Origin of the sequence: Saccharothrix saharensis, assembly GCF_006716745.1 — a bacterium.
Classification (GTDB): Bacteria; Actinomycetota; Actinomycetes; order Mycobacteriales; family Pseudonocardiaceae; genus Actinosynnema; species Actinosynnema saharense.
In genome coordinates this window covers 6,399,409-6,512,718 of the sequence record NZ_VFPP01000001.1, presented here as the reverse complement: position 1 = coordinate 6,512,718, position 113,310 = coordinate 6,399,409, and the positions used below count along the sequence as shown (strand labels likewise).

Annotated in this window: 120 protein-coding genes, 1 pseudogene and 1 riboswitch (2 of these 122 cut by a window edge); of the genes and pseudogenes, 37 read left to right on the top strand and 84 right to left on the bottom strand. The window is 72.6% G+C overall.

The window, feature by feature from the left end; genetic code table 11:
* Together FHX81_RS29710 and FHX81_RS29705 are read right to left on the bottom strand one after the other, a co-directional pair.
* On the bottom strand, window positions 1-419 hold the beginning of the coding sequence (locus FHX81_RS29710) for an aminotransferase class V-fold PLP-dependent enzyme (RefSeq protein WP_141981455.1). Its footprint begins 916 nt before the window's first position; 419 of the gene's 1,335 nt are visible here — the first part of the coding sequence; it begins with the start codon at window positions 417-419; its stop codon lies off the left edge, out of view.
* A gap of 34 nt (window positions 420-453) precedes the next feature.
* A riboswitch (SAM riboswitch) is annotated at window positions 454-567 on the bottom strand.
* Between the two features lie 62 nt (window positions 568-629).
* The gene (locus FHX81_RS29705; RefSeq protein ID WP_425473895.1) at window positions 630-2,102 is read right to left on the bottom strand and encodes a potassium/proton antiporter; all 1,473 of its coding nucleotides are present in this window, start codon (window positions 2,100-2,102) and stop codon (window positions 630-632) included.
* A 202-nt stretch (window positions 2,103-2,304) separates the two neighbouring features.
* On the opposite strand from FHX81_RS29705, the gene FHX81_RS29700 reads away from it, so the two are divergent.
* Window positions 2,305-3,252 (top strand): M28 family metallopeptidase, encoded by a 948-nt coding sequence (locus FHX81_RS29700; RefSeq protein ID WP_246108025.1) that lies wholly within the window; start codon window positions 2,305-2,307, stop codon window positions 3,250-3,252.
* Here FHX81_RS29700 and FHX81_RS29695 read toward each other — a convergent pair.
* Window positions 3,249-3,530, bottom strand: a complete 282-nt coding sequence (locus tag FHX81_RS29695) for a DUF167 domain-containing protein (protein WP_141981450.1) — start codon at window positions 3,528-3,530, stop codon at window positions 3,249-3,251. The two genes, FHX81_RS29700 and FHX81_RS29695, sit on opposite strands and share 4 nt — an antisense overlap.
* A complete protein-coding gene (locus tag FHX81_RS29690; protein WP_141981448.1) occupies window positions 3,523-4,071 on the bottom strand; it encodes a TetR/AcrR family transcriptional regulator in 549 nt (182 codons plus the stop codon). Before FHX81_RS29690 ends, FHX81_RS29695 begins: the two co-directional genes overlap by 8 nt.
* A 247-nt stretch (window positions 4,072-4,318) precedes the next feature.
* On the opposite strand from FHX81_RS29690, the gene FHX81_RS40830 reads away from it, so the two are divergent.
* From FHX81_RS40830 to FHX81_RS29675, 3 genes are all read left to right on the top strand, one after another.
* The gene (locus tag FHX81_RS40830; RefSeq protein WP_170232216.1) at window positions 4,319-4,879 is read left to right on the top strand and encodes an RNA polymerase sigma factor; all 561 of its coding nucleotides are present in this window, start codon (window positions 4,319-4,321) and stop codon (window positions 4,877-4,879) included.
* A gap of 98 nt (window positions 4,880-4,977) precedes the next feature.
* Window positions 4,978-5,544, top strand: coding sequence for an RNA polymerase sigma factor (locus FHX81_RS29680; protein WP_170232475.1), 567 nt, complete (start codon window positions 4,978-4,980; stop codon window positions 5,542-5,544).
* A 169-nt stretch (window positions 5,545-5,713) separates the two neighbouring features.
* A complete protein-coding gene (locus FHX81_RS29675; protein WP_141981442.1) occupies window positions 5,714-7,318 on the top strand; it encodes an SGNH/GDSL hydrolase family protein in 1,605 nt (534 codons plus the stop codon).
* 78 nt (window positions 7,319-7,396) lie between these two features.
* On the opposite strand, the gene ileS is transcribed toward FHX81_RS29675, so the two are convergent.
* From ileS to FHX81_RS29595, 15 genes are all read right to left on the bottom strand, one after another.
* Window positions 7,397-10,504, bottom strand: a complete 3,108-nt coding sequence (gene ileS, locus FHX81_RS29670) for an isoleucine--tRNA ligase (RefSeq protein ID WP_141981440.1) — start codon at window positions 10,502-10,504, stop codon at window positions 7,397-7,399.
* Window positions 10,505-10,770: 266 nt separating this feature from the next.
* Window positions 10,771-11,310 carry a hypothetical protein gene (locus FHX81_RS29660; RefSeq protein ID WP_141981437.1) on the bottom strand — a complete coding sequence of 180 codons (540 nt, stop codon included), beginning with the start codon at window positions 11,308-11,310 and terminating at the stop codon, window positions 10,771-10,773.
* 28 nt (window positions 11,311-11,338) lie between these two features.
* Complete coding sequence (gene wag31, locus FHX81_RS29655; RefSeq protein ID WP_073899667.1) at window positions 11,339-12,154, bottom strand: DivIVA-like cell division protein Wag31; 816 nt, start codon at window positions 12,152-12,154, stop codon at window positions 11,339-11,341.
* A 45-nt stretch (window positions 12,155-12,199) separates the two neighbouring features.
* Window positions 12,200-12,484, bottom strand: a complete 285-nt coding sequence (locus FHX81_RS29650) for a YggT family protein (protein WP_033437765.1) — start codon at window positions 12,482-12,484, stop codon at window positions 12,200-12,202.
* Window positions 12,485-12,504: 20 nt separating this feature from the next.
* Window positions 12,505-13,122, bottom strand: coding sequence for a cell division protein SepF (locus FHX81_RS29645; RefSeq protein WP_141981435.1), 618 nt, complete (start codon window positions 13,120-13,122; stop codon window positions 12,505-12,507).
* Between the two features lie 70 nt (window positions 13,123-13,192).
* A complete protein-coding gene (locus tag FHX81_RS29640) occupies window positions 13,193-13,891 on the bottom strand; it encodes a YggS family pyridoxal phosphate-dependent enzyme (RefSeq protein ID WP_141981433.1) in 699 nt (232 codons plus the stop codon).
* A complete protein-coding gene (gene pgeF / locus FHX81_RS29635; protein WP_141981431.1) occupies window positions 13,888-14,592 on the bottom strand; it encodes a peptidoglycan editing factor PgeF in 705 nt (234 codons plus the stop codon). The genes FHX81_RS29640 and pgeF overlap by 4 nt, the downstream gene beginning before the upstream one ends.
* Window positions 14,593-14,797: 205 nt before the next feature.
* Window positions 14,798-16,129 (bottom strand): cell division protein FtsZ, encoded by a 1,332-nt coding sequence (ftsZ, locus tag FHX81_RS29630; protein ID WP_141981430.1) that lies wholly within the window; start codon window positions 16,127-16,129, stop codon window positions 14,798-14,800.
* A gap of 209 nt (window positions 16,130-16,338) precedes the next feature.
* Window positions 16,339-16,851 (bottom strand): DinB family protein, encoded by a 513-nt coding sequence (locus FHX81_RS29625; protein WP_141981428.1) that lies wholly within the window; start codon window positions 16,849-16,851, stop codon window positions 16,339-16,341.
* An 84-nt stretch (window positions 16,852-16,935) separates the two neighbouring features.
* Window positions 16,936-17,697: a cell division protein FtsQ/DivIB gene (locus tag FHX81_RS29620; protein ID WP_141981426.1), complete on the bottom strand. Its 762-nt coding sequence runs from the start codon at window positions 17,695-17,697 to the stop codon at window positions 16,936-16,938.
* A gap of 72 nt (window positions 17,698-17,769) precedes the next feature.
* A complete protein-coding gene (murC, locus tag FHX81_RS29615; RefSeq protein ID WP_141981424.1) occupies window positions 17,770-19,167 on the bottom strand; it encodes a UDP-N-acetylmuramate--L-alanine ligase in 1,398 nt (465 codons plus the stop codon).
* Window positions 19,164-20,267, bottom strand: coding sequence for an undecaprenyldiphospho-muramoylpentapeptide beta-N-acetylglucosaminyltransferase (gene murG / locus FHX81_RS29610; RefSeq protein ID WP_425473852.1), 1,104 nt, complete (start codon window positions 20,265-20,267; stop codon window positions 19,164-19,166). Before murG ends, murC begins: the two co-directional genes overlap by 4 nt.
* A 42-nt stretch (window positions 20,268-20,309) precedes the next feature.
* Window positions 20,310-21,758: a putative lipid II flippase FtsW gene (gene ftsW / locus FHX81_RS29605; RefSeq protein ID WP_141981420.1), complete on the bottom strand. Its 1,449-nt coding sequence runs from the start codon at window positions 21,756-21,758 to the stop codon at window positions 20,310-20,312.
* A gap of 61 nt (window positions 21,759-21,819) precedes the next feature.
* Window positions 21,820-21,996, bottom strand: a complete 177-nt coding sequence (locus FHX81_RS29600; protein WP_141981418.1) for a DUF397 domain-containing protein — start codon at window positions 21,994-21,996, stop codon at window positions 21,820-21,822.
* Between the two features lie 19 nt (window positions 21,997-22,015).
* Window positions 22,016-22,864, bottom strand: coding sequence for a helix-turn-helix domain-containing protein (locus FHX81_RS29595; protein ID WP_141981416.1), 849 nt, complete (start codon window positions 22,862-22,864; stop codon window positions 22,016-22,018).
* 102 nt (window positions 22,865-22,966) lie between these two features.
* Here FHX81_RS29595 and FHX81_RS29590 point away from each other — a divergent pair, with 102 nt between their 5' ends.
* Complete coding sequence (locus FHX81_RS29590) at window positions 22,967-23,293, top strand: hypothetical protein (protein WP_141981414.1); 327 nt, start codon at window positions 22,967-22,969, stop codon at window positions 23,291-23,293.
* Here FHX81_RS29590 and murD read toward each other — a convergent pair.
* From murD to mraZ, 8 genes are all read right to left on the bottom strand, one after another.
* On the bottom strand, window positions 23,245-24,609 hold the full coding sequence (gene murD, locus FHX81_RS29585; protein ID WP_141981412.1) for a UDP-N-acetylmuramoyl-L-alanine--D-glutamate ligase: 1,365 nt from the start codon (window positions 24,607-24,609) through the stop codon (window positions 23,245-23,247). The two genes, FHX81_RS29590 and murD, sit on opposite strands and share 49 nt — an antisense overlap.
* 2 nt (window positions 24,610-24,611) lie before the next feature.
* On the bottom strand, window positions 24,612-25,700 hold the full coding sequence (gene mraY, locus FHX81_RS29580) for a phospho-N-acetylmuramoyl-pentapeptide-transferase (RefSeq protein WP_141981410.1): 1,089 nt from the start codon (window positions 25,698-25,700) through the stop codon (window positions 24,612-24,614).
* A complete protein-coding gene (locus FHX81_RS29575; protein ID WP_141981408.1) occupies window positions 25,697-27,157 on the bottom strand; it encodes a UDP-N-acetylmuramoyl-tripeptide--D-alanyl-D-alanine ligase in 1,461 nt (486 codons plus the stop codon). Before FHX81_RS29575 ends, mraY begins: the two co-directional genes overlap by 4 nt.
* Window positions 27,154-28,683 carry a UDP-N-acetylmuramoyl-L-alanyl-D-glutamate--2,6-diaminopimelate ligase gene (locus FHX81_RS29570; RefSeq protein WP_170232215.1) on the bottom strand — a complete coding sequence of 510 codons (1,530 nt, stop codon included), beginning with the start codon at window positions 28,681-28,683 and terminating at the stop codon, window positions 27,154-27,156. The genes FHX81_RS29575 and FHX81_RS29570 overlap by 4 nt, the downstream gene beginning before the upstream one ends.
* Window positions 28,684-28,818: 135 nt before the next feature.
* The gene (locus FHX81_RS29565) at window positions 28,819-30,729 is read right to left on the bottom strand and encodes a peptidoglycan D,D-transpeptidase FtsI family protein (protein WP_141981406.1); all 1,911 of its coding nucleotides are present in this window, start codon (window positions 30,727-30,729) and stop codon (window positions 28,819-28,821) included.
* 51 nt (window positions 30,730-30,780) lie between these two features.
* Window positions 30,781-31,497: a cell division protein FtsL gene (ftsL, locus tag FHX81_RS29560; RefSeq protein ID WP_141981404.1), complete on the bottom strand. Its 717-nt coding sequence runs from the start codon at window positions 31,495-31,497 to the stop codon at window positions 30,781-30,783.
* Window positions 31,494-32,441, bottom strand: coding sequence for a 16S rRNA (cytosine(1402)-N(4))-methyltransferase RsmH (rsmH, locus tag FHX81_RS29555; protein WP_141981402.1), 948 nt, complete (start codon window positions 32,439-32,441; stop codon window positions 31,494-31,496). The genes ftsL and rsmH overlap by 4 nt, the downstream gene beginning before the upstream one ends.
* A 169-nt stretch (window positions 32,442-32,610) precedes the next feature.
* Window positions 32,611-33,042 (bottom strand): division/cell wall cluster transcriptional repressor MraZ, encoded by a 432-nt coding sequence (mraZ, locus tag FHX81_RS29550; protein ID WP_073899631.1) that lies wholly within the window; start codon window positions 33,040-33,042, stop codon window positions 32,611-32,613.
* Between the two features lie 460 nt (window positions 33,043-33,502).
* Between mraZ and FHX81_RS29545 the strand changes: the two genes are divergently transcribed.
* From FHX81_RS29545 to FHX81_RS29535, 3 genes are read left to right on the top strand one after another with little or no spacing between them, the layout of a single operon-like run.
* Window positions 33,503-34,588: an AAA family ATPase gene (locus tag FHX81_RS29545; protein WP_141981400.1), complete on the top strand. Its 1,086-nt coding sequence runs from the start codon at window positions 33,503-33,505 to the stop codon at window positions 34,586-34,588.
* A 1-nt stretch (window position 34,589) separates the two neighbouring features.
* Window positions 34,590-35,855: a DUF58 domain-containing protein gene (locus FHX81_RS29540; protein WP_141981398.1), complete on the top strand. Its 1,266-nt coding sequence runs from the start codon at window positions 34,590-34,592 to the stop codon at window positions 35,853-35,855.
* Entirely contained in the window at window positions 35,856-38,309 is a 2,454-nt protein-coding gene (locus FHX81_RS29535) for a transglutaminase TgpA family protein (RefSeq protein WP_141981396.1), read from the top strand.
* A 181-nt stretch (window positions 38,310-38,490) separates the two neighbouring features.
* Here FHX81_RS29535 and FHX81_RS29530 read toward each other — a convergent pair whose 3' ends face one another.
* The 6 genes from FHX81_RS29530 to FHX81_RS29505 all read right to left on the bottom strand — a co-directional run bounded on the left by FHX81_RS29530 (window position 38,491) and on the right by FHX81_RS29505 (window position 44,284).
* The gene (locus tag FHX81_RS29530) at window positions 38,491-38,874 is read right to left on the bottom strand and encodes a DUF3040 domain-containing protein (RefSeq protein WP_033437744.1); all 384 of its coding nucleotides are present in this window, start codon (window positions 38,872-38,874) and stop codon (window positions 38,491-38,493) included.
* 813 nt (window positions 38,875-39,687) lie between these two features.
* Window positions 39,688-40,620 carry a hypothetical protein gene (locus FHX81_RS29525; RefSeq protein ID WP_141981394.1) on the bottom strand — a complete coding sequence of 311 codons (933 nt, stop codon included), beginning with the start codon at window positions 40,618-40,620 and terminating at the stop codon, window positions 39,688-39,690.
* Between the two features lie 169 nt (window positions 40,621-40,789).
* Window positions 40,790-41,047: a hypothetical protein gene (locus tag FHX81_RS29520; protein WP_141981392.1), complete on the bottom strand. Its 258-nt coding sequence runs from the start codon at window positions 41,045-41,047 to the stop codon at window positions 40,790-40,792.
* An 84-nt stretch (window positions 41,048-41,131) separates the two neighbouring features.
* Window positions 41,132-41,773 (bottom strand): Crp/Fnr family transcriptional regulator, encoded by a 642-nt coding sequence (locus tag FHX81_RS29515; RefSeq protein WP_141981390.1) that lies wholly within the window; start codon window positions 41,771-41,773, stop codon window positions 41,132-41,134.
* Between the two features lie 69 nt (window positions 41,774-41,842).
* Entirely contained in the window at window positions 41,843-43,111 is a 1,269-nt protein-coding gene (locus FHX81_RS29510; protein ID WP_141984199.1) for a DNA polymerase IV, read from the bottom strand.
* A gap of 72 nt (window positions 43,112-43,183) precedes the next feature.
* Entirely contained in the window at window positions 43,184-44,284 is a 1,101-nt protein-coding gene (locus FHX81_RS29505) for an amidohydrolase family protein (RefSeq protein ID WP_141981388.1), read from the bottom strand.
* A gap of 36 nt (window positions 44,285-44,320) precedes the next feature.
* On the opposite strand from FHX81_RS29505, the gene FHX81_RS29500 reads away from it, so the two are divergent.
* The gene (locus tag FHX81_RS29500; protein WP_141981386.1) at window positions 44,321-45,652 is read left to right on the top strand and encodes a type I glutamate--ammonia ligase; all 1,332 of its coding nucleotides are present in this window, start codon (window positions 44,321-44,323) and stop codon (window positions 45,650-45,652) included.
* Window positions 45,653-45,659: 7 nt separating this feature from the next.
* On the opposite strand, the gene FHX81_RS29495 is transcribed toward FHX81_RS29500, so the two are convergent.
* From FHX81_RS29495 to FHX81_RS29485, 3 genes are all read right to left on the bottom strand, one after another.
* On the bottom strand, window positions 45,660-46,337 hold the full coding sequence (locus FHX81_RS29495) for a sigma-70 family RNA polymerase sigma factor (protein WP_141981384.1): 678 nt from the start codon (window positions 46,335-46,337) through the stop codon (window positions 45,660-45,662).
* A 145-nt stretch (window positions 46,338-46,482) separates the two neighbouring features.
* Window positions 46,483-47,073 (bottom strand): sigma-70 family RNA polymerase sigma factor, encoded by a 591-nt coding sequence (locus FHX81_RS29490; protein WP_141981382.1) that lies wholly within the window; start codon window positions 47,071-47,073, stop codon window positions 46,483-46,485.
* Between the two features lie 79 nt (window positions 47,074-47,152).
* The gene (locus tag FHX81_RS29485; protein WP_141981380.1) at window positions 47,153-47,875 is read right to left on the bottom strand and encodes a class I SAM-dependent methyltransferase; all 723 of its coding nucleotides are present in this window, start codon (window positions 47,873-47,875) and stop codon (window positions 47,153-47,155) included.
* A gap of 34 nt (window positions 47,876-47,909) precedes the next feature.
* Here FHX81_RS29485 and FHX81_RS29480 point away from each other — a divergent pair, with 34 nt between their 5' ends.
* The 4 genes from FHX81_RS29480 to FHX81_RS29465 are packed head-to-tail and all read left to right on the top strand — an operon-like array spanning window position 47,910 to window position 51,189.
* Window positions 47,910-48,746, top strand: a complete 837-nt coding sequence (locus FHX81_RS29480) for a ParA family protein (protein WP_170232214.1) — start codon at window positions 47,910-47,912, stop codon at window positions 48,744-48,746.
* Window positions 48,743-49,375 (top strand): LysE family translocator, encoded by a 633-nt coding sequence (locus tag FHX81_RS29475; protein WP_141981376.1) that lies wholly within the window; start codon window positions 48,743-48,745, stop codon window positions 49,373-49,375. The genes FHX81_RS29480 and FHX81_RS29475 overlap by 4 nt, the downstream gene beginning before the upstream one ends.
* Window positions 49,362-50,156, top strand: a complete 795-nt coding sequence (locus FHX81_RS29470) for a DNA-formamidopyrimidine glycosylase family protein (RefSeq protein WP_141981374.1) — start codon at window positions 49,362-49,364, stop codon at window positions 50,154-50,156. The genes FHX81_RS29475 and FHX81_RS29470 overlap by 14 nt, the downstream gene beginning before the upstream one ends.
* Before the next feature lie 10 nt (window positions 50,157-50,166).
* Entirely contained in the window at window positions 50,167-51,189 is a 1,023-nt protein-coding gene (locus FHX81_RS29465) for a quinone-dependent dihydroorotate dehydrogenase (protein WP_141981372.1), read from the top strand.
* 3 nt (window positions 51,190-51,192) lie between these two features.
* Here FHX81_RS29465 and FHX81_RS29460 read toward each other — a convergent pair whose 3' ends face one another.
* The 7 genes from FHX81_RS29460 to rimO all read right to left on the bottom strand — a co-directional run bounded on the left by FHX81_RS29460 (window position 51,193) and on the right by rimO (window position 57,639).
* On the bottom strand, window positions 51,193-52,437 hold the full coding sequence (locus FHX81_RS29460; protein WP_141981371.1) for a uracil-xanthine permease family protein: 1,245 nt from the start codon (window positions 52,435-52,437) through the stop codon (window positions 51,193-51,195).
* A 220-nt stretch (window positions 52,438-52,657) separates the two neighbouring features.
* On the bottom strand, window positions 52,658-53,449 hold the full coding sequence (pspM, locus tag FHX81_RS29455; protein ID WP_141981369.1) for a phage shock envelope stress response protein PspM: 792 nt from the start codon (window positions 53,447-53,449) through the stop codon (window positions 52,658-52,660).
* Window positions 53,450-53,465: 16 nt separating this feature from the next.
* Entirely contained in the window at window positions 53,466-54,329 is an 864-nt protein-coding gene (locus FHX81_RS29450) for a PspA/IM30 family protein (protein ID WP_141981367.1), read from the bottom strand.
* Between the two features lie 300 nt (window positions 54,330-54,629).
* A complete protein-coding gene (locus FHX81_RS29445) occupies window positions 54,630-55,055 on the bottom strand; it encodes a helix-turn-helix domain-containing protein (RefSeq protein ID WP_141981365.1) in 426 nt (141 codons plus the stop codon).
* A 156-nt stretch (window positions 55,056-55,211) separates the two neighbouring features.
* Window positions 55,212-55,685 carry a CinA family protein gene (locus FHX81_RS29440; protein WP_141981363.1) on the bottom strand — a complete coding sequence of 158 codons (474 nt, stop codon included), beginning with the start codon at window positions 55,683-55,685 and terminating at the stop codon, window positions 55,212-55,214.
* Window positions 55,682-56,266: a CDP-diacylglycerol--glycerol-3-phosphate 3-phosphatidyltransferase gene (gene pgsA / locus FHX81_RS29435; RefSeq protein ID WP_281291755.1), complete on the bottom strand. Its 585-nt coding sequence runs from the start codon at window positions 56,264-56,266 to the stop codon at window positions 55,682-55,684. The genes FHX81_RS29440 and pgsA overlap by 4 nt, the downstream gene beginning before the upstream one ends.
* Window positions 56,263-57,639, bottom strand: a complete 1,377-nt coding sequence (gene rimO / locus FHX81_RS29430; RefSeq protein WP_141984198.1) for a 30S ribosomal protein S12 methylthiotransferase RimO — start codon at window positions 57,637-57,639, stop codon at window positions 56,263-56,265. Before rimO ends, pgsA begins: the two co-directional genes overlap by 4 nt.
* A 243-nt stretch (window positions 57,640-57,882) precedes the next feature.
* Here rimO and FHX81_RS29425 point away from each other — a divergent pair, with 243 nt between their 5' ends.
* The 8 genes from FHX81_RS29425 to FHX81_RS29390 all read left to right on the top strand — a co-directional run bounded on the left by FHX81_RS29425 (window position 57,883) and on the right by FHX81_RS29390 (window position 62,251).
* On the top strand, window positions 57,883-58,383 hold the full coding sequence (locus tag FHX81_RS29425; protein ID WP_141981359.1) for an amino-acid N-acetyltransferase: 501 nt from the start codon (window positions 57,883-57,885) through the stop codon (window positions 58,381-58,383).
* A gap of 62 nt (window positions 58,384-58,445) precedes the next feature.
* Window positions 58,446-59,300, top strand: coding sequence for a MerR family transcriptional regulator (locus FHX81_RS29420; RefSeq protein WP_246108023.1), 855 nt, complete (start codon window positions 58,446-58,448; stop codon window positions 59,298-59,300).
* Entirely contained in the window at window positions 59,297-59,755 is a 459-nt protein-coding gene (locus tag FHX81_RS29415) for a hypothetical protein (protein ID WP_141981356.1), read from the top strand. The genes FHX81_RS29420 and FHX81_RS29415 overlap by 4 nt, the downstream gene beginning before the upstream one ends.
* Window positions 59,756-59,868: 113 nt before the next feature.
* Window positions 59,869-60,297 (top strand): hypothetical protein, encoded by a 429-nt coding sequence (locus FHX81_RS29410; protein ID WP_141981354.1) that lies wholly within the window; start codon window positions 59,869-59,871, stop codon window positions 60,295-60,297.
* Window positions 60,294-60,551 carry a hypothetical protein gene (locus FHX81_RS29405; RefSeq protein WP_141981352.1) on the top strand — a complete coding sequence of 86 codons (258 nt, stop codon included), beginning with the start codon at window positions 60,294-60,296 and terminating at the stop codon, window positions 60,549-60,551. The genes FHX81_RS29410 and FHX81_RS29405 overlap by 4 nt, the downstream gene beginning before the upstream one ends.
* 331 nt (window positions 60,552-60,882) lie before the next feature.
* Entirely contained in the window at window positions 60,883-61,185 is a 303-nt protein-coding gene (locus tag FHX81_RS29400) for a YcaO-like family protein (protein WP_141981350.1), read from the top strand.
* Between the two features lie 4 nt (window positions 61,186-61,189).
* The gene (locus FHX81_RS29395) at window positions 61,190-61,735 is read left to right on the top strand and encodes a nitroreductase family protein (protein WP_141981348.1); all 546 of its coding nucleotides are present in this window, start codon (window positions 61,190-61,192) and stop codon (window positions 61,733-61,735) included.
* 84 nt (window positions 61,736-61,819) lie between these two features.
* Window positions 61,820-62,251, top strand: coding sequence for a phospholipase (locus FHX81_RS29390; RefSeq protein WP_246108022.1), 432 nt, complete (start codon window positions 61,820-61,822; stop codon window positions 62,249-62,251).
* 147 nt (window positions 62,252-62,398) lie between these two features.
* Here FHX81_RS29390 and FHX81_RS29385 read toward each other — a convergent pair whose 3' ends face one another.
* Both FHX81_RS29385 and FHX81_RS29380 read right to left on the bottom strand, forming a co-directional pair.
* Window positions 62,399-63,085, bottom strand: coding sequence for a glycoside hydrolase family 12 protein (locus tag FHX81_RS29385; protein ID WP_141981344.1), 687 nt, complete (start codon window positions 63,083-63,085; stop codon window positions 62,399-62,401).
* Between the two features lie 224 nt (window positions 63,086-63,309).
* Window positions 63,310-65,754 carry an FtsK/SpoIIIE family DNA translocase gene (locus FHX81_RS29380; RefSeq protein WP_141981342.1) on the bottom strand — a complete coding sequence of 815 codons (2,445 nt, stop codon included), beginning with the start codon at window positions 65,752-65,754 and terminating at the stop codon, window positions 63,310-63,312.
* A gap of 131 nt (window positions 65,755-65,885) precedes the next feature.
* On the opposite strand from FHX81_RS29380, the gene FHX81_RS29375 reads away from it, so the two are divergent.
* The gene (locus tag FHX81_RS29375; RefSeq protein ID WP_141981339.1) at window positions 65,886-66,665 is read left to right on the top strand and encodes a lysophospholipid acyltransferase family protein; all 780 of its coding nucleotides are present in this window, start codon (window positions 65,886-65,888) and stop codon (window positions 66,663-66,665) included.
* 64 nt (window positions 66,666-66,729) lie between these two features.
* Here FHX81_RS29375 and FHX81_RS29370 read toward each other — a convergent pair whose 3' ends face one another.
* From FHX81_RS29370 to thyX, 7 genes are all read right to left on the bottom strand, one after another.
* A complete protein-coding gene (locus FHX81_RS29370) occupies window positions 66,730-67,299 on the bottom strand; it encodes a dienelactone hydrolase family protein (protein WP_141981337.1) in 570 nt (189 codons plus the stop codon).
* Window positions 67,300-67,333: 34 nt separating this feature from the next.
* The gene (locus FHX81_RS29365) at window positions 67,334-69,016 is read right to left on the bottom strand and encodes a ribonuclease J (protein WP_170232213.1); all 1,683 of its coding nucleotides are present in this window, start codon (window positions 69,014-69,016) and stop codon (window positions 67,334-67,336) included.
* The gene (gene dapA / locus FHX81_RS29360; protein ID WP_141981335.1) at window positions 69,013-69,909 is read right to left on the bottom strand and encodes a 4-hydroxy-tetrahydrodipicolinate synthase; all 897 of its coding nucleotides are present in this window, start codon (window positions 69,907-69,909) and stop codon (window positions 69,013-69,015) included. The genes FHX81_RS29365 and dapA overlap by 4 nt, the downstream gene beginning before the upstream one ends.
* A gap of 38 nt (window positions 69,910-69,947) precedes the next feature.
* Window positions 69,948-70,568: a TIGR03085 family metal-binding protein gene (locus FHX81_RS29355; RefSeq protein ID WP_141981333.1), complete on the bottom strand. Its 621-nt coding sequence runs from the start codon at window positions 70,566-70,568 to the stop codon at window positions 69,948-69,950.
* A 9-nt stretch (window positions 70,569-70,577) separates the two neighbouring features.
* Window positions 70,578-72,035, bottom strand: coding sequence for a serine/threonine-protein kinase (locus FHX81_RS29350; protein ID WP_141981331.1), 1,458 nt, complete (start codon window positions 72,033-72,035; stop codon window positions 70,578-70,580).
* A 72-nt stretch (window positions 72,036-72,107) separates the two neighbouring features.
* Window positions 72,108-72,497: an ACT domain-containing protein gene (locus FHX81_RS29345; RefSeq protein ID WP_141981329.1), complete on the bottom strand. Its 390-nt coding sequence runs from the start codon at window positions 72,495-72,497 to the stop codon at window positions 72,108-72,110.
* A 6-nt stretch (window positions 72,498-72,503) separates the two neighbouring features.
* Window positions 72,504-73,256, bottom strand: coding sequence for an FAD-dependent thymidylate synthase (thyX, locus tag FHX81_RS29340; protein WP_141981327.1), 753 nt, complete (start codon window positions 73,254-73,256; stop codon window positions 72,504-72,506).
* Window positions 73,257-73,426: 170 nt separating this feature from the next.
* On the opposite strand from thyX, the gene FHX81_RS29335 reads away from it, so the two are divergent.
* Together FHX81_RS29335 and FHX81_RS29330 are read left to right on the top strand one after the other, a co-directional pair.
* Complete coding sequence (locus FHX81_RS29335; RefSeq protein ID WP_141981325.1) at window positions 73,427-73,957, top strand: toxin-antitoxin system HicB family antitoxin; 531 nt, start codon at window positions 73,427-73,429, stop codon at window positions 73,955-73,957.
* A gap of 9 nt (window positions 73,958-73,966) precedes the next feature.
* Window positions 73,967-74,854 (top strand): DUF4097 family beta strand repeat-containing protein, encoded by an 888-nt coding sequence (locus FHX81_RS29330; protein ID WP_141981323.1) that lies wholly within the window; start codon window positions 73,967-73,969, stop codon window positions 74,852-74,854.
* Between the two features lie 55 nt (window positions 74,855-74,909).
* Here the strand turns inward: FHX81_RS29330 and FHX81_RS29325 are convergent, their stop codons facing one another.
* From FHX81_RS29325 to FHX81_RS29310, 4 genes are all read right to left on the bottom strand, one after another.
* Complete coding sequence (locus FHX81_RS29325) at window positions 74,910-75,497, bottom strand: TetR/AcrR family transcriptional regulator (RefSeq protein WP_141981321.1); 588 nt, start codon at window positions 75,495-75,497, stop codon at window positions 74,910-74,912.
* 71 nt (window positions 75,498-75,568) lie between these two features.
* Window positions 75,569-76,582, bottom strand: a complete 1,014-nt coding sequence (locus FHX81_RS29320) for an aldo/keto reductase (protein ID WP_141981319.1) — start codon at window positions 76,580-76,582, stop codon at window positions 75,569-75,571.
* Window positions 76,583-76,646: 64 nt separating this feature from the next.
* Entirely contained in the window at window positions 76,647-77,858 is a 1,212-nt protein-coding gene (locus FHX81_RS29315; RefSeq protein WP_141981317.1) for a winged helix-turn-helix domain-containing protein, read from the bottom strand.
* Window positions 77,848-78,744 (bottom strand): EamA family transporter, encoded by an 897-nt coding sequence (locus tag FHX81_RS29310; RefSeq protein WP_141981315.1) that lies wholly within the window; start codon window positions 78,742-78,744, stop codon window positions 77,848-77,850. Before FHX81_RS29310 ends, FHX81_RS29315 begins: the two co-directional genes overlap by 11 nt.
* A gap of 118 nt (window positions 78,745-78,862) precedes the next feature.
* Here FHX81_RS29310 and FHX81_RS29305 point away from each other — a divergent pair, with 118 nt between their 5' ends.
* A complete protein-coding gene (locus FHX81_RS29305) occupies window positions 78,863-79,414 on the top strand; it encodes a GNAT family N-acetyltransferase (RefSeq protein WP_141981313.1) in 552 nt (183 codons plus the stop codon).
* A 22-nt stretch (window positions 79,415-79,436) separates the two neighbouring features.
* Window positions 79,437-79,937 carry a VTT domain-containing protein gene (locus tag FHX81_RS29300; RefSeq protein WP_141981311.1) on the top strand — a complete coding sequence of 167 codons (501 nt, stop codon included), beginning with the start codon at window positions 79,437-79,439 and terminating at the stop codon, window positions 79,935-79,937.
* On the opposite strand, the gene FHX81_RS29295 is transcribed toward FHX81_RS29300, so the two are convergent.
* The 21 genes and pseudogenes from FHX81_RS29295 to rimP form a co-directional block, all read right to left on the bottom strand.
* A complete protein-coding gene (locus FHX81_RS29295; RefSeq protein WP_141981309.1) occupies window positions 79,885-80,262 on the bottom strand; it encodes a PRC-barrel domain-containing protein in 378 nt (125 codons plus the stop codon). The two genes, FHX81_RS29300 and FHX81_RS29295, sit on opposite strands and share 53 nt — an antisense overlap.
* A 62-nt stretch (window positions 80,263-80,324) precedes the next feature.
* Window positions 80,325-81,113, bottom strand: coding sequence for a cellulose-binding domain-containing protein (locus tag FHX81_RS41415; protein WP_211363595.1), 789 nt, complete (start codon window positions 81,111-81,113; stop codon window positions 80,325-80,327).
* A 231-nt stretch (window positions 81,114-81,344) separates the two neighbouring features.
* Entirely contained in the window at window positions 81,345-81,800 is a 456-nt protein-coding gene (locus tag FHX81_RS29280) for a tetratricopeptide repeat protein (RefSeq protein WP_141981308.1), read from the bottom strand.
* Window positions 81,801-81,840: 40 nt separating this feature from the next.
* The gene (gene dapB, locus FHX81_RS29275) at window positions 81,841-82,632 is read right to left on the bottom strand and encodes a 4-hydroxy-tetrahydrodipicolinate reductase (RefSeq protein ID WP_141981306.1); all 792 of its coding nucleotides are present in this window, start codon (window positions 82,630-82,632) and stop codon (window positions 81,841-81,843) included.
* Window positions 82,629-83,936 (bottom strand): M16 family metallopeptidase, encoded by a 1,308-nt coding sequence (locus tag FHX81_RS29270; RefSeq protein ID WP_425473894.1) that lies wholly within the window; start codon window positions 83,934-83,936, stop codon window positions 82,629-82,631. Before FHX81_RS29270 ends, dapB begins: the two co-directional genes overlap by 4 nt.
* A 95-nt stretch (window positions 83,937-84,031) precedes the next feature.
* A complete protein-coding gene (locus FHX81_RS29265) occupies window positions 84,032-86,275 on the bottom strand; it encodes a polyribonucleotide nucleotidyltransferase (RefSeq protein WP_141981302.1) in 2,244 nt (747 codons plus the stop codon).
* 220 nt (window positions 86,276-86,495) lie between these two features.
* A complete protein-coding gene (gene rpsO, locus FHX81_RS29260) occupies window positions 86,496-86,765 on the bottom strand; it encodes a 30S ribosomal protein S15 (protein ID WP_141981300.1) in 270 nt (89 codons plus the stop codon).
* A gap of 124 nt (window positions 86,766-86,889) precedes the next feature.
* The gene (locus FHX81_RS29255; RefSeq protein WP_170232212.1) at window positions 86,890-87,342 is read right to left on the bottom strand and encodes a 2'-5' RNA ligase family protein; all 453 of its coding nucleotides are present in this window, start codon (window positions 87,340-87,342) and stop codon (window positions 86,890-86,892) included.
* A gap of 20 nt (window positions 87,343-87,362) precedes the next feature.
* Window positions 87,363-87,851 (bottom strand): helix-turn-helix domain-containing protein, encoded by a 489-nt coding sequence (locus tag FHX81_RS29250; protein ID WP_141981298.1) that lies wholly within the window; start codon window positions 87,849-87,851, stop codon window positions 87,363-87,365.
* A 91-nt stretch (window positions 87,852-87,942) separates the two neighbouring features.
* The gene (locus tag FHX81_RS29245) at window positions 87,943-88,884 is read right to left on the bottom strand and encodes a bifunctional riboflavin kinase/FAD synthetase (protein WP_141981297.1); all 942 of its coding nucleotides are present in this window, start codon (window positions 88,882-88,884) and stop codon (window positions 87,943-87,945) included.
* 47 nt (window positions 88,885-88,931) lie between these two features.
* Entirely contained in the window at window positions 88,932-89,294 is a 363-nt protein-coding gene (locus FHX81_RS29240; protein WP_141981295.1) for a hypothetical protein, read from the bottom strand.
* A gap of 17 nt (window positions 89,295-89,311) precedes the next feature.
* Window positions 89,312-90,211 (bottom strand): tRNA pseudouridine(55) synthase TruB, encoded by a 900-nt coding sequence (gene truB / locus FHX81_RS29235; protein WP_141981293.1) that lies wholly within the window; start codon window positions 90,209-90,211, stop codon window positions 89,312-89,314.
* 11 nt (window positions 90,212-90,222) lie between these two features.
* Window positions 90,223-91,545: an MFS transporter gene (locus FHX81_RS29230; RefSeq protein WP_141981291.1), complete on the bottom strand. Its 1,323-nt coding sequence runs from the start codon at window positions 91,543-91,545 to the stop codon at window positions 90,223-90,225.
* Window positions 91,546-91,647: 102 nt separating this feature from the next.
* The gene (locus FHX81_RS29225) at window positions 91,648-92,946 is read right to left on the bottom strand and encodes an MATE family efflux transporter (RefSeq protein ID WP_141981289.1); all 1,299 of its coding nucleotides are present in this window, start codon (window positions 92,944-92,946) and stop codon (window positions 91,648-91,650) included.
* 107 nt (window positions 92,947-93,053) lie between these two features.
* Window positions 93,054-94,028 carry a DHH family phosphoesterase gene (locus tag FHX81_RS29220; RefSeq protein ID WP_141984195.1) on the bottom strand — a complete coding sequence of 325 codons (975 nt, stop codon included), beginning with the start codon at window positions 94,026-94,028 and terminating at the stop codon, window positions 93,054-93,056.
* A gap of 73 nt (window positions 94,029-94,101) precedes the next feature.
* Window positions 94,102-94,572: pseudogene (rbfA, locus tag FHX81_RS29215) on the bottom strand (30S ribosome-binding factor RbfA); the annotation flags it as partial.
* A 28-nt stretch (window positions 94,573-94,600) separates the two neighbouring features.
* Window positions 94,601-94,897 (bottom strand): DUF503 domain-containing protein, encoded by a 297-nt coding sequence (locus tag FHX81_RS29210; protein ID WP_141981286.1) that lies wholly within the window; start codon window positions 94,895-94,897, stop codon window positions 94,601-94,603.
* A gap of 71 nt (window positions 94,898-94,968) precedes the next feature.
* Entirely contained in the window at window positions 94,969-98,031 is a 3,063-nt protein-coding gene (gene infB, locus FHX81_RS29205) for a translation initiation factor IF-2 (protein ID WP_141981284.1), read from the bottom strand.
* Between the two features lie 88 nt (window positions 98,032-98,119).
* Window positions 98,120-98,464: a YlxR family protein gene (locus tag FHX81_RS29200; RefSeq protein WP_141981282.1), complete on the bottom strand. Its 345-nt coding sequence runs from the start codon at window positions 98,462-98,464 to the stop codon at window positions 98,120-98,122.
* A gap of 22 nt (window positions 98,465-98,486) precedes the next feature.
* A complete protein-coding gene (nusA, locus tag FHX81_RS29195; RefSeq protein WP_141981280.1) occupies window positions 98,487-99,509 on the bottom strand; it encodes a transcription termination factor NusA in 1,023 nt (340 codons plus the stop codon).
* Window positions 99,506-100,030: a ribosome maturation factor RimP gene (rimP, locus tag FHX81_RS29190; RefSeq protein ID WP_141981278.1), complete on the bottom strand. Its 525-nt coding sequence runs from the start codon at window positions 100,028-100,030 to the stop codon at window positions 99,506-99,508. The genes nusA and rimP overlap by 4 nt, the downstream gene beginning before the upstream one ends.
* A 170-nt stretch (window positions 100,031-100,200) precedes the next feature.
* On the opposite strand from rimP, the gene FHX81_RS41410 reads away from it, so the two are divergent.
* A complete protein-coding gene (locus FHX81_RS41410; protein ID WP_211363594.1) occupies window positions 100,201-100,644 on the top strand; it encodes a hypothetical protein in 444 nt (147 codons plus the stop codon).
* The gene (locus FHX81_RS41405; protein WP_246108021.1) at window positions 100,641-101,075 is read left to right on the top strand and encodes a ferritin-like domain-containing protein; all 435 of its coding nucleotides are present in this window, start codon (window positions 100,641-100,643) and stop codon (window positions 101,073-101,075) included. Before FHX81_RS41410 ends, FHX81_RS41405 begins: the two co-directional genes overlap by 4 nt.
* Window positions 101,076-101,087: 12 nt before the next feature.
* On the opposite strand, the gene FHX81_RS29175 is transcribed toward FHX81_RS41405, so the two are convergent.
* From FHX81_RS29175 to FHX81_RS29160, 4 genes are read right to left on the bottom strand one after another with little or no spacing between them, the layout of a single operon-like run.
* Window positions 101,088-101,843, bottom strand: coding sequence for a hypothetical protein (locus tag FHX81_RS29175; protein WP_141981274.1), 756 nt, complete (start codon window positions 101,841-101,843; stop codon window positions 101,088-101,090).
* 25 nt (window positions 101,844-101,868) lie between these two features.
* Entirely contained in the window at window positions 101,869-102,876 is a 1,008-nt protein-coding gene (locus FHX81_RS29170; RefSeq protein ID WP_141981272.1) for an aminotransferase class V-fold PLP-dependent enzyme, read from the bottom strand.
* 7 nt (window positions 102,877-102,883) lie between these two features.
* Complete coding sequence (locus FHX81_RS29165) at window positions 102,884-103,363, bottom strand: DUF4442 domain-containing protein (RefSeq protein ID WP_141981271.1); 480 nt, start codon at window positions 103,361-103,363, stop codon at window positions 102,884-102,886.
* A gap of 41 nt (window positions 103,364-103,404) precedes the next feature.
* Entirely contained in the window at window positions 103,405-104,190 is a 786-nt protein-coding gene (locus FHX81_RS29160) for an SDR family NAD(P)-dependent oxidoreductase (RefSeq protein WP_170232211.1), read from the bottom strand.
* A 49-nt stretch (window positions 104,191-104,239) separates the two neighbouring features.
* Between FHX81_RS29160 and FHX81_RS29155 the strand changes: the two genes are divergently transcribed.
* Window positions 104,240-104,647, top strand: coding sequence for a YjbQ family protein (locus FHX81_RS29155; RefSeq protein WP_141981267.1), 408 nt, complete (start codon window positions 104,240-104,242; stop codon window positions 104,645-104,647).
* Here FHX81_RS29155 and FHX81_RS29150 read toward each other — a convergent pair.
* On the bottom strand, window positions 104,543-105,574 hold the full coding sequence (locus FHX81_RS29150) for a YhgE/Pip domain-containing protein (RefSeq protein WP_141981265.1): 1,032 nt from the start codon (window positions 105,572-105,574) through the stop codon (window positions 104,543-104,545). The genes FHX81_RS29155 and FHX81_RS29150 overlap by 105 nt on opposite strands.
* A gap of 128 nt (window positions 105,575-105,702) precedes the next feature.
* On the opposite strand from FHX81_RS29150, the gene FHX81_RS29145 reads away from it, so the two are divergent.
* The 3 genes from FHX81_RS29145 to FHX81_RS29135 are packed head-to-tail and all read left to right on the top strand — an operon-like array spanning window position 105,703 to window position 107,992.
* A complete protein-coding gene (locus tag FHX81_RS29145) occupies window positions 105,703-106,617 on the top strand; it encodes a DUF8017 domain-containing protein (RefSeq protein WP_141981263.1) in 915 nt (304 codons plus the stop codon).
* Window positions 106,614-107,309, top strand: a complete 696-nt coding sequence (locus FHX81_RS29140) for a DUF8017 domain-containing protein (RefSeq protein ID WP_141981261.1) — start codon at window positions 106,614-106,616, stop codon at window positions 107,307-107,309. Before FHX81_RS29145 ends, FHX81_RS29140 begins: the two co-directional genes overlap by 4 nt.
* Window positions 107,306-107,992, top strand: a complete 687-nt coding sequence (locus tag FHX81_RS29135; RefSeq protein ID WP_141981259.1) for an HAD family hydrolase — start codon at window positions 107,306-107,308, stop codon at window positions 107,990-107,992. Before FHX81_RS29140 ends, FHX81_RS29135 begins: the two co-directional genes overlap by 4 nt.
* Before the next feature lie 37 nt (window positions 107,993-108,029).
* Here the strand turns inward: FHX81_RS29135 and FHX81_RS29130 are convergent, their stop codons facing one another.
* Window positions 108,030-109,775, bottom strand: a complete 1,746-nt coding sequence (locus tag FHX81_RS29130) for a proline--tRNA ligase (RefSeq protein WP_141981257.1) — start codon at window positions 109,773-109,775, stop codon at window positions 108,030-108,032.
* A gap of 128 nt (window positions 109,776-109,903) precedes the next feature.
* Between FHX81_RS29130 and FHX81_RS29125 the strand changes: the two genes are divergently transcribed.
* Entirely contained in the window at window positions 109,904-110,269 is a 366-nt protein-coding gene (locus tag FHX81_RS29125) for a VOC family protein (protein WP_141981255.1), read from the top strand.
* Between the two features lie 25 nt (window positions 110,270-110,294).
* Window positions 110,295-111,032 carry a peroxide stress protein YaaA gene (yaaA, locus tag FHX81_RS29120; RefSeq protein WP_141981253.1) on the top strand — a complete coding sequence of 246 codons (738 nt, stop codon included), beginning with the start codon at window positions 110,295-110,297 and terminating at the stop codon, window positions 111,030-111,032.
* A 15-nt stretch (window positions 111,033-111,047) separates the two neighbouring features.
* Here the strand turns inward: yaaA and FHX81_RS29115 are convergent, their stop codons facing one another.
* Complete coding sequence (locus FHX81_RS29115) at window positions 111,048-111,290, bottom strand: hypothetical protein (protein ID WP_141981251.1); 243 nt, start codon at window positions 111,288-111,290, stop codon at window positions 111,048-111,050.
* Window positions 111,291-111,376: 86 nt separating this feature from the next.
* Here FHX81_RS29115 and FHX81_RS29110 point away from each other — a divergent pair, with 86 nt between their 5' ends.
* The 3 genes from FHX81_RS29110 to FHX81_RS29100 all read left to right on the top strand — a co-directional run.
* Window positions 111,377-112,327 (top strand): helix-turn-helix domain-containing protein, encoded by a 951-nt coding sequence (locus FHX81_RS29110; protein ID WP_141981249.1) that lies wholly within the window; start codon window positions 111,377-111,379, stop codon window positions 112,325-112,327.
* Window positions 112,328-112,393: 66 nt separating this feature from the next.
* Window positions 112,394-112,906, top strand: coding sequence for a hypothetical protein (locus FHX81_RS29105; protein ID WP_141981247.1), 513 nt, complete (start codon window positions 112,394-112,396; stop codon window positions 112,904-112,906).
* A 224-nt stretch (window positions 112,907-113,130) separates the two neighbouring features.
* Window positions 113,131-113,310, top strand: partial view of a serine protein kinase RIO gene (locus tag FHX81_RS29100; RefSeq protein ID WP_141981245.1) — the beginning only. It continues 798 nt past the right edge of the window; 180 of the gene's 978 nt are visible here — the first part of the coding sequence; its start codon is at window positions 113,131-113,133; its stop codon lies off the right edge, out of view.

Below are 113,310 nucleotides of genomic sequence, written 5' to 3'. Positions count from 1 at the left end.
CCGCGCCACGGCAGCAGCGCCGCGTGGTGCTCGGTGTCGAACAGGAGCACGGCGGTGTGCCGGGGCAGGCTCCTGGCCAGCAGGTTCAGCGCGTCGGTGGTGTTGCGGGCGAACACCACGGCGTCCGTCCCGCGGGCGTTGAGGAACCGGCGCACGGCCGCGCGCGCCTGCTCGTAGACCCTGGTGCTGACCTGCGAGGCGAAGCCCGCGCCGCGGTGCACGCTGGCGTACCAGGGCAGCACCTCGTCCACCGCGTCGCGCACCTGCTCCAGGCACGGCGCGCTGGCCGCGTGGTCGAGGTTGGCGTACTCGACGCGCTCGCCGGTGACCAGCGGCACCCGCAGCGACGAGCCGACCACGCGGGGCAGCGCCTGCTCAGGGCGGGCAACGGTGGTGGTGGCGGGAACTGCGATCGTCATGACGCCCTCCGGGGTCCGGGACCCCACCCGAGGGAGCCCGCGCTTGCCGGACGCCCTGCGCGCCGGCCAGGTCCTCACCAGGGGCACCCCACCGCGGTAGGAGGGTTGCCGGCCAGCAAGCCCGGGCTTAGCGCTGGCACTCATGACCTTCGGGCCGACGTTAACCCGGACCGCGCGGCCCCGTCGAGGGGCGTTCACATCCTGGGAGCGTCACGGCAGGCCGACGTCGCCCTTCCAGCGGGCGAAGCGGCCCGCCCGGTCCACGGCCCGGATGCGCTGCTCCGTCGCCGTGCGCATGGCCTCGGTGCACACCACCAGCAGCTGGTCGTGCTCCTGCAGGCGGGTCGTCGGCTGCGGCGTGAAGCCGTTGTCGTCGCGCACCACCAGGCTGACCGAGGAGCCCGGCGGCAGCCGCAGCTCGGACAGGTACACGCCGTGCAGCTTGGAGCCGCGCTGGATGCGGACCTGGAGCAGCTCCGCGCCGAGCTGGTCCAGCGCGGACGAGTCGACCTGCACCTCGTGCGCCTCGCCGGACTTGACCAGCCGCAGCCACTTCGCCAGCCACGGCAGGGACGTGCCCTGCACCAGGGTCAGCACCACGACCAGCACGAACACCGCGTCCACGAGCCGCTGCGCGCCCGGCACGCCCTGGATCAGCGGGATCAGGGCGAACACGATCGGCACCGCGCCGCGCAGCCCCGACCACGAGACGAACACCTGCTCCCGCCACGGCACGCGGAACGGCAGCGCGGCGAACAGCACCGACAGCGGCCGGGCCAGCAGCACCAGCACCGCGCCCGCGACCAGCGCGGGCACCAGCGCGTCGAGCAGCCGGTCGGGTGAGGCGTACAGGCCGAGCAGCACGAACAGCCCGATCTGCGCGATCCAGCCCAGCCCCTCGGCGAACGACAGCGTGTCGGCCCGGTGCGGCAGGCGGGCGTTGCCGAGCACGAGGGCGGCGATGTAGACGGCGAGGAAGCCGGACGCGTGCGCGAGGTCGCCGACGGTGTAGGCGAGCAGGCACACCGCGACCGTGGCCAGCGGGTACAGGCCGGTGGAGGGCAGCGCGGCCCGGCGCAGCCCGAGCCCGCCGAGCCAGCCGAGCACGACCCCGACCACCCCGCCCGCGACCAGCTCGTAGACCATCAGCAGCGGCGCGGTCCACGTGATCGGGTCGGGTGCGGCCAGCAGCACGACGGCGATGTAGACCGGCGCGTCGTTGATGCCGGACTCCAGTTCGAGCGCGCCGATGAGCCGCTTGCCGACGCCGACGCCGCGCAGCACGCTGAACACCGCCGCCGCGTCGGTGGACGACAGCACCGCGCCCCACAGCAGGGCCGTGCGCCAGTCCATGTCCAGCAGGAAGTGCAGCGCGAACCCGGTCACCGCGATGCTCACGCCGACGGCCACCGTGGACAGCGTGATGCCGAGCCCCAGCGCGGGTTTCACCGCGCTCCACCGGGTGGTCAGACCACCTTCGGTGAGGATCAGCACGAGCGCGACCGTGCCCAGCGAGCGGGTCAGGTCGGCGTCCTCGAACTGGATGCCCACCACGGCTTCGCCGAGCAGCAGCCCGATGCCGAGGTAGAGCAGGAGGGACGGCAGACCGAGCCTGATCGACACCCTCACCGCGATGACCGAGAGCAGGAGTACGCCGGCGGCGATGCCCAGGTAGCCCGTCACACCGCCCACTCGACCTCCAGGCCGTCGTCCCGTGACATCACTCGACGGTGTCATTCTCCCCCGACGACACCGAAATGGACGAATCCGGCACCCCACGCAGCGTCACCAGCCGAACGTCGCTAGCGCGAACCATGCGAACCCGTGCATGTTGACGATCGGGTCCGCCGCCCCGGTCACCTCCACACCCTGCGGGAGACACACCGTGAAGCTGCGAACGATCTCCACCGCGCTGGTCGTCACCGGCGCGCTCCTCGGCTCCGGCCTCGGCTCGGCCACCGCCGCGCCGCCGTCCACCCTGGCCGGGCCCGACATCCCGGTCTCCGCCGTCCAGGCCGACCTGGGCCGGCTCCAGAGCATCGCCACCGCCAACGGCGGCAACCGGGCGCACGGCCGCCCGGGCTACCTCGCCTCGGTGAACTGGGTGAAGTCCAAGTTGGACGCCGCCGGGTTCACCACCAGGGTGCAGTCGTTCACCAGCAGCGGCGCCACCGGCTACAACCTGATCGCCGACTGGCCCGGCGGCGACCTGAACAACGTGGTCATGGCCGGCGGGCACCTCGACAGCGTGTCGGCCGGTCCGGGCATCAACGACAACGGCACCGGCTCGGCCGGCCTGCTGGAGGTCGCGCTGGCCGTGCGCTCCAGCGGGTTCCAGCCCACCAAGCACCTGCGCTTCGCGTGGTGGGGCGCGGAGGAGCTCGGCCTGGTCGGCTCCACGTACTACGTGAACTCGCTGTCCACAACGGACCGGTCGCGGATCGACGCGTACCTCAACTTCGACATGATCGGCTCGCCGAACCCCGGCTACTTCGTCTACAGCGCGTCCGGGCAGCCGTCGGGCTCGCTCGCGCTCCAGCAGACGTTGCAGGGCTACTTCGGCTCGATCGGCGTGCCGACCGAGCTGACCAGCGTGGGCGGCCGGTCCGACCACGCGGCGTTCGCGCGGGCGGGCATCCCGGTCGGCGGCACGTTCACCGGCGCGGAGGGCATCAAGACCTCCGCCCAGGCGCAGAAGTGGGGCGGCTCGGCGGGCGTGGCGTTCGACCGCTGCTACCACCGCTCGTGCGACACCTCGTCGAACGTGAACGCGACCGCGCTGGACCGCAACACCGACGCCATCGCGCACGCGGTGTGGACGCTGGCTGCCTAGCCGTCCAGCAGCCGCGCCAACACCTCGGCGGCACCGGCCGGGGCCGGGTCGACCTGCACGACCTTGTCCCGGCCGCGCTCGCCCGCGACCACCTCGACGTCCTGCCTGCGCACGCCGAACGCCTTGGCCAGCGCCCTGCGCACGGCCTCGTTCGCCTTGCCCTCCACGGCGGGCGCGGCGACCGCGACGACCAGCGCGCCGTCACCCCACCGACCGCCGACGGCCTCGCGCTTCGCGCCCGGCTTGACCCGGATGCCGAACCGGAACGGCTCAGCCACGGCACAGCACCGCGGTCAGCGTCTCCTCCACCAGCGCACGCCGGGCGGCGACCACGTCCGGTGCCGCCGACAGCAGTTGCGCCTGCCCCAGGTAGACCGAGTGGGCGAGCACGGCCCGCCGCCGGGCCACGTCGGCGGCGAACCCGAGTCCGGCGAACAGCTCCTCCAGGCAGGCGACGCGGCGCTCGGTGACGCGGCCGAGCACGGGCGCGACGGCCGGGTCGTCCTTGGCCGCGAGCATCGCCAGCTCGACCGCGCTGTGCCCGACGTCCTCCAGCACGGTGGCGAACAGCAGCCGCAGCTTCTCCAACGGCCCGGAGGCGGCTTCGACCAGCTCGGTCACCGCCTCGGTGTGCTCGCGCTCCCACCGTTCGAGAGTCGCCTTGAGCAGGGCTTCCCGGTTCGGGAAGTGCCAGTAGGCGCTGCCCTTGGTCGCCCCGATGCGCGCTGCGAGCGGCTCCACCGCGACCGCCGCCACGCCACCCTCGGCGAGCGCCCGCAGGGCCACCTCGGTCCAGTCGTCACGCGTCCGCCGTGCCACGCCTTCCGACGCTACCGTACGGTGCCGTACGGAGATGGCGGTCGAGAACGTCCACCCCTGTGCCGGAAGCGGTCCCGGTCGGGTTGCGGCACACTTCCGACCGGTCGACCGCACGCCTGACGCGGGCCGTCCGGTGGCCGCACGACGCCCGCGGCCCGCGCCGCCGGCCACCCGCCTGACCGGATTTCCTCCACAACCCCCGGTCTCGTCCGTCTACCCGGTACCGGGACCAGAGGGGGGAGGGTTCGTGACGGCGGACGATCCCGACGACCACGCGGCCACCTTCAGCGACTTCTACCACCGGGAGCGCACCCGGCTGTTCCGCTTCGCGGCGGTGATGTCGCCCCACCTGGACCACGAGTCCGCGGTGCAGGAGGCGTTCGTCGGCGCGTGGCGGCACTGGCCGGTGATCGCCCCCGGGTCCAGACGTGCTTGGCTGGTGAAGACGATCCGCAACCTGCTGGTGGACCAGGCCCGCCGGCGGGAGCGGCCGGGCGACCTGACCGACGAGGTGGTCGCCCGGCAGCGCGGCACGTACCGGATCCTGGTGCCCAAGCAGCGGGACGCCGAGACGTGGCACGAGCTGGTCAGCACGCTGGCCGCCGTCGCGAACCTGCCGGACCACCTGCGCACCGCGCTGGTGCTGCGGTTCTGGGACTTCGACGACGACGAGATCGCCGACGTGCTGGGCTGCCGGCGGGCGTCCGTGCGGCGGTACGTGTCGCAGGCACGGGCGCGGGTCAGCGTGCAGGTCGGCAACGAGGAGCGTCGGGTGCGCGGCTCCCAGCGCGGGAAGGAGACGTCATGACCGACGAGCTGGATCCCCGACTCGACCACCTGCGCGCCGAACTGGCCGAAGCCATCCCGGAGGACCCCGGCACCGACGACCTCGGCGTGGCCGCGATCATGGCCCAAGCGTCGCGGTACGAGCGCCAAGCCGCCCTCGTCGAGGCCGCGCGCGCCGGTTCCCGGCAGGCACTGGACTCCCTCGTCGCCGAACTGACCCCGCTGGTGTGGCACGTGGCCAGGGGCAACGGCCTGGACCAGGCCACGGCGGAGGACGTCGTGCAGACCGTGTGGCTGAGCCTGCTGCGGCACCTGGACCGACTGGCCGAGCCCCGGGCCGTGGCCGGCTGGCTGATCGTCGCCACCCGCCGCGAGGCCCATCGGGCGTGGCGCGACCTCAACGGCCGCCCGGCCCTGTCCACCGACTCGGCCGTCGACATGCCCGACGACCGTTGGCTCCCCGAGCCGGAAGCTCTGCGCGACGACCGCGACCGCCGGCTGTGGCGCGCTTTCAACTCCATGCCGCGCCGCTGCCAGGAACTCCTCCGCCTGACCGTTCTCGCGGGCCGGGCCGAATACCGTGCCGTGTCCGAGGCCCTGTCCATGCCGCGCGGGTCCATCGGCCCGACCCGGGGGCGTTGCCTGAACCAGTTGAAGGCCCGGCTCGAGCAGGACGACATCCGCTGACCGCTCGACCGCACTACTGCGTACCGGTCGAGGCCGCGCACGGCGCAGGCTGACCACACCGGCGACGCACTCGCGCCGGTCGGCGATCGTCCAGCGGGAAGGTGCGGCAGTGGGTCGGACGACAAGAGGGCGAGCGGTCCGGTCGGCACTCGTGGTGCTCGCGGGCCTGGTGGCAGCCGCGCCGGCGGCGTCAGCGCTGGACGAGGTGCCGCGGTTCAGCCTGTCGGCGAGCTCGGCGTGGCCCGGAGCCGTGATCACCATCGGTCAGGTCGACCCCTGTCCCGCCGACGACCGCGACGAGCAGTTCGTCCACCTGTCGTTCGTCGACGCCGACGGCGCGGTCTTCCCCATCGCCATCCACCCCGCCTATGCCGGTCCCTGGAGCGGGCCGGTCCGGTTCACCGTGCCACGACGCTTCATCAGCGGCCTCGATCCCGTCACGTACTCGCCGGGCCCCGCGATCGGCGCGGGGACGGTGAAGGCGCAGTGCGGTCGCCGCGGGCAGGTGACGCAGGAGTACGCCTCCGAGGTCTTCACCGTCGAGGGCCCCACGTTGAACCTGCGCGTGTCGCCGAAGGTCGTCGGCCTCGGCGACACCGTCCAGGTCGGCTCGGTCGACCCCTGCCCGCCGGGTCGCGACTTCGTGACCGGGGCCATCACGAACGGCGGCGGGGGCCAGGTCGGGTTCACCGCCGCGGTCGACCCGGTGACCGGGACCTGGACCGCGGACGTCGTGATCCCGCGCAGCGTGCCGGGACCGATGCCGGGCAGTCCCGGCGCGGAGTTCCCGCTCGGCAGGTACCAGGCCTTCGGGTCGTGCGGCGGGGGCGCACCCGAGAGCGGGGCGGCCTACGTGGGACAGCGGCTCGAGGTCAAGCGGGTGGCCACCACACCGGTCCCGTACGTCGCCCTTGGCGATTCCTACAGCTCGGGGGAAGGGACGTTCGACTACACCGACCCCTCGGGCAGCTGCCACCGGTCGACGCGGTCGTACCCGTACGCGCTCGCGGACGAGTACGAACTCCTCGGCACGCCCAACCTGGCCGCCTGCTCCGGCGCGGTCACCGACGACATCGGCGATCCCGGCGATCCCCACACCTCCGGCCAGTTCCGGCAGCTCTCGCTGGACACCCGGCTGGTGACGATCACCATCGGCGGCAACGACGCCCACTTCGCGCGGGTGATGGACCGGTGCGTCCAACGGCCCGGCCACGACGGCTACGGGTGCGCGCAGGACGAGGCGCTCCGCTCCCTGGTGGCGGGCCAACTCTCCGCTCTCGCGGGCACGACGGCGGGCACCGTCGAGGTGGGCGGGGTGCCGAGGCCCGTGCACGCGCTCGACGACCTCTACCGGGAGGTCTTCGACCGCTCGCCGGAGGCGAAGCTCGTCGTGGGTGGCTACCCCCGGCTCTTCGCCGACGACCCGGCCGGCTACGCCGAGGACGAGGCCGCCCCCGGCGGTCGGACGTGCGCGGTGGCCCCGCCGCTGGCGTACGTGAGCTACTCGGACGCCCAGTGGATCAACGAGCGGGCCGACGAGCTGAACCGGGTCATCGAAGACCGGGTGGACGCCCTGAGAGCCGAGGGCAAGGACATCGCGTTCGCCTTGCCGACGATGTTCCAGGGACACCGGGTGTGCGACGCCTGGCCCTGGATCAACTCGCTGCACCTCGACGGGGAGCTCCCGCCGAACCCCCTGCCGGAGAGCTTCCACCCCGACGCGACCGGCTACGAGATCGCCTACGCGCAGGCGTTCGAGGACGCCCTCTCGTGAGGCACGGGTGAGTTCCGCCCGTTGCGGTGAGGACGCGCTGGTCGACAGCACGCCCTCACCGCAACGGCCTCCGGTCGATCAGACCCGGGCGACCGCGACCCGGACCTTCCAGCCCTCGCCGACCACGCCGTCCGACCCCTCCGCCACCTCGCCGTAGGAGACCGACTCGGCCAACGTCTCCTCCTTCACGAACGCCTCGAACCGACGCACCGCGTCCTCCACCGCAGCCGGCGGTTGCAGCGTCAACGCGATCCGGTCCGACACGTCCAGCCCGGCGTCCTTCCGAGCCTGCTGCACCACGCGCACCAGGTCGCGCGCGACGCCCTCGGCCGCCAGCTCCTCCGTCACCGCGGTGTCCAGCACGACCAGCCCGCCGCTGTTCGGCAGCGCCGCCGTCGCACCCTGGTCGGTGGCGACCAGCCGCTGCTCGTACTCCTCCGGGAACAGCTCGATCCCGGCGGCGACGACGCGGCCGTCGACCTCCTGCCAGTCACCGGCCTTCACGGCCTTGATGACCTTCTGCACCTCGGGCCCGAGGCGCGGGCCGGCGGCGCGCGCGTTGACCGCCAGCTGGAAGTGGCCGTGCGCGTCCACGTCCGTGGTCAGCTCGACCTCCTTGACGTTCACCTCGTCCCGCAGTACCTCGGTGAACGCCTCCAACTGGGCCACGTCCGCCGCCGCGATGACCATCCTCGCCAGCGGCAACCGCACCCGCAGCTTGTTCGACTTCCGCAGCGACAACGCGGTCGACGCCACCTGCCGCACCTGGTCCATCGCGGCCACCAGGGCGTCGTCGGCGGGCAGGTCGGCGGCCGTCGGGTAGTCGGCCAGGTGCACCGACCGGCCACCGGTCAGCCCGCGCCACACCGACTCGGTGGTCAGCGGCAGCAACGGCGCGGCCACCCGGCACACGACCTCGAGCACGGTGTGCAGCGTGTCGATGGCGTCCTTCTCGCCGGACCAGAACCGGTCGCGCGAGCGCCGCACGTACCAGTTGGTCAGCACCTCCAGGAACTCCCGGATGGACGCGCACGCGCCGGAGACGTCGTACGCGTCGAGCTGCGCCGTCACGCCGACCACCAGGTCGTGCGCCTTCGCCAGCACGTACCGGTCCAGCACGTGCTCCGAGTCGGTCCGCCAGGTGCCCTCGACACCCTCCGCGTTGGCGTACAGGGCGAGGAAGTACCAGGAGTTCCACAGCGGCAGCACGGCCTGCCGCACCGCGTCGCGGATGCCGCGCTCGGTCACCACCAGGTCGCCGCCGCGCAGGATCGGCGACGCCATGAGGAACCACCTCATCGCGTCGGACCCGTCGCGGTTGAACACCTCGTTGACGTCCGGGTAGTTCTTGCGCGACTTGGACATCTTCTGCCCGTCGTCGCCCAGCACGATCCCGTGCGCCACGCAGTTGCGGAACGCGGGCCGGTCGAACAGCGCCGTCGCCAGCACGTGCATGGTGTAGAACCAGCCGCGCGTCTGGTTGTTGTACTCGACGATGAAGTCGCCCGGGTAGTGGTCCTCGAACCACTCGCGGTTCTCGAACGGGTAGTGCACCTGCGCGAACGACATCGAGCCGGACTCGAACCAGCAGTCCAGCACCTCCGGCACCCGCCGCATGGTCGACTGCCCGGTCGGGTCGTCCGGGTTCGGCCGGGTCAGCTCGTCGATCGTGGGCCGGTGCAGGTCGGCCGGGCGCACGCCGAAGTCGCGCTCCAGCTCGTCCAGCGAACCGTAGACGTCCACCCGCGGGTACTCGGGGTCGTCCGACACCCACACCGGGATCGGCGAGCCCCAGAACCGGTTGCGGGAGATGTTCCAGTCGCGGGCGTTCTCCAGCCACTTGCCGAACTGGCCGTCCTTGACGTGCTCTGGCACCCAGTTGATCTGCTGGTTCAGCTCGACCATGCGGTCCTTGAACCGCGACACCGCGACGAACCACGACGACACCGCCCGCTGGATCAGCGGGTTGTCGCACCGCCAGCAGTGCGGGTACGGGTGGTCGTAGGTCTCGTGGCGCAGCAGCAGGCCCGCTTCCTTCAGGTCGCGGATGATCGTCTTGTTCGCCTCGAACACCTGCAGGCCCTCGTACGGCGGCACCTCGGCGGTGAACCGGCCGTGCGCGTCGACCGGCACGACGACCTCGATGCCCGCCGCGTCGGTGACGACCTTGTCCTCTTCACCGAACGCGGGCGCGATGTGCACCATGCCGGTGCCGTCCTCGGTGGTGACGTAGTCCGCGACCAGCACCTGGTGCGCGTTCTCCCGGCCGACGAAGAAGTCGAACGGCGGCGCGTACTTGCGCCCGACCAGGTCGGCGCCCTTGCAGCGGGCCACCACCGGCGGCTCCTCGCCCAGCTCGCGGGCGTACGCGGCGACGCGAGCCTCGGCGAGCAGGTAGCGCTCACCGTGGGCCTCGACCGTCACGTAGTCGACGTCCGGGTGCACGGCGGCGGCCAGGTTGGACGGCAGCGTCCACGGCGTGGTCGTCCAGATCAGGGCCAGCTCGCCGGTCTCCAGCCGCAGGCCGACGGTCACCGCCGGGTCCTGCCGGTCCCGGTAGGTGTCGTCCATCTTCGTCTCGGTGTTGGACAGCGGCGTCTCGCAGCGCCAGCAGTACCAGAGCACCCGGAAGCCCTCGTAGACCAGGCCCTTGTCCCACAGGGTCTTGAAAGCCCACATGACGCTTTCCATGAAGTCCAGGTCAAGCGTCTTGTAGTCGTTGTCGAAGTCCACCCAGCGCGCCTGCCGGGTCACGTAGTCGCGCCACTGGCCGGTGTAGCGCAGCACCGACGTGCGGCAGGCCTCGTTGAACTTCTCGATGCCGAACGCCTCGATCTCGCTCTTGGACGAGAACCCGAGCTGCTTCTCCGCCTCCACCTCGGCGGGCAGGCCGTGGGTGTCCCAGCCGAAGCGGCGCTCGACGTGCTTGCCGCGCATGGTCTGGTAGCGCGGGATGAGGTCCTTGACGTAGCCGGTGAGCAGGTGGCCGTAGTGCGGCAGGCCGTTGGCGAACGGCGGGCCGTCGTAGAAGACGAACTCGTTGGCCCCGTTGTCCCCGGCGGGCCGTGCGTCGATCGACGCCTGGAACGTCCCGTCGGACTTCCAGAAGTCGAGCACGCCCTCTTCGAGGGCGGGGAAGGACGGCTGGGAGGGAACGGAACCCTCGCCTGCCTTCGGGTAGGCCATCGTGCTGCTCCTCGCGTGCGTCGACCGGCTCACGGGGACGACACGCCGGGCACGGCGCACCGCGGTACCACCCCGCTTGCCAGGGCGCGAAGGCACTGGCCTCTCTTCGACGGCTGTGACGGGCCGCACCCGTCCGGTTCTACTGGGGCACACGTGCCCGTTCTTCCGGAGGCTCCCCGGTGATGGCCGGATCAACGCCGTGCTACCACCCAGGGTAGCCGAACGACGCAAACCACTTCACGCGGTCGTCCTCCTGCCCGACCGGGCTAGGCGGGCTCGGCCGGCTGCCCGGGCTCCGCTCGCCCTGCCCGCTCGCGCGCCGCGAGGCTCGCGTCGGGCCGGCACACCGCGCACGGCGTGAAGCCGAGCCGGCGCGCCTCGCCGATCGGCAAGCCCAGCGACGGCCGCGCGGCGAGCCAGGAGCACTCCGCCAGGTGGTAGCGCGGACGTTCGTCGAGCACCCGTACCTCGTCCGTGAGCTCGCTCACGACCAAGGCGTCGGCCGCGTCCACGTCCTCCTCGGCAGGCTCGAGAAGTGCCTGATCAGGTGGACTTTTCGCGGTTTCGCCCCCGGCACCCTCCGACACCGCCGGGTGATCACCACCGCTAACCTGGTGATCGACAACTGCGGCGCCGGCAGCCCGGGGGCCCGACCGGCGGCGAAGCCACCAGTCGAGCACCAGGACCGCGGCAGCGGCCCCGCTCGCACCCACCGACAACCACGCCCAGTGCGTCTGGGCGCTGGTCAGCGCGGGCACGAGCAACCCCAGGGCTGCCAGCACCAACAGCAGGACTATGTAGAGCACGTGCAGCAGACTAGATCAGCAACGCCGATCAGCCGGCCTCGGCGCGCGCCCCGAACGAGTACCCACCCTGCTGACGGCCGTCGGACGGCGCGGCGGGGCCGCGGTCCTGCAGGTCGCGCAGTGACGACTCGAGCATCGTCTTGAGCCTGGTCCGGTACTCGCGCTCGAAGGTCTGCAGCTTGTCGATCTGCTTCTCGAGCGTGTTCTTCTCCTGGGTGATGTTGCCCATCACCTCGGCGTGCTTGCGCTGCGCGTCGCGGTCGAGCGCGCTGGCCTTCTCGCGGGCCTGCCGCTCCAGCGTCTCGGCGCGAGTCCGCGCGTCGTTGAGCATGGTCTCGGCACGCGTGCGCGCCTCGTTGACCATCGTGTCGGCCTTGGCTCGCGCCTCGGACAACAGCTGCTCGGACTTGGTCCGGGCCTCCGACAGCATCCCGTCGGCCTCGGCCTTGGCCTCACCGGTGAGCCGGTCGGCCATCTCCTGGGCCAGGCCCAGGACCTTGGCGGCCTGGACGTGGTGGTCGCCACCACCGCCGGGCGAGGTCTGCTCCAGCGCCGAAGGGGGCGGCACCGGTGCGAGCCTGCGGGGCTCGTCCACGACGCGGCTCGGGCCGACGCCTGCGGCAACCTTCGCCCGGGCGTCTTCGAGGTCGGCACGCGCGGTCTCGACCTGCTGGTCGAGCTGCTCGACCTGCTGGCGCAGGTCGTTGTTCTCCTCGATCAGGCGGGCCAGTTCGCCCTCAACCAGGTCGAGGAACGCGTCCACCTCGTCCTCGTTGTAGCCCCGCTTGCCAATCGGCGGCTTGCTGAACGCGACGTTGTGCACGTCCGCGGGGGTCAACGGCATCAGATCACCTCACGCACTCCTGGGCTGTGGACATCCCTGGTCCCCTCACCTGGGATCGGCTACTCGCATCAGAATGATAACGACCAGCAACAGCACAATAATGGACAAGTCCAGACCGATGCCGCCGATCCGCACGGTCGGGATGATCCGACGCAGCAAGCGGACCGGAGGATCGGTCACGGTGTAGACGGTCTCGAGCGCCACCGCGACCCCGCCCGCAGGCCGCCATCCCCTGGCGAAACTACGGACGAGCTCCACGACGACACGCGCCGTGAGCAGCAACCAGAACGAGAACAACACGTAGTAGACCACGAGCCAGAGGGCATCCACATGCTCAACTGTGCCACCACTCAGCCCTGGTTGAGGAACCCGCCCTCCGCGAGTCGCCTGCGGTCCTCCGCTGTGACGTCGATGTTGGGAGGTGAGAGAAGGAACACCTTGTTGGTGACCTTGTCGATCGAGCCGCGCAGCGCGAACGCCAGACCGGCCGCGAAGTCCACCAGCCGCTTGGCGTCCGCGTCGTCCATGTCGGTGAGGTTCATGATCACCGGCGTGCCGTCGCGGTAGTGCTCGCCGATCGTCCGCGCCTCGTTGTAGCTGCGCGGATGCAGCGTGGTGATGCGGCCGAGCGGGGTGCTCGCGGGTTCCGGGGCGGGCCGCAGCCTGCTCGCGGGCTCGCGCTGCGGCTCCACGGCCAGCGCGCCGTGGGTGTCCGGGGTCCACGGCCGGCGCGGGCGGGCGCCGCGCTCCGGCTCGTAGCCGTCCGCGTCGTCCAGCTCGGCGCGGTAGCCGTTGAACGAGCGCCGTCGGGCCGTGCGCTGCTCCGGGTACGGCTCGTAGTCGTCCGGGTCGGCGTACTCGGACCGGTAGTCCGCGTAGCGCCGGTCGTCCTCGTAGGCGGCCGGGTCGTCGGCGTACTCGGCGGGAACCATCCCGAAGTAGGCCTTCAGCTTGTGAAACCCGCTCATGGCTTGAGCCCTTCCTCCGCCGAGATCCCTACCCGAAGGACGTCGCGGCCGTCCCAGAGGTTCCGGACAGTTACGGCGAGGCTAGTCTCCGGCTGCCCAGCAACGCTGTTCCGACACGCACGCACGTGGATCCGTGCGCTATCGCATCCTCCAGGTCACCGCTCATCCCCGCCGAGATCACGGTGGCATCGGGATGATCGACCCGCAAGCGGGTTACCGCTTCATATAGAGCAGCAAACGCCTGCTGTGGAGACATCCCAAGGGGTGCGACGGTCATCACACCCCGCAAAATAAGTTCACTCGAACGTGCTACGTGATCGGCGAGTCGCGGAAGGTCACCGATCGGGTGACCGCCGCGGGTCTCGTCGCCGTCGATGCTGACCTGGACGAGCACCTCGGTGGGTTCGGTCGCGGCCTTCGCGATGGCGTCGGCGAGCCGGGCGGAGTCGACCGTGTCGATCCGGTCGGCCCAGCGCAGGACGGACCTGGCCTTGTTGCGCTGGAGCGAGCCGACCATGTGCCACCTGGCCGCGGCGTCCGGGCGCAGTTCGGCGAACTCGGCGGTCTTGCGGCTCGCCTCCTGGTCGCGGTTCTCGGCGAACGCGGTGAGGCCGAGGTCGCTGAGGATCGCGACGTCCTCCGCCGGGAACGTCTTGGTGACGGCCAGCAGCTCGACCTCGTCGGGCGACCGGCCGACGGCCGCGCAGGCCGCGGCGATGCGGTCCTCGACCTCGGCCAGCGACAGGGCAAGCTCTTCGCGCCGGTTCACGACTCCATCCAGATGACGCCCGCGAGCCGTCCCGTTCCCGGGTCCCGGCGGTGGCTGAACAGGGACTTCTCCTCGACCGTGCAGCGGGGGTCGACGCCGATCCGGCCGACGCCCGCGTCCGCGAGCTGCTGCCAGATGCCGGCGCGCAGGTCGAGGGCGGGCTTGCCGGAGCGGGTCTTGGCCGCGCTGCCGGGCAGGTGCTGCTCCACGTCGTCGCGCATGGCGGCGGGGACCTCGTAGCACTGGCCGCAGACGGCCGGCCCGAGCAGCACCTCGATGTCCTCCTTGTGCGCGCCCAGCTCGACCATGCGCTCCAGGGTGGCCGGGACGACGCCGACCCGTGCGCCGACGCGGCCGGCGTGGACGGCGGCGATCACGCCCGCCTCCGGGTCGCCCAGGAGCACCGGCACGCAGTCGGCCGTGAGGACGACGAGCGCGAGGCGTTCCTGCCTGGTCACCACGGCGTCCGTGGCCTCCAGCGGCTCGGTCACCGGCCCGTCCACGACGCCGACCGTGCGGCCGTGGACCTGTTCCATCCAGACCAGCCGGTCGGGTTCGAGCCCGATGCCCTCGGCCAGCCGCTTCCGGTTGGCCTCGACGGCCGCCGGGTCGTCACCGACGTGGTCGCCGAGGTTGAAGGAGTCGTACGGGGCTTTCGACACGCCGCCTTCGCGGGTGGTCACGACACGACGGATGCGCACCCCCCAAGCTTCCCAGACCCGCGTGTCGAACCTTCAGGCCCCGCGTGTCGAACGCTCGCGTCCCGCGTGTCGAACGCTCAGGACCCGAGTGTCGAACGCTCAGGACCCCCGAGTTCCACGTTCGCGTCGGCGGGTGCCGTCCTGAACGTAGAACTCGGGGGTCCTGGAGGTTCGACTCGCGGGACGCGAGCGTTCGACTCTCGGGTCAGCGGCGCATGAAGGGGGGGACGTCGACCTCGTCGTCGGGGTCGTCGGTCACCGGCACGGCCCGGTTCGGCAGCGAGCCGCTCCCCGGCACACCCGGCGTCAACGACCGCGGCATGGTCGGCTGCGGCGTGGCGTAGGGCGACTGGCCGTTGCCCTGGCCGGCCTGCGGCTGCTGCGGCACGGTCGGCCTCGGCGGCACGACCGGCTGCTCCGCCTGCGGCACGGGCTGCGGCTGCACCTGCGGCACCTGCTGCACCGGCGGGGGTTGCTGGACCTGCTGCACGGGCGGCTGCTGGCTCACCTGCCCCGCCGTGGCCGTCGCGACCGGCGTGCCCCGCTGCGGGCTGGACAGGGCTTGCGGCTCCAGCTTCTTGTGCGTCGGCCCGCCGCTGTCAAAACCCGCCGCGATCACCGTCACCCGGACCTCGTCGCCGAGCGAGTCGTCGATGACCGTACCGAAGATGATGTTCGCGTCCGGGTGCGCCGCCTCCTGCACCAGCGAGGCCGACTCGTTGATCTCGAACAACCCGAGGTCGCTGCCACCGGCGATCGAGAGCAGCACGCCGTGCGCACCCTCCATCGAGGCTTCCAGCAACGGCGAGTTGATGGCCTTCTGCGCGGCCTGGACCGCCCTGCCCTCGCCGCGCGCCGAGCCGATGCCCATCAACGCGCTGCCCGCGCCGGACATGACCGACTTGACGTCGGCGAAGTCGAGGTTGATCAGACCGGGGGTGGTGATCAGGTCGGTGATGCCCTGGACACCGGACAGCAGCACCTCGTCCGCGGAGCGGAACGCGTCCATCAGCGAGACGCCGATGTCGCCGAGCTGCAGCAGCCGGTCGTTCGGGATCACGATGAGGGTGTCGCACTCGTTGCGCAGCGCCTGGATGCCCTCTTCGGCCTGCTTGGCGCGGCGCTTGCCCTCGAACGAGAACGGTCGCGTGACCACACCGATGGTCAGCGCGCCGAGCTTGCGGGCGATCGAGGCGACAACGGGCGCGCCACCGGTGCCCGTGCCGCCGCCCTCGCCGGCGGTCACGAACACCATGTCCGCGCCCTTGAGGACTTCCTCGATCTCCTCGCGGTGGTCTTCGGCGGCCTTGTGGCCGACTTCGGGATTGGCGCCTGCACCGAGGCCGCGGGTGAGTTCGCGGCCGATGTCGAGCTTCACGTCGGCGTCCGACATGAGCAGCGCCTGGGCGTCGGTGTTCACCGCGATGAACTCGACGCCCTTGAGCCCGACCTCGATCATGCGGTTGACGGCGTTGACACCGCCACCGCCGATGCCGACGACCTTTATCACCGCGAGGTAGTTGTGCGGGGGCGTCATCGGTCCGCCTTCCTGATCGTGTCCGTGCTCATGTGCTGGAGTGGATGACCACCGGTGTCACAGCCCGGACGGATCTCCACCCGGATTGAAACTCTCAACCAGAGGTTCAGAGTTATGTCAACCCCGTATGTTCCTGCTGGACGTTATGCATCGCGAATGCCTCGGTCCAGCAGCCACGCCGTGTTGTGTCCTGACCGGGTGAGCGGTCTCTACTCGCCGGTCACCCCGTCGAGCAGTTCCCGCACCACGTCCAGGTGCCCCGCGTGCCGACCCGTTTCCTCGATCATGTGGATCAGCACCCAGCGCGCGGAAAGCCGCTTGTCGCCGCGGAACACCACCTCGTGGTCGAGGTCGAGGCCCGCGACGAGTTCCCGACTCACCGCGCACTGCTCAGCGTAGTCGGCGATCAATCCCGAGATCGTCTCGCCCGGCTCGACGCGCCAATCGGCGTCCGGGTCCTCGCGGGTGTAGGGGGCGCGCGACGGCCGTCCCGACAGCGCCACCTCGAACCAGTAGTGCTCGACCCAGCGCAGGTGCTTGACGATGCCCGCGGCCGTGTTGAGCTGCGACGGGAGCACCGAGCGGGCCGCGTCGGCGTCCGACAGCCCGGCGCACTTGAACTCGATCGTCCCGCGCAGGAAGTCGAGGAACCCGCCCAGCAGCGCGCGTTCGTCACCGGAGTACGGGAGTTCGATCCGGTTGTCCACCGGGCTCTGCGTCATCGTCGAAGTATCGCCGGGGAACGACGGCGGGACGACGGACTTTCGCGGATACGTCCTGTGGCGGGTTTCACCGCGTCACGGCGTTTAGGAGACGGTCGGCAGCTCCGGGCTGGACACGTCGAACACGCTGCCCTTGCGGGTCAGCAGGACTTCCAGCACCGCGGCCTTGCGGGCGGTGTCGGCGGGCGAGCCCCAGCGCGCCTCGCGACCGCCGCCCAACGCCAGCCGGACGTCCGACGGCGAGTCCGCGGTGACGCCGAGCACGTCCCGGCGCAACGACTCGGGAACCTGCGTCAGCACGGCCACCGCCGCGCCGAGCGCGTCCGGCGTCACCTCCAGCTCCGGCAGGCCGTCCGGCGGCTGCGCGACGGTCGCGTAGTCCTTGCCGGTCGCGTCGACCAGGTGCACGCCTCCGGGTGACTTGATCACGGCGACCGGTTCCCGCTCGTCCACGGTGAGCCGCACGGTGCCCGGCAGGACCCGCTCCACCTCGACGCCGGCGACGCGCGGCAGTTCGCGGACCCGCGCGGCGACCGCGTCGACCTCGAGCCGCACCAGCGGGGTGCCGGGTTCGATCGCCGCGGCGACGCGGACCTCGTCGGCGGTCAGGTCGGCGGTGCCCAGCACCTCGACCTCGCGGACGCCGAGCGCGGGCGTGAACCAGACCGTGCAGACGACGACGGTCACCACGAGCATGCCGAGGATCGCGCCCACCCGGCGGCGGACCACCTTGCGCCGGTACAGGTCGGCCCGCGTGGGACGGCGGGACGGGCGACGGCGCGCCGCCGCCGGGCGGGAACCCGGGTGGCCCCCGCCCGGACGACGACGCGGCGCCTGCGTGCTCATGTCACGCCTCGCCGGCACTCGGCGTGGCCAGAGCACGGAGCACTGCGCCGAACGACTCGCTCGCGAACTCGCTCATGCCTTGTCCAGTTCCCCGACGATCTCCGGCCCGAGCATGGTCACGTCGCCCGCGCCCATGGTCACCACCAGGTCGCCTTCCTCGACCATGCCCGCCACCAACGCGGGCACCCGGTCGAACGACGGCTCGTAGACGACCTTGCCGACGTCCAGCGACACCAGACCCGACAGCAGCGCCCCGCTCACACCCGGCTCCGGTTCCTCGCGCGCGCCGTACACGTCGAGCACCACGACCGCGTCGGCCGTGCTGAGCGCGGCGGCGAACTCCTCGGCGAACAGCCGGGTCCGCGAGTACAGGTGCGGCTGGAACACCACGACCAGCTTGCCGTCCCCCGCGACCGGTCGGGCCGCGGCGATCTGGGCGGCGACCTCGGTGGGGTGGTGGGCGTAGTCGTCGTACACCCGCACGCCCCTGGCCTGCCCCTTGAACTCGAACCGCCGCCGCACCCCGCCGAACGCGGCCAGACCGACCAGCACGCCCTCGCGGTCCGCGCCGAGTTCCAGCGCGGCGACCAGGGCGGCGATGGCGTTGCCCGCCATGTGCTCGCCGGGCACGGCCACGCGCACGTCGAGCACCTCGCCGTCCAGCTCCACCCTCGCCACACCGCCGGAGTCGGCGGGCCGGTAGTCGACCAGGCGGACCGAGCCGGGGCCGGTGGCCGTGCGGCCGTACGCGCGGACCCGGATGCCGAGCTTGGCGGCCCGCTCGGCCAGCGCCGCCGAACCGGGGTCGTCCGCGCACGCGATCAGCACGCCGTCGGGCCGGATGCGCTCCAGGAACGAGTCGAACACCGCCACGTACGCCTCGACCGTGCCGTGGTGGTCGAGGTGGTCGGCCTCGACGTTGGTCACGACCGCGACCGACGGCGAGAAGTAGAGGAACGAGCCGTCGCTCTCGTCGGCCTCGGCGACGAACACGCCACCGGTGCCCTGGTGGGCGTTCGCGCCGGACTCGTTGAGGTCGCCGCCGATCGCGAACGACGGGTCCATCCGGCAGTGTTGCAGGGCGACCGTGAGCATGGAGGTGGTGGACGTCTTGCCGTGCGTGCCGGCGACGCACGCCACCCGGTGGTCGAGCATCAGCGCGGCCAGCGCTTCGGCCCGCCGCAGCACGACCGCGCCGCGGGCGCGTGCCTCCACCAGCTCCGGGTTGTCCTCGCGGATCGCGGTGGACACCACGACCGCGGTGGGTCCGCCGGGCAGCTGGTCGAGGTTCGCGCCGGCGTGGCCGATCGCGATCGACGCCCCCTGCGCCCGCAGCGCGAGCACGGTGCGCGAGTCCTTGGCGTCCGAGCCGGACACCTGCGCGCCCCGGGCCAGCAGGATGCGGGCGATGCCGCTCATGCCGGCCCCGCCGATGCCGACGAGGTGCACCCGGTCCAGGACGTTGCTCACTTCTTGATCACCTCGAGCACCATGCGGGCCAGCACCTCGTCCGCCTCGCGGTGGCCGGTGCTCAGCGTGGCCGTGGTCATCGCGGCCAGCCGGTTGCGGTCGGACACCAGCGGGACGACGTTCGCCGAGATCCACTCCGGCGTGAGCTGGTCGTCGGGCACCAGCAGGCCGCCGCCCGCGGCGACCACGGCGGCGGCGTTGAGCGACTGCTCGCCGTTGCCGATCGGCAGCGGCACGAACACCGCGGGCAGCCCCACGGCGGACACCTCGGCCACGGTCATCGCGCCGGACCGGCACAGCACCGCGTCCGCCGCCGCGTAGGCGAGGTCCATCCGGTCCAGGTACGGCACCGGCACGTACGGCGGCGCGCCGGGCACCGACTGCACCGCGACGGTGTTCTTGGGCCCGTGCGCGTGCAGCACCGCGATGCCCGCCTGGGCGAACGCGGGCGCGGCGCCCGACACGGCGTTGTTGATCGACCGCGCGCCCTGCGAGCCGCCGAACACCAGCAGCGTCGGCGCGGTCGGGTGCAGCCCGAAGTGGGCGCGCGCCTGCTGCCGCAGCTCCGCGCGCTTGAGCGAGGTGATCGAGTAGCGCAGCGGGATGCCGATGATCTCCGCGTCGGTCAGGCCCGAGTCGGGCACGGCGGCGGCGACCCGTTCGGCGAACTTCGCGCCGACCTTGTTGGCCAGGCCCGCCTTGGCGTTGGCCTCGTGGACGACGATCGGCACCCGGCCGCGGGCGGCGAGGTAGGCGGGCAGCGCGACGTAGCCGCCGAAGCCGACCACGACGTCCGCGCGGACCCGTTCCAGCACCTCGCGCGTGTGCTTGACCGCGCCGCGGACCCGCAGCGGCAGCTTGAGCAGGTCGGGCGTCGGCTTGCGCGGCATCGGCACGGGCGGGATCAGCTCCAGCGGGTAGCCGCGGGCCGGCACGAGTCTGTTCTCCAGACCGCGCTCTGTGCCGAGCGCGACGACCCGCGCGTCGGGCCGAAGCCGCATGACCGCGTCGGCCAGGGCCAGGGCTGGCTCGATGTGCCCGGCGGTGCCGCCTCCGGCGACCACCACGCACGGTCCGGCCTGCTGGGGAACCCCGGTCACGCATTTCCTCCTCGCGTCGATGTACCGCTCACGCCGGTACCGCTAACGCCCGTCACGCCGCCTGGACCGGGCGTCCCGGTCCTGGCCTGCCTTTCGGGATTCGCGACGACGGTACTCCGACGGCGGAGCGTGACGGCCGGCCATCCTCCGCTCGTCGACGGGCGGCGGTGCGCCCTTGCGCGTGCGGGGCGGCGGCGACGGGCGCACGGGGCGGCGCTTGGGCGGTGGCTTGTAGACCACGGGCGCGGGCAGCTTCAGCATCCCGCCCACCCGACCTGGTCCGAGCGACCGCAACGCCGAGACCGCTTCCGGCTCGTGACGCGCGCAGTTGGCCAGGATGCCGAAGACGAACATCGTCGTGACGACCGACGTGCCGCCGGAGGAGATCATCGGCAAGGTGATGCCGGTCACCGGCAGCAACCGCACGACGTAGCCGATGTTGATCGCGGCCTGCGCGACCAGCCACACCGTCAGCGTCGCGGACACGATGCGGATCCACGGGTCGGTGTTGCGCGCCGCGATCCGCAGGCCGACCACGGTGAGCAGCGCGAACAGGCCCAGCACGAGCACGCAGCCGATGAAGCCGAGTTCCTCGCCGATGACGGCGAAGATGAAGTCGCTGTGCACGTTCGGCAGGTAGCGCCACTTCGAGCTGCCGTTGGTCAGGCCCTTGCCGAAGAACCCGCCCTCCGCCAACGCGTACATCGCCTGCAACGCCTGCAGGCCGGAGCCCTGCGGGTCCGCCTCCGGGTTCAGGAACGTCTGCACGCGTTCCAGCCGGTAGTCCGCGCCGAGCGCCAGCACCAGCGCGCCGGTGACCGCGCCGATCGCGATGATCCCGAAGATCCGCGCCGGCGCGCCGACGAACCACAGCAGGCTGATCAGCACGACACCGAGCGTGATCGTCCCGCCGAGGTCGGGTTGCAGCATCACCAGCGCGAACACCAGCATCGCCACCGGGACGACCGGGACCAGCAGGTGCCGGTACTGGTCCAGCAGGGCGCGCTTGGTGACCAGCACGTGCGCGCCCCACAGGGCCAAGGCGAGCTTCGCCGGCTCGATCGGCTGGAACGAGGCCGGTCCGACCTTGAACCAGGACTGCGCGCCGAAGTCCGTCGTCCCGAGCGGGGTGAGGACGAGGACCAGGAGGATCACGCAGACCAGCATCGCCATCGTGCTGCCGTGCCGGATCGTGCGCAGCGGTATGCGCAGGACGACGAGGAAGACGACCGCGCCGACGCCCACGTACAGCAGTTGCTTCTTGAACACGCTGTAGGCCGACGCGCCCACCGCCACCTCGCCCGGCGCGGACGCGGACAGCACCATGATCAGGCCGAGCACGGTCAGCACACCGAAGATCGCCAGCAGCAGGTGGAAGTCCGCCAGCGGACGGCCGAGCCAAGCGGTCAACGACGTCCGCACCGCGACCGCGCGCTTGCGCTGTGCTCTGGGCGGTCGCTCCCCCACCGGCTTCCGGTCCACCGCAGTCATGCGCCCATCGTCTCCCGCGCGACCCGGCGAAACCCGCCAATCGGCCGCGTGTCAGCGAGATTTATCCCCGCTTGACGCCGGCCAGGAAGATCGCCATGGCGCGGACGTCGAACTCCAGGACCGGCCCGGCGGCGTTCTTGCTGTCCCGGACCCGGAACGCGTCAGCCGACACGGCCACCTCGACGCAGTTGCCGCCCGCGCCGTTGCTCCGGCTGCTCTTGCGCCATTCCGACCACATCGCGCGCTCCCAGGACGAGCTAGAGATCCGCGATCACCCCCTTGATGAACTCGGCCGACTCCCGCACGTTGAGCGCGGCGGCCCTGAGGTGATCCAGCACCAGGCTATACCGCTCCAGGTCGGCTTCCTCGTCCAGATAGACGCCGCCGGTCAGGTTGTCCACGTAGACGATGCTCGGGTAGCCGTGGAACCGCAGCAGGGAGAAAGCGGTGCCCATCGCCATGTGCAGGCCCTTGCCGAAGGGCAGGATCTGGAGCACGACATTGGTCAGCAGCGACATCGCGAGCAGCCGCTCCAACTGCCGCCGGTCGACGGCCGGATCGCCGGTGGTGCGGCGGAGCGCGGCTTCGTCCACGATCGCCCAGACCGACAGAGAGCCATCGGTAACCCTGTTCTGGCGTGTCTGGCGCAGAGCCACCTTCCGCTGGACCACGTCGTCCGGGACATCGGGCGAGTAGGCGCGCAACACCATCGCGGCGTATTCCTCGGTCTGGAACAGGCCCGGAATCAGGTCTATCTCGAAGGTGTTGATCATCGAGGCCTCGGATTCGAGGACCACGAAGTCCGAGAACCAGTCGACCAACCCGTCACCGAACACGTGCCATCGACCGCGCTGCTTCGCGATCCTGGCCAGCCGCTCCAACCAGGCGAGCGTGTCGGCATCCGCGCCGTAGAGCTGGCCGAGCGCCCGTGCGTCCACAATGGACACACCGGTGCCGCCTGCCTCGATCCGGCTGATCTTCGACTTCGAGAAGGCCAACGCCTCGACCACGTCGTCGAAGCTCTTGCCGGCCTGCTCGCGGAGCTGGATCAGCGCCTTGGCGAGCAGTCGCCTCCGGACACCCGGGCCGGTGTTGCCTTGCGTCATGCATGGAGGCTATCGGCAATACGCCATCCCGAAAGGGTGAACTTCGGGATATCCCCATCCGAAATATTGCAGTTTGATGCGGGCTGGAGCACCGTGGAGGCCATGATCTCCGCTGCGCTCGCTCGCGCCCACCACCTGCTGAACCAGGAGATGCTCGGCTACCTGGACACCGTCGAGCTGCTGACCAACGAGCACGACACCGACGACGAGACCGTCCTCGCCGTCGCACGCGCCGAAGTCCCCCGCCTGGTCGCCGCCCTGCGCGCGACCGTGGCCACCCACAAGGCCGACCCCTCCGGCGACTGCCCCGCCTGCCACACCACCTGGCCATGTGCCGTGATCGACTCGGCCCACTCCTACCTGAAGGACCCGGACAGCATCTACTCGGCCGGACCGGCCATCTCCAGCACGGCGTCGGTGAACGCCTGACCGCGGTGGGCGTAGTCGGTGAACATGTCCATCGACGCGGCGGCCGGGGCGAGCACCACGGCGTCACCCGGCTCCGCCAGCGCACAGGCCTCGCGCACGGCGTCGGCCATGGAGCCCTCGTCCAGCACCACCACGGGCACCGACGGCACGTGCCGGGCCAGCGCCGCCGCGATCACCGAACGGTCCGCGCCGATCAGCACCGCCCCGCGCAGCCGGTCCCCTTCCTCCCGCACCAGCTCGTCCACCGACGCGCCCTTGAGCAGCCCACCCGCCAGCCACACGACGCTCTCGTGCGACCGCAACGACGCCGCCGCCGCGTGGGGGTTGGTGGCCTTCGAGTCGTTGACGTACGACACCCCGTCCACGGTCGCCACGAGCACGGCCCGGTGCGCGCCCGGCGTGAAGTCGCGCAGCCCTTGGGCCACCGCCGCCGCCGACACGCCGTGCGCACGGGCCAGCGCCGCCGCCGCGAGGGCGTCGGCGATACCGGGAGGTCCACCGGGATGGACGTCGGCGACCGGCAGCAGCACCTCGTCGGACGGCCCGAACGCCCGGTCGACCAACTGGCCGTCGAGCACCCCGAGCTGGCCTTCCTCCGGCGACCCGAGCGTGAACCCGACGTGCGCGGCGGCCGGTGCGGCGGCCAGCAGTTCCGCCACCACGAGGTCGTCCACCCCACCGACGGCGACCTCACCGGTCAGCACGCCGGCCTTCGCCGCCGCGTACGCCTCGAACGTGCCGTGCCAGTCCAGGTGGTCCTCGGCCAGGTTGAGCAGCACCCCCGCGAACGGCCGCACGGACGGCGACCAGTGCAGCTGGAAGCTCGACAGCTCCACCGCCAGCACCCGCCGCCCGGCCAGCAGCGCGTCGACCACGGGCAGCCCGACGTTGCCGCACGCCACCGCGTCGATGCCCGCCGCGCGCAGGATCGACTCCAGCATCCCGACCGTCGTGGTCTTGCCGTTCGTCCCGGTCACGGCGAGCCACGTCGGCGGGTCGGCCAGCTCCAGGCCCATCCGCCAGGCCAGCTCGACCTCGCCGATCACCTCGATCCCCGCCGCCGTCGCCGCCGCGAGCAACGGGCTCGACGGCCGCCACCCGGGGCTCGTCACGACCAGGTCCGTCCCCGGGGGCGGCGACGCCAACCCGGGGGTCAGCGTCACGCCGGGCAGGAGCTGTTCCAGCGCGGCGAGCCGGTCGGCCGAGCCGTCGGTCACCGTGACGACCGCGTCGGCCGCCAGCAACGCCTCCGCCGCGGACCGGCCGGTCACCCCGGCGCCGGCCACCAGGACGTGACGACCTGCGAGGAATCCCATCGTCAGCTCTCGACCGCGGTCAGCCACTCGCTGTAGAACAGGCCGAGCCCGAGCATGCAGCACATGCCCGCGAGCAGCCAGAACCGGATGATCACCGTGGTTTCCGCCCACCCGGCGAGTTCGAAGTGGTGGTGGAACGGCGCCATGCGGAACAACCGCCGTCTCGACGTGCGGAACACCGCGACCTGGAGCACCACCGACAGCGCCTCGACCACGAACAGACCGCCGATGACGACCATCAGCAGCTCGGTGCGGGTGGCGATGGACAGGCCGGCGACCAGGCCGCCCAGCGCGAGCGAGCCCGTGTCACCCATGAAGATCTTGGCGGGCGCGGCGTTCCACCACAGGAAGCCGATGCAGCCCGCCATCGCGGCGGCGGCCACCAGCGCCAGGTCCAGCGGGTCGCGCACGTCGTAGCAGCCGGCCACGAGCAGGTTGGAGCAGTTGTAGCGGAACTGCCAGAAGCTGATCACCACGTAGGTGCCGAGCACCATCGCGGACGTGCCGCCGGCCAGGCCGTCGAGGCCGTCGGTCAGGTTCACGGCGTTGGACCAGGCGCTGATCGCGGCGTAGCAGAACACCACGAACCCGACGACGCCGAACGACACCACGGTGATGTCGCGGACGAACGACAGGTGCACCGAGGCGGGGGTGAACCCCTCCTTGTTCGGGAACTGCATGACCAGCACCGCGAAGATGATCGTGGCGACGAACTGGCCGACGAGCTTCGCGGTCTTGTTCAGACCCAGGTTGCGCTGCTTGCGGATCTTGATGAAGTCGTCCAGGAAGCCGACGATGCCCAGCGAGGTGGTCAGCATCAGCACCAGCAGGCCGGACGCGCTGGGCGTCTGGTCCTGCGCGGACGCCGACATGGAGTTCACCAGGTGCGCGCCGAGGTAGCCCGCCCACATCGCGACCAGGATCGCGACGCCACCCATGGTGGGCGTGCCGCGCTTGGTCTTGTGGCTCTGCGGTCCCTCTTCGCGGATCTCCTGGCCGAAACCCTGCCGGGAGAAGATCTTGATCAGGTACGGCGTCAGCATGATCGACGTGATCAGGGCGATGGCCGCCGCGATCAGGATGCTCTTCACTTGCTGCCCGCCTCCAGGAGAGCCTCGGCAACCCGCCACAGGCCGTATGAGTTGGATGCCTTCACCAGGACGACGTCGCCGGGCCGCACCTGGTCGCGCAGCAGCTCGACGGCCGCCGTCACGTCGGGCACCAGAATCGCTTCTTCGCCCCAAGATCCTTCCAGGTGCGCCCCTTGGTGCATCGCGCGGGCGTCCTGTCCGACCACGACCAGCTTGTTGATGTCCAAGCGGACCGCGAGCCGGCCGATCTCGTCGTGCGCGCGGACCGAGTCCGCGCCGAGTTCGGCCATCGGCCCCAGCACCGCCCAGCTGCGGCGGGCGGGCGTCGCGGACCGGGAGATGGTGGCGAGCGACTTCAGCGCCGCGCGCACCGACTCCGGGTTGGCGTTGTACGCGTCGTTGACGACAGTCACACCGTCGGGACGTTCGGAGACCGCCATGCGATGCGCGGAGACCCGTTCGGCGTTGCCGAGGCTCGCCGCGACCTGCTCCGGCGTCGCACCGAGCTCCAGCGCGATCGCGGCGGCGGTGAGGGCGTTGCCGACCTGGTGCGGCCCGTGGACGGCCAGGCGCACCTCGGCCTCGCCCTGCGGCGCGACGAGCGTGAACCGGGCGCGGGCCTGCTCGTCCAGCACGATGTCCTTGGCTCGAACCCGCGCCGACGGGTTCTCGCCGACGAGGACGACCTTGGCCTTCGTGCGGTCGGCCATGCCCGCGACGAGCGGGTCGTCGGCGTTGAGCACGGCGATGCCGTCCTCGGGCAGCGCCTCGACCAGCTCGCCCTTGGCCAGCGCGATGTTCTCCCGCGAGCCGAACTCGCCGACGTGGGCGCTGCCGACGTTCAGCACCGCGCCGACCCGCGGCACCGCGACCTCGCACAGCTCGGCGATGTGCCCGATGCCGCGGGCGCTGAGCTCCAGCACCAGGAACCGGGTGTCCTCGTCGGCGCGCAACGCCGTCCACGGGTGGCCCAGCTCGTTGTTGAACGACCCCGGTGGTGCGATGGTCCCGCCGAGCGGTGCGAGCACCTGGGCGATGAGGTCCTTGGTGGAGGTCTTGCCGGACGAGCCCGTCACGCCGATGACGGTCAGGTCCTCCAGCCGGTCCGTGACGTGCCGGGCGAGCTTGGCCAGCGCCGCCAGCACGGCCGCGCCCGCGCCGTCGGCGTCGCCGGACAGCACGTAGGCGTTGCCGCCCTCGCGGTCGACCGGGGGCGCGATGACGGCGGGGGCGTCGACCTCACGGCCCGCCAGCACACCGACCGCGCCCCGGGCGACGGCGTCGGCGGCGAAGTCGTGGCCGTCGACCCGCTCGCCGGGCAGCGCCAGGAACAGGCCGCCGGGTGTCACCTCGCGGGTGTCGAACTCGACGCTGCCGGTGACGACCTCGTCGCCGGTGGCGCGGTGCAGCGTGCCGCCGACGACTTCGGCGATCTCGGCGAGGCTGAGCTGGATCACCGGGTGGCTCCTCTGATCGCGTCGGTCAGTGCGTCCACGTCGGAGAACGGGTGCACGACACCCGCGACCTCCTGACCGGTCTCGTGGCCCTTGCCCGCGACCACGACGACGTCACCGGTGCGTGCGAGGGACACGGCGTGCTCGATGGCGCGACGGCGGTCGCCGACCTCCACGACCTCGCCGCGCTCGTCGTCCGGCACGGCCAGCGCGCCGTGCAGCATCGCGGCCCGGATCGAGGCCGGGTCCTCGCTGCGCGGGTTGTCGTCGGTGACGACCAGGACGTCGCTGCGGCGCGCGGCCTCCTCGCCCATCAGCGGGCGCTTGGCCGTGTCGCGGTCGCCGCCGCAGCCCAGGACCGTGATGACCCGGCCGGTGGCGCGGGCGCGGACGGCATCGAGGGCGAGCGCGACGGCGGCGGGCTTGTGGGAGTAGTCCACGACGGCGGTGAAGTCCTGGCCCTCGTCCACCCGCTGCATGCGGCCGGGCACCTGGACGTCGCGCAGGCCGGCGCGGATGGCGTCGAGGTCGACGCCCTGGGAGCGCAGGCAGGCGATGGCCAGCAGGGCGTTGGCGACGTTGAAGTCACCGGGCAGGCTGAGCCGCACGTCGAGGGTGACGCCGTCCGGGCCGTGCGCGGTGAACGCCTGCTCGCCGGTGGCGGAGACGGTGACGTCGGTTGCCGTCCAGTCGGCGGGCTTGGTGGTCGCGACCGTGACGGTGGCGTCCTCGACCAGGCGCGGGCCCCACTCGCCGTCCACGCAGACCACCTCGGTGCGGGCCCGGCCGTCGAACAGCTCGGCCTTGGTCCGGAAGTAGTCCTCCATGTCCGGGTGGAAGTCCAGGTGGTCCTGCGAGAGGTTGGTGAACGCGCCGACCGCGAACCCGACGCCGCCGACCCGGCCCAGGCGCAGCGCGTGGCTGGAGACCTCCATGGCCACGTCCGTGGTGCCGCACTCGACCATCACGGCCAGCAGCGCCTGCAGGTCGGGTGCCTCGGGGGTGGTGAGGGCGCTGTCGAGGCGGTCGCCCGCGACGCGCGTCTCGACCGTGCCGATGAGCCCGGTGACGCGACCGGCCGCGCGCAACGCCGAGTCGATCATGTAGCTGGTGGTGGTCTTGCCGGACGTGCCGGTCACGCCCCACACGGCGAGCTTGGTGGACGGGTCGCCGTAGACCCGCGCCGCGAGCCGCCCCAGCACCGCGCGCGGGTCCGGGTGCACCAGCACGGGCACGCCGCGGACCTTCTCCGCGCCCTCGGCGTCGGTCAGCACGGCCACCGCGCCGTGCTCGACGGCCTGGGCGGCGAAGTCGGCGCCGTGGACCCGCGTGCCGGGCAGCGCGGCGAACAGGTCGCCGGGCCGCACGTGCTGAGCGCGCAACGTCACGCCGCTGACCTGGACGTGCGCCCGGTCGGGGGCGGTCAGGCGCGCGTCGACCGTCGTGGCGAGGTCGGACACGGCAACGGGCTGGGTGCGGGAAGGGCGAGGCGGAGCGGTCGCGACCTTGCCCTCGAGCTTGGCAGGCACGCGCGGAAGGCTACCGGCGCACGGAGAGTGGTCATCCGGCACGTCCACTCCGGACCGGTTTCCGCGTCCCACCACACCACCGAACCTGAATCGTTTTGCACATCGGCGAGGGTGGCGTCGGCGGGAACCGGCCGCTCAGTGCACCAGCGGCACGATCGGGCTCTGCTCGGCCGACATCGGGATCTGGTAGCGCTGGGTCAGGTACGAGGCGATGTCGTGGAACAGCGGCGCGGCCGACTGGGGGCTCCCGGTCGGGTTGTCGAGCATGATGCCGACGACGAACCGGGGGTTGTCGGCGGGCAGGATGCCGGCGAACGTGATCCAGTACTGCGAGGTGCTGTAGCAGCCGCACTTCGGGTCGATCTGCTGCGCGGTCCCCGTCTTGCCGCTGATCTGGTAGCCCGGCAGCGCCGCGGGCACGCCCGTGCCGCTCTGCGCGAACGAGTTGGGCCCCGGCACGTTCTGCGTCACCGCGCGGAACATGTCGCGGACCGTCTTGGCCGTCTGCGGCGACACGACCCGTTCCGTCTCCGCCGGCTCGATCTCCTTGCGGCTGCCGTCGGCCGACACCTCGGCGCGCACGATCCGCGGCGCGATGCGCACGCCGTCGTTCGCGATGGCCTGGTACATCCCGGTCATCTGCAGCAACGTCATGTTGAGGCCCTGGCCGATCGGCAGGTTGCCGAACGTCGACCCCGACCACTGGTTCAGCGGCGGCACGTACCCGGGCTCCTCGCCGGGCAGCCCCGACCGGGTCCGCTCGCCCAGGCCGAACTTGCCGAGCATCTCGGAGAACCTGTCCTGGCCGATCTTCTGCGCCGCCATCAGCGTGCCCACGTTGGACGACCGCGCGAACACCCCGGTGAACGTCATGTCCAGGGGCCCGTGCTGCCACCAGTCCCCGATCACCCGGTCGGCGACCTTGATGCTGCCGTCGACCCGCAGCACGCTGTCCGGCTGGTAGACGCCGTCCTCGATGGCCGTCGCCGCGGTCACCAGCTTGTTCACCGAACCCGGCTCGAACACCGACGTGACGGCGATGTTGCGCAGCTGGTCCTCGCCGGCCCGGCCGAAGTCGGCGGGGTCGAACGTCTTGTCGTTGGCCATGGCCAGGATCTCGCCGGTGCGGCGGTCCACCACCACCGCGGACCCGCCGCGCGCCCCCGTCTTGACCGTGTAGTCGGTGACCATGCGCTGCAACGCGTACTGCGTGTCGACGTCCAGCGTCAGCTCCAGGCTCTTGCCCGGGACGGCGGCGGCCAGCTCGCGCGAGCGGTTCGGGCCGGGGATGACGACGTCGTCGTTGCCCTGCATGGTGTCCACGACCCGCTGCCCGCTGCGGCCGGCGAGCAGGTTGTCCTGCGCGATCTCCAACCCCAGCAACCCCTGCGTGGCGGGCGGCTCGGCGTCCTTGCGCCAGTTCGCCGCGCCGATGATGTTCGACGCCAGCTCGCCGTTCGGGTAGACGCGCACGGCCCGGTACTCCGAGCCGACGTTGTGGTACTTGTCGGTGATGACAGCGGCCTTGGCCGGGTCGACGTTGTCCACCAGCTCGACGTAGGTCGTGTCCCGGGAGAGCTTCGCGAGCATGGTGTCCCGGTCGGTCTTCTGCCCGGCGACCTCCCTGCCCAACGTCTGCTCGATGAACGCGGCGATGTCGGCGATGCGGTCTTCGAAGCTGCCGATGTCCGGGTCCGCCTCGAGCGCCTTGGCCCACTCCTGGCGCATCACGTGCGGCACGACGTAGAGCGCGCGCGCCTCCACGCTGAACGCCAACTGGTTGCCGTTGCGGTCCAGGATCGAGCCGCGCGGCGCCGGGATGTCGATCTTCGTGGCGCGTTGCTTCTCGGCCTGCGCGGACAACGCCTCCGCCTGGAAGCCCTGCACCTGCACCAGCTTGACGCCGGCCAGCAGCAGCGCGCCGACCAACAGCAGCCGGCCCACCACGAGGCGGACCCGGCTGTTGCCGCCGCGTCGTCGGCGGGGGGCGGGCCCCCGGACGGACAACGGGCGTCGCACGGGCCTGCCCCGGCTGGGCCCCGGCATCACTGACCTCCTGGTACCGGCTGTTCCACGGTGTCGCTGGTGTCGCGCTCGCTAGCCCTGCGGCGGCGGCTGCCCGGTCTCCTGGCCCTGCGCGGGCGGCTGCCGGTCACCGGTCTCCTGCCCGGCCTGACCCTGGCCGGTCTGCTCCGACCCCGTCTGCTCCGGCCCGGCCTGGCCCTGGGCGGGCGGCTGCTGCGCGGTGGACCCTTGCGTGGCCGGCTGCTGCGTGGCCGGATCGGGCTGACCGGAGGGCGGCGTCGTCGAGGTGGGTGGCGGCTGGACCGCGGACGGCTTGCCGTGCACCTCGACCGAGCCGTCCGGCAACTGCCGCAGCCGGGCCGGGTCGCCCGCGGGCACCAGGCCGAGCTTCGCCGCGGCGTCGGCCAGGCTCGGCGGCGACTCCGCGAGCGCGACCTCCCGCCGCAACTGCTCGACCTGCCGCGCCAGCCGGGTCTCCTCGGCCCGCGCGTCCTGCAACCGGTACGAGTCCGCGGTCGCCTGGGTCGCCAGCCACATGATCGCCGCGATGCCCACGCCGAGCACGACCATCACCATCACCACGAACGGCGCCTTGGGCGCCACCGCGGGATGACGGGTCACCGCCGGACCGCGCTTGGCCGACGTGCGCCGGTCGCGCCGGGCGTACGCCCGCTCCGCCGCGGCCGAGCGGCGGCGCTCCGCCGGCACGGCCTTCAACGCGCGCTCACGGGGCTTCGAGGACCGGGACGAGGACGGCACGCCGCCACCGGTCCGTGCCGGTGCGGTCATGTCGCCTCCCGGATGCGTTCCGCCGCTCTCAGTCGCACCGAGGCGGCCCTGGGGTTCTCTTCGATCTCCCGCTCGTTCGCCTGCTCCGCGCCCCGGGTCACCAGCTTGAGCTGGGGGCCGTGGCCGGGCAGCTCGACCGGCAGGTCCTGCGGCGAGGTCGACGTGGCCAGCGCGGTGAACGCCCGCTTGACCATCCGGTCCTCCAACGACTGGTAGGACTCCACGACGATCCGGCCGCCCACGGCCAGCACCGACAGCGCGGCGGGCAGCGCCAGGCGCAGCGACTCCAACTCCTGGTTCACCTCGATGCGCAGCGCCTGGAACGTCCGCTTGGCCGGGTGGCCACCGGTGCGGCGGGTCGCCGCCGGCACCACGTCGTAGAGCAGCTCGACCAGCCGGCCGCTGGTGGTGAACGGCTCGCGCTCCCGTTCCCGCGCGACCGCCCCGGCGATCTTGCGGGCGAACCGCTCCTCGCCGTAGTCGCGCAGGATGCGGGTCAGGTCGTCCACCGAGTACGTGTTCAGCACGTCCGCCGCCGTCGTCCCGGTGCCCGCGCTCATCCGCATGTCCAGCGGCGCGTCCTTGGCGTAGGCGAACCCGCGCTCCTCGGCGTCGAGCTGCAACGACGACACCCCGAGGTCCATCAGGATCCCGTCGACCTCCGCGCCGTCGACCGCCTCGGCGATGCCGTCGTAGGTGGTCTGCACGAACCGCACGCGGTCGCCGAACGGCGCCAACCGCCGCCGCGACAGCTCGATGGCCTGCGGGTCGCGGTCCAAGCCGACCAGCCGCACCCCCGGGTGCGCGCGCAGGACCGCTTCGGAGTGCCCGCCCAGGCCGAGCGTGCAGTCCACGAACAGGGCGTCCCGATCGGCCAGCGCCGGGGCCAGCAGGTCGAGGACGCGGTCGAGCAGCACCGGCACGTGACGCGCCTGCTCCACCATGTCCCCTCCCTCGATGGTCCCCCCTCACAAAGACAAGAAATTCGGGTGTCGTCAGGTCCCCGCCCGCCCGTCGGACCTGGCGCCGGGGAAGGTGCGCCAGGGCCGAAAGCCGAGCGGACCGAGGCCTCACGGCACCCGAAACCTCGAAACAACGGCCGAGCCAGCCGATCTAGAAGACGCCGGGCAGCACCTCCTCGCGCGCCGTGGCGTAGCTGTCCTCGTGTTCCTCGAGGTAGCGCTGCCACGCCTGCGCGTCCCAGATCTCCAGGCGGTTGATCGCGCCGATGACCACGCACTCCTTGGTCAACCCCGCGTACCGCCGCAGCTCCGGTGCGATCGACACCCGGCCCTGGCCGTCCGGCCGCTGCTCGTCGGTCCCCGCGAACAGGTAGCGCTGGTAGGCGCGGACCGCCTCGTTGGTGAAAGGAGCCTCCGCCACCTTGCGCGCCATCTGCTCGAACTCGGCCCGGGGGAACACGTAGAGGCAGTGGTCCTGGCCCTTGGTGACCATGAGACCCCCCGCTAGCGCGTCCCGGAACTTCGCAGGCAGCGTCAGTCGGCCCTTGTCGTCCAGCCTCGGGTAGTGCGTGCCCAGGAACACGGCGCCCACCTCCCGACGCCGGAAGCGTCACTTCCGACCGGCAGTGGAGCCCCCGTCTGCCCCACCGGCCGCCACAGTACCCCACTTTTCACCACAGTCAACGCTGAAACGGGTGGTTGCCCGGCCCGCCCCGCAACGTTTACGCAGGTAGAGCGAAGATGACCGCCGTGGAGCGTGGTGGGGGACGCGGCGCGCGACCACCTCCGCGAGTGAGCCGATCCGGCCCGAACTCCACCCGGATGGCGCAACGAAATCGGGCAAAACCGGTTCATCGCGGGCCGTGGTGGGGAATCGTGGCGGGGTGGGGCGGACCGGGCGGTCGCGCGGGGCGTGGAAACCACGAGCACGAAACTGTTCAATCGGTGTAGGGCGCTTCGCCCTGGTTTGACACACTGCGTGAAACGCTCACCGCCACCGCGAACCGGTCGCGGTAGGGCCGCGCCCTGCTCCAGGAGGTCGAGTGACTCCGAGTACACAGCCAGCCGCGCTGCCAGAACACGCCTACGGGAGCGGCAACGGCGCGCCCGCGGCGCCGGTCCGGACTGAGGAAGCGCTCGGGGAGCTGCACGCCGCGGTCGGGCGGATCGCCGCCAACGTGGAGAAGGTCATCGTCGGCAAGCCGGACGTCGTCCGGGTCGCGCTGGTCACCCTGCTGGCCGAGGGGCACCTGCTGGTCGAGGACGTGCCGGGGGTCGGCAAGACGTCCCTGGCCAAGGCGCTGGCCCGGTCCATCGACTGCACGGTGAGCCGCATCCAGTTCACCCCCGACCTGCTGCCCAGCGACATCACCGGCGTGTCGATCTACAACCGGCAGGACAACGACTTCGAGTTCCGCCCCGGCCCGGTGTTCGCCAACATCGTGGTGGGCGACGAGATCAACCGGGCTTCGCCGAAGACCCAGTCCGCGCTGCTGGAGTGCATGGAGGAGCACCAGGTCACGGTCGACGGGCAGACCTACCCGCTCGGCTCGCCGTTCATGGTGATCGCCACGCAGAACCCGATCGAGATGGAGGGCACCTACGCCCTGCCCGAGGCGCAGCGCGACCGGTTCACCGCGCGGGTCTCCATCGGCTACCCGGACCCGCAGGCCGAGCTGGCCATGGTGGACGAGCACGCGGGCCACGACCCGATGGCCGACCTGCGGCCGGTGTCGGACGCCGAGCAGGTGCTGCGGCTGGTCGCCGTGGTGCGCCGGGTGCACCTGTCGCCGGAGATCCGCCGGTACGCGGTGGAGCTGGTCGGCGCCACCCGGCGGCTGCCCGAGCTGCGGCTGGGCGCGTCGCCGCGCTCGACGTTGCAGCTGGTGCGGGCGGCGCGGGCGCAGGCCGCCCTGGCGGGCCGCGACTTCGTGGTGCCCGACGACATCCACGCCGTCGCCGTGCCGGTGCTGGCGCACCGCCTGGTGCTGACCGCGGAGGCGCAGGCCGCCCGCCGCTCGTCCGCCGACCTGGTGCGCAACCTGCTGCAGCGGGTGCCGGTGCCGCAGGCGGCGCTGGACCCGACCGGGCAGTTCCTGCACAACGTCAACCCGAACCACCACCGCTGACATGCGCGGAGCCCTGTCCGGGCTGACCACCCGGGGCCGGTGCCTGTTGGCCGCGGGGTTCGCGGCCGGGTTGTGCGCGATCGTGCTCAACGAGCGCGACCTGCTGCGCGTGGCGGCGTTCGTGGTGGCCCTGCCGCTGCTGGCGGCGTGGTTGGCGCAGCGGGCCAGGGTCGGCCTGCACGCGAACCGGATGATGCACCCCAGCCGCGTGCAGGTGGGCTCGGCGACGGACGTGCGCGTGGAGCTGCGCAGCGCGGGCCGGTTGCCGACCGGCGGGCTGCTGCTGGAGGACGCGGTGCCGTACGCGCTGGGCGCGCGCCCGCGGTTCGTGGTGGAGCGGCTGCCGCGCAACACGGTGACCGTGCTGCGGTACCCGCTCAAGCCGGTGATGCGCGGCATCCAGCAGGTCGGCCCGCTGATGGCGCGGATCACCGACCCGTTCGGCCTGGCCGAGTTCGACCGCGAGATGGCGGGCCGCAGCAGGCTGGTCGTGGTGCCCCGGGTGGTGGCGCTGGCCGGGTTGCCGAGCGGGTCGGGGATGGGTTCCGGCGACGACGGCTCGATCCGGCTGCGCGCCGGGCAGGGCGAGGACGACGCGGTGGTCCGCCCCTACCGGCACGGTGACGACCTGCGGAAGGTGCACTGGCGCTCGACCGCGCGGCGCGACGAGCTGATGGTGCGGGTCGAGGAACGGCCGTGGCGCGGCGGCACGACCGTGCTGCTGGACCACCGGCTGGTCGCGCACCGCGGCAGCGGTCCCGGCGCGAGCCTGGAGTGGGCGGTGTCGCTGGCCGCGTCGATCTGCCTGCACCTGCACCGGTACGGCCACCAGGTGCGCCTGGTCGGCGACGACGGGCGGGTGCTGGCGGGCGGGCCGGGCGACAGCGGGTACAGCGACTCGGTGGTGCTCGACGCGCTGGCCGCGTTGACGCCGTCGCACCGCCGTGAGCCCGCCGCGGGCGTGGACCCCGGCGCGGGCCAGGAGGTCATCGCGATCCTGGGCGGCAGCACGCCCGCCGTGGTGGACGCGCTGGTGCGCAACCGGCCGCGCGGGGTGCGCAGCCTGGCGGTGGTGATGGACGTCGGCGCGTGGGCGTCCGCGGCGGAGGACCCGGCGCCGGACCCCGCCGAGGCGCAGCGGTTGCTGAGCGGCGCGGGGTGGGGCGTGGTCGTGGCGCGGCCCTCGACGCCGATGGGGCAGGTCTGGCAGGAGCTGTGCCACAGCGCGGGCAACCGCGGCCCGGTGGTGCGCACGGAGGTGGGCTAGGTGACCGGCAGAACGGCCGCGGCGGGCGACGGCAACTGGGTGGTGAGCGCGACACCCGCGGTCGCCGGCCTGGCCACGCTGTGCGCGGCGACGGCGTTGTCCAGCGTGCTCGCGGGCGTGCTGTGGCTGGTGTACCTGGCGGTGGCGGTCGCGGTGATCGGCGGCACGGGCGTGCTGCTGCGGGCCGCCCGCGTGCCGGCCCCGGTGGTCGTCCTCGGGCAGCTGCTGGCGCTGACGTGCCTGCTGGTGACGATCTTCACCCGCAGCGGTGTGCTGGTCGTGCTGCCCGGTCCGCAGTCGTTGCAGGACCTGGTGTCGGTGCTGGCCGACGCGATGGGCGAGGTGCAGACCGGTGTGCCGCCGGTGCCGGACAGCCCGGCCATGCGCTGCCTGGTGATGGTGGCGATCGGCATCGTCGCGATCATGGTGGACGCCCTGGCGGTCGGCATGGCGGCCCCCGCGGCGTCCGGTCTGGTGCTGCTGTGCGTGTTCGCGGTGCCGGCGTCGTTGGCCGACGAGATGCTGCCGCTGTGGACGTTCGTGTTCGGGGCGGGCGCGTTCGCGCTGCTGCTGGCCGTGGACGGGCAGCACCGGCACGAGGCGTGGCGCGGCAGGTTGCCCGGCGGCGGGCAGAGCGGGTCCGGGCCGGCGGCGACCGCGGTGGCGGGCCTGGCCGTGGTGGTGGCGCTGGTGGCGGGCGCGAGCCTGACCCTGGTCGGCACGGTCGGCCGGCTGCCGGGCACCGGTGAGGAGATCGGCGGCGGCAACGGCGGGTTGGGCATCGACCCGATGACGCAGCTGCGGGGCATGCTCAACCAGGGCGCGCCGCGCGAGCTGTTCCGGGTGCGGAACATGCCGGGCACCTCGGCGTACCTGCGGGCGATGACGTTGCGCCAGTACGTGCCGGACAAGGGCTGGGAGCTGGGCGGGAACATGCCGGAGGGCGTGCCCGCGAACGGGCCGCTGCCCGAGCAGCCCGGCGACCGGGGCGACGGCGAGGTCACCGACGTCCGGATCGAGCCGGTCAACTGGGTGGACAACTGGCTGCCGGTCTACGGCAGGCCGCGGGCCATGCAGGAGGTCGACGAGAACTGGCGGTACGACCCGGGGCGCGGGATGGTCTACAGCGTCCGGCCGCGCAAGTCCGAGCCGTACACGCTGGAGACGGTGTTCGCCACGCCGTCGGCGGACACGCTGCGCCGGGCCACCGGCCAGGTCGACGTCGACCCGGCGTACCTGGAGGCGCCGGGCGTCGGCGGCCGGGTGGCGGAGCTGGCGCGGGAGATCGTGGCCGGCCAGCCCACCCAGTTCGACCAGGCGACCGCGCTGTTCCGGTACTTCACCGACGGCACGCAGGGCTTCCAGTACACGACCCAGACCGCGGACACCGACACGTCGGCGGACGCGTTGGAAGACTTCGTGCTCAACGGCAAGAAGGGGTTCTGCGAGCAGTACGCGTCGGCGATGGCGATCATGGCGCGGTCGGTCGGCATCCCCTCGCGGGTGGCGCTGGGCTTCACCGCCGGGTACGCCACCGGTGACGTGCAGACGATCACGTCGCAGGACGCGCACGCGTGGGTCGAGATCTACTTCCCCGGCCACGGCTGGATGACGTTCGACCCCACGCCGCTGTCGGACGGGCGCGGCGTGACACCGCCGTACATCTCCGGCCTGGACGCGGACGACGAGGAGGACGGCTCCAGCGCGGGCCAGACGACCACCACGACCACCACGACCGCTGCCGGCCCGTCGGCGTCGGCGTCGGCCGTGCCGGACGCCCAGGGCCGGCAGGAGGGGCGGGCCAGGTGGGAGCCGCCGTTCGTGCTGCTGCTGCTCGCGTTGGCCGTCGTCCTGATCGTCGCGATGCTGCTGACGTTCCTGGGGCTGGTGGCCGGTGACTCGGCGGCGCCGAAGCCGTGGCTGCGCCCGACGTGGGTCCGGGCGGTGGTAATGGTGCTCGCGGCGGCGACCTGGGTGTTCGGGCTCCTGCTCGCGGCGGGCCTGCTGAGCTGGTTCATCGGTGGCCCGCTGGTCGTGGCGCTGGCCGCGTCGACGCCTTCCGGCGTTCGGCAGTGGCACCGGCGGGCGCGGCTGCGGGTGGTGGCCGGTCTCGGCCCGAGTGCGGCGAGCGCGGCGTGGCAGGAGTTGCTCGCGGAGTCCGTGGACCGAGGCACGCGGGTGCCGCGCACGGAGACCGTGCGGGTGGCCGCGCGGCGGTTGGTGCGGACGCACAACCTGGACGAGCAGGGGCGTGACGGGCTGCGCGCGGTCGTCGGGGCGGTCGAGCGGTCCTGGTACAGCAGGCAGGCGGCGGCGGACCCGTCCCTGCCGGGCGCGGTGGACAGCGTGCGCCGGAGCCTGGACCGCAACGCGCCGCTGGCGTTGAAGGCGAAGGTGCTGCCGCGGTCCGTGCTCCAGCCGAAGCCGCCGGCCGAGCAGGACTCGGACGAGTGACCCGGCGCCCCCGGCGGGGTGATCGGGCGCTGTGATCGGGCGGTTCGCGAGGCCGGGGGCTCACTCCCCCGGCCTTCGTGCGTCCGGGGAATCGGGGCCTCGGCACGCACACGGCCCGCCCCGGAGGATTCGGGGCGGGCCGTGTGCGTCGTTCAGTCGTTCGGTCGGGCTGTCGCGCGGACTACTCGTCCTCGAAACGGCGACGGAAACGTTCTTCCATCTTCTGTGAGAACGAGCTGCGGCTGGGCCGGCTTCCCTCCTCGCTGGGTTCCTCGGCACCCTGGTCACCACGACGCAACGTCGTCACGGTGAGCAGCACGCCGAAGAACATCAACAGGAAGCCGACCACGCTCACCACCGGGATACCAGCGAGCTTCGGCAACATCACACCCGTCACCAGCAGTGCCACACCCACGGCGAACAACGCGATGCCTTGGATGCGACGCCGTCGTGACGGCTTGCGCAGCTTGGCACCGCGCACAGTGGATGCGAACTTCGGGTCCTCGGCGTAGAGCGCGCGCTCGATCTGGTCGAGCAGTCGCTGCTCGTGCTCGGAGAGTGGCATGGCTCCTCCTCCGGCACAGCGGTCGCGGGCGCCGGGTAATCACGGTTGCCGCCGGTCCCGGCGGACGCCCCGCCCTGGGGGCGTCACAACCAGGATACGATTCGGGAGGCTCGCCGACTACCCAGTCCGTGCCCCTAAGCGGTTCGTTCTGTCACCATCATCCTCACGGGTCAACGGTCAGGCCACCGTGAGGTCGCACAAGTCGGTCCGAGGTCAACTGTCAAGGCCCCGGTGAGCCCCACCGTTCACTCCCCTGCGCGGGTGATCGGGGGGTCCGCGCCGATCGATTCACACCCTCCGGCGCCCACCTGCGCCGCCTCACCCTCCCGTCGTCCCCCGTTCCCCACCGTACGACTACGTTCGGTGACCGACCTTGAGGGCCGGCCGAGACCGAAATCACAGGCCCGTACCGGCCCGGCCACCTGCCCGCGCGCCATCGGACGGCCGGGTACGGAACCACGAAGCCGATCACTCCCGGCGTCTCCGGGAGCCCGTCGCTCATGATCGGGACCACGACGGGTCGGGTGGATCCGATTCCTCCTTCGGGTCGGGCGGTCCGATGGCTGATGCCCGCGGTCGGACGGGGGGACGGGGTGCGGCGGCCCGGGCTCGGGCCGGATGCCGGATGGACTCCTCTCGCTCCGACACGCGGGTCGGAGGGCAGTCACCGGCCCGGGAACCGGCGAATCGCTCGGGGGCGGTCGGGAGCGCTCGCGATCGGCGGGAGATCGGTCGGAGGGCTCGGTGGTCAGGGGCACCCGGCGAGCCCGCGCGTCGATGGATGAACCGGTCCGTGGTGATCGGAGGCCGGGGTCAGCAGTGGGGTGGGAAGGGTCGGGGTAGGCGGTGGGTGGGGGTTATCCGGGGTTTGGGGCGGGTGGCGGCTCGGGCGGCGGCGGTGAGGAGGTCCTGGGCGACGGAGGTCGGGGATCGGCGCAGGCGGACCGGGGTGGTGTGGAGGACCACCGCGCCGGCGGCGGTGAGCATGCCCCGGTGGGGTGTCGGGGTGGTGAACTGCCAGGCCAGTGCGCGGTCGTCCCACCAGGCGTCGGCGATGCCCAGGTGGCGGCCCTCGGCGTCGACCAGCGGCACGCCCCACGCCGGAGGTGGGAGGGGCAGGTCGTCCAGGACCGCCCTGGCCCAGGCCTGGGGTGCCGAGCGGACGCCGTCGGCCAGTTCGGAGATGACCTGCCTGGCCTGGTCGGACGCCCTGGCCAGACCTCGGCGCAGGTCGCCCACCGGCACGCCGCCGTGGCGCACGACCTCGGTCAGGACGGCCCGGATGTCGTCGGGCAGGCGCAGGACCCTCGCGGTGTCGACGGCGGCCCTCGCCAGGGGTGCGGTCAGGAAGCCGCGGCGCAGGACCGGGTCCGGCAGGTGGCGGATCCGGGTGATGCGGACCTTCGCGGCCGGTTCCAGCGGGCGGTTGACCAGGATCTGGACCGGGCCGGTGGCGGGCAGGGCGCGCAGGCCGTGCAGCTGGAGGGCGTCCACGCCGGTGAGCAGGGTCTGCGGGCCGCCGTAGCGCAGGGCGGCCCGCACGAGTTGGGCGCGGCTCGGCGGTGTTCGGGACAGCAGCAGGATGCCGGGCAGGAGGTGCTGCCACGGGCCCTGCGGGCGGCAGCGGAGCGCGAGTTCGGCGCTCGGCAGGCCCAGGGCCAGCAGTTCCGACGCCGTGGCCACGCGCTGGGGGAAGAGGCCGCCCAGGGCGTCCAGGTCGATGGTGGTGCGGTTGGTGGTGCGCATGTGTCCACGATCGGCCGGGCGGGCCGGGTGGGCCAGGACGACCTCGCGGACTGTGGACAACTCGGAGGGCTGTGGACGACTCCGGACGAAAGGAGGCCTTCCGCGGACCCGACCAGTCCGCGGAAGGCCTCGGAGGACGGCGGCCACCCCTCGTTGGCCACCGCTTGGCTCACAGGCGGACGAGCTCCTCGTGGATCTCCACGTCCAGCTCGCGACGGACGGAGCGCACCTCGCGCCAGGCGTCGTACACGGCCACCAGGCCGCCCGCGAGGACGAACGCGACGGCGAGCGCGACCACGCCGTCGACGTCGGACTTGACGATGATCACCACGGCCGCCCAGAGCATGACGGCGGTGAAGACGAGGGTGCTGGCGAGGCGCTCGGTGAACCGCCGGCGAGACCTGGCGGGCTCCTCGATGTGGTTCATGACTCCCCCTCCGAACTCGGCTGATGCCTCATTTCTAGGCGGATCGGAGCCGGCGTTCTGCGTCAGATGACGCACAAGGGGAACTCAGTTGGTGAAGTCGTAGAGCCGGCTCACCCGGTGGATGTCGATCTTTCGCCGACCCGTGCTGATGATGCCCTCCTCGCGCAGCGCGCGCAGCACCCGCACGAGCGATTCCCGCGACGTCCCCGCGATGCCCGCGAGCTCCTCCTGGCTCAACGCGATGGCGCCCTGGTCGGCGATCCCGCGCTCCAACGCCATGTCGATGAGCACGGCGGCGACGCGTTGCGTGGCCGTGCCGCTGATCTGCATCCGCTGCCGGTCCGTGTCACGTTGCCGCGCCACCACGACGATCAGCACGGACCACGCGATGCGCGGGTGGCGCTGGCACAGCGCGGCGAACGCGTCGGCGGACAGCACGAGCGCCCGCACCTCGCCCAACGCCCGCACCGTCGCCGAGCGCGGCCGACCGTCCACCGCCGAACGCTCACCGACGATGTCCCCGGCCCCGCGCACGGCCAGCACCTTCTCGCTGCCGTTCGCCGTGGTCGCGGTCACCCGCAGCAGGCCGCGGCGCACCACCAGGACGTGCCGAGTCACCTCGCCCTCGTGGCAGATCACCGAGCCGGACGGGTAGTCGCGCTCGACACCCGTCGACGCGAGCACCTCGTGCTCGGAGGGCGCGAGCAGACCCCAGAACCGATCCACGGGCTCCACTGTGCCCGGTGATCCGCGCGCGAAGGCCCGATCAGGCCCGTGACCACCCGAACGGCGCGCTCAGCCGGGCCGGGAAGCCGCATCGCCCCGGTCCGGCTTGGGCTCGTTCAGCCCGGACCGCCCCGGGCCCTGCTCCAGCAAGGAGGCCGGCCGGATCGCCGCCGTGCCGAACCGGGACCGTGCCTGGTCGGCGGCCTGCTCGGCTTCCCGCCAGCCCCGTTCCGGCGCGTCGAACATGAGCTGCTCGCCGTCGTCACCCTCGACCAGCTGCTCGATCCGCACCCCGATCAACCGCACCGCGCCGGGCGGCACCTGCTCGTCCAGCAGGGTCGACGCGGTCCTGTAGACCTCCTGCGCCACGTCCGTCGCCACCCGCAACGTCCTCGACCGGGTGATCGTGGTGAAGTCGGCGAACCGCACCTTGATCGACACCGTGCGCCCGCGCAGCCCCCGCGCCCGCAACGTCGCCGCCGAACGCTCCGACAGCCGCAGCAACTCCCGCCGCAGCAGCTCCCGGTCGAAGTGGTCGACCTCGAACGTCTCCTCCGCGCCGATCGACTTCTCCCGCGTGGACGGCACCACCGGCCGGTCGTCGTGCCCCTGCGCCAGCGCGTGCAGGTGCTCGGCCAGCGCCACCCCGATCAGCCGGCGCAGGCGCGGCAACGGCGTCGCGGCCACGTCCGCCACCGTCTCCAGCCCCACCCGGTCCAGGTGCTCGGCCGTCCGCTGCCCCACGCCCCACAGCGCCGACACCGGCAACGGGTGCAGGAACGACAGCACCTCGGCCCGCGGCACGACCATCAGCCCGTCCGGCTTGCACATCCCGGACGCGAGCTTGGCCAGGAACTTCGTCGGCGCCACGCCCACCGAGCAGGTGACCCCCTGCGCCTGCTCCACCTGCTCCCGGATCAGCTGCGCGATCTGCGCCGGGCTGCGCCGCATCCGCTTCAGCGCCCCGCCGACGTCCAGGAACGCCTCGTCCAGGCTCAACGGCTCCACCAGCGGCGTGATGTCGCGGAAGATCGCCATCACCCCGCGCGAGACCTCCTGGTAGCGGGCGAAGTTCGGCGGCACGAACACCGCGTGCGGCGCGAGCCTGCGCGCGTGCGAGGTCGGCATGGCCGAGCGCACGCCGAACTCGCGGGCGATGTAGTTGGCCGACGCGACCACGCCCCGGTTCGCCGTGCCGCCCACCACCACCGGCTTGGTCGCCAGCTCCGGCTGGTCGCGGATCTCGACCGAGGCGTAGAAGGCGTCCATGTCCACGTGCAGCATCGAGCAGCCGGTGTCGTCCGGCCAGACGTCGCCGCGCGCGCGGAAGCGGTCCACCAGACCGCGCGGCAGGTTGGCGCTGCGGCCCACAGACCACCCCCGTCCAGAGCCGAACACCCGTTCGAGACTCTACTCCAAGCGGTAGACCCGCTGCGCGTTCTCCCACCCGATCAGGCGAGCGATCCGCTCCGCGTCCGCCAGGGCGAAAGCATGCTCCCGCAGCCCGGCGGACAGGAAATCGGACAGCGCGCGGCGGAACGTCAGCGCGCCCAGGTAGTACAGCTCGGCCAGCGCGTACGCGTCGGTGGAGAACAGGAACTTCCCGAACGGCACGACCTCCAGCGCCTCGGCCAGCACCCGGCTCGCCTGGTGCGCCACCGCGTGCGTGGCCAGCCCCACGTCCACGAACACGTGCGGGAACACCTGCGCCAGGTACCCGGCGGTGCGGTGGAACGGGTAGTTGTGCAGCAGCACGACCGGCACGCCGAGCGGCTCCGTGGCCCGCAGCAGATCGGTGAGCAGCGACGGGTCGCACCGGTGCAGCGTCAGGTCCGCGTCCCCGTACCCGACGTGGACCTGCACGGGCAGCCCCCGGTCCAGCGCCTCCCACACCAGGAACCGGCTGATCACGGCGTCCGCGCACCGGCCGGACCCCGAGGCGAGCCACCGGTCGGCCGCCGCCACCACCTCGGCGTCCGACGGCCGGGCCGGGTCGAGGTCCAGCCCCACCCGGTAGGCCGCGATCGACTTCGCCGCGACCGCCCCGGTCGAGTTCAACGCCTCCCGCACGCGGGCCGGGAACACCGAGGCACCTGCGGGCACGACGTCCTCCGCCAACCGCTCCAACCGCAGCACCGCAAGTTCACGCGAACCGGTGAACACGGCGGGCCCCGCGAACCCCTCCGGCCACAGGCCGCGGTCCACCAGGAACATCGAGATCTCGGCCGCCGACACCAGCGTCCGGTTCACCTCGGCCGCGCCCAGCGACCGCCGCCGCGCCAGGTACTCGTCGGCCGGCGCGAGGGGTGGCAGGTCCAGCAAAGGCCCACACCAGCGCCGTACCGCCAGGCCCAGCGACGAGTCGAACAACGACGTGCCCAGCGGCGACACCGACCCGGCCTCGGTCAGGTTCGACTCGAACCCGGCGCGATCCAGGTCGACGCCCAGCACCCCGTGGCAGTGGTGGTCCACGAGGCGCAACGCACCCACGCAAGGCAGCAACCGGTCCACTTGTTGAACAGTAGTGAGCTGGTGTAACCACGCCAGATGGACACAGCGGAACGGGAGCACCGTCGCGCGCTGGCGGCCGAGCTGGTGGACGACCTGCTGGAGCAGGACGTGGTCGCGGTCGCGCTCACCTGGGTCGACCACAGCGGCATCACGCGGGTCAAGTCCGTGCCGCTCGCCGGGTTGCCCAGGGCCGCCGCGGACGGCGTCGGCGCGTCGCCGGTGTTCGACGCGTTCCTGCTGGACGACACGATCGTCGCCGGGCGGCACGCGGGCGGCCCCGTCGGCGACCTGCGGCTGCGCCCCGACCTGGACCGGCTCACCGTGCTCGCGGGCCAGCCCGGCTGGGCCTGGGCCCCGGCCGACCGCTTCGACCAGCGGGGCGAGCCGCACCCGCAGGACGAGCGCGGCCTGGCCCGGGCGGTGGCCGACCGGCTCACCGTGCACGGCTACGAGGTGCGGGCGGGCTTCGAGGTGGAGTGGGTCGTCGGGCACGGCGACACCGACGAGTTCCGGCCCGCCGCCACCGGGCCCGCCTACGGCCACGCCCGCCAGGTCGAGCTGTCGGACTACGCGGCGGACCTGCTGTCGGCGCTGGCCGAGCAGGACGTCGAGGTGCTGCAGTTCCACCCCGAGTACGCGCCGGGCCAGTTCGAGCTGTCCACCACGCCCGAGGACCCGGTGCACGCGGCGGACACGTCCGTGCTGGTGCGGGAGACGGTCCGGGCCATCACCCTGCGGCACGGCCTGCGCCCGTCGTTCTCGCCGAAGGTCACCGCCGACGGCGTCGGCAACGGCGGCCACCTGCACCTGAGCCTGTGGCGCGACGGCCGCAACCTGTTCGACGGCGGTGCCGGCTGGTTCGGCCTGACCGAGGACGCCGAGGCGTTCGCGGCGGGCGTGCTGCGGCGGCTGCCCGCGCTGTGCGCGATCGGCGTGCCCTCGGTGGCGGGCTACCTGCGGCTGGTGCCCCGGCACTGGGCGGGCGCGTTCGCGGTGTGGGGCCTGGAGAACCGGGAGGCGGCGCTGCGCCTGGTCGCGGGCCGCGACCTGGAGGTCAAGTGCTACGACCTGTCGGCGAACCCGTACCTCGTGGTGGCGGCCACGATGGCGGCGGGGCTGGCCGGGGTCGTGGACCGGGCGCGGCTGCCCGAGCCGGTCGGCGTGGACCCGGCCTCGGTCCCGGACGCCGAGCGCCTGCCGACGTGCCTGGAGGAGGCGGTGGCGGCGTTCGAGGCGGACGAGGTGCTGGCCGAGGCGTTCGGCGCGGAGTTCGCCGCGACCATCGTCGACGTGCGGCGCGGCGAGATCGCCCGGTTCGCCGACTGCTCACCGGAGGAGGTCGCCGCGCTGACCCGCTGGCGGCACTGAGGCGCGGTCACGCGCCGTGCTGCGCCTCGTCCAACGCCTTGCGCAACCTGGTCAGGGCCCGGTGCTGGGCCACCCGGACCGCGCCGGGCGTGGAGCCGACGGCCGTCGCGGTCTCCTCGGCGGACAGGCCGAGCACGACGCGCAGCACCAGGATCTCGCGCTGCCGGTCCGGCAGGACGTTGAGCAGCCGGCCCATCCGCTCGGACAGCTCGCCGTGCAGCGCCCGCTGCTCGGGGCCGGGCTCGACGCCCGCGCCGTCGGGCAGCTCCGGCACGGACTCGGCCCGGTTGCGCGCCGAAGCCCGGTGCGCGTCGGCGACCTTGTGCGCCGCGATGCCGTAGACGAACGCCAGGAACGGCCGGCCCTGCTCCCGGTAGTTGGGCAGCGCCTTGAGCACGGCGAGGCAGACCTCCTGGGCCACGTCCTCCGCCGACGCCGACGACCGCTGACCGTGGCCGACCCTGGCCCGGCAGTACTTCACGATCACGGGTCTGATCTCGGCCAGCAACGCCTCGACCGCCCGCCGGTCACCCCTGACCGCCGCTTCGACGTACGACTCCGGACCCCCTTCCCCACGTGCCGATGAGGAGGACGGCGCGTCCTCGCCCGGCACGGACACCACCGCCCTCCCCGCGTTGCCGCGAAGTGACGGCACCACCGAAAACCCAACCACCACAGCTGTCATCACGAGCTCCTCGGCGTCCGCGCGCTGGACGACCCTCGGGGGCACATGCGAACGCGACGCCGGTCCCACGCGCAGATGACGCGACTCACAGAAAGTTACCCCGAATGGCGGCGTTTGGACCGCTAACGGAGTAACCCACACCGGGTTAGCGGCTGCGCTGCGTGACGAGAGCTCGGTCGATCTCCCGGCGGAGGCGGGTCAACGCGCGGTGCTGCGCGACCCGGACCGCGCCGGGCGTGGCGTCGACGGCGTCGGCGGTCTGGTCGGCCGTGAGCCCGACCACCACCCGCAGGACGAGGATCTCCCGCTGCTTGTCGGGCAGCAGCCGCAGCAGCTCGCCCATCCGCTGCGACAGCTCCAGACGCAGCGCCGACTGCTCCGGGCCCACGTGCTCGTCGTCCGGGGTGTCGGGCAGCTCGGGCACCGGCTCGGCGCGGTTGCGCAACGCCGCGCGGTGCGCGTCGGCGACTTTGTGGGCCGCGATGCCGTACACGAAGGCCAGGAACGGCCGGCCGTGGTCCTTGTACGTCGGCAACGCGGTCAACAAGGCCAGGCACACGTCCTGGGCCACGTCGTCGGCCGACGTGGCCGACCGCTCCTGCCGGCCCACGCGGGCGCGGCAGTAGCGCACCACCAGCGGCCGGACGGCGGCCAGCACCGCGGCGACCGCCCGCTCGTCACCGGCGACCGCGGCGCGGACGTCGTCCTCCAGGTTCTCGGGCGCGGGTCCGGCCATCAGCCGGCCCCGGCTAAGTGCGGGTCTCCCATGGCGGTCGTCCTCTGCGGTAGGCGGCGGAACCTCCGTTCTACCGCACTCAGGCGGGCTTTCGGCCCAGGACGTGCAACCGGGCGGCCACGTCGCGCAGCGGCGAACGGGTCGACGCGGCCAGCTCCAGCTCGGCCAACGCCTCCGCGGCGCCGGGGCTGGTCTCCAGCACCGAGCCCGGCACCAGGTCCGACACCACGCCGTGCCCCTGCACCAGCTCCACCTTCAGGCCCGCGGCCAGCACCAACGCCTCCAGCCCGGCCACGTCGAACCGGCGCAGCAACGGGTCGCGCGTGCCCGCGAGCTGACCGGCCTCGTCGTCCAGCAGCCGCCGCGCGTCGACCAGCCGGCCTGCGATGGCCCGGTGCAGCACGGCCGCGTACCGGTTCGCCACCAGCAAGGACACCGCGCCGCCCGGCACCGTGGCGGCGGCCAGCGCGGCCAGCGCGGCACCGGCGTCGTCCACGACCTCCAGCAGGCCGTGCCCCAGCACGAGGTCCGCCGAGGCGTCCCGGTCCAACGCGTCCGTGTCGCCCTGGACAGCGGTGACGCGGTCCAGCACGCCCTCGTCGGCCGCACGGCGGTGCAACGTCGCCAGCGCGTCCGGGCTCGGGTCGACCACCGTCACCGAGCACCCGGCCACGGCCAGCGGCACGGCCCACACGCCGCTGCCGCCGCCCACGTCGAGCACGCGCGGCGGTTCACCGCCCCGGCGGTCGCGCGCGGCGGTCAGCTCGGCGTCGAGCACCCTGTGTACGGCGTCCGGTCGCATGGACGTAGAGCGTAAGGGCCGTAGGCTGCACTACGTGCATACGGTGGCGGTGCTCAGCCTCAAGGGTGGCGTTGGGAAGACGACGGTCGCGCTCGGCCTGGCGTCGGCGGCGCTGCGGCGCGGCGTCCGCACGCTGGTCATCGACCTCGATCCGCAGTGCAACGCCACTTCGACGCTCGAACCCGACGACACCGAGGCCAGCATCTACGACGTGCTGCAGGACCCGAGCCGCGACACGCTGGACAAGGCCATCGCGCCCAGCGCGTGGGGCGACGGCGTGGACGTGCTGGCCGGGTCGGAGGACGCGGAGTCGTTGAACCACCCCGACCCGGGCGAGACGCGGCTCGGCCGGCTGCGCGAGGCGCTGCGGCTGCTCCAGGACGACGAGGAGCCCTACCAGCTGGTGCTGCTGGACTGCCCGCCGTCGCTGGGCCAGCTGACCCGGTCGGCGCTGGTGGCGGCGGACCGCGCGCTGCTGGTGACCGAGCCGACGATGTTCGCGGTGGCCGGTGTGCAGCGGGCGTTCGAGGCGGTGCAGGCCGAGCGCGAGCACAACGAGGACCTGCAGCCGCTGGGCGTGGTGGTGAACCGGGTGCGGCCGAGGTCGCACGAGCACCAGTTCCGCATCGACGAGCTGCGCGACATCTTCGGGCCGCTGGTGATGCCGGTGGCGTTGCCGGACCGGCTCGCCGTGCAGCAGGCGCAGGGCGCGTGCATGCCGATCCACGAGTGGGGCACGCCGGGCGCGCGCGAGGTCGCGCTGGCGTTCAACCTGCTGCTCGCCCGGATACTGCGGATCAGCCGCAGCAGGCGCCGGGCCGTGCACCACGACTTCGACGACGAGGAGATCGAGGAAGCGGTGGACGCGTGAGCACGGCGGCTCTCCTGGCGTTCACCGTCGCGGCCGTCCTGCTCACGATCACGCCCGGCCTGGACACCATGATGCTGTTGCGCATGGTGCTGGGCGGTGGCCGCAAGGCCGGTGTGATCGGCGGGTTCGGCACCACGTTGGGCTGCCTGGTGTGGGGCGCGGCGAGCATCGCCGGGCTGACCGCGCTGCTGGTGGCGTCCCGGCTCGCCTACGACGTCGTGCGGTACGCGGGCGCGGCGTACCTGCTGTGGCTGGGCGGGTCGGCGCTGTGGAAGTCGTGGCGCGGCCGGCTCGAACGGCCCGTCGACGTGCCGTCGACCACCTCCGCGCAGGCGTTGCGGACCGGGCTCACCACGAACCTGCTCAACCCGAAGATCGGTGTGTTCTACCTGAGCCTGCTCCCCCAGTTCCTGCCGGCCGACCAGGCGTCGGCCGGGTGGGGCGCGCTGCTGGTCGGCGTGCACGTGGCCATCGGCCAGGTGTGGCAGCTCGTGGTGGTGTGGCTGGCCGGGCGGGCGGTGGTCGTGCTGACCAGGCCCGCGGTGCGGCGGTGGACCGAGCGGCTCACCGCGTCCGTGCTGGTCGGGTTCGGCCTGAAAGTGGCCTTGGACAGCGGTGCCCGAGGGTGACACGGTCTTCCTGGCCGGCCGCCGCCTGGACGAGGCGCTGGCCGGCCGCACGCTGCTGCGCGGCGAGCTGCGCCACCCGAGGTGGGCCACCGCGGACCTGAGCGGGCGGGACGTGCTGGGTGTGCGCTCGGTCGGCAAGCACCTGTTCACCCGGTTCTCCGGCGACCTGAGCCTGCACAGCCACTTCCGGATGGACGGCGCGTGGCACCTCTACCGGCCCGGCGAGCGCTGGCAACGGCCCGGGCACCAGGTGCGGGCGCTGCTGGAGGTGCCGGAGCGGGTCGCGGTGGGGTTCGCGCTGCACGACCTGGAGCTGCTGCCGACCGACCAGGAGTCGCGGCTGGTCGGCCACCTGGGGCCGGACCTGCTGGGCGGGTGGGACGACGAACGCGCCGCCGAGGCGGTCGCCCGGCTCGTCGCCGACCCGGACCGCGAGCTGGGGCTCGCCCTGCTCGACCAGCGCGTGGTGGCGGGCGTGGGGAACCTCTACAAGGCCGAGGTGTGCTTCCTGCTCGGCGTCTCCCCGTGGAGCCCCGTGTCGGCGGTGGACCCCGCGGAGGTCGTGCGGTTGGCGCGCAAGCTGCTGCTGGCCAACGCGTGGCGGCCGGAGCAGAGCACGACCGGTCTGCTGGGACGGGGACGGCAGCACTGGGTGTTCGAGCGCGCCGGCAAGCCGTGCCTGAGATGCGGGACGAGGGTGCGCGTCGGTGGGCAGGGCGCGGGCGTGCTGGAGCGTCCCGCGTACTGGTGCCCGCGCTGCCAGCCAGGGCCGATCGCTTAGGGTTGCCGGCGTGGTCTACAAGAGCGTGGTGCGCAAGGCGTTGTTCCGGATGCACGGCGGCGACGCGGAGCGGGTCCACGAGACCACCCTCGGCGTGCTGGCGCGGCTGAGCCCGGCGGCGAAGCTCGTGCGGCGCAAGCCGGCGGCCGGGCGCACCGTGTTCGGCGTCCGGTTCCCCAACCCGGTCGGGCTGGCGGCCGGGCTGGACAAGAACGGCCGGGCGCTGCCCGCGTGGGGCGCGCTCGGGTTCGGGTTCGTCGAGGTCGGCACGGTCACCCGGCACCCGCAGCCGGGCAACCCGAAGCCGCGCCTGTTCCGGTTGCGCGACAGCGAGGCGATCATCAACCGGATGGGCTTCAACAACGACGGCGCCCTGGAGCTGGCCAACCGGCTCGACCGCCTCGGCCCGCTGGCCGTGCCGCTGGGCATCAGCCTGGGCAAGTCCAAGGTGACGCCGGTCGAGGACGCGGTGGAGGACTACCGGACGTCCCTGCGCGCGCTCTACCGCCACGGCGACTACTTCGCGATCAACATCAGCTCGCCGAACACGCCCGGCCTGCGCAGCCTCCAGGACCGGGGTGCGCTGACCGAGCTGCTGTCCGCCCTGAACGACACCGCGCGCGAGCTGGCCGGGGCGAAGCCGGTCAAGCCGATCCTGGTCAAGATCGCGCCGGACCTGACCGAGCCGGCGATCGCCGAGCTGCTGGAGGTGTGCGCGGCGCACGGGGTCAGCGGCCTGATCGCGACCAACACCACGGTGTCGCGCGACGGGCTGGCCCCCGCCGACCGGCGCCTGGCGCACGAGGCGGGCGGGCTGAGCGGGCGGCCGCTGGCGGCGCGGGCCCGCGAGGTGGTGCGGTTCGTCAGCCGGGAGACCGACGGCAGGCTGCCGATCATCGGCGTCGGCGGCATCGCGGGCCCGGACGACGCGAAGCGGATGCTGGACGCGGGCGCGAGCCTGCTCCAGGTCTACACGGGCTTCATCTACGAGGGCCCCGGGCTGGTCCGGCGCATCAACCGCGCCCTGCGCTGACCGCTACGCCTTGCGGATGGTGCCCAGCCAGCGCAGGAGCGGGTGCAGGATGACCACCAGCAGCGAGCCCCAGACCAGGCCGCCCAGCTCCATGTCGCCCAGCTCCAGCGTCAGGTCGCCCACGCCCGCGACCAGGGCCGCGCCGCCGACCAGCGCGTTGCCCGGGTTGGCGAGGTCGACCCGGTTGTCCGTCCACACGCGCACGCCGACCAGGCTGATCAGGCCGAGCAGCACCAGCGTCGCCCCGCCGACCACGCCCGCCGGGATGGTCGCGAGCACGGCGGTGACCTTCGGCGAGAACGACATCAGCACCGCGGCCACCCCGGTCACCGCGTACGCGGCGGTGGAGAAGACCCTGGTCACGCCCATCACGCCGATGTTCTCGGAGTAGGTGGTGGTGCCGGACCCGCCGCCGAACCCGGCCAGCGCGGTGGACACGCCGTTGGCGATGATCGAGTCGCCGACGTTGCCGTCGAGGTTGCGGCCGGTCAGCGCGCCGATCGCCTTCACGTGACCAACGCCCTCCGCGACCAGCACGATCACCACCGGCAGCACCAGCAGGGTGACCGACGGCCGCAGTTCCGGCGCGTGGAACTCGGGCAGCCCGAACCACGCGGCCCGGCCCACCGCGGCCGTGTCGACCAGGCCGAGCCAGAAGCCCAGCGCCCACCCGGCGAGCACGCCGATGAGGATGGAGAAGCGGAACGCCGTGCCGCGCCCCAGCACGCCGCACAGCAGGATCACGCCCAGCGTGACCGCGGCCAGCAGCGGCTGCTCGGAGAACGAGTCGGTGGCCCGGTGCGACAGGTTGAGCCCGATCAGCACGACCACCGCGCCGGTCACCGCCGGCGGCATCACGGCCTCCAGCAGCCGCACGCCCAGGGCCTTCACCGCCACCCCGATGATGATCACCAGGAGGCCGGCCGCGAGCACGCCGCCGAGCTGCGCGGCGATGCCCTCGTCCCGGGCGGCGGACAGCGGCGCGATGAACGCGAAGGACGCGCCGAGGTAGCTGGGCACGCGGTTGCGGGTGATCAGCAGGAACAGCAGGGTGCCGACGCCGGAGAACAGCAGGGTGGTGCTGACCGGGAGGCCGGTGGTGGCGGGGACGAGGATCGTGGCGCCTGCCATGGCGACCAGGTGCTGGGCGCCGAAGCCGATGGTGCGCGGCCAGCTCAGCCGCTCCTGCGGCGCGATGGCATCACCATCGGTGGGGCGGCCATCGCCGCGCACGGTCCACAACGCCACTCAATGACCTCCCCGGCGACCAGGACGGACCACGCTGTCCGACCCAGGGATCCTGCCACGCCAAGTAGTGGCAGCGGCTAGATAACGGTCTGATAATCACACGATCGCAGCAGCGCACGCCACTGCGGCTGCGAGAACAGCCGAACTCCGCTACGCAACGTGACGTAATTGCGTTCGTGCAGATGGCCGCGCGGCCGACGGTGCGGAGATCCGCAGCCGTTCAGCGCGACAGCTCGCGCAGCGCCGACGCCAGGCCGGCGAGGTGGTCCGTGGCGTCGCCCAGCACCTGCCGGGGGTTGGACGCGGTGCTCTCGGCGAGCACCCGGCCGGCCGCGGCGACCAGGCCGCAGTACCCGTCCACGCCCTCGTCGAGCTGTGCCCTCAGTCTTCGCACGCCCTCGACCAGCGGGGCGCGGTCCAGCGGCGGGGCCGTGTCCCGCGCCCGTTCCACGGCCTGGAGCTGCCGCGACACGGCCCGGATCGCGGCGGACGCCTCGGTGCCGGTGGCGCGGGCCTGCTCGACCGAGTCGGTGGGGACGGACGTCAACGCCGCCGAGTCGAGCTGGCGCAGCAGCTCCCGCAACGTGTCCTCGGCCTCCTCTAGCCGTTCCATCGGCTGCCGCGCGCCGGAGGAGCGGGCGGGGAGAGGCTCACGCACCGGCGCGGCCTGCAACTCCCGCCGCTGGGCGTCGATGGCCCTCATCCTGAAGTTCGTGCGGACGGCCAGCACGGAGGTGCCGGCGAACCCGAGGGCCGCGCCGACACCGATGCCTGGCGCGATCACGCCCACGATGGCGAGCGTGCCGACCGCGGTGAGCAGGGCCAGCACGATCAGCCAGAAGGTGAGCACGCGGCTCGACCGGCGGTACCGCCGGTCGAGCTTCGCGCGCGGGTCGTTCCAGGCGGCGTACCGCCGTTTCACCTGGTCCGCGAGCTGCCCCTGGAGTTGCCCCTGGAGCTGGCCGCCGATGATCTGGGCGATCTCGCCGGCCACCTTCCGCCGGGGTTCCATCGCGGACACCACCCTCTCAGCCCTGGCTCGCCGGCGGGTTCTGCTGCATCTGCTGGGTCGGCTGCGCCTGCGTCTGCTGCACCCGCTGCTGGATCTCCTGCTGGATGCTCGCGCTCGCGCCGGCCGGCTGACCGCTGGTCACCTCGCCCGCGACCTTGCCGCCCGCCATCGAGGCGCGGATCTGCTCGAGCCGCGACTGGCCCGCCATCTCGGTGGTCGACTGCTGGACCTCCAGCATCCGGCCCTGCACCGAGTTCTGCGCCAGCTCCGCCGAACCGAGCGCGGTCGTGTACCGCTTCTCGATCTTGTCGCGGACCTCTTCCAGCGACGGCGTGTTGCCCGGCGCGGCCAGCTCGGTCATCTGGCGCAGCGAGTGGGAGACCTGCTCCTGCATCTTCGCCTGCTCCAGCTGGCTGAGCAGCTTGGTGCGCTCGGCGAGCTTGTTCTGCAGGACCATCGCGTTGCGCTCGACCGCCTGCTTGGCCTGCGTCGCCGCCTGCAACGCCTGGTCGTGCAGCGTCTTGAGGTCCTCGATGCTCTGCTCCGCCGTCACCAGCTGCGTGGCGAAGCCCTGCGCGGCGTTCTCGAACTGCGTCGCCCGCTGCTCGTCGCCCTTCGCGCGGGCCTCGTCGGCGAGCACGAGCGCCTGGCGTGCGGATGCCTGGAGCTTCTCCACTTCGCCGAGCTGGCGGTTGAGCTTCATCTCGAGCTGGCGCTGGTTGCCGATCACCGCGGCGGCCTGCTGCGACAGCGCCTGGTGCTGCCGCTGCGCCTCCTCGATGGCCTGCTGGATCTGCACCTTCGGGTCGGCGTGCTCATCGATCTTGGACGAGAACGCCGCCATGAAGTACTTCCACGCCTTCACGAAAGGGTTGGCCATCTCCTACGCCTGCCTTCTCCGCACTTCCCTGGCTCGCGCTCGTGATTGGCAACGACCCGGTGCCGGTGTTGGTTCCATCGTGTCAGTTGTCCCGCGCTGCTTCCACCGACCTGGGGAGATATCCGGGATCACCCTGAGTCACCCCCCGACTTTCGTCGGCATGGTCATCCTGCCCGCCCGCTCCCGGGGCGACGCGGCGACCCCGCGGGGGGTTGCCAAGTCGTTGCACGCGCCGGCCTTGGTGAACGCCGAAAGCCGAGCCGGTCGGACCGGCTCGGCTTCGGCACGTGTGGGCTGGGGTTACGCCGCCACCACCGCGTTGCGGGGCTTGCTGATCGAGGTGGGCAGCCGGTGCGTGAGCACGGGCTGCAACCGCAGGTCGGACAGGTCGTTGCCGATCACCGCGGGCACCATGGTGCCGCCCTCCAGGCCGGCCGACGCGGACGCGGGCGCCCGTTCGGCGAGCTCGGCCGGGGTCGGCACGGGCTGCTGGACGGCGCCGATGTCCGAGGCGACCAGGTGCAGCAGCTCCCACAGGGGCAGGTCCAACGCCTCGCAGATCGCGGCCAGCAGCTCGCTGGACGCCTCCTTGCGGCCTCGCTCCACCTCGGAGAGGTACCCCAGGCTGACGCGGGCGGTCCTGGAGACCTCGCGCAGCGTGCGGCGTTGGGTGGTGCGGGCATGGCGGAGCCGATCACCGATCGCCTCGCGTAGCAGCACGGTCATCGCGCGCCTCCTTCCGGCCGGCCGTGCCACCACGTTACCGACCCGTCCCGTCGACGGGCAGTGACTTCCCGACACGTCCGCCAAGGGCGAACGAGTGAACCCGCCGGTAAGTTCCCGCGTCCGTGTCCGGGTGTGACGGGGAACGCGCTGCTCACGTCACTCGACGGGGATCTTGAGGTGGTCGCGCAGGAAGGTCAGCGCGGCCGTTGTCGAACTCTTGCGGACTTCGTCACGATCACCACCGAGAGTGAGCGATCGGACGGAGGAACCGGACGGACCGGACAAACCGATGTGGACGGTGCCGGGTGCGACCCCGTCCTGCGGGTCGGGGCCGGCCACGCCGGTCAGCCCGAGGCCCCACGTGGCCCCGCAGCGCTCGCGCGCGCCCTCGGCGAGCTGCCGGGCCACCTCGGGGTGCACGGCGCCGTGCTCGGCCAGCAGCGCCGCGTCCACGCCGGCGAGCGTGTGCTTGAGGTCCGTGGCGTACACCACCAACCCGCCGCGCACCACGGCGCTGGAGCCGGGCACGGAGGTCAGCTCGGCGGTCACCAGGCCGGCGGTCAGCGACTCGGCGGCGGCGACCGTCTCGCCGCGCTCCCGGAGGGCCCGGACGACGTCGGCGGCGCTCATGCCCCGGCCACCGCCCGCTTGCCGCGGGCACGCAGCCGGAAGGCGCGGATGACGTAGTCGACGCCCGTGACGACGGTCAGCACCACGGCCGCGCCCATCGTGGCCACCGACACCACGTCCAGCCACGAGGGCAGGGGCAGCACGTACAGGCCGATCGCCACGATCTGCACGAGCGTCTTGGCCTTGCCGCCGCGACTGGCCGGGATCACGCCGTGCCGGATGACCCAGAACCGCAGCAGGGTCACGCCCAGCTCGCGGACGGCGATGACCACCGTCACCCACCACGGCAGTTCGCCGAGCAGGCTCAGGCCGACCAGCGCGGCGCCGGTCAGCGCCTTGTCCGCGATCGGGTCGGCGATCTTGCCGAAGTCGGTGATCAGGCCGTGCTTGCGGGCCAGGTTGCCGTCGACGTGGTCGGTGACCGACGCCACCGCGAACACCCCGAACGCGGCCAGCCGCCACCACGGCTGGTGGCCGTCCTCGGCGAACAGGAGGTAGAGGAACACCGGCACGAGCACCAGCCGGGACATCGTCAGCACGTTGGCGATGTTCAGCACCGGCACGCGCGCGGGTTCGGTCACCTCGGGAGCACCTCGATCGCGGAGACCACCAGGTCGACGCCCTCGGACCCGTCCACCCGGCAGCGCACCAGGTCGCCGACCTTCAGGCCGTCGGCGTTGGTGATGACGCACTCGCCGTCGACCTCGGGCGCCTGGTGGGCGGCGCGGCCGACGCAGTCGTTCTCGTCGTCCTCCTCGGTCTCGACCAGGACGACGACCTCCTCGCCCACGCGCTCCTCGGCGCGCTGGGACGTGAGCTCCTCGACCAGGTTCGAGATCCGGGCGACGCGCTCGGCGACGGTGTCGGCGTCCAGCTTGCCGGGCAGGTTCTCGGCCTCGGTGCCGTCCTCGTCGGAGTAGCCGAACACGCCGACCGCGTCCAGCCGCGCGGCGGTGAGGAACCGCTCCAGCTCGACCACGTCCTCCTCCGTCTCGCCGGGGAAGCCGACGATGACGTTGCTGCGGATGCCCGCGCGCGGCGCGAGGGAGCGGATCTGCTCGACCAGGCCGAGGAACGACTCGGTGGAGCCGAACCGGCGCATCCGGCGCAGCACGGCCTCGCTGGAGTGCTGGAAGGACATGTCGAAGTAGTCGGCGACGCCGTCGGTGGTGGCGATGGCCTTGACCAGCGTGGGCTTCGTCTCGGCGGGCTGGAGGTAGGAGACCCGGACGCGGTCGATGCCGGGCACCTGCGCCAGCCGCTGGACCAGCAGCTCCAGGCCGCCCAGCTCGCGCGGCAGGTCCTTGGCGTAGGAGGTGGAGTTCTCCGAGACCAGGAACACCTCGCGGACGCCCTGCTCGGCCAGCCACATCGCCTCGGCCACCACCTCGTCCGGGTGGCGGGAGACGAACGCGCCGCGGAACGACGGGATCGCGCAGAACGAGCAGCGGCGGTCGCAGCCGGAAGCGATCTTCAGCGGCGCCACCGGGGTGTCGGCGAGCCGCGTGCGCAGCACGCGCGGGCCCCACCCGTGCCCCGGCACCTGCACCTCCTCGGCGGCCTTCGGGCGCTGCACGGGGGTGAGCGGCAGCAGCGTGCGGCGGTCGACCGGCTGGTGCGACTCGATGGTCTGACCGGCCAGGACGTCGTCGAGGCGGTCGGCGAGGTCGGTGTAGTGGTCGAACCCGAGCACGGCGTTCGCCTCGGGCAGGCTGTCGGCCAGCTCGGCGCCGTAGCGCTCGGCCATGCACCCGACCGCGACCACCTTCGCACCGCTGTCGGCGGCGGCGAGGAGCGTGTCCACGGAGTCCTTCTTGGCGGACTCGACGAAGCCGCAGGTGTTGACCACGACCACGTCGGCCTCGTCGTCGACCAGCTCCCACCCGCCTGCGGTGAGGCGGCCGGCGAGCTCTTCGGAGTCGACTTCGTTGCGGGCGCACCCGAGGGTCAGCATGGCGACGCGCTTGGACGTGGTGGGGGAAGACACGGTGCTCAGCGTAACCGGCGCCCGCCCCTCCCCCACCCGCCCGTGCGCCGTCACGCACGCGCGGGCCGTGCGGCACGAGGGCCGCGGCGGCGATCGCGGCCGGCGCGGGCGGGCTCCCGGACGCCGGGCGGCCCGTCGGCGCGGGGGGCCGGTGCGACTCGGGTTACCTCCGCGTTGGTCGCGGAACCGGCTGGGCATAGCGTTTGCACCGTGAACGACTCGATCAACGTGCGTCGCGCCCGCACCGGCGACGTTCGGGCGATGAAGGCCCTCATCGACGCCTACGCCGGCAAGGTGCTGCTGGCCAAGCCGCTCGTCACGCTGTTCGAGGACATCCAGGAGTTCTGGGTCGCCGAAGAGGACGGCGTGGTGCTCGGGTGCGGTGCGTTGCACGTGCTGTGGGAGGACCTCGCGGAGATCCGCACGGTGGCCGTGTCGCCGCACGCGCTGGGCCGCGGCATCGGGCACCGGATCGTGCACCGGTTGATCGAGACCGCCCGTGAGCTCCAGTTGCGGCGGTTGTTCGTGCTGACGTTCGAGACCGACTTCTTCGGCAGCCACGGGTTCGTGGAGATCGACGGCACGCCCGTCTCCCCCGAGGTGTACGAGGAGATCATGCGGTCGGCCGACGAGGGCGTGGCGGAGTTCCTCGACCTGTCGTACGTGAAGCCGAACACGCTCGGCAACTCCCGCATGCTGCTACACCTGTAACTCTTCGAGTAAAAACTCGAACAGTCTTGACTCCACGAGCGCCGACCTCCACCATCGGTGCCGTGGAGCAGCTGACGGTCGACGAGCTCGCGGTCCGGGTGGGCCTGCCGGGCAGCACCATCCGCATGTACCAGACCAAGGGCGTGCTGCACCCGCCCCGCCGGCAGGGCCGCGTCGCCTACTACGACGCCTCCCACCTGGAACGCCTCACCCTGGTCCAACGCCTCCAGTCGCGCGGCTTCTCCCTGCCCGCCATCGCCGAGCTGGTGAAGGCGCGCGAGAAGGGCGCGAGCGTCGCGGCCGTGCTGGGCGTCGGCGAGGCCGAGGGCCCCGACGACTGGGTCCGGATCAAGGTCCGCGACATCAGCCGCCTGGTCCCGCTGGGTGACGTCCGGCCGCGCGTCCTGCGCCGCGCCTCCCAGCTCGGACTGGTCCGCTGGCGCCGGGGCTGGCCGCACGTCCGCCGGTGGGCGCTGGAAGCGGGCAACCGCTTGGCGGCGCTGACCGTCCCGAGCGACGACGTGCTGGACAAGTTCGCCAACCTGCGCACGGCCACCGACGGCATCGCGGCCGACTTCGTGGAGGTCTTCGAACGGCGGCTGTGGCCGCAGTTGGCCGACAACGCGGGCCAGGACGACCAGCTCGACCGGATGCGGGCGCTGCTGGTGGAGCTGACCTACACCGCCGAGACGGTGGTCATCGGCACGTTGCGCGAGTCCATCCGCGAGGCCGCCGAGGAGTTCGCCCGCCGCCACCAACTGCTGCCCGGCGACGACTTCCGGCCGGCGTGGGTCGAGGAACCGGTGCCCATCGCGGAACGTCTCATCGAGACCGAGGAGGACCACGAACTCCCCGACGAGCCCGCGATCCGGCGGTTCCTCGACCGGGGCGACGAGCACGACGAGCCGATCAGGTGACCGCGCTCGTGCCCGACCCCGGCCGGCGGGCCCGGGTGCAGGACGAGGGCGTGGTCGTGCACGCCGGGGCGGACCCCGTCCACCTCCTCCCGGACGTGCCCGGCGCCGAGGCGCGGGTGCTGGTCGAGCTGTTCGAGCCGGTGCGGAGGGGTTCGGCTCGCCCGCTCGACCCGGATCGGCTCACCGCGCCGGTCCGCGAGCACCTGCGGGCGCTGGGTGCGCTGCGCCCGGCGGGCCTGCCCGTGCCGGGTGCGCCGCCGAACGTCGGCGTGCGCGTCCTCGGCACGGAGCCCGCCGGGCTCGGCGCAAGCGCTTGCCTCGGCTGCCTGGCCGTCCGCGCACGGCACCGCTGGGGCGATCCGGAGCCACCCGGCCGCGACGACCGCCGAGTTCCGGTTGCGCTGGGCCCGGCACGCACTCGACCGGTTCGCCGGCGCTGCTGGACCGGGTCGTGACGCCGCACCTGGACGAGTTCACCACCACCGCCGAGGACGTGCTGCCGGCGGCGGACCGCGAGACGTGCCCCCGGTTCGAAGTGGGCCGGGTCGACCTGCCGTGGGGATGACCGATGACGACCGCTCTGCGCCTTCCTGATCCGTTCACACCCGACACGACCACCGCGACACCGACGTGGTGCTGCTGCCGTTGCCGCTGCGCGGTCCCGGCGGTCGGCGGAGCGATCGCGCTGCCGGCGTCGCTGTTCCTGCCCTGGGTGCTCGCCTCGCCGTTCCTCGACGTCGGCGAGCGCCGGCCCTTTTACGCCCTCGCGGGCGCGGTCGGCGCGCTGCTGCGGGCCTGTTTCGCGGCCGAGCCCGGTCGCGGGGTGAAGCGGCTGGCGGTGGGGATGGCGTTGTTCGCCGCCGAGCCGGTCCCGGCGCTGCCCGTGCTCGGCCTGCCCGCCCGGTTGGGCGAGCCCTTCGCGATCCGGGGGTACGGCGCGGCGGTGGCCGTCGTCGCGTGGCTGGTCGTCCGGCACTACGCGTGGAGGTGGGCGTGATCGCGGTGGTCGGCGCGCTGGTCGGCTTGCGCGCGGGGTACCGGTACGACCGCTCGATCGGCAGGCACCCGCTGCGGTCGGGGGTGAAGCGGCTGGTGTTCTGGGTGTTGCTGTTCGCCGCCGAGTGCCTGCTGGTGCCGCGGGTCGCCGCGACGGAGGGCCCGGTGGTGTTCATGGCGGCGTTCGCGTACCTGGCGGCGGTGTGCCTGGCCGGGCCGTGGGTGTCGGAGTACTACCGCCGGCGTGCCACGTGACCACGCCCGCGGCCGCGCTGCTGGAACGGGCCGTCGGGTGGCGGCAGGGCGTGGTGTCGCGGCCGCACCCCCGTGCCGCGCACCCTGTCCGGTGTGGACGTTCGGGGTTCGCCGCGGCGCCGGGGCCGTTCGCGACCGGCGGCACGTCCGGTGGCGCGGCGTTCGAGCCCGAGCAGGCGGAGCGGGCCGTGATCGCCGAGGCCGCGGACCGGTACCCGGCCGCGCGCAGTCCACTCGGGACGGTCAGTGAGCCGGAGGGCCCCTGCCGGCCGCTGGACGAGGTCACCGACTTCGACCGGCACGCCCTGTACTACGCGGACCACTGGGACGAGTGGCGCGCGTCGCCGTGGTGGTGGGGCGAGCGGGGCCGCGCGACTCCGCGGCCCGCGGTGACGCCGCCCGGCTGCGCGAACTCGTGGACGCGCTCAACGTGCGCCCGGCGTACCGGGAGCCGACCACGCCCGAGGCGGCGACCGCGGGGCTGCGGTGCGTGCGCGTGCTGTCCCCCGACCTCGCGCCGCTGCACGCCGACCACCGGTGGCCGCACTTGGGCGGGCGCGCGGCGGACGTGGCGTGGCGCTACCCGGGCCGGTCCGGCCGGTTCCCCGATCCCGCACCACATCCGCTGGGGTGACGTCATGACGCCGGTCGAGCCGCCGACCGAGCCGCAGCCGCTCGACCGGCCGCAACGGCTGTTCCGGGCAGCTCGAAACGCGGTGCCGGCGGCATTGGCCGAGGACGACGGCCGGTCCTGCCCGTCGGCCGGTGGTTTGCACCCGGTGCGCTGCTACGCGTTCCCGCGCAACGTGCGGCACGGGCTGAACGGGCGGGTGGTCCGGTACGACGCGACGAGGCACGCCGTGCAGGACGTGGGGCCGGCACCGGACTGGGTGCGGCTGCGCGAAGTGCCGGCCGCCGACGCCGAACCGGCGGTCGTGCCGGCGCTCGTCCTGGCGGACCAGCCGGTGTTGGCCGGGTACGGGCAGCGCGGTGGGCGGTTCGGGCCGCTGGAAGTGGGCGCGGCGGCCCAGTCGGTCTGCCTCCGGATGGCCCAGCAGCGGCTCGGCGGGTACCTGCTGGGCGGTGCGGCGGACGCCGATGTGTTGGCGTTGCTGGGACTGCGCGGTCAACCGGTGCGGCCGGCCGCGGCGATCGCGTGCGGCGCGATGTTCACCCGTCGTTGACGCGGTATGAGCCGATCGGGGCTGTTGTGCGTTGATCCCCGGCCGGTAAGAACCCCTCAAGCCCGAGAACCGAGGGGAAAAACAGTGCTCGCGAAATCCCTGCGCAACGCCTTCGCCGTCGTGGTCGCCTCGCTCGCCCTGCTGGCCGGCGCCGGTGTCGGCCAGGCGGCGATCAACGCGCCCGCCGTGACCGACGACTACCTGTTCAGCAAGTCGCTGGCGCAGTTCAGCTCGCTGCGGGCGCAGCGGCCGTACAGCGACCAGCTCGACTGGTCGTCGGACGGCTGCTCGTGGTCGCCGGACAACCCGTTCGGGTTCAAGTTCCTGCCCGCCTGCCACCGGCACGACTTCGGCTACCGCAACTACAAGCGGCAGGGGCGGTTCAACGAGACGACCCGGCTGCGCATCGACAACAACTTCAAGTCCGACCTGTACCACCAGTGCGCGGGCAACTGGTCCTGCAACCGCACGGCGGACCTGTACTACCAGGCCGTGCGGGAGTTCGGCGCGAGCTGATCCCCTTTCGGCGGGTGGACAACGCACTCCCGCCGAAAACGCGTGACGCCGCAACGCTTCGCAGGGGTCCCCGGCAAGGGGACCCCTGCTTTTATTGTGCCCGAAGGGTCTGACGATTCCGGGCGCGTGAGCGGGTGCGGGCGGGAATCAGGTGGTGATCGAGAAGCTGTTGGACCGGAAGTCCATGCCGCCCGACGACGAGGTGATCTCGAAGCCGAACTGCACGTCGCCCACGGTCACGTCGCCGTACCAGCCGCGCGACCCGATCCACCTCAGCACCGCCAGCACGTCCACCGTGCCGGCGTCGGTGTTGCTCGTCCGCACGAACGAGAACACGGCGTTGGAGCCGTTGGAACCCCGGTACACGTCCCACGTGTGGCCACCGACCGACGCCGTGGTCTGCCTCGACCCGATCGGGCCGACGGCGCCCTGCTTGTTCATCCAGATCATGATCTCGTAAGCGTGGTTGTCGGCCCAGATGTCGTAGGCCGTCGCGTAGGCGCCCGAGCCGGGCCTGGTCACGTTGAACGAGCTCGACAACCTGCTCAGGCCGCTGAGCTTGCGGTTGACCATCTTCGCCGAGTGCGGGTACGACTTCACGCCCCCGGTGTTCGGGTGGTTCGCCCACACACCCCAGTTGCTGTAGGAGTTCGCCCAGATCGACTGGAACCCGGCGCCGGAGCCCCAGATGTTGTTGCGGACCGTGTACCCGCCGTTGGACCACGTGGCCCACTGGTCGCTGGACGACCAGGTCGCGGCCTGCGCGACACCGGTGGAGCCGAGGAGGAACCCGACCAACGCGACCGCCACGGCGGCCGAACGCATCCTGTTCATGACGCTTCTTCCCGGGCAACGCTGCCCACTCGGCGCACTGCGAGTCGAATCGCTTCGACTCGTGGTGCACGGGGATACCTGGCGACGCGGCGGTGGATGAGCGAACTATTGCAGCCCAATGGTCACCGGGTCAACGCCCGGAAAGCGAACGCGCGCGCATTCGATTGTTCGACCGCGCTATTCGATGGCGCATTCGACATCGGCATTTCCGCCCGAACGCGCGCTCAGTCGTCGTCCGCGTCGTCGTCCGGGCCGGAACCGCCGCGGATCAGGTAGACGACGGAGTCCAGCTCGTCCGGCTTGATCAGCACCTCGCGCGCCTTCGACCCCTCCGACGGGCCGACGACGCCGCGCGTCTCCAACAGGTCCATCAGCCGGCCCGCCTTGGCGAAACCGACCCGCAGCTTGCGCTGCAGCATCGACGTCGAGCCGAACTGGGACGTGACGATCAGCTCGGCCGCCTGGATCAGCAGCTCCAGGTCGTCGCCGATGTCGGCGTCGATCTCCTTCTTCTCGCCCGCCTTCGCCGCCGTGACGCCGTCGGTGTACTCGGGCTGCGCCTGGTCCTTGGTGAAGTTGACGATCTCGGAGATCTCGTCGTCGCCGACGTACGCGCCCTGGATGCGCACCGGCTTCGACGCGCCCATCGGCAGGTACAGGCCGTCGCCCATGCCGATCAGCTTCTCGGCGCCCGGCTGGTCCAGGATGACCCGCGAGTCGGTCAACGACGACGTGGCGAACGCCAGCCGCGACGGCACGTTCGTCTTGATCAGACCCGTGACCACGTCCACCGACGGCCGCTGCGTCGCCAGCACCAGGTGGATGCCCGCCGCGCGGGCCTTCTGCGTGATCCGGACGATGGCGTCCTCGACGTCGCGCGGCGCGGTCATCATCAGGTCGGCCAGCTCGTCCACGATCGCCATGATGTACGGGTACGGCCGGTAGGCGCGTTCGCTGCCCGGTGGCGCGGTGATCTCGCCCGACCGCACCTTCCGGTTGAAGTCGTCGATGTGCCGCACCCGGTTGACCTGCATGTCCTGGTAGCGCTGCTCCATCTCCTCGACCAGCCAGGCCAGCGCGGCGGCGGCCTTCTTCGGCTGGGTGATGATGGGCGTGATCAGGTGCGGGATGCCCTCGTACGGGGTCAGCTCGACCATCTTCGGGTCGATCAGGATCATCCGGACCTCGTCCGGGGTGGCGCGGGCCAGCAGCGACACCAACATCGAGTTCACGAAGCTCGACTTGCCCGAACCGGTGGAGCCCGCGACCAGCAGGTGCGGCATCTTGGTCAGGTTCGCGGTGACGAAGTGGCCCTCGATGTCCTTGCCCAGCCCGATGACCATCGGGTGGTTGTCCTTGACCGTGGACGGCGAGCGCAGCACGTCGCCCAGCCGCACCATCTCGCGGTCGCTGTTGGGCACCTCGATGCCCACCGCGGACTTGCCGGGGATCGGGGCCAGCAGCCGGACGTTGTCCGTCGCGACGGCGTAGGCGATGTTCTTGGTCAGCGCGGTGATCTTCTCGACCTTCACGCCGGGGCCGAGCTCGACCTCGTAGCGGGTGACCGTCGGGCCGCGGGTGAAGCCGGTGACCTGCGCGTCGATGGAGAACTGGTCGAGCACGCCGGAGATGGCCTCGATCATGAGGTCGTTGGCCTTGCTGCGGGCCTTCGGCGCGTCGCCGTCCTTGAGGATGGTCGGCGGCGGCAGCCGGTAGTCGCCCTCCACCGCGCGCACGGCGATCGCGGCGGGTTTCGGGGTCTCCGGCGTGGCCTTGGGCTTGGGCGCGGGCTTGGCGACCGGTGGTGGCGGTGGCGGCTCCTCGTCCAGCGGCAGTTCGGGCTGCTGGTCGGCGACGTCCGCGACGGCCTGGCGGCGGCTGCGGGACGGGCGGCGCAGCTTGGCCGGCTTCTCCTCGACCTCCGGCTCGAGGTCGTCGTCGTCCGCGCCGAAGCCGTCGAGCTGGTCGGGCTTGCGGTGCAGCAGGCTGCCGAGCCTGCCGGGCACCTCGCGGACCGGCAGGTGCACGAGCAGCAGCACGCCGTAGGCGAAGATCAGCACGAGCAGCGGTCCGGCGACCCACGACGTGAGGCCCTGGGCGAGGAACCCGCCCGAGAGGTAGCCCAGCGCGCCACCGGCGTCACGGCGGGCGACGGGGTCCATCGGCAGGCCGCCCGCCAGGTGGAACATGCCCAGGAACCCGACCAGCACCAGGATCGTGCCGATCACCAGGCGAGGTCGTGCCTCGGGGTTCGGGTCGGTGCGCATGAGCATCACGCCGACCGCCAGCAGCACCACGGGCACGATCACCGCGGGACCGCCGACGGAGCTGCGCACGGCCACGTCGACCCACTGGCCGACCGGTCCGCCCGCCTGCCACCACACGCCCGCGGCGGTGATCACGGCCACCGAGATGAGCACGAGCGCCAGCCCGTCACGGCGGTGCGCCGGGTCGAGCTCCTTGCCCCGGCCGACCGCGCGGACCACAGAGCCGACACCGCGACCGAGCAGACCCCAGACCCGGCCGACGGATCCGGAGGACTTCTTCGCGGGCGCCCGCCGGGCGGGTGGGCGCTTGGCGGCCGGTCGGGACGCGCCGGCCCGCGGCTTCGACCCGGATCCGGTGCGACGGGTCGTGCCCTTGCGCGAGGTCCCAGTTCGGCCGGCCATGTGTATACGGTAGTCCCTCAAGCCTCAGCGGCCCCACGGTTCACAGGGCGACGTGACGTGCGCTGCTCGACGCCCATGGTTGCCCCGAAGCCGGTGCGCCGACACCTCGACACGCCGTAGCCTGTCGCGCTGTGCCCACACCACTGCTGTGGCGCGTGCTGACCGCCGTCGACCAGGGGCTCGTCGGTCTCAGCGGACGACTCGAAGTCACCGGTGACATCCCGGCGGACCTCAGGGGACGTCCCCTGCTGCTCGCGTCCAACCACATCGGCAACCTCGACCCGTTCGTGCTGATCGCCGCGTGCCGCCGGATCGGCGTCGCGCCGCGCTTCCTGCTCGCGGGCGGCCTGCTCGACGCGCCGGTCCTGGGACCGCTGCTCAAGGCGTCCGGCCACGTGCGCGTCGACCGCTCGGCGGCGGACGTCGGCGACGCCTACCACCGCACCGTCGAGGTGTTGCGGCGCGGCGGTGACCCGATCGCCATGTACCCGGAGGGCCGGATCAGCCTCGACCCCGGCCTGTGGCCGGAACGGGGCAAGACCGGCGCGGCGCGGCTCGCGCTGAGCGGCGGCATCCCGGTGGTCCCGGTCAGCCAGTGGGGCGCGCACGAGGCCGTCTACTGGGGCAACACCCACGTCGGCGGGTGGGCCGACGCCAAGCCCTACCTGACGTCCTACGTGCGCGGCCTGCGCAAGCGGCCGACGTTCAAGGTGCACTTCGGCAAGCCGGTGGACCTGTCCGGGCTGGCGGACGGCAAGCCGGGCGACGCGCGGCGGGCGCACGAGCGGATCATGCGCGCGATCACGGCCGGCCTGGTGCCGTTGCGGGTCGACGAGCCGGACCTGCCGAAGTTCCACGACCCGACGCGGCCGACGACGGGCAGGAGCCCGTGGCGGCCGGACCAGGGCTGAGCGCGGCTCCCCCACGAGAGCGGGACCCCGGTCCGGTGGGCGATCGGCCCACCGGACCGGGCGCCTAGTTCAGGAACGCCAGCACGCGTTCCATCAGCAGCACGGCGGCCACCTCGTCGTACGACGACAGGCTCGGGTCGGCGAAGAGGTGCTTGTCGCCGGAGTACAGGAACAGCTCGCCGTCCGCCGCGCCCGCCACCAGGGCACGCGCGGCGTCGAGGTCGCCGTCGTCGACGAACGAGCGGTCGTCCGCCATGGCGTGGACCTGCACCGGGACGCTCGCGGGCCACGCCGGGCCGAACTCCGTCACCGGCACGCACGCGCCGACCAGCAACGCACCCGCGGCACCCGGTCTGGTCTGGGCCAGCAGCTGCGCGGGCAGCACCCCCAGCGAGAACCCCACGTACACGAGGTCGGACCGCAGCCCCTCGGCGGCGAGCCGGCCGCGTTCGGCGATCGTGCCGAAACCGACCTCGTGCGCGTAGTCCATGCCCGCGCCCAGGTCCACGAACACCCGGCCCTCGTACAGGTCGGGCACGTGGACCGTGTGCCCGGCCTCCGCCAACCGCTCGGCGAAGGCCGTGACACCGGGCGTCACCCCGTGCGCGTGGTGGAACAGCAGCACCTCGGCCACGTCAGGTCCTCCCCGCCACGCGCCGCACGCGGATTCAGTTCACCGGGATGATGGTCGGCACGATCATCGGCCGGCGGCGGTAGGTCTCGGCGACCCAGCGGCCCACCACGCGGCGCACGGCCTGCGCGATGCGGTGCGAGTCGGTGATGCCCTCGGCCTCCGTGCGCGACAACTCCATCTCCACCAGCGACACCGCCTGGTCCAGCGCCTTCGGGTCGTCGGAGAAACCGCGGCCGGACACGGTCGGCGGTGCGACCGCCCGGCCGCTGTTGGAGTCCACGGCCACGGTGATCGCGATGAAACCGCCCTCGCCGAGCACGAGCCGGTCGGACAGGGTCGACTCGCCGACGTCGCCGACGGACAGGCCGTCCACGTAGACGTGGCCCACCTCGACCTTGCCACTGATCGCCGCCTTGCCGTCGACCAGGTCGACCACCACGCCGTCCTCGGCGATGACGACCCGTTCGGCCTTCACGCCCGTCGCCACGGCCAGCGCCGCGTTCGCCCGCAGGTGCCGCCACTCGCCGTGCACCGGCATCACGTTCGACGGCCGCACCGCGTTGTAGAGGAACAGCAGCTCGCCGGCCGGCGAGTGGCCGGACACGTGCACCTTGGCGTTGCCCTGGTGGATGACCGTCGCGCCGAGCCGCGCCAGGCCGTTGACCACGCCGAACACCGCGTTCTCGTTGCCCGGGATGAGGGAGGACGCCAACACGATCGTGTCCCCGGCCTTGATCGAGATCTGCCGGTGCTCGCCGCGCGCCATCCGCGACAGCGCCGAGAGCGGCTCGCCCTGCGACCCGGTCGACACGAACATCACCTGGTCCTCGGGCATCTCCATGGCCTCGTTGAGGTCCACGAACAGCCCGTCGGGCACGTTCAGGTAGCCCAGCTCGGCCGCGATGCCCATGTTGCGCACCATCGACCGGCCGACCAGCGCCACCCGCCGCTTGTACTGCACGGCCACGTCCAGCACCTGCTGCACCCGGTGCACGTGGGAGGCGAAGCACGCCACGATCACCCGCTGGTTGGCCTTGCGGATGACGTTCTCCAGCACCGGCCCGATCTCGCGCTCGGGTGCGACGAACCCGGGCACCTCGGCGTTGGTCGAGTCCACAAGGAACAGGTCGACGCCCTCGTCGCCGAGCCGGGAGAACCCGGCCAGGTCGGTGAGCCTGCCGTCCAGCGGCAGCTGGTCGAGCTTGATGTCGCCGGTGTGCAGCACCAGGCCGGCCGAGGTGCGGATGGCGACCGCGACCGCGTCCGGGATGGAGTGGTTGACCGCGAAGAACTCCAGCTCGTACGGCCCGAACGCGCGCCGCTCGCCGTCGGTGATCTCCATCAGCTTCGGCGTCTGGCGGTGTTCCCTGCACTTGGCCGCGAGCAGCGCCAGCGTGAACCGCGAGCCCACCACCGGCAGGTCGGGGCGCAGCTTGAGCAGGAACGGCACCGCGCCGATGTGGTCCTCGTGCCCGTGGGTGAGCACCAGCGCCTCGATGTCGTCCAACCGGTCCTCGATGGCCCGGAAGTCCGGCAGGATCAGGTCGACGCCAGGCTGGTCGTCCTCGGGGAAGAGCACGCCGCAGTCCACGACGAGCAGCCGGCCGGCGTGCTCGAACACCGTCATGTTGCGGCCGATCTCGCCAATTCCGCCCAGTGCGACGACGCGCAGACCTCCGTCGGGCAGTGCGGGCGGGGGTGAGCTCGGGTTGATCACGCGTTGACTCCCAATTCGGCCTCGACGGCCTTGATGTCCTCGGTTGAAGCGGGTACCAGCGGCAGCCTCGGGTCGCCCACGTCGAGGCCGCGCAAACGCAGCGCGGTCTTGGCGTAGGTCACGCCGGGCATCCGGCTGAAGGGCCGCAGCAGCGGCAGCAGCGACTGGTGGATCGCGGTCGCGCCGGCGACGTCGCCGGACTCGAACGCGTCGAGCAGGTCGCGCAGCCGGTCCGCGGCGATGTGCGAGATGACGCTGACGAAGCCGACCGCGCCGACCGACAGCCACGGCAGGTTCAGCGGGTCGTCACCGGAGTAGTAGGCCAGGTCGGTGGCCGCGATGACCTTGCTGCCCGCGAGCAGGTCGCCCTTGGCGTCCTTCACCGCGACGATACGCGGGTGCTCGGCGAGCCGCAGCAGGGTTTCCACCTCGATGGGCACCACCGAGCGCGGCGGGATGTCGTACAGCATCACGGGCACGCCGACCTGGTCGGCCACGGTGGTGAAGTGCGCGGACACACCCGCCTGGGTGGGCCGCGAGTAGTACGGCGTGACCAGCAGCAGGCCGTGCGCGCCCGCCGCCTCGGCCTGCTTGGCCAGGTGCACGCTGTGCGCGGTGTCGTACGTGCCCGCGCCGCTCACCACGGTGGCGCGGTCGCCGACCGCTTCGACCACGGCGCGGATCAGGTCCGCCTTCTCCGCATCGGTGGTGGTCGGGCTCTCGCCGGTGGTGCCGTTGACCACGAGGCCGTCGTTGCCCAGCTCGACCAGGTGCTCGGCGAGCCGCTGGGCCTTGCCCAGGTCCACCGCCCCCTCCGCGTCGAACGGGGTGACCATGGCGGTGAGCACGCGGCCGAACGGTCGGCCGGGCGCGGCGGCAGGACTTGCGGTCATATGCGGAAATCTACCGCGTCACCCTCGGCAAGCTGCGACTACATGCTCCGGTCGAGGTCGCGCACCAGCCGCACGGCCTCCGCCGGGCCGTCGTACTCCACGCGCGCGGCGGACCGGCCGAACGCGTGCACCACCAGTTCCGAGACGTGGCCGGTCAGCACCACGGGGTCCGCGCCACGCCTGGCCACGATCGCCTCACCGTCCGGGCGGCGCAGCACCACCCCGGCGGGGCTCTTGCGGTACATCATCCGGGCGGTCGGGGCGAGCCGCCGCCACAGCACCGCGTCTCGTACCGGATCGGGTGAACGCGGCTCCCAGTCGTCCCGGGCCCGGCGGACGTCCTCGTGGTGCACGAAGTACTCGACGGCGTTCACCAGCTCGTCGGCCGGCGCGTAGGGGGACAGCCGGGGCGGGCCGGAGCGGACCAGGTCGACCAGCTCGTCCCACGGCCTGGCGGCGTAGGCGTCCTGGACCCGCCGGGTGTGCCCGGCCAGGGCCTTGACCAGGATGCCCGCCGCCGCGTCGGGCCGGCGTTCCCGCAGCACGAGGTGCGCGGCCAGGTCGCGGGTGCGCCACGGGTCGCACAGCGTGGGCGCGTCCGGCCCGACCTCGGCGAACAGCTCGGTCAACAGCCTGCGTTCGTCCCGCGCGACGCCCATGGCCCCACGTTACTTGGCGTAGACCTGGTCGTTCAGCGCGGTGCCGTCCTTGTTCCACAGCACGCACGCCACGTCGCGGTAGCGCTTGTCCGACGAGGAGGCCTTCGCCGGGTCTTCCAGCCAGATGCCGGAGGTCGGCACGATCGCCACGTACCGCAGCTTGGACTCCTTGTCCTCGGCCGGCACGCGGTCGGACATGAAGTGCAGCGTGCAGAAGTCCTCCGCGTACCCGCGCAGCCACTCCTCGCCCGGGTAGGCCATCTTCGCCGACCCGAACGGCTCGGCCGCCGCGTACACCTCGACCCGGTGCGGCTCGTCGCAGTCGGTGTAGTTGACCGTGGTGTTGGGGTCGACCAGGTTGTCGCCGCACTGCTCGTTGCCCGCCTTGAACTGCGAGGCCTCGATCGTGCCGCCGGGACCGTAGGTGACCGTCTCGGCCATCGCGGCGGGCGGCTGGTCGGTGAACCACCACCGGCCCAGGAAGACGCCCGCGACCAGCAGCGCCACCGCGGCCACCGCCGTGCCGGTGATCAACAGGCCCTTCAGCCACGGCTTCCGCACCGCGGTGGGCGGGGTGTAGTGCATGGTCGCGTTCGGCGGCGGCGCGCCGAACCCGGTCGGCGGCGTCGGCTGGGCGACCGCGCGCTCCAGCATGGCGCGGGCCTGCGGGCCGGTGAGCCGGGCGTTCGGGTCGGGCATCATCAGGCCGGTGATCACCGCGCCGAGCACGCCGTGCGCCCTGGTCAGCCGCGGCATCTCGTTCATGATCGCGTGCAGGGTGGACGCGGTCGTCGAGCGCTCGTAGGGGTTCGCGCCCTCCACGGCGTAGCACAGCGTCGCGCCCAGCGCCCACAGGTCGGAGGCGGGCGAGGCCTCGTTGCCGTGGATGCGCTCGGGAGACATGTAGGCGGGCGAGCCGATGAGGCTGCCGCTGGTGGTCAGGCGCGGGTCGTCCACGGCCTGGGCGATGCCGAAGTCGGTCAGCTTCACCCGGCCGTTCGGCGTGACCATGAGGTTGCCGGGCTTGACGTCGCGGTGCACGATCCCGGCCTGGTGCGCGGAGTCCAACGCGGACAGCGCCTGGATCGCCATGGAGACGACCCGGTCCTGCGGCATCGGGCCGTGCGCGCTGATCAAAGTGGACAGCGTGGCGGCCTCGACCAGCTCCATCACGATGAAGTTCGTGCCGTGCTCGGCGACCACGTCGTAGACGGTGACCACGCCGGGGTCGTTCAGCCTGCCCGCGGTGCGGGCCTCGCGGAGCACCCGCTCCTCCAGCACCCGGCGCTCGTCCGGCGCGATGCCGTCGGGCAGGTGCAGCTCCTTGATGGCCACCTGGCGGCCGATCACGTTGTCCTGGGCGCGCCAGACGACGCCCATGCCGCCGCGCCCCAGCTCGGCGAGCAGGGTGTACCTGCCCGCGATCACGCGGGGTCGGGCGCTCACACCTTGCGTCGGACCAGTCACCGTCACTCCTCGAAACCCCGACCGCGGACCGGGCGGAACGCTACTTCAGACCCCGTCCCGCCCGATCCGGTTTCACGGTTTCGTGACTTCGTGCCCCGAGGCGCGCAACGCCTGCACGGCGCGGGCCAGGTCGGCCGCCTTCACCAGCAGGTGGTCGGTGTCGTATGTGGACAGCGCGAACAGGCTCACGCCCGCCGCGGCCAGCTCGCCCGACAGGGCGGCCATGATGCCGGTGAGCGTGAACTCCAGGGGGCCGCGCACGGTCAGCAGCCGCCAGCCGGGCTGCGCGGTGTCCGCCTCGGGCGCGTGCGCCGACGGGCACACGATCGACAGCTCGTCCGGCGTCCTGGTCACCGAGACCAGGCCGGGTGCGTCGAGCAGCCCGGCCGGGACGGCGGCGTCGGCGGGCAGCCGGGCGACCGTGTACTCATCCGGCCGGACGTCGACGATCAGCCGCTTCACCGGCCGTCAGCCTTCGGTGACCAGCGGGCTGGAGGCGACCTCGGTGCCGTCGGCCAGGGTGGAGATGGTGAAGTCGGCGAACACGTTGGCCGCCGCCTTCTGCAACTGGCGCAGGCACTCCACGGCCAGGGCGCGGATCTCCACGTCGGCGTGCTCGGTGGCGCGCATCGCGATGAAGTGCCGCCACGCGCGGTAGTTGCCGGTCACCACGATGCGGGTCTCGGTGGCGTTGGGCAGGATCGCGCGGGCCGCCTGGCGGGCCTGCTTGCGGCGCAGGGTCGCGCTGGGCACGTCGGAGAACTTCTCCTCCAGGCCTTTGAGCAGCTCGTTGTAAGCGTCGAGGCCGGCCTGGGCGGCGGCGAGGAACTTCTCGTGCAGCTCCGGGTCGTTCGCGATGACGTCCGGCTCGACCATGGCGGCGTTGCGCTCGGGCACGTACCGCTGGGACAGCTGCGAGTACGAGAAGTGCCGGTGCCGGATCAGCTCGTGGGTGAGCGACCGGGAGATGCCGGTCAGGTAGAAGCTGACCGAGCCGTGCTCCAGCACCGAGAGGTGGCCGACCTCGATGATGTGCTTGATGTAGCCCGCGTTGGTGGCGGTCGCGGGGTTCGGCTTGGTCCACGACTGGTAGCACGCGCGACCGGCGAACTCGGCCAACGCCTCGCCGCCGTCGGCGTCGGTCGACCACGGGACGTCCGCAGGCGGGAAGAACTCCGTCTTCGCGATCAGCTGGACGTGCGGGGACACCGTTTCGGTCACGACGAACCTTCCTTGCACTTGGTTTCGCCGGGCAGCCTAGTCGAGCAGCGAGAGCAATCTTCCAGCGTATCGCTCCCGCCCGCCCGCTCTCGGCGCCTCCGCACCGTGCCGTCAGGGACGACATCACCGGTTCCCTTGACTGATGTCATGAATGGCGTCATGGTGGTGTCATGGATCTGTCGCCGTACATCGCAGCACTGCGCGAGGACCTCGCGACGGCCGCTTCCGCCGGGGACGACAGCACGCGGCGCACCGCGGCCCTGCTGTCCGCCGCCTTGGAGCCCGCCGCGCGGCTCGCGCTCATGAACGCACTGTCCGACCTGGCCGCGGAGGTCACCGCGGCCCTCGACGGCCCCGTGGTCGACGTGCGGTTGGACGGACGGGACGTGCAGGTGGTCGTCACCGGCGCGGCCGCTCGGGAGGAGCACGAACCCGAGCCGCAGGAAGTCCCCCGGCCCTCCGCCGGTGACGCCACGCGCGTCACGCTGCGGCTGCTGGACGAGCTGAAGGCCAAGGCGGAGCAGGCCGCCGCGGCGCAGGGGATGTCGCTGAACACGTTCGTCGCGCAGGCCGTGCAGGGCGCGGTCGGCGGGCGGCGCGGCGGGGGTGGCGGTGGCCACAAGCACTGGGGGCCGCCGAGGGAGCAGGCGGGGCGCGAGTCGTCGTCGTCCTCGCGCGTGCGCGGCTGGGTGCAGGGCTGAGGGGGGATCATGGAATCGGATGTCGTTCGGCAGCAGAGCTTCGAGGTCGACGGTGTGGTGGAGGTCGACGTGGCGCTGCTCGCCGGCCGGGTGCGGGTGCACCTGGTCGACGAGCCGGGCGTGCACGTCGAGGTCAAGCACGACCCGTCGCCGGGCGAGTCGTGGTCGGCGGGCCTGAACGGGCTGCTGAACTGGGTGAACAACCAGTTCGGCGGCGCGCAGGGGCAGCCGAGCGGTCCGGCGGACGCGGTGCGGGACGCGCGCGTCGAGCTGTCCGGCGGCCGGGTGAAGGTGCACTCGTCCAAGGCGCTGCCGCTGCGCGCGGTGCCGTTGGGCGTCACGGTGCGCGCACCGGTCGGCTCGCACGTGATCACCAAGGCGGGCTCGGCGGACGTGACCGTGACGGGCGCGGCGGGCCGGCTGGAGGTCCAGACCGGTACCGGTGACGTCACCGCGGACCGCGCCGAGGCGTCGTCGCAGGTCAACTCGGGTTCGGGCAAGGTGCGGCTCGGGCCGATGCCCGGCGGGCTGCGGGCGAAGACGGGCAGCGGCGACATCGAGGTGTCGTCGGTCGGCGGGAACACCGTCATCTACACGGGCACCGGCGACGTGTGGCTCGGCGCCGTGCAGCACGACGTGCAGGTGCGCACGGGCGGCGGTGACGTCACGATCGCCGACGCCGCCGCGGGCCGTCTCCAGCTCGGCACCGGCTCGGGCGACGTGCGCGTGGGCGTGCGGCCGGGCGTGGCGGCCCAGGTCGACCTGGTGTCCAGCTCCGGCTCGGCCCGCAGCGACCTGGACGTCTCCGACACCCCGCCGGTCGACGAACCGGCCCTGTTCATCACCGGCCGCACCGGCAGCGGCGACGCCCTGGTCACCACCGCGACCACGGCCTGACCCGCCGCGAACCAGGCCGCGGCGTGCGCACCCCCGATGCGCGCGCCGCGGCTTCCTAGTCCCGGGATCGGAGTCCGGCCACCAGGAGCGACACCACGGCGTCGAACGCGGCGTCGACGTCCGGGGCGGACCAGTCGGCGGCGTGGGCCGGGTCGTGGAAGCGGGCCGTGGCGTCGAACACCGCCTTCGCGCTCACCGCCGGGTCCGGGGTGGTGAAGTCGCCCGACGCGACGCCGTCGGCGACGATCCTGGTGAGGTCCTCGACCATCGCGGCGATGTGGGCGGCCACGACGGCGCTGTTCTCGTCGACCAGCACGGAGAACGTGGCGAACAGCTCCGGGTCGCCCAACGCCTTCCGGCGCTTGGCCTCGAACAGGGCGGACAGCCAGTCCCGCAGCCGCCGCGGCGCCGGGGTGTCGGCGGCGGCCAGCTCGCTGAGACCCGCGTGCGCCCGGTCGAGCCAGCGCTGGGTGACGGCCTCGCGCAGCGCCGTCTTGGTCGGGAAGTGCCGGTAGACGCTGCCGTGGCTCACGCCCAGCGCGCGTGCCACGTCCACGACGGTCGCCTTGGCCGGGCCGAAGCGGCGCAGGACGTCCTCGGTGGTGCTGAGGATGACCTCAGCGGTCAGTGCGCCTTCCGCCACGTGCCGCTCCCCTGGTGTCGCCCGTTCGTCCGGTCAATTGTGCGCGCACCGGCGGGCCACCCCGTCCCCGGTCAGCGTTCGCTGTCCAGGTGCGCCATCAGGGCGGGCGCGTACCGGTCGCCCGCGGCGGCGTCGGCCGGGACCGCCGCCTCGATCCGGGCCAGGTCCGCCTCGGTGAGCGTGACGTCCTGCGCGCCCAGCGCCTCGGCCAGCCGGTCGCGGCGGCGGGCACCCACGAGCGGCACGATGTCCTCGCCCTGCGCCAGGACCCAGGCGATGGCGAGCTGGGCGACCGTGGCGCCCTTCTCCGCGGCCACCGCGCGCAGCGCCTCCACCAGCGACAGGTTGTGGTCGAGGTTGGCGCCCTGGAAGCGCGGTGAGACCGCGCGGAAGTCGTCGGTCCGCCGGGACGCCGTCCAGTGGCCCGAGATCAGGCCGCGCGACAGCACGCCGTACGCGGTGATGCCGATGCCGAGCTCGCGCGCGGTCGGCAGGATCGACTCCTCGATGCCGCGCGAGAGCAGCGAGTACTCGATCTGGAGGTCGACGATCGGGTGGACCGCGTGCGCCCGGCGCAGCGTGTCCGCGCCGACCTCGGACAGGCCGATGTGGCGGACCCGGCCCTTCTCGACCTCCTCCTTGATCGCGCCGACGGTCTCCTCGATTCCGACCGCCGGGTCCAGGCGGGCGGGGCGGTAGACGTCGACGTGGTCCGTGCCGAGCCGGCGCAGCGTGTAGGCCAGGAAGTTGCGCACGGCCTCGGGCCGGTTGTCGTTGCCGTGCCAGCCGCCGTCCGCGTCGCGCAGCGCGCCGAACTTGACGCTGATGGCCACGTCGTCGCGGTGGCGGTCGCGCAGGGCCCGGCTGATCAGCAGCTCGTTGTGGCCCATGCCGTAGAAGTCGCCGGTGTCGAGCAGCGTCACGCCCGCGTCGACGGCGGCGTGGATGGTCGCCACGCTCTCCGCCTCGTCGGCCGGGCCGTACAGGTCGGACATGCCCATGCAGCCCAGGCCGAGCGCGGAGACCTCGGGACCCGTCGTGCCGAGGACCCGACGACGGGTGACGCGCGGAGTGGAGTTCGTCATGAACTCCACTATGGGACTTGGGCTGACAGATTTCAACATCTGTCAGCCCGTCAGGTGGCGGACGTCACCCCACCACCGCGCCCAACGCCGGCGCCAGGTCGCCCTTCGGCACCACCACGACGTCGTCCAGCTCCAGCCAGTCCGCCATGTGCCGCAGCTCGGCGGCCAGCTCGACCGCGACCCGGCCCACGTCCGCGGTCGGCTCGGAGTGCGCCGCCTGCACGCGCAGCACGCCCGCCGCCCGGTCCGCCTTCAGGTCCACCCGGCCGACCAGCTCGCCGTCCAGCAGGAACGGGAACACGTAGTAGCCGTGCACCCGCTTCGGCGCGGGCACGTAGATCTCGATCCGGTAGAAGAAGTCGAAGATCCGCTCGGTCCGGGCCCGCTCCCAGATCAGCGGGTCGAACGGGCACAGCAGCGCCCGCCCGGTGATCCGGCGCGGCACGCGCGCCTCCACGTGCCGGTACGCGGGCACGCCCCAGCCCCGCACCTCCACCGGCTCCAGCACCCCGGCGTCGACCAGCTCGGCCACCGCCTGCCGGCTGCGCGCCGGCTGCAACCGGTAGTAGTCGCGCAGGTCCGGCTCCGTCGCCACGCCCATCGCCGCGGCCGCCCGCGCCACCAGCTCGCGCGCGCCCTCCTCCGCCGGGATCGTCAGCCGCCGCGCCACCACCTCCGGCGGCAGCACCCGTTCGGTCAGGTCGTACAGCCGCTCGAACCCGCGCCGCGACCCGGTCGTCAGCACGCCCTCGCCGAACAGGTACTCGCAGACCTTCTTGACCTCCGACCAGTTCCAGCCCCAGTGGTCCTTCGCCCGCGGCCCGCCGCCTGCCAGCGCCCGCTCGATCGCGCCCGCGCCGACCGGCCCCAGCTCCTTCACCACCGCCAGGATGTCGTCCACGAGCTGCGGGGAGCGCTCGGCGATCTCCGTGTAGTTCTTCCACCAGCCCGACCGCTTGGCCCCGGAGTGCAGCAGCGGCCAGTCCTCCACCGGGACCAGGCTCGCCTCGTGCGCCCAGTACTCCACCAGCAACCGCGGCTTGCGGGCGCTGTGCGACCACGCCGCGTCGTCCACCAGGGACGGCGCGTAGGCGCCGAGCCTGCTGAACAACGGCATGTAGTGCGCGCGAACCGCCACGTTCACCGAGTCCAGCTGCAGCAACCGGATCCGCGACAACGCCTTGAGCAGGTGCCGCCGGGACGGCTCGGTGACGGGCCGGGGATCGGCGAAACCCTGTGCGCCCAGCGCGATCCGGCGGGCGACGTCAGCGCTCATCTTCTGCACGGACGGATCCTCCCACCGGGGTACGACGTTTCCGCTCGGCCCGCACCACGAGCACCACCGCGACCACCACCAGCGCACCGCCGAGCAGCTGCAACGGCCCGAACCGCTCGTCGGCCAGCCACACCCCGAGCACCACCGCGATCACCGGGTTCACGTACGCGTAGGTCGCCACCGTCGACACCGGCAACTGGCCCAGCACGTAGACGTAGGAGCTGAACGCCAACAACGACCCGAACACCACCAGGTAGACCCACGCCGCCCACGACGACGTGGTGATCTCCCCGGGCGACACCCGTTCCCCCGCGGCCAGCCCCACCACCGTCAACGCCACCCCGCCGGCGAGCATCTCGACCGCCGACAACGCGAACGGGTTCGCGGGCGTGTCCAACCGGTTGCTCAGGAACGACCCCAGGGCCCACCCGAACGCCGCCAGCAGCACCACCCACGGCCCCCACCACGACGACTCCCCCATGTCGTCCGACAACAGCACGGCCAGCCCGCCCAGCCCGATGGCCACACCCGCGTACGTCACGCCGTGCGGTCGTTCCCCGGCGATCCGCCGCATCAGCACCACGTACAGCGGCACGACCGCCACCAGCAGCGCCGCCAGCCCCGACGCCACGGACTGCTCGGCCAGCACCACGAGCCCGTTGCCCCAGGCCGGCAGCAACAACCCCAGCAGCACCGCCGAGCCGAACTGCCGCCGCGTCATCCGCAGCCCGCCGCGCCACGCCACCACCAGCGCGAGCACCGCGCCCGCGACGAGGAACCGCGCACCCCCCGACACCAGCGGCGGCATCGACTCGATGGTGAACTTGATGCCCAGGTAGGTGGAACCCCAGACCACGTACACGACGCCCAACGCTGCCCAACGCACGTCACCGACGCTGTCACGCCGACCCGCCCGGGATCACGCGGATTTCCGCCACCGGTGCCCGAAGGCGAGCCGATCACCACGCGCCCGCCCGCCACCGGGCGGCCGATAGGGTGCCGACATGGCCGACGCCACCGTGCGCACCGCGCAGCCCGACGACGTGGCGGAGATCGCCCGCATCCACCGCGACACCTGGCGCACCGCCTACCGGGACCTGGTGCCCGCCGAGGTGCTGGACGGGCTGGACGTGGACCGGACCGCGCCCGCGTGGGCCGAGGCGGTCGCGCACGGCCAGGTGTTCGTCGCCGCCGAGGGGCAGTGGACCGTCGGGTTCTGCGTCGCCGGCATGGCGCCCGAGGACGAGGTGGCGCGCGCGGACGGCTCGCTGCCCGACGACGCGGCCACGACCGCGCTGCTGCACGTGCTCGTGGAACCGCGCTGGGGACGGCGCGGCCACGGCGGCAGGTTGCTCGCCACCGCCGCCCTGCGCCTGCGGGAAGCGGGTGCGACCAGGGGTGTCGCGTGGGTCCCGGAGGCGGACAAGGCGTCGATCGGCTTCTACGGCCGGGCCGAGTGGGCTGCCGACGGCACCGTGCGGACGCTGGACGCCGGTGGGCGACCGTTGCGCGAAATCAGGGTTACCGGGGGGTTGTCCCTACTGCTGGAGCCTTGACCGCACGGGTAGCGTCGCCGGGGTGCTCGCGTGGTTGTGCCTCACGTTCAGCGTCGCCTTCGGCTCCGCCCTGTTACCCCTGATCAGCATCGAGCTCTTCGTGCTCGGCCTGGTGACCCAGCAGCCGGGCATCTCGTGGTGGTGGATCGGGCTCGCGGTGGCGCTGGGCCAGGTGCTGGGCAAGATGGTCTACTTCCTGGCCGCGCGCGGGTCGCTGCGCCTGCCCGCGTTCCTGAAGCGCGAGGAGAAGAAGGCCAAGCCGCTCTCGCCGCGGCGGCTGAAGTGGAGGGCGCGGCTGGAGTGGGTGCGCGTGCGCTGCCACCGGCACCCGCACTGGATGTTCGGCACGCACGCGGTCAGCGCGGTGGTCGGCCTGCCGCCGTTCATGTTCACCACGGTGCTCGCGGGACTGGCGGGCATGTCGTCCTGGTTGTTCGTCTCGACCAGCGTGGTCGGCCGGTTCGCCCGGTTCAGCGTGCTCGCCGCCTCACCTGCCGCGGTGGCTGGCTGGTGGGTGCACTAGCGCCGCGCCGGTGGCGCACCAACCGCTGCTCGGGCAGCGTCAGCCCGTAGTGGTCGTGCAACTCGGCCTGCTCGGCCTCGGAGAGCTCCCGGTCGCCGACCTTCGGCGCGTCCTCCACCTCCCGCTTCTCGACCGGCACCACGAGCCTGCGGTCGCGCACCTGGGCACCCCGGATCGGCACCAGCGTGGTCCCGCCGTCGCTGCGCACGGTGGCCCACAACGGGCGGCCACCGGCCAGCCACAGCTCCGCGACCGGTCCGATGGGCCGGCCGTGCCGATCCAGCACGTCGCAGTCGTAGAGGCGGTCCACCGCTGATCGATCCATGCCTCTTCGGCTACCCGGCCATTCGGGTGATCGCACGGTGAACCACCCGGTCGTGTGACCGCCTACCGTCGCTCGCCGGAGTGGTCACCCACCCGCCCGAGGTGGCGGCGCACCACCAGCAGGACGGCGATGCCCACCGCCGCCACGAGCAGGCTGATGACCAGGCCCAGGCGCAGCGCGTCCACCCCGCTCTCGGGGCTGATGTCCGCGGACAGCACGACCGCGGGTTTCGGTGACGCGGTCGGCCAGTCGAACGTCCCGGAGGCCGCCGCCGACTCGGAGGTCGAGCTCGTGGCCGACGCCGAGGACGAGGACACCGACGTCCTGGTGGTGGTCGTCGTGGAGGCCGTCGTCGCGCTCGTGGCGGACGGTGCCGCGGCGGTCGTCGTCGTTGCCGACGGCTCCGGAGCGCCACTCGTCGGGGCCGCGGTCACGACCGAGCCGGTGCACGGCACGCCGTCCACGGTGAACGAGGTGGGCGCGGGGTTGCTGCCCGACCAGGTGCCGTTGAAGCCGACCGTCACCGACCGGCCCGTGCCCACCGCGCCGTTGTGCCCGGCGTTGCGCACCCGCACGGCGGCGCCGGCCTGGGTGAACACGCCGTTCCACGTCTCCGAGCTGATCTTCTGCCCGGCCGTGAACGCCCACTCCAGCGTCCAGCCCGACAGCGGGTCGCCCAGGTTCGTGAGGGTGACCCGCGCGCCGAACCCGCCGCGCCACTGGTCCGTGATCGCGTAGTCGACGTCGCAGCCCACCGCGGCCCGCGCGGTGGCGACCGGCAGGACGAGACCGGCCGCGACCAGGGCCGCGACGACGGCGAGCGCCGCCCGGACGATCCGAGCGAAGTGCATGGGGACTCCAGGGGAGGACGTGCGGCGGTTCGCCTGATTCTTCCCCAGGAGATCGGCTCGGTCAGCCCAAGGTGAGCGCAACGCCCAGGGCGATGGCGACGACCACGCAGGCGACGGTCAGCCGCAGGTTCTCGCAGGTTTTGACCATGTCACCTACGGTAACCACGCTCACCGAATGATCCAAGGCAAGAGAACGTTAAGTCCGAATGAATCACGTCTCACCCGGCTGGTCTACACCGGATTCGTCGGCGACCCGTAGAGGTCGATCGCCTTCCGCATCGTCTCCCGCGCCCGGCCGCGATCCCCGGCCAGGTCGTAGGCCTGCGCCAGCAGGAACCACGTCCGCCAGTCCCGCGGGCGCGCCTCCACGTCCGCGCGGCGCTGCTCGAACCACGCGTCGGCCGCGTCCCGGTCCACCCGGCCGGACGGGCGGCGCGGCAGGTCCGACGTGTCGAGGAGACCGCCCTCGGCGTCGAGCTGCCGCGCCATCCGCTGGGTGGTGAAGCCGAACCTCAGGTTCGTCCACGCGATCCACGCGCCGATCAGCGGCAGCACCAGCACGCCGACGCCGAGGCCGATGCCGACCGGGTCGCCGGTGCCCAGCAGCACCACGGCCCGGCCGCCGAGCAGCACGAAGTACACCACCAGGGCGGCGGTGACGAGGAACGCGACGGTCCTGGTCTTCACGACTGCTTCCGCTCCATCGGGCTTCGCCCCATCGGGCGGATCAGAGGTCCATGTACTTGTCGAGCCCCACGGACAGCCCCGGGTGCCGCGCGATCGACCGCACGGCCAGCAGCACGCCCGGCATGAACGACTTGCGGTCCAGCGAGTCGTGCCGCAGCGTCAGCGTCTCGCCCTCCGTGCCGAACACGACCTCCTGGTGCGCGATCAGCCCGGCCACGCGCAGCGAGTGCACCCGCACGTCGCCGACGAGCGCGCCACGGGCGCCGGGCGCCTCCTGGGTCGTCGCGTCCGGCATCGGGCCCGACCCGGCCGCCTCCCGCGCCTGCGAGATCAGCCGGGCGGTGTGCGCGGCCGTGCCGGAGGGCGCGTCCACCTTGCGCGGGTGGTGCAGCTCGATGACCTCGGCCGACTCGTAGTAGGGGGCGGCCAGCTCGGCGAACCGCATGGACAGCACCGCGCCGATGGCGAAGTTCGGCGCGACCAGCACGCCCAGCTCCGGCTTCCGGTCCAGCCACTCCGACACGGTGCCCAGCCGCTGGGCGTCGAACCCGGAGGTGCCGACCACGGCGTGGATGTCGTTGTCGACGCAGAACCGGATGTTGTCCATCACCACCTCGGGGCTGGTGAAGTCGACCGCGACCTGCGCCCCGGCGTCGGCCAGGTTGAACAGCCAGTCGCCCGCGTCGACCATCGCGACGACTTCCATGTCCGGCGCGGCCTCGACCGCGCGGCACACCTCGGCGCCCATGCGGCCCCTGGCGCCGATGACGCCCACGCGGAGCGGTTCGGCCGGAGACCTGGTGGCAGGGTCGAGCGGGGACTGGGCAGTCAAGAGATCACCTCGTGCACCTGGGGCGGCAGATCGTCGGCGTGAGCGTAAGGGCCGACCACGGCGGCGGCGACGGGGCGTCGCAGCAAGTCCCGCGCCAACGCGGCCACGTCGGCCGCGGTGACCGCGTCGATGCGCGCCAACGTCTGCTCCACCGACAGGTAGTCGCCGTAGTTCAGCTCGCCCTTGCCGATGCGCGACATCCGCGAGCTGGTGTCCTCCAGGCCCAGCACGAGCCCGCCGCGCAGCTGGCCCTTGCCGCGGGCCACCTCCGCGTCGCTCAACCCCTCGCGCGCCACGGTGGACAGCACGTCGCGCACCACGCCCGCCACGTCGCCGAGCCGGTCCGGCTGGCAGCCCGCGTAGACCGACCACGTGCCCGCGTCCGCGTACAGGCCGACCGACGAGTACACCTGGTAGGCCAGGCCGCGCCGTTCCCGGACCTCCTGGAACAGCCGCGAGCTCATCCCGCCGCCCAGCGCGGCGTTGAGCACGTTCAACGCGAACCGGCGCTCGTCGTGCCGGTCCAGGCCGCGCACGCCCAGCATCAGGTGCGCCTGCTCGGTGTCGTCGGAGTGCAGCACCAGCTTGCGCGACCCCGGGATGCGGGCCCGGCCGGCACGCGGCGCGACGGGCGTGCCGACGCGGTCGAGCCGGTCGCCGATCTGCTTGCGCACCAGGCGCATCACCTGCGCGTGGTCGATGTTGCCCGCCACCGCGAGCACCATCCGCGGCAGCGTGTACCGCTTCTTGTAGAAGCCGAACAGCGCGTCGCGGTCCATGTCCCCGATGGACTGCTCGGTGCCCAGCACCGGCCGGCCGAGCGCGTGCTCGCCCAGCAGGGCGTCCAGGAACGCGTCGTGCAGCAGGTCTTCCGGGTCGTCGTCGCGCATGGCGATCTCTTCGAGCACGACGCCGCGCTCGGTCTCGAAGTCGCGCGGCTCGCACAGCGCGTCGAACACCACGTCGCACACGAGGTCCATGGCCAGCGGCAGGTCCTCGTCCAGGACGTGCGCGTAGTAGCAGGTGTGCTCCTTGGCGGTGAACGCGTTCAGCTCGCCGCCGACCGCGTCGATCTCCTCCGCGATCTGCGCCGCCGTGCGCCGTGCCGTGCCCTTGAACAGCAGGTGCTCCAGGTAGTGCGCGGCGCCCGCGACCTCGACCCGCTCGTCGCGCGACCCGACCTGCACCCACAGGCCCACCGACGCCGACCGCACGCCGGGGATGCGCTCGGTGATGACCCTCAGCCCCGACGGCAGCACGCTGCGGCGCACGGCCAGACCCGCGTCACCGCGTTCCAGCGACACCGTGCTGCCGGGCTTCTGGAGGTGCCCGAGCCTGCGCGGAAGCGGACGGCCGCGAGTGCTGGAAGCACCCGCGGCCGTCCCGTTGACGCTCGTCGTCACTGCGCGGAGGCCTCGGCCTCGGCGGGTGCGGCGTCCTGGGCGGGGTTGTCGGCAGCCGGGGCCGCGTCCGCGTCCTCGTTCACCAGCACCAGGCTGATCTTGCCGCGCTGGTCGATGTCCGCGATCTCGACGCGGAGCTTGTCGCCGACGTTGACGACGTCCTCGACCTTGTTGATGCGCTTGCCGTTGCCCAGCTTGGAGATGTGGATCAGGCCGTCCTTGCCCGGGAGCAGGGACACGAACGCGCCGAACGCCGCGGTCTTCACCACGGTGCCCAGGAAGCGCTCGCCCACCTTCGGCAGCTGCGGGTTCGCGATCGCGTTGATCAGGCCGATCGCGGCCTCGGCCGACGGGCCGTCCGCCGCGCCGACGTAGATCGTGCCGTCGTCCTCGATGGAGATGTCGGCACCGGTCTGCTCGGTGATCGAGTTGATCATCTTGCCCTTCGGGCCGATGACCTCGCCGATCTTGTCGGTCGGGATCTTGACCGACGTCACGCGCGGCGCGAACGGGCTCATCTCGTCCGGGCTGTCGATGGCCTCGGCCATGACCTCCAGGATGGTCAGGCGCGCGTCGCGAGCCTGGCCCAGCGCGCCCGCGAGCACGTCGGACGGGATGCCGTCGAGCTTGGTGTCGAGCTGGAGCGCGGTGACGAACTCCTTGGTGCCGGCGACCTTGAAGTCCATGTCGCCGAACGCGTCCTCGGCGCCGAGGATGTCGGTCAGCGCGACGTACTCCGTCTTGCCGTCGACCTCGTCGGACACCAGGCCCATGGCGATGCCCGAGACCGGCGCCTTCAGCGGCACGCCGGCGTTGAGCAGCGACATCGTGGACGCGCAGACCGAGCCCATGGACGTCGAGCCGTTGGAGCCCAGCGCCTCGGACACCTGGCGGATCGCGTAGGGGAACTCCTCGCGCTTGGGCAGCACGGGCATCAGCGCCCGCTCGGCCAGCGCGCCGTGGCCGATCTCGCGCCGCTTGGGCGAGCCCACGCGGCCGGTCTCACCGGTGGAGAACGGCGGGAAGTTGTAGTGGTGCAGGTAGCGCTTGTGCGTCTCCGGGGACAGCGAGTCGATCTGCTGCTCCATGCGCAGCATGTTCAGCGTGGTGACACCCAGGATCTGAGTCTCGCCGCGCTCGAACAGCGCCGAGCCGTGCGCCCGCGGGATGACCTCGACCTCGGCCGACAGCGACCGGATCTCGGTGAGGCCGCGGCCGTCGATGCGCACCTTGTCGCGCAGGATGCGCTGGCGCACCAGCTTCTTGGTCAGCGAGCGGAACGCCGCGCCGACCTCCTTCTCGCGCCCCTCGAACTGCTCGGCCAGCTTCTCCAGCACCGACGCCTTGACCTCGTCGATGCGGGACTCGCGCTCCTGCTTGCCCGCGATGGTCAGCGCCTGCGCCAGCTCGCCCGCGCCGGCCTGCTCGACGGCCTCGAAGGCGTCGGGCTGGTAGGCCGGGTAGGTCGGGAACTCGCCGGTGGCCTTCGCCGCGACCTGCGCGAGCTGCGCCTGCGCGTCGCACAGCACCTTGATGAACGGCTTGGCGGCCTCGAGGCCGGCGGCCACGACCTCCTCGGTGGGCGCCTGCGCGCCCTCGCCGATCAGGTCGATCGCCTTCTCGGTGGCCTCGGCCTCGACCATCATGATCGCGACGTCGTCACCCACCACGCGACCGGCGACGACCATGTCGAACACGGCCTTCTCCAGCTGCTCGTGGGTCGGGAACGCCACCCACTGGCCCTCGATCAGCGCCACCCGGACGCCGCCGATGGGGCCGGAGAACGGCAGGCCCGCGAGCTGCGTGGACGCCGACGCGGCGTTGATCGCCACGACGTCGTACAGGTCGGCCGGGTTCAGGCTCATCACCGTGATGACGACCTGGATCTCGTTGCGCAGACCGTCCACGAAGGACGGGCGCAGCGGCCGGTCGATCAGCCGGCAGGTCAGGATCGCGTCGGTCGACGGGCGGCCTTCGCGGCGGAAGAACGAGCCGGGGATGCGGCCCGCGGCGTACATGCGCTCCTCGACGTCCACCGTGAGGGGGAAGAAGTCGAAGTGCTCCTTGGGGTGCTTCGACGCCGTCGTCGCCGACAGCAGCATCGTCTCGTCGTCCAGGTAGGCGACGACCGAGCCCGCCGCCTGGCGCGCCAGGCGGCCGGTCTCGAAGCGGATGGTGCGCGTGCCGAACCGACCGTTGTCGATCACAGCGGAAGTCTCGTGGACCTCGATGTCCGTCATATGGGTACTCCTCGTCATGCGGGTCACAGCGCGCTCGTGGCGCGGGATCGCGGTTCGGACGAGGCCGGTCTTCGATCGAAGTCCCCTGGGTGTCGTCCACCAGGGGGCCACTACCGAGGACCGGCGAACTGTCGTCCCGTTCGCCGCGCGTGCTTCCCTCGTCTTGTTTTCGATAACGCCGAGGGGGAGTGACCGGACGGTCACTCCCCCTCGGCACGTCTCACCTGCGCAGGCCGAGCCGCCCGATGAGGGCGCGGTAGCGCTGGATGTCCACCTTCTGGAGGTAGTTCAGCAGCCGGCGACGCCGGCCGACCAGCAGGAGCAGGCCACGACGCGAGTGGTGGTCGTGCTTGTGCTTCTTCAGGTGCTCCGTCAGGTCGGCGATGCGCTTGCTCAGCAGCGCGACCTGGGCCTCGGCGGAACCGGTGTCCGTGTCGTGGACGCCGTACTCGGCGAGGATGGTCTTCTTTTCCTGGGTGGTCAGTGCCACGTGCTTGTTACTCCTTGTGCTGGTTAAGTGCCGTGCGGCCCCGCCCGCGAGCGGGGTAGTCGGTGCTGGCCGCCACGGACCGCAGCCAGACCCAAATGTCGAGGCTACCAGCAGTGGCCACCCGCTACGCGTTTGACGTGCTCAAGGGCACTCGGTCGAGCACCGCGTAGCCCTCCACCGGACGGCTGCGGACCAGCACGACCTCGGTCGCGGTCCACTCACGACCGGTGAACTCCACGTGCGGCAGCGGTGCACCGCGGGCGACGGTGAGGTGCGGGCGCCAGTCCGGCGGCACGTGCGCCGCCTCGCCCAGCTCGGCCAGCGCGCCGTCCACGCCGATCCACAGCACCTGGCGGAACGTGCCGCTGCCGCGCAGCCGCAGGACGGGCGCGGTGACGCGGTCCAGGCCGGCGAGCTGGTCGGCGGGCTCGGCCTCGCCGAAGAACCGGACGGTGACGTGCCAGCGGGCCGGGTGTTGCCAGCGCAGCCGCGGGTGGGCCCGACGGATCGGGAGGAGGGCGTCGTGCAGCTCGTCGACGACGTCGGCGGGCGGGAAGATCGCGGAGAACAGGCTCACGGGCGGTCGGGTCGGGGTGGTCAGGCGTCGCGGCCCTTGCCCGCGCGGCGCAGCAGCTCCGCCAGGGCCGGGAAGTCCTCGCCCAGCACGTCGGCGGCCTGCGACAGCTCGCGGCGGTCGGCCAGGCGGCGCAGGAACGGGAACACCACGGCCTCGTCGTCCGCGCTGCCGTTCACCGGCAGTGAGTCGCGGCTCACGGTGGGCTTCGACTGCCGCACGTCCTCCAGGGCGAGCTGCAAGGCCTCGGGCGAGCCGGACGCCACGTCGGGGGTGAGGACCTTGCGCTCCAACATGATCATCCGCGCCAGCACGGACGGGTTGCCGATCTTGGCCCGGCGGCCGCTCATGACCTGGCTCAGCATGGGGGCGCTGATGCCCAGCACGTCGGCGAGCTGCGCCTGCGAGACGTTGAACGCGACCACCAACCGCCGCACCCGGTCGCCCAAGGGCTCCCCGTACCACTCCCGCTGCAACGCGAGGTTGCGCTGGACGATCTTGTGGTCCTCCACCTTCGCCTCTCCCCTGACCGACGGACGTGACAGGCATCTTGCCAGGTCGTCAGGCGTCACACGGCCGGTTCCACCCACCTGGTTCAACCCCTCAGGCGTCACCCGGATCCGTCAGGAGGTCACGGGTCGTGGCCACGTCGCGGTGCATCTGCTCCAGCAGCGACTCGACGCCGTCGAACTTCTCCATGTCCCGCAGCCGGTCCACGAAGTCGAGCGCCACGCGCTGGCCGTAGAAGTCCTCGTCCACGTCGAGCACGAACGCCTCGACCCGCCGTTCCCGGCCGGAGAACGTCGGGTTGGTGCCCACGCTGACGGCGGCCTTGAGCCGGCGGCCCGACCCGTGCACGAACCAGCACGCGTACACGCCGTCCGCGGGCACGGCGGCGAACCGCGTGGTGGACAGGTTGGCCGTGGGGAAGCCGAGCTCCTTGCCCCGGCCGTCACCGCGCACCACGATGCCCTCCAGCCGGTGCGGCCGGCCGAGCGCCTGCGCCGCGGCGGCCACGTCGCCCGCGTCGATGCACGCCCGGATGTAGGTCGACGAGTACGTCACCCCGTCGTCGGTCACCAGATCCGCCCCCTCGGTCACGAAACCGAACCTCTTGCCCAGCGCGCGCAGCAGCTCCACGGTGCCGGCCGCCTTGTGGCCGAACGTGAAGTTCTCCCCCACCACCACGGCCGCCACGTGCAGCTGCTCCACCAGCACCTCGTGCGCGAACTCGTCGGCCGGGGTGCGCGCCACCTCGGCGGTGAACGGGATGACGCAGAACACGTCCACGCCCAGGCCCTCCACCAGTTCCGCGCGGCGGCGCAGGCTGGTCAGCTGCGCCGGGTGGCTGCCCGGTCGGACCACTTCGGACGGGTGCGGGTCGAAGGTGATCAGGACGCTGGGCACGCCCTTCTCCTCGGCCAACCCGACCGCACGGTCGATCAGCGCCTGGTGCCCGCGGTGCACCCCGTCGAACACGCCGATGGTCACCACGCAGCGGCCCCAGCCGCCGGGCAGGTGGTCGAGCCCTCTCCAGCGTTGCACGCGGGCAAGCCTAGGCGGTCGACGCCGCCGTGCCGCCCGAGGTCGGGCTAGTCGCGGCGCACGTCACGGCCGGCCTGGTGGACCGTGCCGCCGTCGCGCGCGACCGCGGTCTGGTTCACGGTGGTCGGCGAGTTGACCGTGAGGCCGCCGGCGATGTCGCCCGCCTGCACCACGGGACCGGTCACGGAGCCGGTGATCGAGTTGTGCACGGTCGACCTCGGCGGTTCCGGAGCGGGCGGCTTGGCCGACGACGCCTGCACGCGCAGCGCCACGACCACGCCCAACGCGGTCAGCAGCACGACCGCCACCCAGGTCCACGGGTTCGCCCCGCCGTCCGTGGCCAGGTTGATCGCCACCCCGGTGGCCGACGTCACCACACCGGCCGCGGCCGGCCACACCCATCTCGCCATGGCACCCACCGTAGGCCTCATCCGACCGGCGCGAGTACCACCAACGGCTTGGCGATCGGGCCCTCGTCCTTGGCCAGCGCGACCACGTGGCCGTCCGGGCCGAAGACGCCGTACGTGCCGTCCAGGCCGCCCGCGGCCAGGCGCTGGCCGTGCGACAGGGCGATCGCCTCGCGCGGCGCGATCTCGCGGCGGGGGAAGGCGGTGGACACGGCGGCGTCCAGGTCCAGCGACAGCCCGGGCGCGCTCTCCAGCTGCTCCAGGGTCTTGGCCACGCGCAGGTCGAACGGGCCGACGCGGGTGCGGCGCAGGGCCGCCAGGTGGCCGCCGACGCCGAGGTCCGCGCCCAGGTCGCGGGCCAGCGCGCGGACGTAGGTGCCGGACGAGCACTCCACCATCACGTCGAGCTCGGTGGCGGCCTCCTCGCGGCGGATCGCCAGCACGTCGAAGCGGTGCACCGTCACCGGGCGCGCCGGGATCTCCACGGCCTCGCCGGCGCGGACCCGCGCGTACGCGCGCTTGCCGTCGATCTTCACCGCGCTCACCGCGCTGGGCACCTGCTCGATCGCACCGGTCAGCTTGGCCACGCCCGCCCGGATCGCGTCCTCGTCCACTTCGGACGCGTCGGTGGTGGACAGCACCTCACCCTCGGCGTCGTCGGTGGTCGTGGCCGAGCCCAGGCGGATGGTCGACAGGTAGGCCTTGCTGTCCAGCGCGAGGTGGCCGAGCAGCTTGGTGGCCCGCTCGATGCCGAGCACGAGCACGCCGGTCGCCATCGGGTCGAGCGTGCCCGCGTGCCCGACCTTGCGGGTGCCGAGGATGCGGCGGACCCGGGCCACCACGTCGTGGGAGGTCATGCCGTCGGGCTTGTCGATCACGACGAGGCCGGGCGGGACAGGAGGACGAGAGGTTGCGGACACGGACGAGGATCCTAAGCCTCGACCAGCACGTCCCACCGACGGCGGCGCAACTGCACGGGCACGGCCTCGCCCCGGTCCACGGCGGCGAACACCGCGGCACGCGCGCGGCGCCACCACACCACCGTCCGCCACACGCCCACCAGCAGCACCGAGACCACGGACAGGAACGCGACCCGGTACGCCTGCGGCGCGGCCAGGTGCGGCTCGACCACGTCCAGCAGCACGCCCACGGCCAGCGCGGTGGACGTGACCGCGCCGAACCCGCCGACGTTGGCCACACCGGTCGCCGTGCTCACCCGGTGCAGCGGGTTGTAGTCGCGCACCAGCGCGAACGCCACGCCGGACGCCGGGTTGCCCAGCGCCAGCACCGCGAACACCGGGTACAGCACGGGTGTCGGCAGCACGCCGCCCGGCCAGCCCAGCAGCACGGCCCAGCACAGCACGGCCACCGCCAGGTAGGTGCCGACGATCGGCATCCGCCACTCGGGCCGACCGCCGATCACCGTGCCCATCACCGGCCCGGTCACGATCGCCACCAGCACCAGCGTGCTCAGCACCGCCGACGCCGACGGCCGCGACAGGCCCTGCGCCTCGACCAGGTACGGGAACCCCCACAGCAGGCCGAGCACGGCGGGCGTCGACATCGACGTGAAGTGCACCCAGAACCCGAGCCGCGTGCTCGGCTCGCGCCACGCGTCGCGGACCTTCGCGCCCACCGCGCGCAGCGGCACGGGCTCGACCACCGGCTGCGGCACGCCGTCGGGCACCTCGCGGACCCGCCACGAGACCACCGCCGCGTACGCCGCCGTGCCCAGGCCCGCGACCAGGAACGTCACCGTCCAGCCCGCGTCCTCCAGCAGCAACGTCAGCGGCACGGTCGCGACCAGGTTGCCCGCGCCGCCCAGCGCCGCGGACAACGTCATGACCAGGGTGAACCGGCGGGGCGGGAAGTGCGCGGCGGCCAGGCGCAGCACGCTGACCCACGTCATGGCGTCGCCGACGCCGAGCACGGCGCGGGCGGCCAGGCCGAGCGGGTAGGAGTCGGCGACCGCGAACAGGACCTGCCCCAGGCCCATGAGCAGGGCGGCGGCGGTCAGCACGCGGCGCGGGCCGAAGCGGTCCACCAGCAGGCCGGTGGGGATCTGCATCAGCGCGTAGAGGCCGATCTGCAGGACCGTGAACGTGCCCAGCGCGGCGGGCCCGACGGCGAAGCGGTCGCCCGCCTCCAGGCTGGCCACGCCCAGCGAGGTGCGGTGGAACAGGGCGGCGATGTAGACGAGGACGGCGGTTGACCAGATCAGCCACGCTTGTTTCGTGGCACGATCGACCGGCAAGGCGGGTCTCCTAGGCTTCCGTGCGGCAGCACTCCCAGTATCGAGAAACACTTGCCTCGTGTTAACGATTCCAGGGGGTGCCGCTCACCACATCACGCCTGGTCACACCGCCCCTACGCGCGCCCACTCCCCGGACCGGGTCCGCACGAGCACCAGCACGAGCCGCAGCACCATGAACGCCGACAGGCCGCTCCAGATGCCGACCAGGCCCCAGCCGAACGCGGAGGACGCCCACACCAGCGGCAGGAAGCCCAGCGCCGCCGACGCCAGGGTCGCGGTCCGCAGGAACTTCGCGTCGCCCGCGCCGAGCAGCACGCCGTCCAGCGCGAACACCACGCCCGCGATCGGCTGCAACCCGACGAAGAACCACCAGGCGTGCGGGATCTCGTCCAGCACGGCCCGGTCGGCGGTGAACAGCATCGGCAGCGGCCCGGACACCGCCGCGAACAGCACCCCGAGCAGCACGCCGAACCACAGCCCGTACCCGGTGACCTGCCAGGCGAACCGGCGCGCCTGCTCCCGGCGCCGCGCGCCCAGCGCCTCGCCCACGATCGACTGCGCGGCGATCGCCAGCGAGTCCAGCACCAGCGCGAGGAACGTCCAGAGCTGCAGCACCACCTGGTGCGCGCCGACCGCGCCGACCGACGTGCGCGCGGCCACCGACGCGGCGGACAGGAAGCACGCCTGGAACGCGAGGCTGCGCAGCACCAGGTCCCGCCCGAGGCCGAGCTGGGCCCGCATCCGGTGCCGGTCGGGCCGCAGGCCCACCCGTTCCGCGCGCAGCGCGCGGAAGAACAACCCGGCCGACAGCACCTGCGCGATCACGTTCGCGACGGCCGAGCCCTCCAGGCCCCAGCCCGCGCCGTGCACGAGCAGCGGGCACAGCACGGCCGAGATGCCGTTGCCGACCAGCACGTACCGCAGCGGGCGGCGGGTGTCCTGCACGCCGCGCATCCACCCGTTGCCCGCCATCGTGACCAGCACGAACGGCGCGCCGAACAACGCGATCCGCAGCCACGAGGCGGCGTTGTCCGCCACCTCGCCGCCACCGGCGAGCAGCCGTGCGGCGGGACCGGCCAGGAGCTGCCCGAGCACGATCACCAGCGCGCCGACGGCCAGCGCGAGCCACGTCGCCTGCACGCCCTCCTCGACGGCCTCGGGCCGCCGCCCGGCGCCGAACAGCCGTGCCGTGCGGGCCGTCGTGCCGTAGGACAGGAACGTCAACTGGGTCGCGACCTGCGTGAACAGCACACCGCCCAGCGCCAGCCCGGCCAGCGGCAGCGCGCCGAGGTGCCCCACGACCGCCGTGTCCACCAGCACGTACAGCGGCTCGGCCGCCAGCACCACCAGCGCGGGCGCGGCCAACCCGACCACCCGCCGCGCCGGAACCCGCTCCTCCACCCGATCCCCTCAATGCACGACACGCGCGTCCCGGACGCAGGACTCCCGCGTGAGCCCTGCGTCCGGGACGCGGGAGTCCTGCCGTTCGGAACACCCGAGTCCCACGCTCAGGACGCGGCCACGGTCTCCAGCGCCGCCCGCAGGTTCGCCAGCACCGCGTCGGCCGGGCCGGTGGCGGTGAAGCCCGCGGCCAGCCGGTGGCCACCGCCGCCGAGCAGCTGCGCCACCTCGCGCACGTCCACCCGGCTCACCGCGCGCAACGACACCGACCACGACGACGGACGCAGCTCCTTGAGCACCGCCGCCACCTCGGCCTCGGCCGTGGTGCGCACCAGGTCGACCACGCTCTCGACCTCCTCGGGCCGCAGCCCGGAGGCGTCCTCCAGCGTCACGACCGCGTGCACGAACCCCAGCCCGCCCGCCGCCTCACGCTCCAGGCACGCCCGGCTCAGCACCTTCGCCAACATCCCGAGATACCCGAACGGGTGAGAGTCCATCAACGGCCGCGCCACGGCCTCGGCGTCCACCCCGGCCGCGAGCAACCGGGCCGCCACCTCGTGCGTGGTCGCCGACGCGTGCCGGAACGACCGCGTGTCCGTCACCAGACCCGCGTACACGCAGCGGGCCACCGGCTCGTCCAGCTCCACGCCCAGCTCGTCCAGCAGCCGCAGCACGACCAGCGCGGTCGCCTCGGCCCGGTCGTCCACCACGTTCACGTGCCCGAACCGCGGGTTCGACACGTGGTGGTCCAACACCACCACCACACCGGCGGTGGACACCCGGTCGGCCAACGGACCCAGCCGCCCGACACTGCCCGTGTCCAACGCGACCAGCACGGGCGGCGCGGCGGGCACCGCCGAAGCGGGTACCAGCAGCCCCGCCACGTCCAGGCCCCGCAACGTCTCCGGCACCTCGTCCGGCGCGCCGAACGACACCCGCACCGCCACACCGCGGCGGTGCAGCGCCAACCCCAGCGCCAGCGCGCTGCCCAACGCGTCCGCGTCGGGGTTCACGTGCGCCAGCAATGTCACGTCGGTGGCGGCGGACAGGACGCGAGCGGCCTCGGCGAGGTCCGCGCCCAGGTCGTCGGACGGACGGGCGCCGCCGGACGGGCCCGGGTCGATCAAGCTCGGATCGTTGTGCACGACGAGAACGCTAGTCGGCGTCCTCGGCCTCGCGCGCGGGCTTGTACGGGTCGGGTTCGCCCGCGGGCTCCGCGCCGTGCGCGATGCGCGCCACCTCGGCGTCCAGCTCCCGGGCCTTGGCCAGCAGCTCGTCCATCCGGCGTGCCTCGTCCGGCACGGTGTCCGTGACGAACGACAGCGTCGGCGTGAACCGGACACCGGTCTGCTGGCCGACCATCGTGCGCAGCACGCCCTTGGCGCTCTCCAGCGCCGCCGCCGCACCGGCGAGGTCGGGCTCGGCGTCCAGCTTCTCGCCGAGCACCGTGTAGTAGATCGTCGCGTCGTGCAGGTCGCCGGTCACCCTCGTGTCCGTGATGGTGACGCGGGCCAGCCGCGGGTCCTTCACCTCGTGCTCCAACGCGGAAGCGACGATCTGCGAGATCCGCTTGGCCAGCTTGCGAGCCCGTGCCTGGTCGGCCACGGCGCTCCCCTCCTGTCGTTGCGCTGTGTCGCCCGCGGGGCGACGTCTGCTAGTCGTCCTCCGGCCCGACCAACCTGTGGCGGGCGGAGAGAAGTTCCAACTCGGGGCGTCCGGCCACCAGCCGCTCGCAGGCGGCCAGCACGTCCCTCACATGCTCGGCGTCGGCGGCGACGGCCGCCACTCCGATCAGGGCGCGGCGGTGCAGGTCCAGGTGGCCCGCCTCGGCGACCGACACCTCGAACTTGCGCCGCAGCTCGGCCACGATGGGCCGCACCACGGACCGCTTCTGCTTCAACGAGTGGACGTCGCCGAGCAGCACGTCCAGCTCAAGGGCACCGACGAACACAGATGATCACCAGGGTGTCCGGGGGTGCGGGGCCGCCGCTCGCGACGGCCCCGCACCTCGGGTGAGGACGATCAGGCGCGCGGCTTCTCGCGCATCTCGAACGTCTCGATGATGTCGCCGACCTTCAGGTCGCTGTAGTTGCCGAGCGTCAGACCGCACTCGAAGCCCTCGCGGACCTCGGTCGCGTCGTCCTTGAACCGGCGCAGCGAGCTGATCGGCAGGTTCTCCTGCACGACGTTGTTGTCGCGCAGCAGGCGGGCCCGGGCGTTGCGCCGGATCTCGCCCGACATCACGAGGCAACCCGCGATCGTGCCGACCTTGGAGGACTTGAAGACCTCGCGGACCTCCGCGCGGCCCAGCTGAACCTCTTCGTACTCCGGCTTGAGCATGCCCTTCAGGGCCTGCTCGATCTCGTCGATCGCCTGGTAGATCACCGTGTAGTAGCGGACGTCCACGCCCTCGCGGTTGGCGAGCTCGGTGGCCTTGCCCTCGGCCCGGACGTTGAAGCCCAGGACGATGGCGCTACCCGCGACGGCGAGGTTGATGTCGCCTTCGGTGATGCCACCGACGCCGCGGTGGATGACCCGCAGCTCGACGTCGTCGCCGACCTCGATCTTCATGAGGGCGTCCTCGAGGGCCTCGACGGTACCCGAGTTGTCACCCTTGATGATCAAGGTGAGGGCGCTGGTCTCCTTCAGCGCGGCGTCCAAGTCCTCCAGGCTGACGCGCTTGCGCTTCGCGGCGTTCATCGCGTTGCGGTTGCGCGCCTGGCGGCGCTCGGCGATCTGCCGCGCGACCCGGTCCTCCTCGACCACGAGGAACGTGTCACCCGCGCCGGGCACCGACGTCAGACCGATGACCTGCACCGGACGCGACGGGGTCGCCTCCGTGACGTCCACGCCGTGCTCGTCCACCATGCGGCGCACGCGACCGTAGGCGGCGCCCGCCACGATCGAGTCACCCACGCGCAGCGTGCCGCGCTGCACCAGCACCGTGGCCACCGGACCGCGACCGCGGTCGAGGTGCGCCTCGATGGCGACGCCCTGCGCCTCCATCTCCGGGTTGGCCCGCAGGTCGAGCGAGGCGTCGGCGGTCAGCAGGATCGCTTCCAGCAGGCCGTCGATGTTGATGCCCTGCTTCGCCGAGATGTCCACGAACATGGTGTCGCCGCCGTACTCCTCGGCGACCAGCCCGTACTCGGTGAGCTGCTGGCGGATCTTGGCGGGGTTGGCCCCCTCCTTGTCGATCTTGTTGACCGCGACCACGATCGGCGCGTTGGCCGCCTGGGCGTGGTTGATCGCCTCCACCGTCTGCGGCATCACGCCGTCGTCGGCCGCCACCACGATGACCGCGATGTCGGTCGAGTTCGCACCACGCGCACGCATGGCGGTGAACGCCTCGTGACCCGGGGTGTCGATGAAGGTGATGAGGCGCTCGTTGCCCTCCAGCTCCGTGCGGACCTGGTAGGCACCGATGTGCTGGGTGATGCCACCGGCCTCGCCCTCGGCCACCTTCGCCTTGCGGATGGTGTCCAACAGGCGCGTCTTACCGTGGTCGACGTGACCCATGACGGTCACGACCGGCGGACGGATCTGGAGGTCCTCCTCGCCGCCGGCGTCGTCGCCGTAGGTGATGTCGAACGTCTCCAGCAGCTCGCGGTCCTCCTCCTCGGGGGACACGACCTGCACGTTGTAGTTCATCTCGGAGCCCAGGAGCTCCAGGATCTCGTCGGAGACGGACTGCGTCGCGGTGACCATCTCGCCGAGGTGGAACAACACCTGCACCAGCGAGGCCGGGTTGGCGTTGATCTTGTCGGCGAAGTCGGTCAGCGAGGCGCCACGCGGCAGGCGGATCGTCTCGCCGTTGCCCTTGGGCAGGCGGACGCCACCGACCGACGGCGCCTGCATGTTGTCCATGTACTCCTGGCGCTTCTGCCGCTTCGACTTGCGGCCGCGACGCGCCGGACCACCGGGACGGCCGAAGGCGCCCGCGGCACCGCCGCGTCCACCGGGACCGCCACCACCGGGACGACCGCGGAAACCGCCGCCACCACCGGCCGGGGCGCCACCGCCACCGCCGCCACCGCCGCCGGGGCGGAAGCCACCGCCGCCGCCACCACCGCCACCGGGACGGAAGCCACCGCCGCCGCCACCACCGCCACCGGGACGGAAGCCGCCACCGGCGCCACCGCCACCACCGGGACGACCGCCGCCGCCACCGGGACCGCGGCCACCGCCGCCGCCACCGGGACCACCGGGGCCGCGACCGCCGCCACCGCCGCCACCGGGGCGGGGCGCCGGGCGACCGGGCATCATGCCCGGGTTCGGCCGCGGCGGCATGTTGCCGGGGTTGGGCCGGGGACCGCCGGGCGCGCCGCCCGAACCACCCGGACGGGGGGCCGGACGCGAGTCACCGGGCTTGGGGCCGGACGGCCGCTCGCCGCCACCCGGCGCGGCCGGGCGCGGTGCCTGCGGACGCGGCGCCGGAGCGCCACCGCCGACGCCGAACGGGTTGTTGCCCGGACGCGGGGGCCGCGGACCGGCGGGCTTGGGGGCCTGCGGGCGCGGCGGGACCACGGACGGGGTGTTCTGCGCCGCCGCGGGCTGCTGCTGCGGTGCGCGGGGGCCGGGACGGGGGCCACCGGTCTTCGGCGCCTGCTGCGGCTGCTGGGGCTGCTGCTGCGGCGCGGGGGCCGGCTTGGGCGCCTGGGTGGGCGCCGGAGCCGAGGCCGCGGCCGGAGCGGGAGCCTGGGACTGCGCGGCGGGCGCGGCCGGCGCCGCGGGCACCGGTGCGGCGGGCTTCGCCACCGGCTTGGGCGCCATCGGCTTCGGACCCGGCACGGGTCGCGGGCCCGGCTTGCCGGCGGGAGCCGCCGGACGCGGGGCGTCGCTCTTGGTCTCGTTCGAACCCGCGCTCGACGGCGCGGGCTTCGGCGGCGCCGGGCGGGCGCCGGACGGCTTGGGCTTGGACTCGCCCTTGGCGTAGGCGTCACGCAGCCGCCGGGCCACCGGGGCCTCGACGGTGCTGGACGCGGACTTCACGTATTCGCCCTGGTCGGCGAGCTTGCTCAGCAGTTCTTTACTCGTGACTCCGAGCTCTTTGGCGAGCTCGTGCACGCGGGCCTTACCTGCCACTGCACTCCTCTGTGAGGGAGGCCGGCGGGCAAGTCCCGTCGACCTCGTCTTAACGTCGCGCGTTCATGTCTTCAGCTTCACGGCTGACTCATGACGGGTCGACCTGCTTCCTTGCTTCCTGCTGGTCACGGGGCGATCCCATGACCTCCTGCCCACACTGCTCGAGGTGACCGCGCACGCGTTCCACGTCGAGCGGTCCCTGGACCCGGAAGGCCCGGGGGAACGCCCGCCGCTTCTCGGCGTTGCGGAGGCAGTCCGGATCGGGGTGCAGCCATGCACCCCTACCGGGCAACCGTCGACGTGTGTCCGGGACCACGGCCCCGTCCACGACCACCACGCGCAGCAGCTCGGAGGGCAACGTCCGAGCGCGGCATCCGATGCACGTACGAACCGGGCCGATGTGCGTGAGATCCGATCCCCGACGTTGAACCACTGAGAAGTCTATCCCCTATTGCTTATTCAGCCGAACCGGATGTCGATGCGCCCGCCGGAGCGGACCCGCCGGCCTCCGCATCACTGCGGATGTCGATGCGCCAGCCGGTGAGCCGCGCGGCCAGCCGGGCGTTCTGCCCCTCCTTGCCGATGGCGAGGGAGAGCTGGAAGTCCGGGACCACGACCCGTGCCGTCTTGGCGCGCTCGTCGAGCACCCGGACAGACACAACCTTCGCCGGTGAGAGGGCATTCCCGACGAACGTGGCGGGGTCGTCGGAGTGGTCGATGATGTCGATCTTCTCGCCGGCCAGCTCGCTCATGACGTTGCGCACCCGGGCGCCCATCGGCCCGATGCACGCGCCCTTGGCGTTGACGCCGGGCACGGTCGTGCGGACCGCGATCTTCGAACGGTGACCTGCCTCACGTGCCACCGCGGGGATCTCCACGGTGCCGTCGGCGATCTCGGGCACCTCGAGCGCGAACAGCCGGCGCACCAGGTTCGGGTGCGTGCGCGACAGGGTGATCTGAGGGCCGCGCGCGCCGCGGGACACGCCCACGACGTAGCACTTGAGGCGCGAGCCGTGCTCGTAGGACTCGCCGGGCACCTGCTCGGCGGGCGGCAGCACGCCCTCGGTGTCGCCGATCTGGACCACGACCATGCCGCGCGCGTTGGCGCGGGCGTCCCGCTGCACCACGCCGGCGATGATCTCGCCCTCCTTCGCGGAGAACTCGCCGAACGTGCGCTCGTGCTCGGCGTCGCGCAGGCGCTGCAGGATGACCTGGCGTGCGGTGGTGGCGGCGATGCGGCCGAACCCCTCGGGGGTGTCGTCCCACTCCTCGGCCACGGTGCCGTCCGGGTTGAGCTCCTGCGCGAGCACGCGCACCACGCCGGTCTTGCGGTCGATCTCCACGCGCGAGTGCGAGTGGTGGCCCTCGGTGTGCTTGTAGGCGGTCAGCAGGGCGGTCTCGATGGCTTCGAGGACGGTGTCGAAGGGGATGTCCTTGTCCCGTTCGATCGCCCTGAGAGCGGCGATGTCGACGTTCACTCCGACTCCTCCTTCGGGTGCTTGCCTTCGAGGAGCGCGAGCTCTTCGACCGGCGGCTGCTTGAACTCGACTTCGACGACGGCGCGCTCGATCGTCCGGTACTCGACGCGGCGCAGCTCGCCCTTGACCAGCAGCACGACGCCCGTGTCGTCGGCCTCGCCGACGCGGCCGAACCACTCGACCTGCTCCGGCTGCTTGACCTTCACCAGGCGCAGCCGGTTGCGCTTCCAGTGGCGCGGCCTGGTGAGCGGGCGGTCCGCGCCGGGCGAGGTGACCTCGAGGGTGTACGGCCCGGCGATCAGGTGCTCGTGCGCGTCGAGGGCGGCGGACACGGCGCGGCTGGCCTGCGCCACCTCGTCCAGGCCGATCCCCTCGTCGCCGTCCACGACCACCTTGACCAGCCTGCGACGCCCAGCCTGGTTCACGTCGAGCAGCTCGAGGTCGAAGCCGATCGCCTCGACCGCCTCGCGCACGACGGGTGCTAGCTGCGCGGCGAGTTCTCCGCGCGGCGGGCTGGACACGTGGTGACTCCAAGTTCTCTTCGAGTGCAGAGGGCACGGCAACCCCGGCCGACGCTGCACTTCGCCGGCCGTGGTCGCCCAGACTATCTCGTTCGGCGGCCTCCCACGTGCCACGGGCGAGCGCGCGGCGGCGACCGGGCGGCGGCGCGGCTCTGGCAGGATCGGGACACGTGATCGGAAGAACGGCGTTCAGCAGGCGCGCGGTGCTGCTGGCGACGGCCACGGCGCCGTTGGCAGTCGCGTGCACCACATCCCCTCCCCCTCCGCCGCCACCGGACCCGCTGGCGGAGTTGGTGAGGGCGGCGCTGTCGGACGCCGCGCTGGCCACGGCCGCCGGTGCGCCGGAGACGGCCGCGGCGCGCACCGAGCACGCCACGCGGCTGCAGGCCGAGGTCGACCGGGCCACGCCCCGGGTGCCGGGCTCGTCCGCGCCGCCGACCACGTCGGCCCCGGTGGCGCCGCCCGCCGGCGCGACGCGGGAGGCGCTGGTGCCCGCGCTGCAGGCGGCGCGCAAGCAGGCGGCGGACCTGGTGGCGACGGTGGAGTCGCACCGGGTGGGGTTGGTCGCCTCGGTGGCGGCCGGGTGCGCGAGCCTGGTGGAGGCGTTGTCGTGAGCGTGGACGCGGTGCAGGACGCGTTGGCCGCCGAGCACGCGGCGGTGTGGGCGTACGGGTTGGTGAGCGCGTTCATCTCGACGCCGCAGCAGTCGGCGGCGGTGGCGGACGGCGCGACGGCCCACCGGGCGCGGAGGGACGCGACGGAGCGGTGGTTGCGCGACGCGGGCGCGACGCCCCGGCCCCCGGCGGCGGCCTACCTGCCGCCACAGCCGGTGGACAGCGCGGCTTCGGCCGTCGCGGCGCTGATCACGGTGGAGACGGACGCGTGCGTGGCGTGGCGCGGCGTGCTGGAGCGGACCGACGACGGCCCGTTGCGGGCGTCGGCGCTGGACGCGCTGACGGTGTCGGCGGTGCGGGCCACGCGGTGGCGCAAGGTGGCCGGGGTGACGCCGACGTCGATCGCGTTCCCGGGCGCCGGGGTGGGGTGACGCCCCGGCCGGTCAGGCGGTCAGGTCGGCGGCGAGGCGGAAGGCGTCGTTGCTGATCCGCTTCATCAGCTGGTTGTGCGCGGCCGCGTCGGGGCCGTGCTCGACCGAGTCCGACTCGATGATGATGACGTCGCGGTCCTGCTGGCGGGCCGCGAAGCCGCCGTTGGCCAGGGTGGTCAGGTTCGGCACCTTCACCGCGCCGTCCTTGACCAGGTCGTTGACGTTGCCGGTGCCGTCGCGGGTGGTCAGGTCCTTCAGCTTGGCCGCGTCCTCGGCGGTCTTCATCCGCACGATCGACACGGACGTGTAGACCTTCACCCCGTCGGGCGTGGTCGTCGTGTACATGCCGCGAGTGAGCTGCTGGCACGGCGTGGCGGTCAGGAACGCCTTGGTCTGCCCGTAGGCGTGCGACGCGCAGTCGCTGTCCTTCAACGGCTCGGGCACGTCCGGCGAGACGGCGAACGCGAACTCACCGGCCGGTGCGGACGTGGTGGTCGGGGTCCCGGTCTGGGTGTTCTTCGGCATCACGACCAGCCAGACCAGGCCGGACACCACCGCCACGCCGAGCAGGCCCAGGCCCTTGAGCACCAGGCCGCGACGGGAGCGCGCCGCGGCGGGCGCGGGACGGCGCGGTGGCTGCGGCGGTGGCGGGGCGAGCAGCGAGTCCAACTGCCCGATCTCCGACCGCCACAGCGGCGCGGTGTCCGACGGACGGAGGGGCGGGATCCGCTGCGTCACCTCTTCGGGTGATTCGGGAGGAACCGACACAAAGACCCACGGTAACGGACGAGGGTCAGTCGAGCGCCCTGAGCACCTGATCGACGTCCTCGGCCGTGTTGTACAGGTGGAACGCCAGCCGCACGCGCCCGGCGCGGATGCTGGACCGCACCCCGGCGGCGGCGAGGCGGTCCGCGGCGGCGGGCAGGTCGAGCGAGACGATCGCCGAGCCGCGCGGTGCCTGCCCGAGGGCGCTGAGCAGGGCATCCGCCAGCCCCGCGGTGTGGTCGCGGACGGCCGCCAGGTCCAGCGAGGCGAGGTAGGGCAGCGACACCGCCGCGCCGAACTGGGACAGCCAGACCGGGGAGAGGTCGAACCGCCGGGCGTCGGGCGCGAGCCGGAGCGGGAGGCCGTACACGGTGTTCCAGGGGTCTTCGCCGGCGTGCCAGTTCGCCGCCACGGGCACCGTGCGCTCCAGGGCCGACGGCGAGCAGGCGAGCCAGGCGCAGCCGCGCGGCGAGAGCAGGAACTTGTAGCCGACGGCCACGACCCAGTCGGCCCACCCCAGGTCGAGGGGCAGCCAGCCGACCGCCTGGGACGCGTCCAGCAGCACCGGCACGCCGGTCGCGCGCAGGCCCTCCAGGTCCACGACCCGGCCGTCGGCGGACTGCACGACGCTGACCGCGACCAGGTCGTGCGCGCCCGCCTCGGCCACGATCCCGTCGAGATCGACTTCGGTGACCCGCAGGCCGCGGGCCGCGAAGGGGAACGTCAGGCTGGTGAACTCGCCGCGGGCGACCAGGACCGAGGCGTCGGCGGGCAGCCCGGCCGCGACCAGGGCGACGAGCTGGGACGCCGACGCGCCCATGGCGACCCGTTCGGGCGGCACGCCGACGAGCCGGCCGAACGCCCCGCGCGCCGTGGTGGCGTGCTCGTCGGCCGCGCCGGGTCCGTCCGCGCCGACCGTCCACCGGCGCACGGCGTCCGCGACGGCGTCGGCCGCGGGGGTGGGGGGCACGCCGACGCTGGCGGTGTTCAGGTAGCCGAGGGGGACGTCGAAGGTCGTGCCGAAGGCTGAACGCATGGGATCATCACACGGTCCCGACGACCCCGCCGTCCACCGATTTGCGGTTCTTGCGCCGGGCGTAGACCTGCTTGCGGGTGCGGGCGACGACCTCTCCGGTGGAGTCCACGACGTCGGTGGCGAACCACACCAGCGCCTTGTTGTCGCCTTCGGCCAGGGAGCGCAGCTCGTCGAGGTGCTCGTCGGTCAGGTGGAACTCGGCGTGCACGGTGCCGCGGCCGGGCTTGACGAACTCGATCTCGCCCGCCCGGTCCCACACCACGTGCTCGCGGCCGAGGTGGTGCAGCACGAGCAGCATCCAGAACGGGTCGGTCATCGCGAACAGCGAGCCGCCGAAGTGGGTGCCGACGTAGTTGCGGTTCCACCAGTGCATCCGCATCCGGACCTTGACGTGGCGGTAGTCGTCGGACAGCTCGACCACGCGGATGCCGGCGAACAGGAACGGTGGCCACAGGTTCATGCCGCGGCGCAGACGGGATGCCTTCACGGCGGCTATGTTACCAGCGGGTAATGTCGGGTCGGGTGGACTCAGTGCAGGGTGATGACGTTCTTCGTCACCTTCGCCGCGGCGTCCGAGCAGAGGAACGCGACGACGCCCGCGACGTCCTCGGGCTGGGAGACGTCGTGCTGGGCGCGCACCGCGTCGTTGACCCAGCCGGTGTCGGTGACGCCCGGCTTGACCACGTTTGACGTGATGCCGTGCGGCCACAGCTCGGCCGCGGCCGACATGGCGTAGTTGTCCAGCGCCGCCTTCGCCGCGCCGTAGGACACCTCGCTGGGGAAGCCGAGCGGTCCGCCGGAGGTCAGGCCGACGATGCGGCCCCAGTTGCCGCCGCGGGCGATGTGCCTGCGGGCGAACTCGGCGATCAGCAGCGCGCCCGCGCGGGCGTCGACGGCGAACTGCGCGTCGAACGTCTGCGGCGTCACGGCCTGCAACACCCGGCCGAACTGGTCGGTCTCCACCGCCAGGAAGGTGTCCTGCACCCAGCCGGACGCGTTGTTGACCAGGATGTCGACCGGCCCGAACACGCGTTCCGCGGTGTCGAACAGCGTGGCGGGGGCGAGCGGGTCGGTGAGGTCGACCTCCAGCGCGTGCGCCCGGCCGCCCGCTTCGGTGATGGCCGCGACCACGTCCTCGGCGTCCGACTCCCGGGCGGTGAAGTACTCGCGCGGCAGGCTCGGGTCCGGCGCCGGGGCGAAGCGCAGGAACGTGATGAGGACGTTGACGCCCCGGGCGGCGAGCGCCTTGGCGGTCGCGGCGCCGATGCCCTGGTTCGCCCCGGTGACGATCGCGGTGTGGATCACGGACGGCATCGTGCCTGATCGAGCGGCACGGCCGCACCGCGTTTTAAGCTCTCCAGGCATGCGCAGCGAAGAGATCGAGATCCGCACCGGCTCGACGGAGGTCGTGCACGACCTCACCCGCGCCTGCGAGGACTTCCTGGCCGACGTGGACGGCGACGGGCTGCTGCACGTCTGGGTGCCGCACGCGACCGCCGGCCTGGCGGTGCTGGAGACCGGCGCGGGCAGCGACGACGACCTGCTGGCCGCGCTGCGCGAGCTGCTGCCCGCCGACGGGCGGTGGCGGCACCGGCACGGCACGCCCGGTCACGGCCGTGACCACGTGCTCCCCGCGCTCGTGCCGCCGTACGCGACGATCCCGGTGCTAGGCGGTGTGCTGGCGCTGGGCACCTGGCAGTCGGTCTGCCTGGTCGACACCAACGTCGACAACCCCGTCCGCAAGGTCCGGCTGACCTTCCTCGCCGGGTAGCAGCAGCACGACCAGGCCGGCGGCGGCCAACCCCAGGAAGACCCACACCTGCGCGGTGTCCAACGACCCGCCGTGCAGCAGCGCCCGCAGCCCCTCGGTGGAGAACCGGAACGGCGTCCACGACCACAGCAGTGCCCGGTAGACCGGGTCGATCAGCTCCGGCACCTGGCCCGCGACGGTGGGCGCGACGAGGTACAGCGGACCGAGCAGCGCCATCGCGCGCAGCCCGAGCAGCCGCAGCAGCGCGCCCTGGACCAGGGCGAACGCCGCCGCGACCAGCGCGAGGTAGCCGAGCACGCCCCGGTCGAGCGGCAGGGACGAGTCCCAGAGGGCGAAGAAGCCCGCCACGACGGCGACGCCCAGCGCGGTCGTGGTGGCCACGCCCGTCAGCCGGCCGACCGCGGTGCCCCCGCGGGCCAGCACGGTGAACGCCGCACCCGCGACCAGGCCCGCGATCCACAGCAGGGCGGTCGCGGCCAGGGGCGCGGTGCGGCCCGCCGCCGAGGCCGGGTTCAGCGTGACGACCCCGGCCTCCATCCCGGCGCCCCGCGCGACGCCGCCGAGCACCTGCTGGGCGACCTGCGTACCGGACGGGTTCACCGCGCCGGACAGCACCACGGTCGCGCCGCCGGGCGCGAGCTCCAGCACACCGTAGACCTCCTGGCGGGACAGCAGGTCCCGCGCCTCGGCGGGCGTCGCCACCCGCCACGAGACCTCCGCGGCGCCGCTGCCGGCGAGCTTGTCCGCGACGCCGCGCAGCTGCGGCGGGGCGTCGGCGCCGACGGCGACCGCCAGCGGCACGCCCTCGGGGTGTGCCGTCGCCTGGACGCCGAACGTCACCAGCCCCAGCACGAGCGCGATCACCGCGCCCACGACGGCGGTGGCCACCGCGATGACGGCCGGCGGCCGGTCGTGCAGTGCGGCCATGGTGCGCCTCCCCTGTAGTTCATCATGTGTTGAATTGGAGGCTACGTCCGATCGGGCGAGGAAGTCAACGCGTGCTGAATTAATCGGAGCGGTCCGGGTCGCGGCCCCCATCGGTTACCGTTCGGTCCGTGACTTACCCAGGTGACGGGCAGTCCGGCTGGGGCGGCCAGCCCAACCAGGGCGACTGGGGCCGGCAGGACCAGGGCTACCCGCAGCAGGTCTACCCGCAGAACTACGGCGGCTCCTACGGCGGTCTCGGGGTCTTCTCCGGCGGTGACGAGCCCCCGCCGAAGAAGAGCAGGACCGCGCTGTGGCTGGTGATCGGCGCGGTGGTCGTGGTGCTGGTCGGCGGCGGCGTGACCGCGTACGTGCTGACCCGACCGGACGGCTCGGCGCCGGTCGCGCAGGGCACGAGCAGCAGCCAGGCGACCACGACCACCACGACCAAGCCGCCCACCACGGCGAAGTCGACGCAGGCGACCGAGCCGCCGCTCACCTGCGAGCCCGCCAAGCCGGGCTGGAACTGCCTGCCGGTGCCGAACCTGTCCTACAGCTACGACGTGCCCAAGGGGTGGACGCCGGTGTCCAGCTCGGCGCCGGTCGAGGGCATGGAGGACGTGAAGCTGATCGGCCTCACCGTCACCGGGGCGTACGACTGCGAGGGCAACGACTACACCCGCGGCGGCGCGGGCGGTGTCGTGGTGCCGCAGACCGACCTGACCGCGGTGGCCAAGGACTTCGCCCAGAAGCTCGCCACCCAGTACTACAAGTCCGCGCCGAAGTCCGAGGTCAAGCTCGGCGAGCCGAAGCCGGTGAAGGTGGGCACGATCGAGGGCGTGCAGGTCGACGCCACCGCCACCACTTCCGGTGACGCGTGCCTGGCGACCAAGGGCATGGTGAAGGTCCTGGTCCTGAAGGGCGACAAGGGATACCACGTGTTCATGGCCAACGGCGACCTCGAAGGCGGGCCGGCCGAGCCGAAGCCGCCGACGGAGGCCGACCTCCAGGCGATGGTCGACTCCGTGAAGCCGCTGAGCCGGTGAGCTACTCGGGGCTGGGCGTCTACCAGCAGCAACCGCCGAAGCGACCGAGCCGCGCGCCGCTGTGGATCGCGCTGGCCACCGCCGTCGTGCTCATCGGTGGCGGCGTGACGACCTTCGTGCTGCTCAACGCGGGTGACGACCGGGCCGCGCCGACGCCGACGTCGGCCTCGTCGGCCGCGCCGGAGCCGGACTGGCAGCCGGTGGACGACGACCAGACGGGGGTGGCCTACGAGCTGCCGCCGTCGTGGGAGTCCGGCGGCGGCGGCGCGTCCGGGCGGATCAGGCTGAACACCACGTACGTGTCACGGCCGTTCGAGTGCCAGGGCCGCAGCATGATCCAGGCGCAGGCGATGGCCGGTTCCGTCGTCGACGACGACCCCGAGCAGGTCGCCACCGAGCTGGTGAACCGGATCGCGGCGGGCGGGTACACCGTCAACGGCGCGCCGCCGGAGATCGGCGAGCCGCGGGTCGAGTCGGGCGACGACGACGCGGTCCGGCTCAGCGTCGAGGTGACGCCGAAGTCGGCCAACGCCTGCTACGCGCCCAAGGCCACGGTCAGCGCCGTGGCGCTGCGCGACGGGGCGAAGGTGTGCGTGTTCGTGCTCAACGTGGCCGAGGGCGGGCCGCACGCGGCCGAGGGACCGTCCGAGGGCGACGTGCGGCGCATCCTGCGGAGCGTGCGGCTGTCGTGAACACGCTGGTGCTGTGGGACATCGACCTGACGTTGATCGACGCGCGCGGCCTCGGCCACGACTGGTACCGGACCGCGTTGCGCGCGACGACGGGCCTGGACCTCGTGCACGTGCCGAGCTTCCCGGGCCGCACCGAGCGGGCCATCACCCGCGAGCTGCTGACCTCGCACGACCTGGAGCCCACCGAGGAGCTGGTGGCCCGGCTGCACGCCGGGCTGATCGACGTGGCCACCCGGGAGCGGGAGCTGCTGCCGGCCCGCGGGCGCGCGCTGCCGGGCGCCGCGGCGGCGCTGGGGGCGTTCGCGGAGCGGCCGGACGTCGTGCAGTCGCTCGTCACCGGGAACCTGGTGGAGATCGCCCGGTACAAGCTGGCCGCGTTCGGGCTGGACGAGCACCTGGACTTCGGGATCGGCGGCTACGGCTCGGTGTCCGAGCACCGGCCCGCGCTGGTGCTGGAGGCCGTGCGGCTGGCCACGGCCAAGCACGCCCGCGAGTTCCGGGCGGTCGTCATCGGCGACACGCCCCACGACGTGCACGCCGCGCTGCACCACGGCGCGGTCGCCGTGGGCGTGGCGACGGGCCGCAGCAGCGCCGCGGACCTGAGGGGAGCGGGCGCGCACGTGGTGCTGGACGACCTGTCGGACACCGCCGCGGTGCTCGAAGCGGTGTTGGCGCGGCCCTGAGCCCGGGCAGGCGGCGTGCCTGCCCGGGCGGGGGTTCCTAGCCCTTGACGACGGACAGCAGGTGCCCGACGGCGTCGGCGACCGGCACCTCTTCGCGCTCGCCCGTGCGCCGGTCCTTGACCTCGACCAGGCCGTTCGCCAGGCCGCGGCCCACCACCAGGATCGTCGGCACGCCGATCAGCTCGGCGTCGGCGAACTTCACGCCGGGGCTGGCCTTGCGGTCGTCCAGCAGCACCTTCAGGCCCGCGTCGGACAGCTCGCCCGCCAGCTTCTCGCCGCCCGCGAGCAGCGTCTCGTCCTTGCCCGCCACGACCACGTGCACGTCGGCGGGTGCGACGTTGCGCGGCCAGACCAGGCCGCGGTCGTCGTGGCTCTGCTCGGCGATCGCGGCGACCAGCCGGGACACGCCGATGCCGTACGAGCCCATGGTGATCCGGATGGGCTTGCCGTCCGGGCCCAGCGCGTCCAGCGAGAACGCGTCGGCGTACTTGCGGCCGAGCTGGAAGATGTGCCCGATCTCGATGCCGCGCGCGGCGACCAGCACGCCCTTGCCGTCCGGCGACGCGTCGCCCTCGCGCACCTCGGCCACGTCGATCGTGCCGTCGGGGGTGAAGTCGCGGCCCACGACCAGGTCCACCACGTGGTGGTCGGCCTTGTCGGCGCCGGTCACCCACGCCGTGCCGCGCACCACGCGCGGGTCGACCAGGTACCGCACGCCGTTGGCCTGCACCGCGCCCGGGCCGATGTAGCCCTTGACCAGGAAGGGGTTGCGGGCGAAGTCCGCCTCGTCCAGCATCGCCACCTCGGCGGGCTCCAGCGCCGCCTCCAGCCGCTTGAGGTCGACCTCGCGGTCGCCGGGCAGGCCGATCGCCAGCAGCGTCCAGTCCGACTCACCGGGCTTCTTCGTCTTCACCAGGACGTTCTTCAGGGTGTCCGCGGCGGTGAACACGCGGTCGGTGTTGGCGTTGAGGAAGTCCACCATCGTCTTGATGGTCGGCGTGTTCGGCGTGTGGTGCACCTGCGCCGCGGGGTGCGCGGCCGGGTCCTGCTCGGCGGGCGCGGGCGTGACGACGGCCTCGACGTTCGCCGCGTAGCCCGACTCCGTGCTGCGCACGAAGGTGTCCTCGCCGGTGGGTGCGACCGCCAGGAACTCCTCCGACGCCGAGCCGCCCATCGCGCCCGACGTGGCGGAGACGATCACGTACTCCAGGCCCAGCCGGTCGAAGATGCGGATGTAGGCCTCGCGGTGCTGCCGGTAGGACTGCGCCAGGCCCTCGTCGGCGAGGTCGAACGAGTAGGAGTCCTTCATCAGGAACTCGCGGCCGCGCAGGATGCCCGCGCGGGGACGCGCCTCGTCGCGGTACTTGGTCTGGATCTGGTAGAGCGTGACCGGGTAGTCCTTGTACGAGGAGTACTCGCCCTTCACGGTGAGCGCGAACAGCTCCTCGTGGGTGGGGCCGAGCAGGTAGTCGGCGCCCTTGCGGTCCTTCAGGCGGAACAGGTTGGGCCCGTACTCGGTCCACCGGTTCGTCGCCTCGTAGGGCTCCTTCGGCAGCAGCGCGGGGAACTGGATCTCCTGCGCGCCGAAGGCGTCCATCTCCTCGCGCACGACCTGCTCGATGTTGCGCAGCACCCGCAGCCCCAGCGGCAGCCACGAGTAACCGCCCGGCGCGACGCGCCGCACGTAGCCTGCGCGGACGAGCAGCTTGTGGCTGGGTACTTCGGCGTCGGCCGGGTCCTCGCGCAGCGTGCGCAGGAACAGCGACGACATCCTCGTGATCACGGTGGGGCGCTCCTCGTGGGCGGGTTGTCCGGGAAAGGGTAGTGAACCCGCCCTGATCAGTTCCAACGGGTTGTCGCTCGGGGCGCGGCGACCGGAATCGTCGGTGGGCCGGTCTAGCCTGCCGGGCCATGACCTTCAGCATCGGCATGATCACCCTCGACACGACGGACCCGCGGCGGCTGGCGGACTTCTGGACCGAGGCGCTGGGCACGTCGGTCCAGCACGACTGGGGCGAGTTCCTGGTCCTCGCGCCGGCCGGGGAGAACGGGGTCCAGCTCGGGTTGCAGCGCGTCGAGGACCCGACACCGGGCAAGAACCGGGTGCACTTCGACGGGCACGTGGAGGACCGGGCGGCCGAGGTGGCGCGGCTGGTGGCCCTGGGCGCGACCGAGGTGGGCGAGCACACCGTGCCCGGGCTGACCTGGACCGTGCTGGCCGACCCGGACGGCAACCAGTTCTGCGTCGGCCAGCCCGACGGCACCGAGGAGCCGTGACGGCGGGCGCCTAGGCTTGCCCGTCGTGTTGGTACTGCTGCCCCCGTCGGAGACCAAGGCCCTCGGCGGCTCCGGCGCGCCGCTCGACCTCGACCTGCTGTCGCACCGGGAGCTCACGCCGGTGCGCGGCAAGCTGGTCGACGCGCTGGTCGACCTCGCCGCCGACGTCCCCGCGAGCCTGGCCGCGCTGGGGCTGTCCGAGCGCCAGGCGGGCGAGGTGGAGCGCAACGCCGAGCTGCGCCGCTCGCCCACGCTGCCCGCGCTGGCCCGGTACACGGGGGTGCTGTACGACGCGCTCGCGCCGGCCGAGCTGACGAGGACCGAGAGGTCACGGGCGTTCGCCCGCCTCTCGGTCGCGTCGGCGTTGTTCGGCGTGGTCGGCGGTGGCGACCCGATCCCGGCCTACCGGCTGTCCGGCGGCAGCGCGCTGCCGTCGGTCGGGCCGCTGGGCGGGCTGTGGCGGCCCGCGCTGGAGCCGGTGCTGGCCGCGGCCGACGAGTTCGTGGTCGACCTGCGGTCGAGCCCGTACACCTCGCTGGCGCGCATCCCCCACGCCGCCGTGATCCGGGTCGTGACCGAGGACGGCAAGGGCCGGCGCAACGCGGTCAGCCACTTCAACAAGGCGCACAAGGGGCGGCTCGCGCGGGCGATCGTCAAGTCGCGGTCCGAGCCGGGCGACCTGAGGGGGTTGATCAGGCTCGCGGTCCGGGCCGGGCTCCGGGTGGAGCCGACCGGTCCCCGGACCGCCGACCTGATCGTCTGACCCTCCCGCGGGGGTTCAGGCCGACCGGGCCGGTCGCATCGAACGCAGGGGCGTGACCTCACCGCGGTGGGCGGCGCGGGCGGCGGGCGCGTGGGCGGCCGAGGCCCGCACGTCCGCCGTCACCCGGGACAGGTCGCGGTCTTCGGTGTTCGTGCTGCCCGCCAGGCGGGAACCCGGGCCGGGCTGCCGGCGGTGGTTGCGCTCCACGCCGTAGACGGTGAGCGCCACGACGGCCAGGGCGAGGATGATCGCTGTCATGGCACTAATTGTGCGCTACGCAAGATCCTGCCACCACTGGCAGACTTGCCGTTGTGCATCAAAATCCTGCCAAGTAGGGTGGCGGCATGCTGCGCACCGTTGCCGCCGTCGTCATGGACGGCCTCGCGCCGTTCGAGTTCGGCGTGATCTGCGAGGTCTTCGGCATCGACCGCACCGACGACGGCGTGCCGCCGATCGACTTCCTGGTCTGCGGCGAGCACCCCGGCGAGCCGATCCGCACCAACGTCGGCGCGTCCCTGATCCCCGAGCACGGCCTCGACGCGCTCGTCGAAGCCGACCTGGTCGCCGTGTCCGCCGTGACGACCCGCGACGAGTACCCGCCACGCCTCCTCGAGGCCATCCGCGAAGCGCACGCCAGGGGCAGCACGCTGCTGTCGGTGTGCAGCGGCGCGTTCCTGCTCGCCGAGGCCGGCCTGCTGGACGACCGGCCCTGCACCACCCACTGGCACCACGCCGCCCAGTTCGCGCGGCGCTACCCCCGCGCCAGGCTCGACCCGGACGTGCTGTTCGTGGACGACGGCGACATCGTCACCAGCGCGGGCACCGCCGCGGGCATCGACGCGTGCCTGCACGTCATCCGCCGCGAGTTCGGCGCCACCGCCACCGCCACCGTCGCGCGCCGCATGGTCGTCGCGCCGCAGCGCGAGGGCGGCCAGCGCCAGTTCATCGCGCTGCCCGCGCCGCCGAACCGGGCCGACAGCCTCCAGCCGCTGCTGGCGTGGCTGCAGGACCGGCTGGACCAGGAGCACACCGTCGCGAGCCTGGCCGAGCGGGCGAGCATGTCGGAGCGCACCTTCGCCCGCCGCTTCGCCGCCGAGACGGGCACGACACCGCACCGCTGGCTCACCACCCAGCGGGTGCTGCGCGCCCGCCAGCTCCTGGAAGAGACGGGGCTGTCCGTCGAGGACGTGGCCCACCGCTCCGGCTTCGGCACCGCAGCGTTGCTGCGCCACCACTTCACGACCGTGGTGGGTGTGCCGCCAAAGGATTACCGGCGGTCTTTCGCCCACCGCTGACCGCCGTTTGCGTGACGGAGCGTCGGGATCTGTCACCTGTCGTGAGGGTGGTGACAGAATGGCCGGGTGACTCCCGACACACCCGGCGACACCTCGTCCCCCACGTCCCCGGAGCCGGTCACCCCCGGCCGGTTGCGAGAGGTCGTCGAGGACCTGAAGACCGACGCGCTCGACGCGCCGGAAGCGCTCAAGCGGGTGTGGTCGGGGCTGTGCCTGGCCCGGCTGCTCGGCCTGCGCCTGGCCGGGACCGACCCGACCTGGCAGCAGCGGCGGCTGAACGCGGAGTCGGTGGAGCACCAGCTCGCGCACGACCTGGGCACGTCGGCCACGTTCGCCGACACCGCGCTCACCTTCCCCGACGGCCCGACCCCCGACCCGCTCGCGGCGGACGAGGTGGACGACGCCGTGGCCGCGCTGGTCGAGTTCAGCGGCACGGCCCGGCAGCGGATGCTGGCCGTCGCGCCGCGCGCCACCCAGTGGCACGACGAACGCGTGCTGCGGCACGACTCGCTGGTGATCCGCCAGCTCGGGGCCGCCTGGCTGGGCGAGCGCGGCAGCTACCGGCTGGAGACGCGATAAATCGGTTGCGCCCGCGCCGAGCGGCCGGGCACCCTCTGCACGTACGCGCAGAGCGCCGGTGGTGGCAGACCACGGCGGAGTCGAGGAGGTGCCAGATGGCGACAGCTGTCCGGGACGTGGCACCGACCCGTCCGCTCGCCCCGCTCGCCTGACGCGAACCCGCGCGAAGGACCACACCGCGCCGGGTGGGGGCGATCACTCCCACTTCACCTGGAGCACATCCAGTGCGCGAGCACGAGCAGTACACCGAGTTCGAATCCGAGTTCGACCACGCCGACGACCTGAAGTGGCGTGCCAAGAAAGCGAAGAAGGCCGCCTCCCGCCGGGAGGGCGAGGTCGAGCCGGGCCGTCGCGGCCGGCTCACCGAGGAGGCCAAGGACCGGCTCGCCCAGATGCGGGAGGAC

Excerpts from the sequence above, each read along its gene's own strand:
- FHX81_RS29265 (WP_141981302.1), bottom strand. The coding sequence starts at position 86,275 with ATGACGGACATCGAGGTCCACGAGACTTCCGCTGTGATCGACAACGGT.
- FHX81_RS29335 (WP_141981325.1), top strand. The coding sequence starts at position 73,427 with ATGGATCTGTCGCCGTACATCGCAGCACTGCGCGAGGACCTCGCGACG.
- FHX81_RS29150 (WP_141981265.1), bottom strand. The coding sequence starts at position 105,574 with ATGGCCGCACTGCACGACCGGCCGCCGGCCGTCATCGCGGTGGCCACC.
- FHX81_RS29330 (WP_141981323.1), top strand. The coding sequence starts at position 73,967 with ATGGAATCGGATGTCGTTCGGCAGCAGAGCTTCGAGGTCGACGGTGTG.
- FHX81_RS29525 (WP_141981394.1), bottom strand. The coding sequence starts at position 40,620 with ATGCGCACCACCAACCGCACCACCATCGACCTGGACGCCCTGGGCGGC.
- FHX81_RS29485 (WP_141981380.1), bottom strand. The coding sequence starts at position 47,875 with ATGCGACCGGACGCCGTACACAGGGTGCTCGACGCCGAGCTGACCGCC.
- FHX81_RS29355 (WP_141981333.1), bottom strand. The coding sequence starts at position 70,568 with ATGGGCGTCGCGCGGGACGAACGCAGGCTGTTGACCGAGCTGTTCGCC.
- FHX81_RS29495 (WP_141981384.1), bottom strand. The coding sequence starts at position 46,337 with ATGACAGCTGTGGTGGTTGGGTTTTCGGTGGTGCCGTCACTTCGCGGC.
- FHX81_RS29170 (WP_141981272.1), bottom strand. The coding sequence starts at position 102,876 with ATGCGTTCAGCCTTCGGCACGACCTTCGACGTCCCCCTCGGCTACCTG.
- FHX81_RS29530 (WP_033437744.1), bottom strand. The coding sequence starts at position 38,874 with ATGCCACTCTCCGAGCACGAGCAGCGACTGCTCGACCAGATCGAGCGC.
- FHX81_RS29240 (WP_141981295.1), bottom strand. The coding sequence starts at position 89,294 with ATGGCGAGATGGGTGTGGCCGGCCGCGGCCGGTGTGGTGACGTCGGCC.
- FHX81_RS29160 (WP_170232211.1), bottom strand. The coding sequence starts at position 104,190 with ATGCCGTCCGTGATCCACACCGCGATCGTCACCGGGGCGAACCAGGGC.
- FHX81_RS29380 (WP_141981342.1), bottom strand. The coding sequence starts at position 65,754 with ATGGCCGGCCGAACTGGGACCTCGCGCAAGGGCACGACCCGTCGCACC.
- FHX81_RS41415 (WP_211363595.1), bottom strand. The coding sequence starts at position 81,113 with ATGCACTTCGCTCGGATCGTCCGGGCGGCGCTCGCCGTCGTCGCGGCC.
- dapA (WP_141981335.1), bottom strand. The coding sequence starts at position 69,909 with ATGACCGCAAGTCCTGCCGCCGCGCCCGGCCGACCGTTCGGCCGCGTG.
- FHX81_RS29410 (WP_141981354.1), top strand. The coding sequence starts at position 59,869 with ATGACGACCGCTCTGCGCCTTCCTGATCCGTTCACACCCGACACGACC.
- FHX81_RS29645 (WP_141981435.1), bottom strand. The coding sequence starts at position 13,122 with ATGAGCGGGTTTCACAAGCTGAAGGCCTACTTCGGGATGGTTCCCGCC.
- FHX81_RS29440 (WP_141981363.1), bottom strand. The coding sequence starts at position 55,685 with ATGAGCGCCGCCGACGTCGTCCGGGCCCTCCGGGAGCGCGGCGAGACG.
- FHX81_RS29115 (WP_141981251.1), bottom strand. The coding sequence starts at position 111,290 with ATGACAGCGATCATCCTCGCCCTGGCCGTCGTGGCGCTCACCGTCTAC.
- ftsZ (WP_141981430.1), bottom strand. The coding sequence starts at position 16,129 with ATGACGCCCCCGCACAACTACCTCGCGGTGATAAAGGTCGTCGGCATC.
- FHX81_RS29520 (WP_141981392.1), bottom strand. The coding sequence starts at position 41,047 with ATGAACCACATCGAGGAGCCCGCCAGGTCTCGCCGGCGGTTCACCGAG.
- rsmH (WP_141981402.1), bottom strand. The coding sequence starts at position 32,441 with ATGGTGGAGCAGGCGCGTCACGTGCCGGTGCTGCTCGACCGCGTCCTC.
- FHX81_RS29565 (WP_141981406.1), bottom strand. The coding sequence starts at position 30,729 with ATGCCGGGGCCCAGCCGGGGCAGGCCCGTGCGACGCCCGTTGTCCGTC.
- FHX81_RS29500 (WP_141981386.1), top strand. The coding sequence starts at position 44,321 with ATGGACACAGCGGAACGGGAGCACCGTCGCGCGCTGGCGGCCGAGCTG.
- FHX81_RS29320 (WP_141981319.1), bottom strand. The coding sequence starts at position 76,582 with ATGACGAACTCCACTCCGCGCGTCACCCGTCGTCGGGTCCTCGGCACG.
- FHX81_RS29155 (WP_141981267.1), top strand. The coding sequence starts at position 104,240 with ATGCGCAGCGAAGAGATCGAGATCCGCACCGGCTCGACGGAGGTCGTG.
- FHX81_RS29385 (WP_141981344.1), bottom strand. The coding sequence starts at position 63,085 with ATGAACAGGATGCGTTCGGCCGCCGTGGCGGTCGCGTTGGTCGGGTTC.
- FHX81_RS29110 (WP_141981249.1), top strand. The coding sequence starts at position 111,377 with ATGCTGCGCACCGTTGCCGCCGTCGTCATGGACGGCCTCGCGCCGTTC.
- FHX81_RS29625 (WP_141981428.1), bottom strand. The coding sequence starts at position 16,851 with ATGACGCAGAGCCCGGTGGACAACCGGATCGAACTCCCGTACTCCGGT.
- FHX81_RS29305 (WP_141981313.1), top strand. The coding sequence starts at position 78,863 with ATGGCCGACGCCACCGTGCGCACCGCGCAGCCCGACGACGTGGCGGAG.
- FHX81_RS29445 (WP_141981365.1), bottom strand. The coding sequence starts at position 55,055 with ATGACCGTGCTGCTACGCGAGGCGATCGGTGATCGGCTCCGCCATGCC.
- FHX81_RS29540 (WP_141981398.1), top strand. The coding sequence starts at position 34,590 with ATGCGCGGAGCCCTGTCCGGGCTGACCACCCGGGGCCGGTGCCTGTTG.
- rimO (WP_141984198.1), bottom strand. The coding sequence starts at position 57,639 with ATGCTGACCCTCGGGTGCGCCCGCAACGAAGTCGACTCCGAAGAGCTC.
- FHX81_RS29620 (WP_141981426.1), bottom strand. The coding sequence starts at position 17,697 with ATGAGCACGCAGGCGCCGCGTCGTCGTCCGGGCGGGGGCCACCCGGGT.
- FHX81_RS29315 (WP_141981317.1), bottom strand. The coding sequence starts at position 77,858 with ATGAGCGCTGACGTCGCCCGCCGGATCGCGCTGGGCGCACAGGGTTTC.
- FHX81_RS29450 (WP_141981367.1), bottom strand. The coding sequence starts at position 54,329 with ATGGCCAACCCTTTCGTGAAGGCGTGGAAGTACTTCATGGCGGCGTTC.
- FHX81_RS29125 (WP_141981255.1), top strand. The coding sequence starts at position 109,904 with ATGACCTTCAGCATCGGCATGATCACCCTCGACACGACGGACCCGCGG.
- FHX81_RS29600 (WP_141981418.1), bottom strand. The coding sequence starts at position 21,996 with ATGTGGTCGGAATGGCGCAAGAGCAGCCGGAGCAACGGCGCGGGCGGC.
- FHX81_RS29490 (WP_141981382.1), bottom strand. The coding sequence starts at position 47,073 with ATGGCCGGACCCGCGCCCGAGAACCTGGAGGACGACGTCCGCGCCGCG.
- FHX81_RS29295 (WP_141981309.1), bottom strand. The coding sequence starts at position 80,262 with ATGGATCGATCAGCGGTGGACCGCCTCTACGACTGCGACGTGCTGGAT.
- FHX81_RS29680 (WP_170232475.1), top strand. The coding sequence starts at position 4,978 with ATGGCCCAAGCGTCGCGGTACGAGCGCCAAGCCGCCCTCGTCGAGGCC.
- murD (WP_141981412.1), bottom strand. The coding sequence starts at position 24,609 with ATGGGATTCCTCGCAGGTCGTCACGTCCTGGTGGCCGGCGCCGGGGTG.
- pspM (WP_141981369.1), bottom strand. The coding sequence starts at position 53,449 with ATGGAACCCCGGCGGAAGGTGGCCGGCGAGATCGCCCAGATCATCGGC.
- ftsW (WP_141981420.1), bottom strand. The coding sequence starts at position 21,758 with ATGACTGCGGTGGACCGGAAGCCGGTGGGGGAGCGACCGCCCAGAGCA.
- wag31 (WP_073899667.1), bottom strand. The coding sequence starts at position 12,154 with ATGCCGTTGACCCCCGCGGACGTGCACAACGTCGCGTTCAGCAAGCCG.
- ftsL (WP_141981404.1), bottom strand. The coding sequence starts at position 31,497 with ATGACCGCACCGGCACGGACCGGTGGCGGCGTGCCGTCCTCGTCCCGG.
- FHX81_RS29595 (WP_141981416.1), bottom strand. The coding sequence starts at position 22,864 with ATGACGCAAGGCAACACCGGCCCGGGTGTCCGGAGGCGACTGCTCGCC.
- ileS (WP_141981440.1), bottom strand. The coding sequence starts at position 10,504 with ATGGCCTACCCGAAGGCAGGCGAGGGTTCCGTTCCCTCCCAGCCGTCC.
- FHX81_RS29590 (WP_141981414.1), top strand. The coding sequence starts at position 22,967 with ATGATCTCCGCTGCGCTCGCTCGCGCCCACCACCTGCTGAACCAGGAG.
- FHX81_RS29395 (WP_141981348.1), top strand. The coding sequence starts at position 61,190 with ATGACGCCGGTCGAGCCGCCGACCGAGCCGCAGCCGCTCGACCGGCCG.